Annotated in this window: 117 protein-coding genes (1 of these 117 only partly in view); 45 read left to right on the top strand and 72 right to left on the bottom strand. The window is 41.4% G+C overall.

The genetic code is table 11. The features are described from left to right. The 5 genes in view from ABJF57_RS11715 to ABJF57_RS11695 are tightly spaced (at most 15 nt apart) and all read left to right on the top strand, a layout consistent with a single transcriptional unit that may run on beyond the window. On the top strand, nt 1-76 hold the 3' portion of the coding sequence (locus ABJF57_RS11715) for a DUF4199 domain-containing protein (RefSeq protein ID WP_462229243.1). It extends 434 nt beyond the left edge of the window; the window shows 76 of its 510 coding nt (coding positions 435-510); its start codon lies beyond the left edge, outside the window; the stop codon is at nt 74-76. 2 nt (nt 77-78) lie between these two features. Beyond that, entirely contained in the window at nt 79-600 is a 522-nt protein-coding gene (locus tag ABJF57_RS11710) for a DUF4199 domain-containing protein (protein WP_462229241.1), read from the top strand. After that, nucleotides 563-1,570: a glycosyltransferase family 2 protein gene (locus ABJF57_RS11705; protein WP_462255732.1), complete on the top strand. Its 1,008-nt coding sequence runs from the start codon at nt 563-565 to the stop codon at nt 1,568-1,570. Before ABJF57_RS11710 ends, ABJF57_RS11705 begins: the two co-directional genes overlap by 38 nt. Then, entirely contained in the window at nt 1,563-2,528 is a 966-nt protein-coding gene (locus ABJF57_RS11700) for a glycosyltransferase family 2 protein (protein WP_462229237.1), read from the top strand. The genes ABJF57_RS11705 and ABJF57_RS11700 overlap by 8 nt, the downstream gene beginning before the upstream one ends. A 15-nt stretch (nt 2,529-2,543) precedes the next feature. Continuing rightward, entirely contained in the window at nt 2,544-2,951 is a 408-nt protein-coding gene (locus ABJF57_RS11695) for a DUF2721 domain-containing protein (protein ID WP_462229235.1), read from the top strand. A gap of 9 nt (nt 2,952-2,960) precedes the next feature. On the opposite strand, the gene ABJF57_RS11690 is transcribed toward ABJF57_RS11695, so the two are convergent. Both ABJF57_RS11690 and ABJF57_RS11685 read right to left on the bottom strand, forming a co-directional pair. After that, nucleotides 2,961-4,211, bottom strand: a complete 1,251-nt coding sequence (locus tag ABJF57_RS11690; RefSeq protein ID WP_462229233.1) for a cation:proton antiporter — start codon at nt 4,209-4,211, stop codon at nt 2,961-2,963. A gap of 100 nt (nt 4,212-4,311) precedes the next feature. After that, nucleotides 4,312-4,644: a MotA/TolQ/ExbB proton channel family protein gene (locus ABJF57_RS11685; RefSeq protein WP_462229231.1), complete on the bottom strand. Its 333-nt coding sequence runs from the start codon at nt 4,642-4,644 to the stop codon at nt 4,312-4,314. Nucleotides 4,645-4,778: 134 nt separating this feature from the next. Between ABJF57_RS11685 and ABJF57_RS11680 the strand changes: the two genes are divergently transcribed. Continuing rightward, nucleotides 4,779-5,540, top strand: a complete 762-nt coding sequence (locus ABJF57_RS11680) for a LytR/AlgR family response regulator transcription factor (RefSeq protein ID WP_462229229.1) — start codon at nt 4,779-4,781, stop codon at nt 5,538-5,540. On the opposite strand, the gene ABJF57_RS11675 is transcribed toward ABJF57_RS11680, so the two are convergent. From ABJF57_RS11675 to ABJF57_RS11655, 5 genes are all read right to left on the bottom strand, one after another. Further along, nucleotides 5,530-6,396 (bottom strand): hypothetical protein, encoded by an 867-nt coding sequence (locus ABJF57_RS11675; RefSeq protein WP_462229227.1) that lies wholly within the window; start codon nt 6,394-6,396, stop codon nt 5,530-5,532. The two genes, ABJF57_RS11680 and ABJF57_RS11675, sit on opposite strands and share 11 nt — an antisense overlap. Further along, nucleotides 6,380-7,333, bottom strand: coding sequence for a carbon-nitrogen hydrolase family protein (locus tag ABJF57_RS11670; RefSeq protein ID WP_462229225.1), 954 nt, complete (start codon nt 7,331-7,333; stop codon nt 6,380-6,382). The genes ABJF57_RS11675 and ABJF57_RS11670 overlap by 17 nt, the downstream gene beginning before the upstream one ends. A gap of 27 nt (nt 7,334-7,360) precedes the next feature. Then, nucleotides 7,361-7,765, bottom strand: a complete 405-nt coding sequence (locus ABJF57_RS11665) for an OsmC family protein (RefSeq protein ID WP_462229223.1) — start codon at nt 7,763-7,765, stop codon at nt 7,361-7,363. Nucleotides 7,766-7,921: 156 nt separating this feature from the next. Beyond that, nucleotides 7,922-8,641 (bottom strand): hypothetical protein, encoded by a 720-nt coding sequence (locus tag ABJF57_RS11660; protein WP_462229221.1) that lies wholly within the window; start codon nt 8,639-8,641, stop codon nt 7,922-7,924. Between the two features lie 63 nt (nt 8,642-8,704). After that, nucleotides 8,705-9,217: a DUF1905 domain-containing protein gene (locus tag ABJF57_RS11655; RefSeq protein WP_462229219.1), complete on the bottom strand. Its 513-nt coding sequence runs from the start codon at nt 9,215-9,217 to the stop codon at nt 8,705-8,707. A 111-nt stretch (nt 9,218-9,328) separates the two neighbouring features. On the opposite strand from ABJF57_RS11655, the gene ABJF57_RS11650 reads away from it, so the two are divergent. Both ABJF57_RS11650 and ABJF57_RS11645 read left to right on the top strand, forming a co-directional pair. After that, nucleotides 9,329-9,685, top strand: a complete 357-nt coding sequence (locus ABJF57_RS11650; RefSeq protein WP_462229217.1) for a BlaI/MecI/CopY family transcriptional regulator — start codon at nt 9,329-9,331, stop codon at nt 9,683-9,685. Further along, nucleotides 9,682-11,484 carry a M56 family metallopeptidase gene (locus ABJF57_RS11645; RefSeq protein ID WP_462229215.1) on the top strand — a complete coding sequence of 601 codons (1,803 nt, stop codon included), beginning with the start codon at nt 9,682-9,684 and terminating at the stop codon, nt 11,482-11,484. Before ABJF57_RS11650 ends, ABJF57_RS11645 begins: the two co-directional genes overlap by 4 nt. Before the next feature lie 3 nt (nt 11,485-11,487). On the opposite strand, the gene ABJF57_RS11640 is transcribed toward ABJF57_RS11645, so the two are convergent. The 4 genes from ABJF57_RS11640 to ABJF57_RS11625 all read right to left on the bottom strand — a co-directional run bounded on the left by ABJF57_RS11640 (nt 11,488) and on the right by ABJF57_RS11625 (nt 17,919). Then, nucleotides 11,488-14,502, bottom strand: coding sequence for a sensor histidine kinase (locus ABJF57_RS11640; protein ID WP_462229213.1), 3,015 nt, complete (start codon nt 14,500-14,502; stop codon nt 11,488-11,490). Nucleotides 14,503-14,740: 238 nt separating this feature from the next. Further along, entirely contained in the window at nt 14,741-15,367 is a 627-nt protein-coding gene (gene trhA, locus ABJF57_RS11635) for a PAQR family membrane homeostasis protein TrhA (protein ID WP_462229211.1), read from the bottom strand. 63 nt (nt 15,368-15,430) lie between these two features. Then, nucleotides 15,431-16,393: a CocE/NonD family hydrolase gene (locus tag ABJF57_RS11630; RefSeq protein ID WP_462229209.1), complete on the bottom strand. Its 963-nt coding sequence runs from the start codon at nt 16,391-16,393 to the stop codon at nt 15,431-15,433. Between the two features lie 365 nt (nt 16,394-16,758). Beyond that, nucleotides 16,759-17,919 carry an S-adenosylmethionine:tRNA ribosyltransferase-isomerase gene (locus ABJF57_RS11625; protein ID WP_462229207.1) on the bottom strand — a complete coding sequence of 387 codons (1,161 nt, stop codon included), beginning with the start codon at nt 17,917-17,919 and terminating at the stop codon, nt 16,759-16,761. A gap of 1 nt (nt 17,920) precedes the next feature. Here ABJF57_RS11625 and menC point away from each other — a divergent pair, with 1 nt between their 5' ends. Beyond that, on the top strand, nt 17,921-18,982 hold the full coding sequence (gene menC / locus ABJF57_RS11620; RefSeq protein WP_462229205.1) for an o-succinylbenzoate synthase: 1,062 nt from the start codon (nt 17,921-17,923) through the stop codon (nt 18,980-18,982). A 4-nt stretch (nt 18,983-18,986) separates the two neighbouring features. Here menC and ABJF57_RS11615 read toward each other — a convergent pair whose 3' ends face one another. From ABJF57_RS11615 to ABJF57_RS11605, 3 genes are all read right to left on the bottom strand, one after another. Continuing rightward, nucleotides 18,987-19,436 carry an N-acetyltransferase family protein gene (locus tag ABJF57_RS11615; RefSeq protein WP_462229203.1) on the bottom strand — a complete coding sequence of 150 codons (450 nt, stop codon included), beginning with the start codon at nt 19,434-19,436 and terminating at the stop codon, nt 18,987-18,989. Nucleotides 19,437-19,506: 70 nt separating this feature from the next. Next, nucleotides 19,507-19,971, bottom strand: a complete 465-nt coding sequence (locus tag ABJF57_RS11610; protein ID WP_462229202.1) for a nuclear transport factor 2 family protein — start codon at nt 19,969-19,971, stop codon at nt 19,507-19,509. Between the two features lie 56 nt (nt 19,972-20,027). Beyond that, entirely contained in the window at nt 20,028-20,330 is a 303-nt protein-coding gene (locus ABJF57_RS11605) for a hypothetical protein (RefSeq protein WP_462229200.1), read from the bottom strand. Nucleotides 20,331-20,467: 137 nt separating this feature from the next. Here ABJF57_RS11605 and ABJF57_RS11600 point away from each other — a divergent pair, with 137 nt between their 5' ends. Beyond that, nucleotides 20,468-21,859, top strand: a complete 1,392-nt coding sequence (locus ABJF57_RS11600; RefSeq protein ID WP_462229198.1) for a sensor histidine kinase — start codon at nt 20,468-20,470, stop codon at nt 21,857-21,859. On the opposite strand, the gene ABJF57_RS11595 is transcribed toward ABJF57_RS11600, so the two are convergent. Then, entirely contained in the window at nt 21,856-22,449 is a 594-nt protein-coding gene (locus ABJF57_RS11595) for a dioxygenase family protein (protein ID WP_462229196.1), read from the bottom strand. The two genes, ABJF57_RS11600 and ABJF57_RS11595, sit on opposite strands and share 4 nt — an antisense overlap. 183 nt (nt 22,450-22,632) lie before the next feature. Here ABJF57_RS11595 and ABJF57_RS11590 point away from each other — a divergent pair, with 183 nt between their 5' ends. Continuing rightward, on the top strand, nt 22,633-23,106 hold the full coding sequence (locus ABJF57_RS11590) for a response regulator (RefSeq protein WP_462229194.1): 474 nt from the start codon (nt 22,633-22,635) through the stop codon (nt 23,104-23,106). Here ABJF57_RS11590 and ABJF57_RS11585 read toward each other — a convergent pair. Both ABJF57_RS11585 and ABJF57_RS11580 read right to left on the bottom strand, forming a co-directional pair. Then, nucleotides 23,103-24,266 (bottom strand): histidine kinase dimerization/phosphoacceptor domain -containing protein, encoded by a 1,164-nt coding sequence (locus tag ABJF57_RS11585; protein WP_462229192.1) that lies wholly within the window; start codon nt 24,264-24,266, stop codon nt 23,103-23,105. The genes ABJF57_RS11590 and ABJF57_RS11585 overlap by 4 nt on opposite strands. Next, on the bottom strand, nt 24,266-25,411 hold the full coding sequence (locus ABJF57_RS11580) for a sensor histidine kinase family protein (RefSeq protein ID WP_462229190.1): 1,146 nt from the start codon (nt 25,409-25,411) through the stop codon (nt 24,266-24,268). The genes ABJF57_RS11585 and ABJF57_RS11580 overlap by 1 nt, the downstream gene beginning before the upstream one ends. A 149-nt stretch (nt 25,412-25,560) precedes the next feature. On the opposite strand from ABJF57_RS11580, the gene ABJF57_RS11575 reads away from it, so the two are divergent. Both ABJF57_RS11575 and ABJF57_RS11570 read left to right on the top strand, forming a co-directional pair. Then, nucleotides 25,561-28,008 (top strand): PIG-L family deacetylase, encoded by a 2,448-nt coding sequence (locus ABJF57_RS11575; RefSeq protein WP_462229188.1) that lies wholly within the window; start codon nt 25,561-25,563, stop codon nt 28,006-28,008. Between the two features lie 131 nt (nt 28,009-28,139). Continuing rightward, nucleotides 28,140-29,846 (top strand): sodium:solute symporter family protein, encoded by a 1,707-nt coding sequence (locus ABJF57_RS11570; protein WP_462229186.1) that lies wholly within the window; start codon nt 28,140-28,142, stop codon nt 29,844-29,846. A gap of 37 nt (nt 29,847-29,883) precedes the next feature. Here the strand turns inward: ABJF57_RS11570 and ABJF57_RS11565 are convergent, their stop codons facing one another. Further along, on the bottom strand, nt 29,884-30,747 hold the full coding sequence (locus ABJF57_RS11565; RefSeq protein WP_462229184.1) for a DUF2911 domain-containing protein: 864 nt from the start codon (nt 30,745-30,747) through the stop codon (nt 29,884-29,886). Between the two features lie 15 nt (nt 30,748-30,762). On the opposite strand from ABJF57_RS11565, the gene ABJF57_RS11560 reads away from it, so the two are divergent. Beyond that, on the top strand, nt 30,763-31,383 hold the full coding sequence (locus ABJF57_RS11560; protein ID WP_462229182.1) for a DNA-3-methyladenine glycosylase: 621 nt from the start codon (nt 30,763-30,765) through the stop codon (nt 31,381-31,383). A gap of 148 nt (nt 31,384-31,531) precedes the next feature. Then, entirely contained in the window at nt 31,532-33,028 is a 1,497-nt protein-coding gene (locus tag ABJF57_RS11555; RefSeq protein ID WP_462229180.1) for an OmpA family protein, read from the top strand. On the opposite strand, the gene ABJF57_RS11550 is transcribed toward ABJF57_RS11555, so the two are convergent. After that, entirely contained in the window at nt 33,025-33,477 is a 453-nt protein-coding gene (locus ABJF57_RS11550) for a GNAT family N-acetyltransferase (RefSeq protein WP_462229178.1), read from the bottom strand. The two genes, ABJF57_RS11555 and ABJF57_RS11550, sit on opposite strands and share 4 nt — an antisense overlap. 21 nt (nt 33,478-33,498) lie before the next feature. Beyond that, nucleotides 33,499-34,185, bottom strand: a complete 687-nt coding sequence (locus ABJF57_RS11545) for a DUF6090 family protein (RefSeq protein ID WP_462229176.1) — start codon at nt 34,183-34,185, stop codon at nt 33,499-33,501. Nucleotides 34,186-34,241: 56 nt separating this feature from the next. Between ABJF57_RS11545 and ABJF57_RS11540 the strand changes: the two genes are divergently transcribed. The 5 genes from ABJF57_RS11540 to ABJF57_RS11520 all read left to right on the top strand — a co-directional run bounded on the left by ABJF57_RS11540 (nt 34,242) and on the right by ABJF57_RS11520 (nt 37,416). After that, complete coding sequence (locus tag ABJF57_RS11540; protein ID WP_462229174.1) at nt 34,242-35,537, top strand: MFS transporter; 1,296 nt, start codon at nt 34,242-34,244, stop codon at nt 35,535-35,537. Further along, nucleotides 35,515-35,946, top strand: coding sequence for a type I restriction enzyme HsdR N-terminal domain-containing protein (locus ABJF57_RS11535; RefSeq protein ID WP_462229172.1), 432 nt, complete (start codon nt 35,515-35,517; stop codon nt 35,944-35,946). The genes ABJF57_RS11540 and ABJF57_RS11535 overlap by 23 nt, the downstream gene beginning before the upstream one ends. A gap of 13 nt (nt 35,947-35,959) precedes the next feature. Then, on the top strand, nt 35,960-36,217 hold the full coding sequence (locus ABJF57_RS11530; RefSeq protein WP_462229170.1) for a hypothetical protein: 258 nt from the start codon (nt 35,960-35,962) through the stop codon (nt 36,215-36,217). A 370-nt stretch (nt 36,218-36,587) separates the two neighbouring features. Continuing rightward, a complete protein-coding gene (locus ABJF57_RS11525) occupies nt 36,588-36,884 on the top strand; it encodes an FtsB family cell division protein (protein WP_462229168.1) in 297 nt (98 codons plus the stop codon). 4 nt (nt 36,885-36,888) lie between these two features. Continuing rightward, a complete protein-coding gene (locus ABJF57_RS11520) occupies nt 36,889-37,416 on the top strand; it encodes a hypothetical protein (protein WP_462229166.1) in 528 nt (175 codons plus the stop codon). Here the strand turns inward: ABJF57_RS11520 and ABJF57_RS11515 are convergent. The 6 genes from ABJF57_RS11515 to ABJF57_RS11490 all read right to left on the bottom strand — a co-directional run bounded on the left by ABJF57_RS11515 (nt 37,413) and on the right by ABJF57_RS11490 (nt 42,551). Then, entirely contained in the window at nt 37,413-37,769 is a 357-nt protein-coding gene (locus ABJF57_RS11515; protein WP_462229164.1) for a SiaC family regulatory phosphoprotein, read from the bottom strand. The two genes, ABJF57_RS11520 and ABJF57_RS11515, sit on opposite strands and share 4 nt — an antisense overlap. A 120-nt stretch (nt 37,770-37,889) precedes the next feature. After that, on the bottom strand, nt 37,890-38,339 hold the full coding sequence (locus tag ABJF57_RS11510) for a hypothetical protein (protein ID WP_462229162.1): 450 nt from the start codon (nt 38,337-38,339) through the stop codon (nt 37,890-37,892). Next, nucleotides 38,323-38,748: a DUF1801 domain-containing protein gene (locus ABJF57_RS11505; protein ID WP_462229160.1), complete on the bottom strand. Its 426-nt coding sequence runs from the start codon at nt 38,746-38,748 to the stop codon at nt 38,323-38,325. Before ABJF57_RS11505 ends, ABJF57_RS11510 begins: the two co-directional genes overlap by 17 nt. A 37-nt stretch (nt 38,749-38,785) precedes the next feature. Next, nucleotides 38,786-39,862 carry an Ldh family oxidoreductase gene (locus ABJF57_RS11500; RefSeq protein ID WP_462229158.1) on the bottom strand — a complete coding sequence of 359 codons (1,077 nt, stop codon included), beginning with the start codon at nt 39,860-39,862 and terminating at the stop codon, nt 38,786-38,788. Between the two features lie 9 nt (nt 39,863-39,871). Further along, nucleotides 39,872-41,554, bottom strand: a complete 1,683-nt coding sequence (locus ABJF57_RS11495; RefSeq protein ID WP_462229156.1) for a hypothetical protein — start codon at nt 41,552-41,554, stop codon at nt 39,872-39,874. 55 nt (nt 41,555-41,609) lie between these two features. Further along, nucleotides 41,610-42,551, bottom strand: a complete 942-nt coding sequence (locus ABJF57_RS11490) for a Ppx/GppA phosphatase family protein (protein ID WP_462229154.1) — start codon at nt 42,549-42,551, stop codon at nt 41,610-41,612. A gap of 186 nt (nt 42,552-42,737) precedes the next feature. On the opposite strand from ABJF57_RS11490, the gene ABJF57_RS11485 reads away from it, so the two are divergent. The 5 genes from ABJF57_RS11485 (at nt 42,738) to ABJF57_RS11465 (ending at nt 47,401) form a co-directional block, all read left to right on the top strand. Further along, entirely contained in the window at nt 42,738-44,249 is a 1,512-nt protein-coding gene (locus tag ABJF57_RS11485; RefSeq protein WP_462230418.1) for an acyl-CoA carboxylase subunit beta, read from the top strand. A 3-nt stretch (nt 44,250-44,252) separates the two neighbouring features. Continuing rightward, complete coding sequence (locus tag ABJF57_RS11480; protein ID WP_462229152.1) at nt 44,253-44,756, top strand: hypothetical protein; 504 nt, start codon at nt 44,253-44,255, stop codon at nt 44,754-44,756. A 9-nt stretch (nt 44,757-44,765) separates the two neighbouring features. Continuing rightward, entirely contained in the window at nt 44,766-45,458 is a 693-nt protein-coding gene (locus tag ABJF57_RS11475) for an SDR family oxidoreductase (protein ID WP_462229150.1), read from the top strand. Between the two features lie 108 nt (nt 45,459-45,566). Beyond that, nucleotides 45,567-46,634, top strand: coding sequence for a M42 family metallopeptidase (locus ABJF57_RS11470; RefSeq protein WP_462229148.1), 1,068 nt, complete (start codon nt 45,567-45,569; stop codon nt 46,632-46,634). Between the two features lie 2 nt (nt 46,635-46,636). Continuing rightward, on the top strand, nt 46,637-47,401 hold the full coding sequence (locus tag ABJF57_RS11465) for a helical backbone metal receptor (protein WP_462229146.1): 765 nt from the start codon (nt 46,637-46,639) through the stop codon (nt 47,399-47,401). On the opposite strand, the gene ABJF57_RS11460 is transcribed toward ABJF57_RS11465, so the two are convergent. Together ABJF57_RS11460 and ABJF57_RS11455 are read right to left on the bottom strand one after the other, a co-directional pair. Then, entirely contained in the window at nt 47,402-47,641 is a 240-nt protein-coding gene (locus tag ABJF57_RS11460; protein ID WP_462229144.1) for a hexameric tyrosine-coordinated heme protein, read from the bottom strand. Between the two features lie 67 nt (nt 47,642-47,708). Beyond that, nucleotides 47,709-48,323: a Crp/Fnr family transcriptional regulator gene (locus ABJF57_RS11455; RefSeq protein ID WP_462229142.1), complete on the bottom strand. Its 615-nt coding sequence runs from the start codon at nt 48,321-48,323 to the stop codon at nt 47,709-47,711. Nucleotides 48,324-48,362: 39 nt separating this feature from the next. Here ABJF57_RS11455 and aat point away from each other — a divergent pair, with 39 nt between their 5' ends. Then, nucleotides 48,363-48,998: a leucyl/phenylalanyl-tRNA--protein transferase gene (aat, locus tag ABJF57_RS11450; protein WP_462229140.1), complete on the top strand. Its 636-nt coding sequence runs from the start codon at nt 48,363-48,365 to the stop codon at nt 48,996-48,998. Beyond that, the gene (locus ABJF57_RS11445; protein WP_462229138.1) at nt 48,999-49,856 is read left to right on the top strand and encodes an alpha/beta fold hydrolase; all 858 of its coding nucleotides are present in this window, start codon (nt 48,999-49,001) and stop codon (nt 49,854-49,856) included. It begins immediately after the preceding gene. 85 nt (nt 49,857-49,941) lie between these two features. On the opposite strand, the gene ABJF57_RS11440 is transcribed toward ABJF57_RS11445, so the two are convergent. Together ABJF57_RS11440 and ABJF57_RS11435 are read right to left on the bottom strand one after the other, a co-directional pair. Beyond that, complete coding sequence (locus ABJF57_RS11440) at nt 49,942-50,511, bottom strand: hypothetical protein (RefSeq protein WP_462229136.1); 570 nt, start codon at nt 50,509-50,511, stop codon at nt 49,942-49,944. Continuing rightward, nucleotides 50,424-50,954 (bottom strand): transglutaminase domain-containing protein, encoded by a 531-nt coding sequence (locus ABJF57_RS11435; protein WP_462229134.1) that lies wholly within the window; start codon nt 50,952-50,954, stop codon nt 50,424-50,426. Before ABJF57_RS11435 ends, ABJF57_RS11440 begins: the two co-directional genes overlap by 88 nt. A gap of 185 nt (nt 50,955-51,139) precedes the next feature. Here ABJF57_RS11435 and ABJF57_RS11430 point away from each other — a divergent pair, with 185 nt between their 5' ends. Continuing rightward, a complete protein-coding gene (locus ABJF57_RS11430) occupies nt 51,140-51,661 on the top strand; it encodes a hypothetical protein (protein WP_462229132.1) in 522 nt (173 codons plus the stop codon). A gap of 133 nt (nt 51,662-51,794) precedes the next feature. Here ABJF57_RS11430 and ABJF57_RS11425 read toward each other — a convergent pair whose 3' ends face one another. The 4 genes from ABJF57_RS11425 to ABJF57_RS11410 form a co-directional block, all read right to left on the bottom strand. Then, nucleotides 51,795-52,892, bottom strand: a complete 1,098-nt coding sequence (locus ABJF57_RS11425) for a type 1 glutamine amidotransferase domain-containing protein (RefSeq protein ID WP_462229130.1) — start codon at nt 52,890-52,892, stop codon at nt 51,795-51,797. An 81-nt stretch (nt 52,893-52,973) separates the two neighbouring features. After that, entirely contained in the window at nt 52,974-54,059 is a 1,086-nt protein-coding gene (locus ABJF57_RS11420; RefSeq protein ID WP_462229128.1) for a helix-turn-helix domain-containing protein, read from the bottom strand. A 180-nt stretch (nt 54,060-54,239) separates the two neighbouring features. Beyond that, entirely contained in the window at nt 54,240-55,103 is an 864-nt protein-coding gene (locus ABJF57_RS11415; RefSeq protein ID WP_462229126.1) for a TolB-like translocation protein, read from the bottom strand. Nucleotides 55,104-55,959: 856 nt separating this feature from the next. Next, on the bottom strand, nt 55,960-56,475 hold the full coding sequence (locus tag ABJF57_RS11410) for a hypothetical protein (protein WP_462229124.1): 516 nt from the start codon (nt 56,473-56,475) through the stop codon (nt 55,960-55,962). A gap of 157 nt (nt 56,476-56,632) precedes the next feature. Between ABJF57_RS11410 and ABJF57_RS11405 the strand changes: the two genes are divergently transcribed. The 4 genes from ABJF57_RS11405 to ABJF57_RS11390 are packed head-to-tail and all read left to right on the top strand — an operon-like array spanning nt 56,633 to nt 62,677. Beyond that, entirely contained in the window at nt 56,633-59,536 is a 2,904-nt protein-coding gene (locus tag ABJF57_RS11405; RefSeq protein WP_462229122.1) for a GH92 family glycosyl hydrolase, read from the top strand. A 2-nt stretch (nt 59,537-59,538) separates the two neighbouring features. Further along, nucleotides 59,539-60,522: an isoaspartyl peptidase/L-asparaginase family protein gene (locus ABJF57_RS11400; RefSeq protein ID WP_462229120.1), complete on the top strand. Its 984-nt coding sequence runs from the start codon at nt 59,539-59,541 to the stop codon at nt 60,520-60,522. Next, nucleotides 60,515-61,768 carry a sugar MFS transporter gene (locus tag ABJF57_RS11395; protein ID WP_462229118.1) on the top strand — a complete coding sequence of 418 codons (1,254 nt, stop codon included), beginning with the start codon at nt 60,515-60,517 and terminating at the stop codon, nt 61,766-61,768. The genes ABJF57_RS11400 and ABJF57_RS11395 overlap by 8 nt, the downstream gene beginning before the upstream one ends. Nucleotides 61,769-61,771: 3 nt before the next feature. Then, nucleotides 61,772-62,677: an ROK family protein gene (locus ABJF57_RS11390; protein ID WP_462229116.1), complete on the top strand. Its 906-nt coding sequence runs from the start codon at nt 61,772-61,774 to the stop codon at nt 62,675-62,677. 4 nt (nt 62,678-62,681) lie between these two features. Here ABJF57_RS11390 and ABJF57_RS11385 read toward each other — a convergent pair whose 3' ends face one another. Beyond that, nucleotides 62,682-63,239: a mycothiol transferase gene (locus ABJF57_RS11385; protein ID WP_462229114.1), complete on the bottom strand. Its 558-nt coding sequence runs from the start codon at nt 63,237-63,239 to the stop codon at nt 62,682-62,684. 12 nt (nt 63,240-63,251) lie between these two features. After that, nucleotides 63,252-64,949 carry a gamma-glutamyltransferase gene (gene ggt / locus ABJF57_RS11380; protein ID WP_462229112.1) on the bottom strand — a complete coding sequence of 566 codons (1,698 nt, stop codon included), beginning with the start codon at nt 64,947-64,949 and terminating at the stop codon, nt 63,252-63,254. Nucleotides 64,950-65,199: 250 nt separating this feature from the next. Here ggt and ABJF57_RS11375 point away from each other — a divergent pair, with 250 nt between their 5' ends. Genes ABJF57_RS11375 through ABJF57_RS11365 form a run of 3 tightly spaced genes read left to right on the top strand, consistent with a single transcriptional unit; the run spans nt 65,200 to nt 68,284 of the window. Next, nucleotides 65,200-66,000, top strand: coding sequence for a hypothetical protein (locus ABJF57_RS11375; RefSeq protein ID WP_462229110.1), 801 nt, complete (start codon nt 65,200-65,202; stop codon nt 65,998-66,000). A gap of 48 nt (nt 66,001-66,048) precedes the next feature. After that, nucleotides 66,049-67,206 (top strand): tetratricopeptide repeat protein, encoded by a 1,158-nt coding sequence (locus ABJF57_RS11370; RefSeq protein ID WP_462229108.1) that lies wholly within the window; start codon nt 66,049-66,051, stop codon nt 67,204-67,206. Between the two features lie 25 nt (nt 67,207-67,231). Next, complete coding sequence (locus ABJF57_RS11365; protein WP_462229106.1) at nt 67,232-68,284, top strand: amidohydrolase family protein; 1,053 nt, start codon at nt 67,232-67,234, stop codon at nt 68,282-68,284. On the opposite strand, the gene ABJF57_RS11360 is transcribed toward ABJF57_RS11365, so the two are convergent. From ABJF57_RS11360 to ABJF57_RS11350, 3 genes are read right to left on the bottom strand one after another with little or no spacing between them, the layout of a single operon-like run. Further along, nucleotides 68,281-68,745, bottom strand: a complete 465-nt coding sequence (locus ABJF57_RS11360) for a nuclear transport factor 2 family protein (RefSeq protein WP_462229104.1) — start codon at nt 68,743-68,745, stop codon at nt 68,281-68,283. The genes ABJF57_RS11365 and ABJF57_RS11360 overlap by 4 nt on opposite strands. After that, the gene (locus tag ABJF57_RS11355) at nt 68,742-69,437 is read right to left on the bottom strand and encodes an SIR2 family NAD-dependent protein deacylase (RefSeq protein ID WP_462229102.1); all 696 of its coding nucleotides are present in this window, start codon (nt 69,435-69,437) and stop codon (nt 68,742-68,744) included. Before ABJF57_RS11355 ends, ABJF57_RS11360 begins: the two co-directional genes overlap by 4 nt. A gap of 51 nt (nt 69,438-69,488) precedes the next feature. Then, nucleotides 69,489-69,953, bottom strand: a complete 465-nt coding sequence (locus ABJF57_RS11350; RefSeq protein WP_462229099.1) for an outer membrane protein — start codon at nt 69,951-69,953, stop codon at nt 69,489-69,491. 214 nt (nt 69,954-70,167) lie between these two features. Between ABJF57_RS11350 and ABJF57_RS11345 the strand changes: the two genes are divergently transcribed. Continuing rightward, nucleotides 70,168-70,647 (top strand): outer membrane beta-barrel protein, encoded by a 480-nt coding sequence (locus ABJF57_RS11345; protein ID WP_462229097.1) that lies wholly within the window; start codon nt 70,168-70,170, stop codon nt 70,645-70,647. 198 nt (nt 70,648-70,845) lie between these two features. Beyond that, nucleotides 70,846-71,361, top strand: coding sequence for an outer membrane beta-barrel protein (locus ABJF57_RS11340; protein WP_462229095.1), 516 nt, complete (start codon nt 70,846-70,848; stop codon nt 71,359-71,361). Nucleotides 71,362-71,414: 53 nt separating this feature from the next. Here ABJF57_RS11340 and rsmG read toward each other — a convergent pair whose 3' ends face one another. From rsmG to ABJF57_RS11315, 5 genes are all read right to left on the bottom strand, one after another. Then, a complete protein-coding gene (gene rsmG, locus ABJF57_RS11335; protein ID WP_462229094.1) occupies nt 71,415-72,080 on the bottom strand; it encodes a 16S rRNA (guanine(527)-N(7))-methyltransferase RsmG in 666 nt (221 codons plus the stop codon). A gap of 45 nt (nt 72,081-72,125) precedes the next feature. Beyond that, nucleotides 72,126-72,737 carry an RNA polymerase sigma factor gene (locus tag ABJF57_RS11330; protein WP_462229092.1) on the bottom strand — a complete coding sequence of 204 codons (612 nt, stop codon included), beginning with the start codon at nt 72,735-72,737 and terminating at the stop codon, nt 72,126-72,128. After that, complete coding sequence (locus ABJF57_RS11325) at nt 72,725-73,801, bottom strand: glycosyltransferase (RefSeq protein ID WP_462229090.1); 1,077 nt, start codon at nt 73,799-73,801, stop codon at nt 72,725-72,727. The genes ABJF57_RS11330 and ABJF57_RS11325 overlap by 13 nt, the downstream gene beginning before the upstream one ends. Before the next feature lie 73 nt (nt 73,802-73,874). After that, nucleotides 73,875-74,357, bottom strand: coding sequence for a hypothetical protein (locus ABJF57_RS11320; protein ID WP_462229088.1), 483 nt, complete (start codon nt 74,355-74,357; stop codon nt 73,875-73,877). 11 nt (nt 74,358-74,368) lie between these two features. Next, complete coding sequence (locus ABJF57_RS11315) at nt 74,369-76,069, bottom strand: hypothetical protein (protein ID WP_462229086.1); 1,701 nt, start codon at nt 76,067-76,069, stop codon at nt 74,369-74,371. A gap of 250 nt (nt 76,070-76,319) precedes the next feature. Between ABJF57_RS11315 and tgt the strand changes: the two genes are divergently transcribed. Genes tgt through ABJF57_RS11290 form a run of 5 tightly spaced genes read left to right on the top strand, consistent with a single transcriptional unit; the run spans nt 76,320 to nt 80,932 of the window. Continuing rightward, nucleotides 76,320-77,450 carry a tRNA guanosine(34) transglycosylase Tgt gene (gene tgt / locus ABJF57_RS11310; RefSeq protein WP_462229084.1) on the top strand — a complete coding sequence of 377 codons (1,131 nt, stop codon included), beginning with the start codon at nt 76,320-76,322 and terminating at the stop codon, nt 77,448-77,450. A gap of 6 nt (nt 77,451-77,456) precedes the next feature. Next, nucleotides 77,457-78,539 (top strand): LptF/LptG family permease, encoded by a 1,083-nt coding sequence (locus ABJF57_RS11305; RefSeq protein WP_462229082.1) that lies wholly within the window; start codon nt 77,457-77,459, stop codon nt 78,537-78,539. Further along, nucleotides 78,536-79,447 (top strand): DMT family transporter, encoded by a 912-nt coding sequence (locus tag ABJF57_RS11300; RefSeq protein WP_462229080.1) that lies wholly within the window; start codon nt 78,536-78,538, stop codon nt 79,445-79,447. Before ABJF57_RS11305 ends, ABJF57_RS11300 begins: the two co-directional genes overlap by 4 nt. Before the next feature lies 1 nt (nt 79,448). Then, nucleotides 79,449-79,769 (top strand): heavy metal-binding domain-containing protein, encoded by a 321-nt coding sequence (locus ABJF57_RS11295; RefSeq protein ID WP_462229078.1) that lies wholly within the window; start codon nt 79,449-79,451, stop codon nt 79,767-79,769. A gap of 23 nt (nt 79,770-79,792) precedes the next feature. Further along, the gene (locus ABJF57_RS11290; RefSeq protein ID WP_462229076.1) at nt 79,793-80,932 is read left to right on the top strand and encodes a serine hydrolase domain-containing protein; all 1,140 of its coding nucleotides are present in this window, start codon (nt 79,793-79,795) and stop codon (nt 80,930-80,932) included. A 321-nt stretch (nt 80,933-81,253) separates the two neighbouring features. On the opposite strand, the gene ABJF57_RS11285 is transcribed toward ABJF57_RS11290, so the two are convergent. From ABJF57_RS11285 to ABJF57_RS11260, 6 genes are all read right to left on the bottom strand, one after another. Then, entirely contained in the window at nt 81,254-81,811 is a 558-nt protein-coding gene (locus tag ABJF57_RS11285) for a hypothetical protein (protein WP_462229074.1), read from the bottom strand. After that, nucleotides 81,811-82,578 (bottom strand): hypothetical protein, encoded by a 768-nt coding sequence (locus ABJF57_RS11280; RefSeq protein WP_462229072.1) that lies wholly within the window; start codon nt 82,576-82,578, stop codon nt 81,811-81,813. Before ABJF57_RS11280 ends, ABJF57_RS11285 begins: the two co-directional genes overlap by 1 nt. An 80-nt stretch (nt 82,579-82,658) precedes the next feature. Then, a complete protein-coding gene (locus ABJF57_RS11275; RefSeq protein ID WP_462229070.1) occupies nt 82,659-82,823 on the bottom strand; it encodes a hypothetical protein in 165 nt (54 codons plus the stop codon). A 179-nt stretch (nt 82,824-83,002) separates the two neighbouring features. Continuing rightward, nucleotides 83,003-83,257, bottom strand: a complete 255-nt coding sequence (locus tag ABJF57_RS11270) for a hypothetical protein (protein ID WP_462229068.1) — start codon at nt 83,255-83,257, stop codon at nt 83,003-83,005. A gap of 152 nt (nt 83,258-83,409) precedes the next feature. Then, nucleotides 83,410-84,369, bottom strand: a complete 960-nt coding sequence (locus tag ABJF57_RS11265; RefSeq protein WP_462229066.1) for an NAD(P)-dependent alcohol dehydrogenase — start codon at nt 84,367-84,369, stop codon at nt 83,410-83,412. 68 nt (nt 84,370-84,437) lie between these two features. Continuing rightward, on the bottom strand, nt 84,438-86,051 hold the full coding sequence (locus tag ABJF57_RS11260; RefSeq protein ID WP_462229064.1) for a SulP family inorganic anion transporter: 1,614 nt from the start codon (nt 86,049-86,051) through the stop codon (nt 84,438-84,440). A 101-nt stretch (nt 86,052-86,152) separates the two neighbouring features. Between ABJF57_RS11260 and ABJF57_RS11255 the strand changes: the two genes are divergently transcribed. Then, nucleotides 86,153-86,986, top strand: coding sequence for an arginase family protein (locus tag ABJF57_RS11255; protein WP_462229062.1), 834 nt, complete (start codon nt 86,153-86,155; stop codon nt 86,984-86,986). Nucleotides 86,987-87,064: 78 nt separating this feature from the next. On the opposite strand, the gene ABJF57_RS11250 is transcribed toward ABJF57_RS11255, so the two are convergent. The 15 genes from ABJF57_RS11250 to ABJF57_RS11180 all read right to left on the bottom strand — a co-directional run bounded on the left by ABJF57_RS11250 (nt 87,065) and on the right by ABJF57_RS11180 (nt 103,557). After that, a complete protein-coding gene (locus ABJF57_RS11250; RefSeq protein WP_462229060.1) occupies nt 87,065-87,751 on the bottom strand; it encodes a hypothetical protein in 687 nt (228 codons plus the stop codon). Further along, nucleotides 87,741-88,883, bottom strand: coding sequence for a serine hydrolase domain-containing protein (locus ABJF57_RS11245; RefSeq protein WP_462229058.1), 1,143 nt, complete (start codon nt 88,881-88,883; stop codon nt 87,741-87,743). The genes ABJF57_RS11250 and ABJF57_RS11245 overlap by 11 nt, the downstream gene beginning before the upstream one ends. Before the next feature lie 102 nt (nt 88,884-88,985). Continuing rightward, on the bottom strand, nt 88,986-89,804 hold the full coding sequence (locus ABJF57_RS11240; protein ID WP_462229056.1) for a LytR/AlgR family response regulator transcription factor: 819 nt from the start codon (nt 89,802-89,804) through the stop codon (nt 88,986-88,988). Between the two features lie 139 nt (nt 89,805-89,943). Next, a complete protein-coding gene (locus tag ABJF57_RS11235; RefSeq protein WP_462229054.1) occupies nt 89,944-90,222 on the bottom strand; it encodes a DUF1272 domain-containing protein in 279 nt (92 codons plus the stop codon). Between the two features lie 370 nt (nt 90,223-90,592). Further along, nucleotides 90,593-91,717, bottom strand: a complete 1,125-nt coding sequence (locus tag ABJF57_RS11230; protein WP_462229052.1) for a hypothetical protein — start codon at nt 91,715-91,717, stop codon at nt 90,593-90,595. Between the two features lie 194 nt (nt 91,718-91,911). Beyond that, a complete protein-coding gene (locus ABJF57_RS11225) occupies nt 91,912-94,755 on the bottom strand; it encodes a M16 family metallopeptidase (protein WP_462229050.1) in 2,844 nt (947 codons plus the stop codon). A 128-nt stretch (nt 94,756-94,883) separates the two neighbouring features. Beyond that, nucleotides 94,884-95,672 carry a 4-(cytidine 5'-diphospho)-2-C-methyl-D-erythritol kinase gene (gene ispE / locus ABJF57_RS11220; RefSeq protein ID WP_462229048.1) on the bottom strand — a complete coding sequence of 263 codons (789 nt, stop codon included), beginning with the start codon at nt 95,670-95,672 and terminating at the stop codon, nt 94,884-94,886. A 39-nt stretch (nt 95,673-95,711) separates the two neighbouring features. After that, nucleotides 95,712-96,065, bottom strand: a complete 354-nt coding sequence (locus ABJF57_RS11215; RefSeq protein WP_462229046.1) for a four helix bundle protein — start codon at nt 96,063-96,065, stop codon at nt 95,712-95,714. A 31-nt stretch (nt 96,066-96,096) separates the two neighbouring features. Continuing rightward, entirely contained in the window at nt 96,097-96,909 is an 813-nt protein-coding gene (locus ABJF57_RS11210; RefSeq protein ID WP_462229044.1) for an enoyl-ACP reductase FabI, read from the bottom strand. A 40-nt stretch (nt 96,910-96,949) separates the two neighbouring features. Next, nucleotides 96,950-98,605 (bottom strand): DNA repair protein RecN, encoded by a 1,656-nt coding sequence (gene recN, locus ABJF57_RS11205; RefSeq protein WP_462229042.1) that lies wholly within the window; start codon nt 98,603-98,605, stop codon nt 96,950-96,952. Nucleotides 98,606-98,630: 25 nt separating this feature from the next. After that, the gene (gene porD / locus ABJF57_RS11200) at nt 98,631-99,518 is read right to left on the bottom strand and encodes a type IX secretion system protein PorD (RefSeq protein ID WP_462229040.1); all 888 of its coding nucleotides are present in this window, start codon (nt 99,516-99,518) and stop codon (nt 98,631-98,633) included. After that, entirely contained in the window at nt 99,515-100,705 is a 1,191-nt protein-coding gene (gene coaBC / locus ABJF57_RS11195; RefSeq protein WP_462229038.1) for a bifunctional phosphopantothenoylcysteine decarboxylase/phosphopantothenate--cysteine ligase CoaBC, read from the bottom strand. The genes porD and coaBC overlap by 4 nt, the downstream gene beginning before the upstream one ends. Before the next feature lie 10 nt (nt 100,706-100,715). Beyond that, nucleotides 100,716-101,048: a DNA-directed RNA polymerase subunit omega gene (locus ABJF57_RS11190; RefSeq protein ID WP_462229036.1), complete on the bottom strand. Its 333-nt coding sequence runs from the start codon at nt 101,046-101,048 to the stop codon at nt 100,716-100,718. A gap of 10 nt (nt 101,049-101,058) precedes the next feature. After that, nucleotides 101,059-101,865, bottom strand: coding sequence for an outer membrane protein assembly factor BamD (locus ABJF57_RS11185; protein ID WP_462229034.1), 807 nt, complete (start codon nt 101,863-101,865; stop codon nt 101,059-101,061). Nucleotides 101,866-101,925: 60 nt separating this feature from the next. After that, nucleotides 101,926-103,557 carry an OstA-like protein gene (locus tag ABJF57_RS11180; RefSeq protein WP_462229032.1) on the bottom strand — a complete coding sequence of 544 codons (1,632 nt, stop codon included), beginning with the start codon at nt 103,555-103,557 and terminating at the stop codon, nt 101,926-101,928. A 24-nt stretch (nt 103,558-103,581) separates the two neighbouring features. Here ABJF57_RS11180 and tilS point away from each other — a divergent pair, with 24 nt between their 5' ends. Both tilS and ABJF57_RS11170 read left to right on the top strand, forming a co-directional pair. Further along, the gene (tilS, locus tag ABJF57_RS11175) at nt 103,582-104,892 is read left to right on the top strand and encodes a tRNA lysidine(34) synthetase TilS (protein ID WP_462229030.1); all 1,311 of its coding nucleotides are present in this window, start codon (nt 103,582-103,584) and stop codon (nt 104,890-104,892) included. A 30-nt stretch (nt 104,893-104,922) separates the two neighbouring features. Beyond that, the gene (locus ABJF57_RS11170) at nt 104,923-106,134 is read left to right on the top strand and encodes an ABC transporter permease (protein ID WP_462229028.1); all 1,212 of its coding nucleotides are present in this window, start codon (nt 104,923-104,925) and stop codon (nt 106,132-106,134) included. On the opposite strand, the gene ABJF57_RS11165 is transcribed toward ABJF57_RS11170, so the two are convergent. The 7 genes from ABJF57_RS11165 to ABJF57_RS11135 form a co-directional block, all read right to left on the bottom strand. Beyond that, nucleotides 106,135-107,988, bottom strand: coding sequence for a cation:proton antiporter domain-containing protein (locus ABJF57_RS11165; protein WP_462229026.1), 1,854 nt, complete (start codon nt 107,986-107,988; stop codon nt 106,135-106,137). A gap of 91 nt (nt 107,989-108,079) precedes the next feature. After that, complete coding sequence (locus ABJF57_RS11160; RefSeq protein ID WP_462229024.1) at nt 108,080-109,795, bottom strand: tetratricopeptide repeat-containing sensor histidine kinase; 1,716 nt, start codon at nt 109,793-109,795, stop codon at nt 108,080-108,082. Between the two features lie 27 nt (nt 109,796-109,822). Further along, entirely contained in the window at nt 109,823-111,544 is a 1,722-nt protein-coding gene (locus ABJF57_RS11155; RefSeq protein WP_462229021.1) for an OmpL47-type beta-barrel domain-containing protein, read from the bottom strand. Nucleotides 111,545-111,677: 133 nt separating this feature from the next. After that, nucleotides 111,678-111,872, bottom strand: coding sequence for a YwbE family protein (locus ABJF57_RS11150; protein WP_462229019.1), 195 nt, complete (start codon nt 111,870-111,872; stop codon nt 111,678-111,680). Further along, the gene (locus ABJF57_RS11145; protein WP_462229017.1) at nt 111,872-112,111 is read right to left on the bottom strand and encodes a CBU_0592 family membrane protein; all 240 of its coding nucleotides are present in this window, start codon (nt 112,109-112,111) and stop codon (nt 111,872-111,874) included. The genes ABJF57_RS11150 and ABJF57_RS11145 overlap by 1 nt, the downstream gene beginning before the upstream one ends. 48 nt (nt 112,112-112,159) lie before the next feature. After that, the gene (locus tag ABJF57_RS11140) at nt 112,160-114,736 is read right to left on the bottom strand and encodes an FtsX-like permease family protein (protein ID WP_462229015.1); all 2,577 of its coding nucleotides are present in this window, start codon (nt 114,734-114,736) and stop codon (nt 112,160-112,162) included. Beyond that, nucleotides 114,723-115,052 (bottom strand): PadR family transcriptional regulator, encoded by a 330-nt coding sequence (locus ABJF57_RS11135; RefSeq protein ID WP_462229013.1) that lies wholly within the window; start codon nt 115,050-115,052, stop codon nt 114,723-114,725. Before ABJF57_RS11135 ends, ABJF57_RS11140 begins: the two co-directional genes overlap by 14 nt. Between the last annotated feature and the right edge of the window lie 291 nt (nt 115,053-115,343).

Raw genomic sequence — 115,343 nt, 5'->3', positions numbered from 1 at the left:
CTTTTGGAAGAAAATTGGCGCAGGCTTCTTAATAACCCCTGTTGTATCAATAATTTTAAGAAAAAAACCTAAATAACTATGAACAATCACGCAATCAAGTCCGGATTAATGCTAGCTGTAATTAGTATAGTCCTAACTCTTTTGATCTACATCGTTAATCCAGCTACATTGGCTTCAATGTGGATGATGCTATTTTTCCTCGTTTTCATCGCGCTAGTTTCCTACTTTGGAATACAGCACAGAAAAGAAATTGGAGGTTTTATGGCGTTTGGAAAAGCCTGGGTGTACTCTATGCAATTGCTAGTTGTAGCAGGATTAATCATGACAATTTTCAACATATTATTATATAATGTGATTGATCCTGAGTTACCAGTAATTTTAGCTGATCAATCAGTTGAAAATGCAGAGGCTATGATGTCACGTTTTGGTATGCCTGAAGATCAGATGGATGAGGCACTTGAGAAAACCAGAACAGACACCCTCGATAGATTTACAGTAATGGGCTCAATCAAAGGATTTCTTTTTGGACTAATTTTCTATGCTATTTTAGCACTTATTACTGGTGCAATTATCAAAAAGAAAGAACCTGAGCTTGAGTAAAAAAGATTTAACAATAGTAGTACCCGTTTATAACGAGGAAGAATCCATTCCAGAGCTTTTGGAATGGATTTTTCGTGTTATAGACTCAAATAACATTTCCACGGAGGTTTTAATGATTGATGATGGAAGCACGGATACTTCTTGGTCTGTAATAAAAAACAGCGCCGCCCAAGATAGCCGTGTGGTTGGGTTAAGATTTAATCGCAATCATGGCAAATCTGCAGCCCTCCAGACCGGTTTCGATCGTGCTGAGGGAGAAATCGTGATTACGATGGATGCTGATATGCAAGACAGTCCGGATGAAATACCTGACCTGATTAAGTTGATCCAAGATCAAAACCTTCACATAGTTTCAGGGTGGAAAAAAGAAAGACATGACCCAATTAGCAAAACTGCACCCTCTAAGTTGTTCAATTGGGTGACAAGAAAAGTCTCGGGAATTAAGCTTCATGATTTCAATTGTGGGCTAAAGGCCTATCGATTAGATGTTGTTAAAAATATCCACGTGTATGGTGAGATGCATAGGTACATTCCACTTATCGCTAAGTGGAATGGCTTTAATCGTATTCAAGAAAAAGTAGTTGAGCATAGGGCGAGGAAGTATGGGACAACCAAGTATGGAATGAAACGATTCATAACCGGCTTTTTGGATTTACTTTCCGTTACGTTCGTTTCCAGATTTAAAAAGAATCCCATGCATTTTTTTGGTGCATTTGGTAGCTTGTCTTTTATGGGGGGCTTTTTCCTTACAATCTGGGTCATTGCAGAAAAACTTTACAGGCAGTATCATCATTTGAAAACGAGAGACGTAGTTGATCAACCACTTTTTTTTCTGGCATTGGTGGCGCTGATTATAGGTATGCAACTATTTCTAGCAGGATTTTTAGCTGAAATGATGATTCAAGTCAATCATAAGAAAGGAGATTATTTAATCTCTGAAAAAACTGACGATACGAAGGGCAATGCCTAAGTACTCCATAATTATCCCTGTATATAACCGACCTGATGAGGTAGATGAACTTTTGAAGAGTTTGACATTTCAAATGCTTGATGATTTTGAAGTTTTGATCATTGAAGATGGTTCCAATATTAGATGTGAAGACAAAGTTGCTTTGTACGATCAAAAATTGAATATTAGGTACTACTTCAAAGAAAACTCTGGCCAAGGATTTAGCAGGAATTATGGATTTGAGCGAGCATCTGGTGAGTGGCTAATCGTATTTGATTCAGACTGCATCATTCCAAAGGAATACCTGAAAGTGGTGGATGATTATATTAAGGATCATGATATAGCAGCTTTTGGTGGGCCGGATAGCGCCCATGAAAGCTTTACACCCGTTCAGAAGGCCATTAGTTACTCAATGACTTCTTTATTTACAACTGGCGGGATTAGAGGAAATAAAAAACGTTTAGGCGTCTTTCATCCACGAAGTTTTAATATGGGAATAAGTAAGGAAGTTTTTGAAAAAACTAAGGGCTATATTCTACCTAAAAAAGGAGAGGATATAGAGTTTAGTATTAGAATAATAAAAAACGGATTTAAAACAGCGCTAATAGAAGATGCCTTCGTTTATCACAAAAGGAGAACAAATTTCAAACAATTTTTCAAACAATTACATTTTTTTGGTACCGCGAGAATAAATGTTTTTCGATTTTATAAAAGTGAGTTGAAGTTAATTCATTTCTTTCCAAGTGTATTTACCATAGGATTCTTGAGTTCAATGCTTCTTTTTTTCTGGTCTGTTGAAATTGCAGTAGCAGCACTCGCACTCTATTGTATCTATTTTCTTGTGATTCTTATAGACGCTACGATCAAAACTAAAAATTTAAAGATTGGAATTCTATCAACCGGTGCTGCGTTTGTACAATTGACAGCATATGGTATTGGAATGTTTCGAGAGGGTCTTATTTATTTACTAAAGAAATAAGATCTTTAACAGATTATGCAAATTACATTGACTACCCCTGCGCTTCTTTTCCCGGCAATTTCCTTGTTATTGCTTGCGTACACCAATCGCTTCCTAGCGATTGCGACACTTATTAGGCAACTTCATAAGAGTTATCTCGGCAATCCCAAAAGTGTGCTGGAAGGACAATTAAAGAACCTTAGAAAGCGACTTTTTCTTATTAGAGCTATGCAATTGTTTGGTGTCTTGAGTTTGCTTCTCTGTGTGCTCGCTATGTTTTTTATTTATCTAGAAGTGGGAGTTTTGGGCAGCGGTACCTTTGGAATTTCTTTGGTGTTGCTTTTGTTTTCCCTCTTTATCTCTGTTAGGGAAATACAGCTATCGACCAAGGCATTGGATATTGAGCTCAGCGATATGGAACTTGGCAGTAAGCTGAAATTTTAGGGATAATGATTACCGAACATTCGCACCATAAAGCTTCATTACGCTTGTAAGTGTAAGACCTTGATAAAGTACTGTGCATACTACCACAACATACGTCATGGTTACAATTAGCTCTTGCCCGGGAAAATCTGTAAGAGAAAGCGAAACAGCCACGGGTAGTCCGCCTCTAAGAGCGCCCCAGGAAAGAACTGTAATTGTTCCACTATCAAATGAACGCTTCCTTGACATCAGGCGAATAGGAATGAAAACGCTAATCCATCTTGCGAATAGTGCGAAATTAACGGCAAAAAAGCCTAAAGAAAAGTAATCAAGTCGAAGTGGTATTACAAGCATCTCGAATCCAATCAGAACGAACAGCATTGCAGCAAGCGTGTCTTCCATGAGCTGCCAAAATCTGTATACGTAGGCTCCTACTGCACTTTCTCCAAGTTCATCTCTACCAAAATTTCCCAGTATGAGTCCCGTGGTAACAGCTACCATCATGGAAGAAACGGAAAAGAGGTCTGCAACATACGAACCACCCATGACTAATGCGAGTGTTACTAATACTTCTACTTCTACATCATCATTGTCGATGTATTGGAGAAGTTTGTAGCCAATCCATCCAAAAACGAGACCGGCGACAACACCGCCTGCTAAGTCTCTGGTCAATACCCATGCAGTACTGCTAAGGCTCAAAGAATCATTCGCTATTCCTTCACGATATATGTTTACCAAAACGAGAGCCAGTACAATAGCAATACCGCCATTAAGTAGGGCTTCTCCAGATATTTTTGTTTCTAACTCATTCGACATTCGAAATCGTTGAATAGTTTTTGTGATTGCCACAGGGTCGGTAGATGAGATCAGCGCACCAAAAACAAGTGCAGCTATGTAGCTCAACGAAACGCCTATAAACCCAGCGGTGAAATAGATGAGGGTAGCAATTACTACTGTAGAAATAATAACCCCAAAGAATGAGAGTACGAGCACCGGGATCAATTGGTCTCCCAGTTTCTTGAAATCAACATTTAAAGCCCCTGCGAAAAGCATTACACTGAGAACGAAGCGATATAAAACATCTGCGAAATCATATTTCTTTATTTGTTCTGCAAGATGAAATTCTGGAAAAAGAAGACCAAAAATGAAGACGAGTAATGAAAGGATAAGTGCTAAAATTGTCAATCCAATCGAGGACGGGAGTTTCAGGTAGAATGTATTGATAAATAGAAATACCCCAGAGAAGAAAATTAGTACGGCGATAATGTCAAAAATGCTCATGACGGAGATGTTTTGCAGCCAAATCTAGCAATTTCCGTGCTGATAGTATTATTTTAAGATTTCAATTAAAAGGAGGCCAGATATATCTGGCCTCCTTTTTTTATTTTCGAGTTTTGAGAATCAGGCTGATTAGTATGGCAACTAAATAAATGATTAACCCATAAATTGTTGTGATCATAGATACTTTAAAGCCACCTGCTAGCAATGCAGGGGATACGGTACCTACTTGTGAAATCGCCTCAAAAGCTTGAAATAAACCAATTAACTGTCCAAGAATACCTGTAATAGCTGCTAATAAACCAGCAGACTTAATTTTGCTTGTATTAGTATCTCCATTCATAAAACCTTTTACAGCAAAATATGCGACAACTCCCAATTCGATTGTGAGGATACTCATGAAAAGCATGCCTCCCATTTGAAATAATTCAATCATAGTTTTTTATTTTGTTAAACATGCTAGCAAAGCAACTTGGAGTGGAGGATCAATGAAAGGTTATATCCATTTCGAAATACGTTGTTTATCTACTTTTCTATCAAGTTAATTCAAAAAAAGCCATCTTCGACTCAATGATTACAAAAAGAGAGTTCATTTTTTGGACGATTACGTGGGTAATTCTTACCCTTCTGTTTAGCTCATCTATAGAGAGTATTGTGGTTTCATTTTATTTTGTTACTATTCTCATGCCTATAGTAATGGCCACATCGATATTCTTCAATCGATTTCTTGTTCCTCGTTTTCTTCTGCAGAATCAACGGGTGAAATTCATTATTTATTTCGCTTATATGTTAATAGTTTCTGTCTATTTGGAATTATTGGTGATGGTTTTGGCGTTTGTTATCCTGGCAGACTATCAAATAGAAAATCTGGGAAAGATTGCTGGCGATATTTATTTGCTCACAGTCATACTCTATTTGGTTGTGCTCATAGAAGGCCTCATTCTCTCTATTCAAAAGCTTCGAGAAAAGGCAAAGGAAATAGATGAGATGCAGAGCAGGTTGGATATCCAAGGCTTAACAGAGCTATCTATCCGATCAAATAGAAAGCAAGTCTTATTGCCACTGGATGAAATTTTGTACATTGAGAGCATGGGCGATTATGTTGAAATTCATTCTACCAAAGGGTCATATATAACAAAAGAAAAGATTAGTAGCTTGAGTGATCGATTGCCAAATTCGTTCGTTCGTATTCATCGGTCATTCATTGTGAATAAAGGACATGTATTCAGGTTTAATAAAGAAGAAATAGAAATAGCAGATCGGAGTATTCCAATTGGAAGAAAGTATAAAAAGTCTGCAATGGATGCTTTGGGAAAGAATGTTATTGTCTGAAAAATGTTTGCCCTCCCATTTTGAAAGAATGAGGAGTGTCAATTTGGATACTGTCAGATTTTGGTTGACTGAGTAGTTTGATTCTTTCGCCCTCAAGGATACTAAAATCACTTATTTTCAGACCTTCTTCAGAAATGGAAAGGAGGTAAAAATTCGAGTCTTCTGCGTTGTAGCCGAAATACTCAATTTTGCCATTTCCCCGGTCGACTTTTAATACATGAGGTTTAATATTTTCAGATTCCCATTTAGTTCCATTGATCGACTGATACGATCCTAAAAGTACTTGAAATACTGTTTCAATATTCTTGTTTTTATCCGAAGAATAGATCTGAATGCTTGCGGAAATTGCATCTTCAAATTTAGACTTGACTATTTCTGCATAATTTGAAAGACTATCAATTAGCGTTTCAGGAAATGATAAATAGAGAAATGAGGTACTACTCGCTTTTCTATTGTTGATGGATTTATGAATAAGGTCCTGAAAGTCATAGGTGCGTAATTCTAACATTTGACCTTTGACAATTCTTCCTCTGGATTCTTTAATTTCCGTTACTTTCAAATTACTTGGGTTGATGTCTTGGATGCGGAATTTTCGAATGGTGTATGTCTTGTCTTTTATATTGGATGTCTGAGGTCGATCGGAAGCTATGTGCTTGATTGTTATTTCGTTACTCTTGTTTATATAAAATGTATTAGTCCACCATTGCTCGCCGGCATTGTCATAATAGATGTAGTCTAGTTTGTTTTCTAGCCATTCTACCGCCGCTTGAAACCTAATTTCATCCTCAGCGGGAGATTGAGTAAAGGATAAACATGGAATCAACAGAAGTGTTAAAAAACTAAGTTTTGATTTCATGAAGCACCGATTGTCTTTCCCTATTCACATTTAAACTGAGTACATCTGGTCTCGAGTAGTGACCTGAGGGATCAAAATTTTGACGTTCTTCACCAACTTTTTTATGATCAAGTTCAGCTATGATGAGTTTTTCCTCATTAACAACAGGTTCAACCAGCCATGTGCCATCCGGAGCGACGATGCAAGATCCTCCATCCGCTATTGCGCTTGAGGTGGCTGCTCTCATTTTGTCAGCATAAGGAAAATCATCAGGAATGTCTTCTTTGCGAAAAAGGCCCGAAACACCGACGACATAAGAACGTGATTCTTGTGCGATTACTGGAAGTAGCATTTCGGTGTTTCTTTTATTTCCTGGCCATATGGATATATGGAGGTCTTCCCCTTGTGCGTACATCGCCGCTCTGGCCAATGGCATCCAGTTTTCCCAGCAATTTAGTCCCCCAACAGTAAATGGAGATAGCTTATGGGTGACCAACCCATTACCATCTCCAGGGCTCCAGGATAGCCTTTCTTCATAAGTGGGCATCAGTTTCCTGTGAACTGATTTGATCTCACCTCCCTTGTCGATGTATACAATAGAGCAGTAAAGGCTATGGCCGCCCCTGTCACTTGGTTTTTCCATAATACCTAGATAGATGGCTATTTGTTTTTTATGAGCGAGCTGACATAATGGATCCAAATGACCATCCTCAATGCAGATAGCTTGATCTAAATAATGTGCATGTATTTCTTTTTGTGTCGAAGAATTAAAGGAGGCACCGTCTAATTTATCTAACCAAAAAGGATACCCTGGAAGAAGAGCTTCTCCAAAAACCACAAGTTGGGCTCCCTGTTCGGCAGCATCTGACATCCATTTAATAACTTTCTCAAGTGTTTTTTCACGATTGAGCCATATTGGAGCAATCTGAGCTAAAGCGATTTTAAGGTTTGATTCCATACCGATTTTTAAAAGTAATTTGTATTGTTAAGGTCTTTTTATTTCAAAAGAATGTGTTTGCTTCGCGCTCAAGGAACCTGCTACAGAACAGTACTTTGTAGTAGCTAAATCAACAATCCGTACAGCTTCCTCTTCTGTGAGGTCTGGAGAGGTGATGACATACTTAAGGTGAATATCCGTAAAACCCCTGGGATGTTCGTCTCTTCGATCACCGCTAATTTCAGCATTCAGGTCTACGAACGTTTTTCTTCGCTTTTTTATCATCGAAACAATTTCGACTGCAGCGCATGCACCTACTGCAGATAAAAGTAATTCCGTGGGGGATTGATGCTGTTTCTGGTCAGCAGATCGCATATCTATTTCTACGTTGTTGCCGTTTTCGTTGTTTGAGGTGAATTCTTCGTCCCCTTTATAGCTCAGATCTATTTTCATTTTTACTTTTTTGTTAAAGGTAAAAGCGTTTTTGGTATTGAAAACATAACACTCAGCTAAATTTAGAGTTCAATCTGCAATGCAGTTTCTAGACCCAATTCTCCTAAGCAGGGGGGTAGCACGAAAGAGCGGCTTTGGAAAGCTATTGATGTTGATCTAGTCTATTTTCCAAGCCAATGTGTCATGATGACCTGCAAGCAGCGAACGCAGATAGCTCCCGATGAAGTTCACACCTTCAAAGCCAGCATCTCTCGCAGCTTGATCTTCTTTTTCAAATGAAACTTCTGGACCGGCAAAATCATGCATGTCTTCATAAAACCCGATGGTGAAGTTGTCCCAGCTGGGGCCAAAAACACGCGTGAAAATGAAATTAGGTCGATGTTCAATTCCCGCATAAAATTGATTTTCGGCCAATCTTTGTTCGAGAAGTTCTGATTGTTTCCCAGCTAGCGCCGTAAAGATTTCAATATGAAATAAGTCATATTTTTCAAAAGAATCGATGAAATCATTGATGGGTGGTCCTGTTACAATTGCTTCTTCCTGAAAAGATATGATATTGAATATTGGATCTCCATATGCTTTTTCAATTGTCTTTGAATCAATCCTTTTACTGGCTTGATTTTCTGAAAAATAGCTATTGATTTTATCAATTGGGTAAATGAGCATCAGATCCCAATGGTCTCCCTGGCTGTGTCTAAGGAGATAGGGTTTGTTTTCCAAATATGTCTCATACTTGGATATGTCTTCGTTTATCTGATCTATCAAATTTAAGAGCTCTCCAGGTTTAGCTCTTAGCAGACTTACTTTGTAAAGCTGGTCTTGTGCTATTGATATGGTAGCCACTAAAGTCGCAATGATGAATAATACTTTTCTCATACAGCTAATTTATGCTGATTTTAATATTTAATGGTATTAAAACTATTTGATAGTTTGACTGAGTTAATTTCGATTATTGTATTCTTTTATGAGAACATTTAGTCTTTTAAAATCGAGTCCTCCATTACTTTCTTTAAGGTGATGCATAATTGCAAGTCCTTTGGCTAGCTGGCTATCTACGTTCTTGACCTTACCTACCAGGTGAATGAGCGTTCTTTGTTTTCCTTTTGTAAGCGCATGAAAGTAACTGCTCCCGTCGGCATCTTGGTCTAGAAGCACTTGGAATGATTCGGGCATAGGCATGCCATATGCAGACCTATCTTTTTCGAGAGTCACAGATACTTCGTCTCCTTCAGACAAGCCATTCTTTTTCATGAAGTCTTTTTTTACATAAATGCTGTAAACATCGCCCTTGGGCATAAGTGCGCTATGTATTGGTGCGGCTTCTCCGATGGTGCAAATAACTCTGCGATCATCTCCTTCAATAAAAGAAGCGCCAATGGGTTTTGGGATAGCTAAATAATAACTCCATAAATCATTTTCAAAGGAGCGTATTGTCGCATTAAATGAGGCCATTATCAATCATTTTCTATTAGGATGTCACCTTAAGACTACTAAAACTGATGATTTAGTTTTATAACTAAATCATCAGTTGTATAACTGAAAAATACGTTATACATTTATGATATGGAACGACTTACAAAAGCTGAAGAGCCAATAATGAAAATCATCTGGGAGAAGGGAGATGTTTTTGTGAAAGAAATAGTTGAAGAACTCTCAGAGGAAACACCATATAACACGGTGTCTTCTTTGGTTAGAATATTGGAAGGTAAAAACATGGTGGGTCATAGAGCCTTTGGAAGAACCCATCAATACTTCGCCCTTATCAAGCGTGGAGAATATCGAAAGCATATGCTTAAGAATATCATCGCGGATTATTTTGATGGATCATACAAAGGATTATTGTCACATATTTTATCAGATGAAGAAGTCTCTGCGGAAGAGGCCAATGAATTGAAAGCACTTATCAATAAAGAATTATGAACGAACTGATCACCTTTTCTGTAAAATTTGTGATTCTGTCTACTGTTTTTTATGTAGGATATTTAATCATACAGAATCATACAACACCCGCCTTCAAGCGATTCTATTTGTTGGCTTGGATGTTTTTTTCGATTTCCTTTCCCTTGATACAGATTCAATCGAGTCAATATTCAAATGTCAATATTCGTCAAAGGGTAATGGAAGCATCCAATAGACCTCAGCCTGATTTTGAGCTAAAAGAATATCATGAGTTGGCGCTTTCTGAGAGGCCTACGGACAGGCAGGTTGGGGTAGCGGAATTTACGAGCAAGGCAAGCAATAGTATAAGTGCAAGCAGTATTGTCCAAGTAGGCTACCTAGTTGTCGCCGTTTTTTTACTACTAAGAGTGGGGTTTGGATTCTTTCAGATTCTTAGACTTAAATCCAATTCCAAACAGATAAATGAATTGGGTGTTACACTTTATGAGGTAGATGATCCTGCATTCAAAGGTGCTTCCTTTTTCGGATGGATTTTTATTGGCAAAGCAATTAAAGAAGATCGAGACGTTGTGATCAGGCATGAGCAAATACACTATTTATTGGGTCATAGTTTTGATATCCTTCTGAGTCACATCTATTGTGCATTATTTTGGATTAGCCCATTCAGCTGGATTTTGAAGAAAAGCGTAAGCATAAATTCAGAAATGGAGGCAGATGCTCGAATCCTTCACTCTGAAAGCAAGACTCGATATACAAATATTCTGCTTTCTCTTTCTCAGAGCTTGTCAGGTTCTCGAATGATGAATCATTTTTCGGCATTTCATCTAAAATCAAGGATTATCGCTTTAACAAAAACTGCCAGACATAGAAAATGGGTTTCTGCATTTACTTTTCTTACTGTATATGGCTTGTTTTTTACGATCAGTTGTGAAAATGTGAACTCACCTGAAATTATGGAAGAACGTATGGGTGAGGTGAAAACGATTACGACAAGGTTTACAAGTCATCAGTCTGATACGCAGCAGAAAACTGGAAAGGTTGTATCTATGGCTACATTTCTGCCGGATGGGACTTTGGGAGAGTTTGTGACGCAGACAACTTATCCATATGATCATGAATTCGAGAAGAAAAAAGAGTTTTGGGATGAGCCTATACGACAAAATCTTTTTTATATCATGGATGGATTGGGGTTGGGAGCTGCTGAAAAGAGCTTACTTTATGGGAATGACTGGCCTAAATCATATGCAAAGTATTTAAAGAAAGTTGAGAATGGAGAGTTGATCCGCAGGCAACCTTTTGAGCAAAAGATCACAGTGGATAATATGGATAAACCTACTGAAATTAAGCACGAGAAAATAAATGGTGATGAGATGTTTTTCTTTGGGATGGCCGATGTTACTGAATTTTTCGTTTATGATGGAAATAAAGTAATTGAGGTAGCTCAGATGAATACGTACCCTGAAATTGATGATAACAGTGAGCATTATCAAAAAACGATCAATTATGACGGTAAAGAAATAAGCATTGGGGAATATGTAAAGGAGAGAAAAATTGACGAAGGAGTCAGGAAAATTAGTTCTACTTACGAATACATTGGTGAGCTCCTTAAAAGCATAGAATATGGAGACTATTATGGGAACTACAAATACATGTTTTTTTATGAAAACAAGGTTTTAGTTAGATCAGAGTATTATAAAAATGATAACCTTATTAGTTCCAGATTTCACTATTATGAAAAAGGTTTGAAAGACCGGACTGAGATTTTTAATCGGTACAATGAACCTGAGTATACCATCACTTACGAGTATGAGTTTTGGTAAAAGTTATTTATTCACTAGCGGTAGCTTAACTGTTGCTGTGGTTCCTTTTTTCCAGACTGATCTATAATGCAATGATCCGCCGTGCTCGTTGATTATTGTATAAGTGATGGAGAGACCAAGGCCGGTTCCTTTGCCGGGCTCCTTAGTGCTAAAGAAGGGTTCGGTTATTTTTTTCAGATTCTCAGGTTTTATTCCATAGCCTGAATCTGTGAACTCGATCACAATAGCTTCGTCTTCAATGATGGTACGAATGGTAATGCTGCCTTTTTTATCTATTGCCTGAATAGAATTGGTAAGAATGTTTAGAAATGCCTGATGCAATTTGCCATTGTTGCCTAGTACTAGTGCCTTTCCTTTGGCAAATTCTTTTTTGAGTTCAATTCCATTCTTTAGGCGGTATTGAATCATTGTGAGGCAGTTATCAATGAGGTGGTAAATGTCACAAGGCTCCAGTTTTTTATCTGATGAATGACTGAATTCATTTAAGCTTAGTACAATAGTGGATGCTCTTGAAATTCCTTCTTTGATGGCTTTTACGAGTTGTGCGTACTCTTCTTTCTTAATTTTACGACTTCTTTTCAGTGTCTGCTCAAGTCCCTCGACACCGCCCTGAATAAAATTTAGAGGATTGTTTATTTCGTGCGCTACGCCAGCGGCAAGAATTCCTAAAGATGCCATTTTATCTGACTGAACCATCTGTTCTTGGGCATTTTTCAATTTATCCAAAGCAGTTTTCAACTCTTGTTTTTGTTGAACAAGGGCATTAGTCCTGTCTGAAACGGTGGCTTCCAGCCTCAAATTATTTGAAGTCAGCGTACGCAATCGAATCCAATAAATCAGCAGTGTTAATAGCACTATTGAAAAAGCCAATAAGACTTTTGCCCAGATTGTTTGCCACCAGGCAGACGCTATTACAATTTCTTGGGTGAGAATTGTAGCACTGAAATTATCATCAATGCCTGTCTGAAGCTGAAAAACATAGTCTCCCGGTGCTAGATTGGTGTATAGACCATTTCTGGCATCCAATGCTTCAACCCATTCTTCATCGAAAGGTGTAAGGCGATATCTAAACTGTAGAAGGTCTGTCTGCGCGTAGCTGATGCCTGTGAAGTCAATTAGTAATCTATTTGTTCTAGGAGGCACTATTACCTTTTCAGAAAGATCAATTCTTTCGTTATCGGCATAGATGCTCTCAATGATAATTTTCGGATTAAAGTTTGGCGGTTTGATTTCGTTGGGATCTAGCTGAACAATTCCACCAAGAGTTGGTATCCAAAATCTCCCTTTTGAATCGGTGAAAGAAAGCACGGCTCCAAGACAATGGCTATTCTTCATTCCATAGCTTTTATCAAACTGCTTTACTTTAATTTTTCTTTCAGGATTTTCTGCGGCTTGTTCAAGTTCGGCTATTCCAACACTAAGTATTGAATTTTCTGAAGGCATCCATAAATTACCTTGACTGTCCTCCAATACATCATAAATGATGTTTGAAGGCATCCCATTCTCCGTGTTGAAGTTTACTATTTTTTCCTCGCTGTATCCTGTCAGCCCATCATTGGATGCTATCCATATGTAATTGGCTATGGAATGAGTAGCAAACATGAAATTTGATGGAAGCCCATCGTCCACGGTAACGGTTTTCGCTACTTTTTTGTCTTTGATTATGTTTAAACCATTAATGGTTCCTACTATGATATCTCCATTTGTATTTTGCTCGATGGATAGAATATAATTCGAACTCAAACCATCATTTATGGATATTTGCTCCCAATCATCGAGCGATTTAAAAATGATGAGTCCCGCGTTTTTGGTGCCCACCCAAATCGATCCGTCTTCGGCTTGATGGGCTACTCTTATGAAGTTGTCAGGAAATCCATTGTTGATAGTGAAATGCTTACTGTTACTCCCATTGAGCACTACTAGCCCACCGTAAGTGCTAACCCAAATTCTACCTTTCTTATCTATGAGTAGGTTTTTTAGACGTTCTGACGGTATTGGGATGGCTGGTTGGTATTGAGTAATCACTCCATCTTTTAGGAGGTTTAAGGTTCCATTTTCGTTGCCTAGTAAATGGTTATTACCTATCTCAGAGACACTACTAATGATGTTGGTCGCAAGTCCATCGTTTTCCGTATAGCTGGTAATTGATCCATCGGAAAGGAAGAAGATGCCATTTCTATACGTTCCAACCCAAAGGTTTCCTTGCTGATCAAACATTAGATCTTGTACAATGTTATTTGGCATTCCATTGTCTTCATTCAATGAGTCAAGCTTTGAGTCTTGATAGCGAAACAGTCCTCGCATGGTTCCTATCCAAAGCGTTTGTTTTTTGTCAACAATGAGTGAATTAATGGTAGTATTGCCTAGAATGGGGCTTTTAAGGATATTCTGTCCGTCCCACATGTATAGCCCATGGCCAGTGCCCAGATACAATAGGCTATCGTCTGCGAAAAATGTGTTTACCCCGTTGATATTAATGTCAAGGTCAAAATTCCTAACATCTCCAGATGCTGTATAAATAACCAAGCGAGAGTCATCGGTTCCAAAGTACACGTTTTTGTTGCTGTCTTCTTCAATTGATTGTACGGTACTATTATTGACTTTAAGAATATCAGTGAACTCTTCTAAAGTATTGTTTTGATATTGAAATAACTGATTTGATTTAGTACTAAACCACAAAGAGCCAGACTTGGTGAAAAGCATGTTCTCAATACTCAAATTGCTGATTTCCTCGAGTCCTTGAGGAATGATAAACCCTTCATTTTCATATTTGACTATCCCATGCAGGGTTCCAATCCAAAGTCCACCATCTGGGCTGATCTTAACACTCAGGACATTTGAAGAGGGTATATTACTGTTTTCGCTATTAAAGACGGTAAAGTCTTTTCCATCAAAACGGTGCAGTCCGGTATAAGTGCCTACCCATATGTAGCCGTCTTGAGTTTGCACAAGTTCACTTGTTGATTCAGAGGTAAGTCCATCCTCCGTGTTCCAATACCTCAGAACCAGCTGACTCATTCTTTTTTTTGAATCAAGATTATTTTGTCCGTCGGTCTGTGTACACACCAACAGAGAAGTGACTAAAAAAAGAAGTGTGGTTTTCTTAAATTTTAGGCAACTAATTAATGAATCTTCTAAGCATTTGAAGGAATAAATCATTGGCAGTAACTATCCATTAATTTAAGAAATACATCTTGCATTAGTGGGGTTGGAAATCAGGTTTTTAGGCGGTTTCGTCTAAAAATTTGATAAATAACTAAAGTACGCTCTTATATATCATAGCAAAATGACATGCGCTGCCTCCGAGTACACAAACATGAAAGATGGCGTGATTCATTGGCAATGAGCGAATGCTGTACAGAATAGCACCCGCGGTATAAAAGACGCCTCCGGCTAGAAGCCAGAGCAATCCTTCCGTGTTCATGGACACCAGAAGTGGCTTAATAGCGAAAATCGCAATCCATCCCATGGCTATGTACATGATAGTGGACAGCCTATCATATTTACCGGTAAAGAACAGTTTCAATAGTACACCAGAAATTGCCACACCCCATATTACGAAAAAAAGAATGTGTCCTACACTATCTGCAAGTGTGATTAAACATACCGGGGTGTAAGTTCCAGCAATTAGAATGAAAATAGATGCGTGATCAAAAATGCGAAGCTTAACTCTAAGTTTACCGTGCTTTGCAGCATGGTAAAGTGTCGACGCACTATAGAGTATAATGAGGCTGAAGCCAAAGGTGAAAGTTGAAAGAGAATCGGTTAGTGTATCCGATTTTAATTGCATTACCACAAGAGAAATAAGGCTTGCCACGAGCCCAAACCCATGCGTGATCACATTGAGTCTTTCTTCTGAAGCTGAATAGTGAGTATCTGACATTTGATTTATAAGTTGTTTAAAATCAAGATTCAGCGAGCGGAAAGCATGCATGAATCATAGTGTTCAATTGATTGTGATTTCATTTGAATTTGCAGCAAAAGCGCCAATGTTGTTTTGTCTTATGAAGTCTTGAAGCATTTCCTTAAAGTCCTTTTGATTACTAATAACATCCATTACGTGAATATTTCCCCATTCTGTGTGATGAAACTCTGAAGACTCATTAAGATTGCTTGCAATATTTGCAGATTGCCTTGAATTGGTTTTTGGATCAGCTTTTGAATGGATGAGAAAAACTGGCTCAACTATATTCTTTGCTGCTTGCATTGGGCTAGCTTCTTTGTGGTCAATGTCAGCACGAATATTTACCCACATCATAACAGCGGGAGCTATGCCGTTGATCCATGAACCATAATCTAGAATGGCTCGTTCGAAAATGGCGGTATACCAATCCTGGTAAGGTGAGTCAGCAACGATAAATGCAGGATTTCTATCATCAGCACCAGCAATGAGAGCGGCGCCTGCTCCCCAAGAACTACCTACCCATGCAATTTGATTCCAATTATAGCCTTTAGTTTGTACAGCCCAATCCGTAACTAGGAGTAAGTCATCAGCTTCTTTAATGCCACCTGTTGGGTATTTTCCTCCACTTTCGCCATGAGCTCTGTGATCATACATGATGATGTTGCAGTTGCAATCATCAACAACTGGATAATACTTGAGCATATTTTGCCAACCACGAGCCCATCCGTGTGAAAAAATAAATAAACATGATGCGGTATCCGAAACGGTAAAATACTTGCCTCTTATTTCGACACCATTGTTTTCAACTGCAAAATCAGAGGGAGGGGGGAGTAGCGCGATCATTTCTTCATAACTAGTTCCCCAGTAATTTTCTATGTCATTTAATGTATTTTGAAATGAACTATTGGTCTCTAAAATGCGATTCGACAGGAGGTATGAAAAGCTGAGATAAAGCACAGTTAGCAACAGAATTGTTGCAATGAGGATTCGTTTGATTAGAAGCATGTTAATGATTAAAAAGACTAAGCTAGTCTATTCAACCAAAACATAAGACACCTCATAGGTGTGTTGCACTGTCGTGTTGTTCAACAAGAGACTATCCAATTAAGAGGATCAATATTATGATGAGCAAGAACAGCTTTCCTGCAAACTCTAAATGGACGCGGTGTAGGGATAGGCTTTTAATTAATTGACTCATAGCAGTTGTTTGGTGGTAGTGTAGACGCAAATGAATAGGCTTTGCAGACTCAAGTCAATACCCTAAATCGGGTATTTTTAAAAACTTTCGATGAAGTTATTGAAATGCTCCATCAATGAGGAATTACTCCACAGGGGCTTTACAAGCAAAATAATGAAGTTGCCAGCTTGATTTATCTTATAAGTAGCGAACTATCTCCATAACTTAGGAAGCGATAATTATTTGCTAGGGCTTCATCATATACCTTTCTCCAATCTTCCCCTATGAAAGAGGCAATCAAAAGAATGAGTGTGGATCCAGGCAAGTGGTAGTTAGTAACCAAACCGTCACAAAGTTGAAACTCGTACCCAGGATAAATGAATATTTCAGTTTGACCACCTATCTTATCCTTTTCGAGCTTTTTCATGTGACCATGTACTGCTTCTAACGCATCTTGCTTATCTACTGGTTTAAAAATGTAGGGATCATTTTTGTCAATATAGAAATGAGACTTATTGTTTAGCAACCTTACACCATACCAGTACAAGCTCTCAATGGTTCTCATCGAGGTAGTTCCGACAGCAATTACTTTTTTAGCATTCAGCAGGTTTTCAATATTTTGTACGGTAAGCCAAATCTGCTCATTATGCATTGGGTGATCGGCGATGTTTTCACTTTTTATAGGTTGAAATGTGCCCGCGGATACATGAAGAGTTAGGTAGTCGGTATGAATTCCCCTGCTAGTGATCTGATCAATAATTTCGTTCGTAAAATGCAAGCCTGCAGTTGGAGCTGCTACTGCACCTTTCATTTTTGAATATACCGTCTGATACCTCTCTTGATCGGCTTCTTCAATCTCACGATCTATATATGGTGGAAGCGGAATTTTCCCAATTTCGGTGAGTAGATCTGAAAATGAGCAGCCCGTTGCCCATTTAAATGTAACCGTATCATTGCTTGATCGAACAGCTTCTAGCGAAAGTGAGCTGAGATGCAATGAAGTGTTTGGTCTCCATTTTTTTGCGTTTCCAATCATGCATCTCCAAGTACATGAGTTCTCGGCATTCATTACTTCTTCATGCACCGTGGATGGCTGAAGTGGTTCTAAAAGAAATATTTCGATGCGAGCACCGCTTTCTTTATGCATGATGATTCTCGCTGGTATTACTTTGGTATCGTTGAAAACCAGGAGAGATTGATCAGGGATTAGGCTTTCAATGTCTTTAAATTCATGATGAGAGATATCTCCACGGTTGTAATGAAGTAGTTTTGAGTCTGCCCTGTTCTTGGATGGATGCTTTGCAATCTGCTCATCAGGAAGCTCATACAGAAAATCGTCTAATTTTAGATTCATAATGCGCCTCGAAGTTATACCCTACATTCTTGATTTTAAATTTTCAGCCCGCACAAGTCGTGGAGAAATGACCAATCGTAAAGTATGGTTCATGAGAGTTCAAGACGAAAATGGTGCCGTGGGATGGGGAGAGGTGGCACCTATCCATCGATTAAGTCCAGAGGATATCGAGGAGGTGCCCGTATTTCTGGAGCGACTTAAACCAGAACTTGCGAAAATTAAAATACCTTCTTCGGAGGAAGAAATCTTCAGCCTGGTTTCCAAACTGGTTCCATCCAGTATTCCGAGTGTTCGATTTGGATTGGAAGTGGCGCTGCTAGATTTACACCGAGGAGGCAAAAAGCTGATCTTTTCCGAAGACCTCAATAAGATTAATATTCCAATCAATGGATTAATATGGATGGGCGATGAGGCTTTTATGAAGGATCAGATCAGGGAAAAGCTGGATGCTGGCTTCAGTTGTATAAAACTAAAGGTAGGTGCTCTGGATTTTGAGACCGAACTGAAGATTATCAAGTCTTTGAGAGACTTTTCCGAAGAGTTAATTATCCGACTGGATGCGAATGGTGCTTTCCATACAAATGAAGTTTTATCCAACCTGGAAAGGCTAAACAAGTTTAATATTCATTCTATTGAGCAGCCAATTATGCCCATGCAGCCGGAGGCGATGGAGCTCATTTGCAATCGAAGCAAGATACCGATTGCCTTGGATGAGGAATTGATCGGTATTCATTCATCGAGAGATCGAGTCGATTTACTGCAAGAGCTAAAGCCTCATTTTCTGGTATTGAAACCAACCTTGCATGGAGGTTTTTCTTCTGTAAAGGAATGGATAGACCTGGCCGAAATTCATGGAATTGAATGGTGGATTACCTCTTATTTAGAGTCTAATCTGGGTTTAAATGCAATCGCTCAATTTGCCAGCTTGTATCCTGAAAATAAAGAGCATCATGGATTGGGGACAGGTGGACTTTATCATAATAATCTTGTATCACCGATACTCATTGATCAAGGTTATTTTAAGTACGCCAAGTCCCATGTCTGGGATGAGGTAGGTCTTTAGGTAGTCAAAAATGTATTTTCATTCCTTCGTGCGTGGCAAGAAAGCCCATTTTCTCGTAGAATCGTAGAGCGTCTGGTCTTTTCTTGTCAGTGGTCAATTGAAGTACGTGAGCGCCGTTACTTTTTGCTTTCTCAATCATCCATGTAAATAATTTTTCACCTAACCCTGTTCCTCTTCTATCAGATTTAATTCTTACCGCCTCAATTTGGGCTCGCATACCGCCTTGATATGTGAGATATGGAATGAATGAAAGCTGGGCTGTACCTACAATTTCCCCATTTTCTTCTGCAACTATTAAATGCTGATTTGGATCTTGCTCGATTTTAACAAATGAGTCATAGTAGACTTGCGGGAGTGGATTCGAATAGCGTTCTCTTTTACTTCCTAATTCGTCATCAGCAAGCAAGGCCACAATATCAATAACATCAGACGTAATTGCTTGTCTAATTTTCATTGAACAAAAATAAAGCCCTGATAAATATCAAGGCTCTTTTGTAATGTCTTTAATAGATTGTTTTGCTGTTTTAATGTCTGTGGTAGACTTTGGCTACAATTTTCCATCCGCTTTCAAACTTCATTAGACTTAAGTAATCAGTATATACATGTTTACCTTGATTTTTAAGCTCTACTTTGACCTGAGCTGCGCCTCCAGTCACATCCACATTTGCAAAGTTGTGATCCCAAACATTCTTAACGTTCTTAGGATCGTAATCATCCGTTTTTCTTTTTCTTGTGCTGGCCACCCAGTCAGCAATAGCATATTTGCCAATTTCTGTGCCTTTTACTGAATAGATCGCGAAATCTTTGTGGAATCCATTTTCCATTGCCTCCGCGTCCAACTCATTGAATGCCCCATTGACATAAGATTCGAAAACTACTTTTTTTACCGCCTCTTCTTCGGCAGTTGATTCAGCAGATTTAGAAATGAATGAGAAAATTAAAATAGCCGTAAGGCCTAAAATAGAAGTGATTTTGAGAGTCGATTTCATGTTTGAGTTGATTATGTTCCATTCAACTCAACGATGATAATCATCCCAGGTTATAATTATTGAAGAAGATCATGTTCTCCCATGTCTTCTTCCTCATCATAAAGCGCTTTGCAGTTTTGGTTGAGTTGATCGTAATCAGCTTTGTTTTCGTCGATAAAGTCCTGATAGTCAGACTTACTCATCCACTTATCTATCAAGATGTAGCTTTTACCATCGGCATGTTTCATCAGCTCGCTTCCTAAGTAATCTTCAGAAGACTCAAAAAACTTAAACCAGCTACCGCTGCGACCATATTCTTCTTCAAACTTGGCGTGATTCGCCGATACTTTGTATTTCCAGACAAGGCAGTACATTGACATAATTCGAACTTTTGAGGTTAGCTAAAGATATAGAAATATGTAGATTAATAAAGTCAATGGTCGAAAATTTACGATAGCGGCTTGTCTATTATCGAGTAGATTCTTTAATTAACCAATTCAATCAATATGGGCGACTTATGCAGTATCAAATAGAAATGATGGAGATAGGCAGCATTGCAATTTTTGCTGCGTACAACCTTGTTTTGTTTAGTCAGGTTCGGAAGAAATACTATCTCTATTTGGGGCTATTGTCTTTTTTCATGTTTCTGAGGGCGACGCTCGTCGATGATGGTTCGATGATTTTTTATGCTTTTTTTCCTGATTTCTCGCTAGCCCTGGGTCGAAAAATTGAATTTTTCAGTAGCTACGCGGGTGCTCCTCTGTCTGTGCTTTTCAGTTATACACTATATCCTAATCTTAAAACAAAGAAGTATATCACCGCATTCATTGCGATATCCTGCGTTTTTTTATTGGTAGTGATTTTCACCTCGTATAGCTTTTTCTATAACACACTATACGCTTATCAGTTTGTTATTCTGGGTTCCTATGTTTTGATGTTTATTGTTTTAATAAAAGCAGTAATGGATAAAAGCGTGGGAGCTATGTTTATCCTTTCAGGTACAGCGATGAGTTTTCTGTTTGTAATGGCTGAGTTACTGAAAATTGCAGGGGTAATTTATATTGATGCTGGGCCCAATCTTGTGAATACAGGGTTTGTTATTTTCCTCTTTTTACAATCCATTGGTTTGTCAGAAATTTTTGCTAGCTCATTTAAAGAAAACCAAGAGCTTAATAAAAATTTGGAAAAACGCGTTAACGAAAAAACCTCTGAAATTTCAAGGGCAAGTTTGTTGAGAGATACTTTAATACGGATTGTTAGTCATGATATTCGTGGACCTATGAGCAACTTGAAAAGTGTCATTACACTTGTGCGAGAAGATCAAGTAGGGATCGATCAAGCTAAAGAGTTTATGGGAACGATTGACAAAGGAGTTGATCATACGATACAGATGCTTGATGAATTGATGGAGTGGGGGCATGCGGCCTCCCAAAATAAACGGATACAACAGGAAGATATCGTATTGAAAGAGATTATTGATCCGGCGGTAACCCAAGCGAATCCCAATATAGCATCCAAAGATTTGAGTTTTAAGCTAAGTGGAGATACAAATGCGGTCTGTTTATTTGACAAGAATGCGCTAAAAGTGATCATCAGGAATCTACTATCGAATGGTGTGAAATTTACGGAAAAAGGGGGGAGTGTAGAGATGAAAATAGAAAAACGGTCAACAGATATTTTGATAAAAGTCATTGATTCGGGAATAGGCATACCAGATGAAATGAAAAGTCATTTATTTGAAATGAAGAAAGACAACAAACGCCCTGGCACAGAGAATGAAAAAAGTTCTGGAGTTGGTCTGTTCATTTGCAATGATCTAATTACGCAGAATGACGGGACATTATCCGTGATGGATAATCCCACAGGCAAAGGGACAATATTCAGTTTTACATTGAAGCAAGCAAGCTAATCTTTAAGGAGAATATTTCTTTCCCCAATGAGAATAGGACCTTGTCGAGTCAGTTTTACTACATGATTGAATCGATCATTTCCCGACTCATTTTTTCTGTCTTTTGCTGACAGCAGCTTGTCTCCTTCAAAGAAATAATCCTTCAGCCAATATTCTTTTTTCTTTAGTTCTTTGACAGTGATGTGAATATGAGCGGGAACGTTCCTGCCGGGATATGGCTCTGGCTTAATTGTTTCAAAAGAATATATTCCATCATCACCAGTTCTGACCCAGGACCTCAAATACCCGTGCCTTTGACCATTTCCAGTTTCATTTCCTTTTTTCGGATATACACCTTCAGCATTTGTATGATATAGGTAGAGGATGACATTGCCTGCTGGCGTTTCACCATCCGCTAGGTAGACGGTTCCGCTAATTTTTATTCTTTGACCCTTTTCGCTGATCTCAGCGATTGTCGTATTAGACGTGATGTCTTTGGGAGCTTCGTTTGCTCCACACCATTCACAACTAAGCTTATCGGGTAGTTTTTCCTGAGCACTAGAGCAAGAAATAAGTAAATGTGCGATAAAAAAAAAGGAGAAGAGTTTCATGTGATTTTGTACGGAAAATCCACGCCTCAGTTTTAAACCTGTCCTAAGAAAAGGGAGTTGTTCATTTTGGTGTTTAAAGAAATATCCTTTGAAATAAAATTTTGCGATAAGTATTTTGCCTAACTAAAAATAGATATTCGATCCTCGTTAATTCGTGTATTTTTGTAATGAAGATTTGTGCTTATGGAAACACTTACAGCAGAAGAAAGAGCAGAACGTAGAGCGGCTAGAAGAGCAGCTAGACAAGCTACAAAAGTTGAAAAGGAGTATACCATCCTATACGTGGATGACGAGATGCCGAATCTTAGAGGCTTTAAATCTACCTTTAGAAGACTCTACAATGTGCACACTGCTTTGGGGCCGCATGAAGCGCTTGAAGTCATAAAAAAGGAAAAGATAGACTTGATAGTAACAGACCATAGAATGCCACACATGTCTGGGGTTGAGTTACTGAAGGATGTATTTACTTTCAAGCCAGAGATCAAAAGAATGATTCTTAGCGGCTTTATTAAAAGAGCTGATTTGTATGAAACAATCGGCGATTTTGGCATCCATGACTTTGTGACTAAGCCTTGGGACTTTGAGGATCTTAATGGTATTTTTCAGCGAATTCTGAAAACAGATGCTGACGTTAAAGATTTTAGCAAACTAGGCTAACCGACTATCTCGGAAAATAGAAGTAAGGAAATTGCAACCTTGCGTTCATCTATTTCGACTTTTCCTTCTGACTCATTGATCAATAGTTTTATAGAAGGTGTGTCTTTCAAAGCAAACTCGTTTTCACTTTGATTGTAGATATCCAAATGAATTTGATTTGAGGACTTTCTTAATCTTACGCTTAACTCCATCAATGGGAGATTCTGCATGCATGAAAGAATCCGCTGAATAATGATGCCTAGGTGGAGAGCTTTTGCATGAAAGATTAAGCAATCTTCGATTTCTATATTGAGCGATTTAACCTGATTTTTTTGAATGAAATTATTAATCAATTTTTCTAAGTAAGGCCTTATTGCAACCTGTTTGTAATCATCCGTATGATACAAGGGATCATGAGCTCTTGCGATTGCATGGATGCTCTCTGTTATTTCCTTTAACTCATTTTTTACTTGAGGCTGTCCGTAGGATTCAAGTTCAATCAAACTATTGACAAGGAGCAGATTGTTCTTTACTCTGTGGTGAACTAGTCTGAGCAGCTCTGTTTTTTCTGACAGATTCTCCGCAATTTCATTTTTATAGCGCCTTTGATTCTTTAGTTCATCTTGAATCTTACTCAGATTTCTCCTTGTAATTCTCGAAAAACTATATGTGATGAAGGTGTGAATGATGATTACTGAAATTACTACGGCAAGTTCTAGCCACTTAGACTCCTTAATTTCACTTTCTGGAAAAAAACTCCATAGATCGCCAAACACAATTAAAGCGATGCAAAAAAGAACGACAGATGTTGTTATGACAACACCTCTGAAGTTCATGACCAATCCAGAGAAGATGACGATTACGGGGAAAATTATAATGCCAACTTCATGTATCCGAGAGCCTAGAATGCAAATGATGCTAGTAGACACCATCATGATTGAGACTATCAAAATCATGGAGGTGTTTATGTACCCTTTTTTTAGGGCCACAAGAGAAATTCCACAAAAGAATGGAACCATCAGGGTGGCTAGCGCAATTTCTGTAAGGCCCAAAATAAGGTTTACTAAAGCAAGAATTATGGCAATAACTGGTATGACATACAAGAAGAGTTGTAGTTGGTTAGCTACTTCTTTCTTAGCGTAATGGTCTGAAATTTTATATGCTTGCCAATCCAGCTTCATTATCCTGCTTCAGGGGTAAAAGTGAATGTGAATTCTTGAGTAGATTTTGTGAGTACTCCTTTTAGCTGTTTTGTAAGCAGATCCATCACGATTCCTTGTTCGATAGTTTTTGTGCTTACAAAACCTGATAGCTTAAATAAAACTGCACTTTCAGTCATGAGATCAATGCAAAGTTCTCCATTTGCGTTTCCATCAGCTTCATGAATGAGTTCAAGAATACAAATTCCATAGTTGATGGCTATATCTGATCTGATCATCAGAGGGACCTGATCTGTGTTTATTTGTATCGCCTGTGTCTCTTTTTTTCTTTCATACTTTTTTACTAGCTCGATCGTAAATGCTTGAATTTCAAGCATCATTGGAGTTTGAGTCGAAAGTAGAATTTGGTGAGCAGTTTCTATGACTAGAACCTTTCTGGTAAGACTACTATATGTAGCCGCTAGATGATGAGAACTTTTCCTCTGATAACTAATGAGCTGTTGTATGTGAGTTAAACTGTTGATGGCTGTCCTATGAATTTCTTCAATTATCTCTAGTTTTTCGCCTACCTGCTCCGCGAGATTGTCAGCTTCATTTTTACTGATTGAAATTTCAGACTGAGCGTTGGCTAGAGCATTTTTCATGATGTTCATAAGGCTAAAAGCGACAAAACCTCCGATAACGATCATAAAAGAAATGATGAAGAAATCACTCGAATTGGTTTCATATACATAGGTGATGTTATGTATTTGGAAGTGTTCGCTTACAACCAACCATGTCACACCAATTAAACTTAAGCTTGTGGCGAGTGCTAGCTTTTTTTGATCTAAGATTATGCCTGAAAAGCCAATGATAATTGGGTAGCCGACAATCGCAATGTCGTTAATGCCATTCCCCAGCGTACATATCAAGGTCAATAAAACATTAAAAAAAACCACTGTTAAGATTACTGCTTTATGAAGGTTTCCTCCTAGTAGGCGTTTTCTTGCGTAAAAAGTAAAAAGAAGGCCAATGGCAAGAACAAGTGCCATTGTATACTCGCCTTGAAAAAGAAAAAGCACGAACATAAAAGAAAGCAATGCAGGAAGTAGTAAAAAGCCAACTTTGATCACAAAGGTGATGCTTTCCAGATCACCACTAACATAATTTTTTGGCGGAGTTTTCAAGACTAGGCGTTTGGTATTTAAATGTATAGAAAATATCTAAGGGATAATGATTGCATCTAAATTTGCCATTTATACAATTCACATAACTTTCCAGTTTTTATCTCGTAACAAACCGCAACGAAAACCTTTCTATGAAAATCCATGCTTTATTGAGCCTACTGCTAGCGCTCTCGCTTAATCTGTATTCTCAACAAACAAACTCCTACAAACCAGGCGATATTCGTCAAAAGCTAGAGAAATTGAACGTTCTCGGGTCTGTTCTATATGTAGCAGCTCACCCAGACGATGAAAATACACGACTCATTGCTTACTACGCCAATGGAGAACTTATGCGGACAGCATATTTATCCGCCACCCGCGGAGACGGAGGACAAAACCTCGTTGGACCACAAATCCGAGAAGAACTGGGACTCATTAGAACACAAGAGCTATTGGCAGCTCGTAATACCGATGGTGGTCAACAATTTTTTTCCCGAGCAAACGATTTTGGATATTCTAAAAACCCTAGTGAGACGTTTAATATTTGGGATCGCGAAAAAGTATTGGCGGATTTTGTTTGGACATTCAGAAAGTTTAAGCCAGATGTGATCATAACTCGATTTAGCGATACAGCTCCGTCACATGGACATCATACTGCGAGTGCTATTTTGGCAAGAGAAGCTTTTAAGCTCAGTGGCGCTGCAAATGCATACCCTGAGCAATTGACTTATATTGACACATGGCAACCTAAGAAAATCTTTTGGAACATAGGTCGATGGTCGGTTAGAAACTCGAATCAGGAAGCTGACGAGTTGATCACATTAAACGTAGGTGGATACAATAATCTACTTGGGGAATCTTATACAGAAATTGCAGCCAAGAGTAGAAGCATGCATAAGAGTCAGGGTTTTGGGTCTTCAGGCTCTAGAGGAGATCAGGAGGAGTATTTACAACAATGGGGAGGAGATGAAGGCAAAGGAGTGTTCGAGGGGATAGATACTTCATGGGAAAGAGTCGATGGATCTGAAGAAGTTGCTTTCTTTATTAACAAGGCGATCAGCGAATACGATGAAAAAGCACCGTCAAAGATTGTTGAGCCATTGATGGCCGCACGTAAAGCACTGGATGAAATTCAAGATGACTTCTGGAAAAATATCAAGCAAAAAGAAATTGATGAGTTAATTGTCGCGGCTTCCGGTCTCTATCTTTCCTTAAGAGCAGATCAATCGAATTATACCATTGGAGACTCAATCGTCATTAATCTGGAGGCAATTAATCGCAGCGAATTAAGCATTCATTTGGATCAAATAAAGTTTAAGAATTGGGTGAATCCAATTTCCTTCAATGCTCAATTGCTTGATAATAAGCGGTTTAATTCGGAAATGAATTTTGTCATTCCTGCGGGAATGACCAATACCCACCCCTATTGGTTAAAGGAAAAGGGAGAGCTTGGAATGTATAGGGTAAATGAGCAAGAATTAATCGGAAAGCCTGAGAATGATCCTGCCATAGAAGGAGAAGTAACGATATCTTTGAGTGGAACACCGATTGTTTTAAACATTCCTGTCGTCTTTAAACACACTGACCCTGTTGACGGAGAGGTGAGTGAGCCGCTCACCATTGGGCCTCCAGTTACAGCGAACATATCAGGAGGGGTTCTCGTCTTTGGAGATGATGAACCGAAATCTGTTGACGTAAGAGTAACAGCGGGTAAGGAAAACTGTGCCGGGAACGTCACATTAGCAGCACCAAAAGGTTGGACGGTCACTCCAGAAGGGTATGATTTTCAATTGGCACAAAAAAGGGAGGAGCAAGTTTTCACATTTAGCATTACACCTCCTAAAAAGGGTTCGGAAGGGATTGTGTCGGTAAAAGCGACCGTTAATAATAAAATCTATGAGGAGGGATTGTCAATTATTGATTATGATCATATCCCAAAGCAAACCCTTTATCCCAAAGCTCAGGTAAAGGTGGTGCGGTTGAATCTGAAGAAAAAAGGAAATAGCATTGGATATATAGAAGGTGCTGGAGATGATATCCCTCAAAACCTTGAGCAGATAGGATACAGTGTGACAACCCTTGGTAAGGATGAGGTTATGTCTGACAATTTGAAGAAATACGATGCTGTTATTCTGGGTGTACGTGCGTTTAACACCGTTGATTGGCTTTCTTACAAAAATGTAGAACTCTTCGATTACGTTAAAAATGGTGGTAACCTGATCATACAATACAATACAAGCCATCGTCTGGTAACAAAGAAAATCGCACCGTATGAACTTAAGCTCTCACGAGACAGGGTGTCAGTAGAGCATGCACCTGTAGAGATTATTGGATTTGATCATCCAGTAATGAATGGACCAAACAGAATCACAGATAAAGATTTTGAGGGTTGGGTTCAGGAAAGAGGTTTGTACTTCCCGAATGAGTGGTCTAAGGATTTCACTCCAATTCTAAAAAGTAATGATCCCGGTGAAAGTCCAAAATCTGGAGGACTACTCGTTGCAAAGTATGGAGAGGGGTATTATGTGTATTCTGGCTACAGCTGGTTTAGAGAACTGCCAGCAGGGGTGCCAGGAGCATACAGAATTTTTGTAAACTTAATTTCATTAGGTAAATGACAGAATTGATTTCGGAAAGAAACATTGATAAACCACCATTTTTTAAAAAATGGCGCTACCTCTACATTTTCGTTGCAGGCTGGTTAGTCGTACTTATCCTTTTATTTTATTTCTTTAGCTCAGCATATTAAATGAATAACCTTGACCTGATTGTGCTTTTCGGCACATTGCTATTTATTGTAGCCTACGGCGTTTATAAGACAAGAGGACAAAAAGACATTGAAGGATACCTGCTCGGCGGACATTCAATGAAATGGGGAACCATAGGGCTTTCAGTAATGGCTACTCAAGCCAGTGCTATTACGTTTATTTCTACACCAGGTCAAGCGTATGAGAGCGGCATGGGGTTTGTTCAAAATTATTTTGGATTGCCTATCGCGCTCATCGTAGTATCAGCAGTTTTTATTCCCATCTTTTATCGACTCAAGGTTTATACAGCGTATGAGTTTTTAGAAAAGAGATTTGACCTGAAAACTCGATATCTCGGTGCTACGCTCTTTCTCATTCAGCGAGGCCTGGCTGCAGGGATAACGATATATGCTCCAGCAATAATTATTTCCTCCATACTCCATTGGAATCTGACGGTCACTATACTAGGGACAGGCATTTTGGTAATTATCTACACGGTATCTGGAGGAACAAAAGCAGTTTCCATTACGCAAAAGCAACAAATGGGAGTAATCATGGCAGGAATGTTTGCTGCCTTCTTTGTCATCATCGGATACATTGGAGATCACACAACTTTTGGTGGTGCGCTTGAGATTGCTGGAAATTTAGGAAAATTGGAGGCCGTCAATTTTAGTACAGATGCGGGAGAGCGCTATACCATTTGGTCGGGGCTTACTGGAGGTTTTTTTCTTGCACTTTCTTATTTCGGTACCGATCAATCGCAGGTGCAACGATACCTAGGAGGAACAAGTGCAGCAGAAAGTAGAATGGGTTTGATGTTCAACGCTATTTTGAAGATTCCCATGCAGTTCTTCATCCTGTTTGTAGGGGTCATGGTGTATGTATTCTTCATCTTCTACAACCCACCCATTCATTTTAAGGAAGCGTCAGTAGATATTGTGGAAAACTCCGCATATGCAGATGAGTTTGAGCTGATTAATCATGATTATGCGCATGCATTGGAAGAGCGAAGAACAGCTGCAAAAGGATTAACAAATTATGCGATTTCAGATCATGAAAGGACTGCATTTGCTGAGCAAATGCAAGTAGCTGATGCCAAATCCGTTGCCCTGAGGCAAAAAGCTAAAGAAGTGATTTTAAAGGCGGATTCCACTTTGGAGACAAAGGATTCCGATTATGTGTTCCTTACATTTATCACCACCTACTTACCACATGGATTGATTGGACTTCTCATTGCAGTAATTTTTTCTGCAGCCATGTCTTCTACTTCTTCAGAGCTCAATGCGCTGGCATCAACAACCTCGGTAGATTTTTACAAGCGGGCGATTAAAAAGGATGGGTCTGATCATCACTACCTAAATACTTCCAAGCTCTTAACATTAGCATGGGGAGTTCTGGCTATTCTCTTTGCAATTCTGGCTAAGAATTCAGAGAACCTCATTGAGGCTGTGAATATTATCGGATCGATATTCTATGGCACAGTCTTAGGGATATTTTTAGTTGCATTCTTCTTTAAGAAAGTAAGAGGAACTTCGGTTTTCATTGCGGCACTCATTGCACAAGCCAGCGTGATCATTGTCCATTTCATGACTGAAGCAGGAATGTTCAATTTAAGTTACCTCTGGTATAACCTCATAGGCTGTGGAGGAACCATCGTGTTGAGTTTGATACTGCAAGGCTTTATTGGCAATAAAAAAAGCGTGAGCTGAGCCCACGCTTTTATATTCTTGTTTTGATTGCTATCTCTTACTTAAGAGATTTAATCAAATCTTCGTTTCTCTTAACATAACCAAAATCTCCTTGAGCAAAGTTTTTCGCTTTCTCCATGGAATCTTTAGCAGTTGCAATTGCATCTTTCTTATTGCCCATTTTAGCTAGAATCTGAGCTTTTGTGTGTACGTGCCAGAATTGACCGGCATTTTCACCTACAGCAAGGTACTGATTCATCCACTCCAATGCTTGCTCCAAGTTCTCGCCAGCAGCCAAATAATAATTAGCAGCAGCAGTATAATTCTGAGGATTTACCTGAGTCTTAGCTGCTATGTCCTTCATTACCGCATCATGAAAATTGACTTCCACAGGAATACTCCACGTTACATTATCCCATCCAAATTGGATGTTAGCAGAAGTATTGTCAGCACTTATATCAGTGATTTGAAACGTCAATCTTTCAATTGTGCTCATTGCCTTAGCTGGCTTTACTGATACTTTGGCTGCTACATTCTCTTCTTTGTAGTTGCCCATGTTACCGCCGATTTTTTCAGTGTGGAGCATAACTTGCCATTCGGATGCTCCAGGTATACTTACAATCTGATACTCTCCAGCTTTCACATCCTGTCCGCCTACTTTTACATCTGTGCTGAAAGTAATAATTGTTCCAGCATTCGCTCCAGTTCTCCATACAGTACCAAACTGCTCAAGGTATCCATCGCCAGTTCCAAAGATGTCTCTGCCTTTCTTGCCAGGTCTGAAATAATCAATGGATATTTCCGTAAGACCTACAGTAGAACTAACAGATCCTGCAGGACTCGGCTGTGGAGTGTTGATTTGTGCAGTTGCACTAAAAGTTACTAACACGCATAGCGCGATTAGATTTGTAATTTTTTTCATAGTTTAAGGTTTTTTATGGTTTTCGAAATTAATACATCCGTTTACGAAAAACTCCCAAGATCGTTTTATCAAAACACAGATGTCGTGCAAATAGCAAAAGATTTATTGGGGAAAGTGCTTTTTTCCAACATAGATAATGTTTTGACCGCAGGAAAAATTGTGGAGACAGAAGCCTATTGCGGTAGAGGAGATAAGGCGTGCCATGCCAATGGGAAGCGAACGCCAAGAACTGAGGTTATGTATGGAGATGGAGGCAAAGCCTATGTATATCTCTGTTATGGTATCCATCACCTGTTCAATGTAGTGACCAATGTGAAAGGACAGGCGGATGCGGTACTGATCAGGGCTTTGGAGCCAATTCAGGGGATGGATGAGATGCATGAAAGGAGAAAATTCACCAAAACAAAACTGGCGTCTGGGCCCGGTACATTGTCTCAAGCTCTGGGGATTAATGTTGCAATGACAGGCGAAGATTTACTCGCTGATCGAATATGGATTGCGGATAATCCTGAACTTAAGAATTTTAATATTTTAGCTGATACCCGAATTGGAGTAGAATATGCTGAAGAAGACGCGTTAAAACCTTGGAGGTTTGTGATTGCTGGCAATAAGTTTGTTAGTAAACCTGTGAAATAAAAAAGTCCGGCTAACCACACCGGACTCGTAATTCACTAGCTGTTTAGCTTTGTCACCAACTAACCAATAGAGAAACTTTACAAGTACAATAATATATTAGGATATTTATATTATCAAATAATTTTCACAAAAAAAGATAAAAAATTAATTGAAAAGTTCAATAACTGCAATTTTACTGGTTGTCAGCTTGCATTCAGTAGCACAAGTAGCATTTGAAGGAAAAGGTCATACGGTGGATTCATTGAATACCCCAAATGGTCAAAACTATCTTGTGCTTAGCCATTTTCACCAATCGATAGCCTTTACTGAAGAAAAGGGTGGGAAGGCCGCATCTTCAGACGTATTTTCAACTCAGGAAATAACCTTTGATTCCCAAGTATGGAAGGTGTTGACTTTTCCAGATTGGCTTGGTGAGAAGGGGATGATCAGCCCAATCGGGTTTACTGAAGATGGGGTTTTGTACAATCAAGTCACCTTCGATCGAGGCATGCATTATGGAAAGGTTAAATACCTTTCTCAAGGAAAAGAAGAAACAGTAGAAATACCATTCCTGAAAAACAAGTCTCCAATGCAAAGTGGGTGCATCTCCAGAGATGGCAGGTATATGATTCTTAGCCTGGAAGCCAATAATACGTATGGAGTTGAAGACTTGTACATTGTCAAGAAGAAGGCTGATGGAAGCTGGGATCGAGCAAAGAATCTTGGATTTCAGCTGAATACAGAATTTCAAGAAATAACGCCATTTCTCGCGGAAGACAACCGGACACTTTTTTTTGCGACCAATGGAAGAGGAGGGCAAGGCAGTTTTGATTTATTCTATACAGTTCGCCAAGATGATTCCTGGCGAAACTGGAGTGAACCGAAAAATCTGGGACCTCAAATAAATACAACGGGTTCAGAAACGTCGTTTGGATTTATAGATGGGAATGAATGGGCCTATTACGTGAGCTCTCAAGACAGTGACGGGTATGGAGACATAATGAGGATTAAATTCAAAGAAGAAATCGAAGCGGATACTGTGCAAGTCGAAGAACAGCCGATGGTTGAAGCAGGGAATGAGCCAACTGATCCTTCTACGATTGTACTGAAAGTGGTGGATGCTGAAACCAACGAAGCGTTGTCCGCAGAAATGATCATCGGATCAGAAAAACGAATTGGTGCAAACGGAATATTTGAGATTGATTCACTGAGCGGCGAGGAAATAGAGTTGAAATCTTTAGGCTATTTACCAAAGGTGCTTCTGTTGGATGAGCAGCTGAAAACTGGTGAAAATGAAATACCCCTTGCTTCGGTGGCCAAAGGAAGTGTGATCACGCTAGAGCACGTACTCTTTCAAAGGGGCACTGCCAATATGGTTGAAGGTTCAGAAAAAGAATTGAATCTTGTGGTAGAAGTATTAAATGACAATCCAAACATTAAAATCTTGCTCAAAGGACATACGGATAACACTGGCGACCCTGTGAAAAACGTACAACTCTCAGAAGCCCGGGTGAAAGCTGCTAAAGCATATATACTTTCACAAGGCATTAGCGCATTTCGTGTAAGTGGAAAGGGGTATGGAGGGAACCAGCCGATAGCAAGTAATGAAAAGGAAGAAACAAGAAAGTTAAATCGGAGAGTGGAATTCGAGGTAGTTGAAGACTAATCGATCCTTTTCTCAAAGGCAACTTTTTCAATGCCTATATCGGTCATCCATTGCCTCACCAGGGAGAACCCAAACCGCTCATAAAGGGTTATAGCCGGAACGTTATCGGCTCCAGTTTCAACGGTGTACAATTTCGTATCGAATGTTTGAAAGACTAGCTCGAGTAATTTGCTTGCTATACCTCTTCGAAAGAAAGTCGGGTCAACAACAAGGCTATGAATTTGCGTAACTGTACGCTCACTCTTGATTTCTATAGCCGCAGCTAGCCTATTTTCCACATAGTACCCATAAAAAACAGTGTCAGTATTGATGAAGTCTTCCAAGGGGCGTTTCAGCGGGGGGAAATCTTTAGCCTTCAATAACTCTGCTTCTATAGCATAAGAGGCTTGAAAGACCTTGCGGATAGTGGAGGCAATAACTTCATTCTCGTGTTTGAGTTTCACTATCATTTCTAAAGGATTAAAAAATGGTTACTCGATTTCCAATTCTTGATTAATGATGTCAATCAACTTATTTATTTCGCTTTTGACAAGCTGATAACTTCTAAGAGCATAGCTATGCTCATGTTGTGCAATATCCATTCGAGTAGTTAGCTCATCGTCATCGAGCCAATCTGTTGATTTACTTTTAGGGATGGGCTGCTCAGACCGTCTGATCGGAAAGGTTCGGTAATACTTTATTACGAGCCATTCAAAGTCATCAAAGAGCTGATTGGCTTTATACTCTGACTCATATTTAATCATTATTTGATAGTAGAAATCATAGAGTCGCTGAGTTTTGATTCGGATACTGTCATTTGTGATAAGATCCACACCTTTAGATTTTAACGTCTCGAATGCACTGGTTTGGGGAAGAAAGAGGTAGTCCCTGAAAATGCGAAAGAACATTTCTCCAATATGAGGCTCGTATGCACCACTCCATTCTTTCACAGAGTCGATGAGCAGAAGTGCATTTTGATGAGCTAAAATGTTTTGATCCAGGTCAATGAGATCCAATTCCAAGTTGGACTTTATTTCGCGCAAGACTTTTCGTTCAGCTTCCGCTGTTTTATTTGTTTCACGCATAGTATTTAGTTGGTATGCGAGCACAATGCCAACCGTAATTACTGCGATCTCTACCAATACTTGTAGTGGGTCAATTCTTCGTTGATTTGCCATGTGCTAAAAATAGTGAATGATGCATTCATTATATTGCTGCATCAACTTGACTTTACATGCTGAACAACAAAAAAACCATCCACGCCTGGTGTATGTACGACTGGGCCAATTCTGTTTATTCCTTAACCATCACCTCAGCCATATTCCCAATCTACTTTCAAAACGTTGCTGTAAATGCAAATGGAGGTGATCGAATACAAGCTTTCGGGTTTGAGATAGTCAACTCTGTGCTGTATTCATATGCACTTTCTCTTTCCTTTCTATTGGTGGCGGTGGTATTACCTATCCTGTCAGGTATCGCAGATTATGCAGGAAAAAAGAAATTCTTTTTGAAGCTTTTCATGTTCATCGGATCCTTTGCCTGTATTGGGCTTTTCTTTTTTACAGGAGAAAATATCGAATGGGGCATCCTGTGTTCGATTTTCGCTAGTATCGGTTATTCGGGGAGTTTGGTGTTTTATGATGCATTCCTTAGCGAAATAGTAACAGAGGACAAACGCGATATTGTGAGTGCAAAAGGATATGCTTATGGATATTTAGGAAGCGTAATTTTGCTGATAGCGAACCTCGCAATGGTGCAAATGCCTGATGTGTTTGGGTTAGCTGACGCAGGAATTGCTTCACGGGTATCTTTCCTCTTGGTTGGAGTCTGGTGGATAGGGTTTTCCCTTTATGCCATTTCTAAACTCCCAGAAAATGTACATGGAAGAAAACCGGAAGGCCACTACCTCACCAACGGGTATATCGAACTGCAAAAAGTATGGAAGCAACTGAAAGAGATGGAAGGAATGCGCAAGTTCCTTTTTGCATTTTTCTTCTATAACATGGGTGTGCAGACCGTGATGTACTTAGCAGCGACTTTTGGATCCAAAGAGTTAAAAATGGAGGCTGGAAGCCTTATTTTGACCGTTCTGTTAATACAATTTGTGGCAATTGCTGGAGCATTTCTTTTTGCCTACATCTCGAAAAAACAAGGAAACATTCGATCACTTTCCATTCAAATCATCATTTGGATTGGCTGCTGTTTCGGGGCTTATTTTGTTAACAGAGAGATCGAATTTTTTGCGCTTGCGGCTGTCGTAGGATTGGTCATGGGTGGCATTCAGTCACTTTCGCGAGCTACCTATTCGAAGATTATGCCACAAGATACGGTTGATACAGCCTCATTTTTCAGCTTCTACGATGTAACATACAATGTCTCTATTGTCATTGGAACATTTGTTTATGGGTACATAGAGCAAGTGACAGGAAGTATGCGGAATAGCACTTTGGCACTTGCATCATTCTTTATCATAGGTATCCTATTCCTTTCACAAGTGAAATTGAAAAATGCAGACGCTCAAACTACCTGAGTTTGATGTCAAACTGAAAGACGACAATGTTTTCTGTCTTATTCGGAAAAAGTGGGTATTTCTGACTCCTGAAGAGTGGGTAAGACAGCATTTTCTACATCTCCTGATAGCTCATCTGGATTACCCCAGAGGAATGTTCAAGCTGGAGCATACCATGTCCTATTTCAAAAGTCTAAAGCGATCAGATATCATCGTTTTGGATCGAGAAGGTGGGGTTTTCTTATTGGTTGAGTGCAAAGCACCGGATGTCAAGCTAGATCAAAAAGTGCTAAATCAGGTTGCAACGTACAACAAAGTATTAGATGCGAACTACTTGGCAATTACCAATGGAATGCGTCATTTCATTTGGCAGAGAACAGGGGATGGATTGATTCAGCTGAAAGAATTTCCTTCCTATGGCCATGATTGATTAAATTTAAGTGATGGATAAAGTATCAAAAAGCAATAGAACTCAAGCAATAGCCATGTTTCTTTTGATGATTAATTCTGCTTTTATCATAATCCTTCGAATTCGTAAAATGCTGCACAATAGTATGATCGGAGAGGATTCTTCAGGATTTGATTGGTACATGATCATGCTTAATCTCATCGTTATAGGCTTATGTATTTGGAAGTTATCAAACTTGAAGAAAGACGAAATGGCAGTGTATGAAGGTTTCCAGGAAAGAATATCGCGATAGACAAAATCATGCAACTGGAGCACTGGTTGTTTCAATAATTGCCCTCGTCATGATTGGCGTTAAGTTGTTTAGTGTACTCTTCAGAGGTTATGAATTAGCCTGGACTGATTTGACTTGGGTGCTTATGCTTGTCATATGTGCTATAACATGGAGGATTAGAGAACGCAAGCTCAAAGAGTTAGAAATAGTCCGTGATTTGTAGAAACCGCTGCTAATTCCTTATTTTTACATATCTGCTGAGACTTTGGAAATCAAACCACCCATAGAATTTAAAGCAGATGAAATGAGCATGATTGCAGAGCTACCCGATTTTGGAGAGTTTATTCATGCGTATTCCATGTGTGCAATTGAAAACTAGTCAAAATAGCACATGAAAAATTTACTGGATCGAATACCGTCTTTTTTTAAAAATTTCTACGTCTTAGCATCGTTATTTTTTATGGTCTGGCTGGCCTTTGTGGACAGCAATGATCTGTTTTTGCAAACAGAACTTTCGAATAAAAAAGCAGAACTAGAGGATGCCCGTAGATTTTATCAAGACAAAATTTTGGAAGTTAAGAATGATCAAGCAGCATTGAATAGTAATCCTGATCTTCTGGAAAAGATGGCAAGAGAAAAATACTTGATGAAAAAACCCAACGAGGATCTTTACATTGTCGTAAACTAACAGCATGAAGTTTTTATTGACCATTGCAACAATCGCTTTCGCGCTGAATCTCTCAGCTCAGAGTAAACTTTCGGACAAAATTTATTTTGGAGGAGGTGGAGGCTTTAGCTCGAGTTCCAACCAAACGAACATTAGCATTTCCCCTCAGATTGGATATAAGATTACGGATCGTTATTCTGCTGGTGTGGGCGTCACCTACCAATATGTAAAAATTAAGCAACCGATAAATACGTCACTATCAAATTTTGGCTGGAGTTTGTTTAATAGATTCAATGTCACCAACCAGTTTTTCGCTTATGCGGAATTTGAGCAACTTTCATTCGAATTTTTAACCTCGTTCGCTCCTGAGCGAACAGAGAAGTCAACCTTTAACAGCTTATTGCTAGGCGCTGGATATTCCGAACAACTGGGAGGAAGAGCTTCCTTTAACGTGATGGCGCTTTACAATGTGTTGTACGATGAATCAGAAGTGCCTAGGCCTTACAATAGTCCTTGGGTACTTAGGGCAGGGGTCGGGATAGGTATATTCTAGTTTGGAGAAATGTCAAAATCCATTTCTAGTAGCTCACTGTAATCGATACCCATCTCTTTCATTTCCTCATCTTTACTCTCGTAAAACCAATGTATGATCAACGAGGGCTGATTTTGCTTTATGGTACGAAATACCTCAAATAAAAGGCGTGCAGTTTTAGTATTGAACACGGTTAAGTGAACATTAAAGTCCGTGTAAATTGTACGCTCAATGTTTTGTTTAATGTCCTGAGCAAGTTGCGTGCTCATGGTCAAATCTTCTGAAATAGAAACTCCTTTAATTAAAGCTGACTTGGTGCCGGAATCCATGATGACCGTAGGGGAGATGTCGGTCGCTTTTCTGAAATAATCCATTAGACTAAGTATTAAGGTGATACTGGTTTAAACCAGACTTATTGTGTGGAGTTCTGGAGTTTAGTCTAGACCGAATGAATCGTCGGTCAATAAGCTATAAGCTTCGGTGAGTAAAATATTTTACTTTGTGATTCGCAATGACCGAATAATCTTCCGAAAGATGCGCTTAGTTTTTGGAGATGCTGCTAACGTCTTTATCTCGAAACGCTGACCATATTTCTGAAATGTGTATGTGTTCAAAAAGGAATTGTCCTGTTTTTTCTCAACTAGACTGGCCACTTCACCATCGATATTAATCTTTGGAGATGCAATATCATGAGGGTTGATAGCAGGCTCGGTTCTTGGGAAGAAGCCAAAAGACTCAGCATCTTCAAAGTAGGTAATGGTAAAATATGTACTGGCAGTGTCTTTTTCAGAAGGGCTTACTTTGACTACATATCCGTCATCAAAGACTTCCCATTTTTTGGGTTTTTCGAAGCTGAAGACAAGGTCTGGGTCTTCGAATGAGATTCTTTGCGAAAAGGAAGTAAGCGTTACTAAAAGAAAGATGAGACTAATTATAATCCGCATATCGTTTCTTCAACGTTTCAATAGACCTTTTAGTCATTCGTTCAAGCACTTTTATATCTATATCTGCAAGCCTTTTTATGTACAAACAACCAACGCTTTTTTTGTGCTTGCCGATTTTTTGAAGATCATCATCCTGACCTTCAAAGCCACCCATCATGTAGATGGTCATGCTGGTTTTACGTGGAGAAAAGCCAGCAAGAAACCAGTCGCCTTCCCGTCCAGTTTTGTATTTGTAGTGATAGCTGCCAAAACCTACGATGGAATCTCCCCACATGATCGGTTTTTCACCAGAGATATTTTGGATTAGTTTCAGTAATTCGCGCGCATCATCTCTTTTCCATTCTGGTTCTATTGAATCGATGAAGGCTTCTACACTTTGGTTGTTGGGTGCGGTTTTTAACTCAGCCATGGTGTTTAATGTCTAATAATTCGAATGTTTCACGTCTCTAGTTACCTAAAGTTACGCCGAATTTCTCTCCCAGTTCTCTTAGATCTTCTACCACCGGATCAAGCAAATCTATCCCGTTTTTTAAGCGTTCTGCTGTCATCTCTCGTTCTGGGTCACCGGGAATCAGTACTTGATCTTCCGGGTTCACAGTTTCGGAACTTCGGAAGCGTTCGATCCAATTGTCCATGTGTGATTTGAATTCATCTCCATCTCGAAATGCATCGATTCGCATGGCGCCAAAGAAATGTCCAAGCCCTTCTCCTACGGGATTTGGTGCTGGATCAATGAAGGCAACAAATGGGGGTACCCATGGACCATAATTGGCGCCAGATAGTACCGCAGATAGGATGTCTACAACAGAACCTAGTGCGTACCCTTTGTGAGAGCCATGCTCCCTGTCTCCACCCAGCGGTCTCATGGATCCACCTTTCATCAAACCCTTTGCGTCGGTAGTGATGTGACCTTCCTTATCCTGAAGCCATCCTTCGGGGGCATCCATGCCTTTGCGCTGCAGTACCTCCAGTTTACCATTCGCAGCTGTAGTTGTAGCCATATCTAGCACAAACGGAGGCTGGTTTTTGGTTGGGATTGCAATTGAAATGGGATTGGTGCCAAGAAGTCTTTCCTTTGAAAAGGTAGGAGAAACAAGAGGACTTGCATTGGTCAGCGATATACCAATGCAATCTTCTTCCAATGCCATCATTGCATGATAGCCAGCAATGCCATAGTGGTTAGAGTTTTTAACCGCGACCCAGCCAGAGCCAACATTTTTTGCTTTCTCAATGGCTAGTTTCATGGCATGAGGCCCGACCACAAGTCCCAATCCAAGGTCACCATCTACCACTGCTGTAGAAGGTGTCTCATGTACGGTTTTGATCTGAGGAGTAGCATTTAGGCGATTCTTCTCATGCAATCGGATGTAGCCGGATAGCCGAGCTACCCCATGAGAATCTACCCCGCGCAGATCTGCGCTTACTAAAACTTCCGCCGCCTGCTGAGCTTCCGCTTCCGGACAGCCAATGCTGATGAATACCTTACTGGCAAATTGCTTTAATTGTTCCGAGGAAAAAATCATGCGGCGAAATTACTCATTTAGCTCTGCTATGATCTGATTGAAAGCTAAAATTACATTTCTTGCAGCTTCAATATCCGTCATGCTTAGCTCAAAACCATCTTGATAGTTTTCAATCTTTCCGTCTTTGTAGTATTTAATGATGTCCTCTTTAAACTTCGTTTCAAACGAAATAGCTAATGTTTTGCTCCCGATCTTGTATTGAATGCTTTTTGGATTAAGATCGGTAAAGTTGAATTCAAATATTTCTTCCTGACTGTCTTTGGCGCCGACTTCTAGTTTATTGAGTTTTATTTTTTTCATATCAGAACCTGCGATTCGTTCAAATTTTTGAGTAATGGTACTAGCGCCTATGCGTACTTCTTCTAGGCTTTCCGTGAGCCAGGAGATTTTTTGTTCGGTTGACATATGAGCAAAAGGATCGACGTAATCACGTCGACATATTTTAATTGCGTGCTCAAAGGCAGCCTTTACCCTTCGCGCAACCTCAATGTTTTCAACATAGATTTTTAGTCCATCATCATAGCCAACAAATTCATCGTTCTCATGGAGCTTCAATAAATCCAGAGATTCTTTAGTTGGTAATTCAACAAACATCTTACCAGATGAGACCTTATAATCAACCAGGTTTTCATTGATGTCGAGTAGGTTGAATTCCGCAGCAACCTTTTTTGTGTCTTTGGCGTCTGCGTCCACTTGCGTAATTTTCATAAGACAATCACCTTCCATAGACTGCTCCATTGATTCATCTCCATAATCAATGGTTTGAAGATACTTGCCTAGGTAGTCAAGTACGAGCGGCAGACGTTCAAACTCAGGAATGGAATTGTCAACAAGTTTTTCTGCTAGAGGTACTGATCTTTTGAGAATGTTTTTAAGATCTCGCGCCTCTTCTACATTGTTGGTGTAGATGCTAATCCTATTGTCAAATTTTCGGGCATCCGATTCGATGAGGTTGATGATTTTTTGCTTTCGCTTAGTTTCAAAATCAAGAGAGAAGCTAGAGCCAGATATGGAAAATTTCAAACTGTTGACATTTACATCTGAAAGATTGAAGGTGTATTGCTTCTCTTTTGAAGATTTTGAAGTGATTTCAGTTTGAATTAATCTAAAACTTCCTGGGAAATTGTCCTGCAAGGCAAGTGTCTGATTGTATGTTTTGCCGCTGCTTTCAGCATTTACTACATGCTCGGTAAGCCATGTTTCCATTTTCGTATAGGTGTTTACCGATAGTTTTTTGCTCAAAATATCTTTTGCCAGAGGGATGGCTTTGGTCAAAAGCTCTTTCAGTGTTCTGGCATTGTCAATGTCTTTGGTGACAATCAGCATGGTTTCGACATATCCCTTTACCTCACCGTTTTGGAATTTTTTGAGAAATTTCTGCCTGTTTTCTGCAGTCAGGCTGAGGTAAATGATATCTTTTTTTGGCTCTTCACGAACTACATATGGATCCAGATCAGCAACATTAAATTCATAGGAAATTTCTTCTCTCTTCCCTTTTTCATCCACTTCCAAAAGGGTGTACTTCAGCACAGAGTGCTGCAGAAGCTCAAGCTCATGTGTATATGTTTCATTTCCAGTTTGTACTTCGAATAAATTGTTTTCTATTTCGGATACAAGCTGTTTGAATTCTACCTGTTGCCCAGAGAGCGAGAGGGTGAGGAAAATGAGAAGAGCTCTCAGAATAAATTTCATGGCGGTATTGTTGAAAGAGAAAAGAAGTTAAAAATTAAGTGGGTATTTGACAATACTAATTAGCAGTATTGGGATGAAGTTGATCCAAAACGTGATGCAAAATCCCTTCTTTCAAAGCGTAGGCAGAAACACGTACGTCCTTTAACTGGAACTTATTGATGATGTACTCTACAAGTATGCAAGCCACTACAATCATGTCCACCCGCATTTCGATCATGCCAGGTATGGCTAGGCGTTGCGTTCTGTTTTTTGCAATCAGTTCTTGATAGATGCTTTCAAAAGCCTCCTTATTGAATGGATATTCAGTTGCCTCTTCTGCTCTTGAAATGTTTTTTTTTTCGGAATAAATGTCACTCAGGGTGTCAAAAGTGCCTGAGCAACCAATCAATGTTGTGGGATTGTGCTCACGGCAGGCATCGATCAATGGTTGTAGCTCTTCTTCGAAAAAGTTGGATAAGTCATCCATTTCTGAGGCTGTAATGGGATCAGTTTTGTGAAACTTCTCCACGAGTCGTTGTCCGCCTACTTCAAAACTTTGCAGCCAATAGGCCTGACTTTGATCCGCAATGATGAACTCAATGCTTCCCCCGCCAATATCCATGATGAGGCTTTTTTCAGATCCAAAGTCAAGAGCTTTACTTGCCCCAAAGTGAATGAGCTCGGCTTCTCTTTGTCCGGAGATCACTTCGATCTCAATGCCGGTAAGTTTTTTTATTTCCTTAACCAGCGCTGAGCCATTGCTTGCATTTCGCATAGCGCTGGTTGCGGTAGCAAATACTTGGTCAATTTCGTTCTTATCTATTGTTGCTTTAAAATCTTTTAGCGCGGTGAGGGCCCTATCCCAGGCTTCCTTGGTTATTTGACCTTTATTGATCCCTTTTTCACCAATTCTTACAGCTTTTCGCTCACGATGAAAAATTTCATGTGTGCCATCAGCTGCGCTGGCAAGCAGGAGGTGGAAAGTATTTGTGCCTAAATCAATGACTGCAACGTTCATAGCGGCCGCAATATAGCAAATTGGAGCGGAGAGATTTTAGATTTATTCGATTGATAATATCGATTTCTCTATTGTCCATTGGTCACCTTATCTTTGACGTTTTCCTAAAGAAATATGAGTACAGAAAAACCGAAAACCGCAACGAACATACAATCCATAGCTGAAAAAAATGAGAGGCTGGAGTCAATGAATCAGGAAGCCCTCAAAGGAGGGGGTGAAGATCGAATAGCAAAGCAGCACGAGAAAGGAAAGCTAACAGCTCGCGAGCGAATAGACCTATTGTTGGATGAAGGTTCTTTTGAGGAGATTGGGAAATTTGTAACGCACCGAGCCACCGATTTTGGGATGGACAAGCAGAAAATATTGGGTGATGGTGTGATTACGGGGTACGGTACGATAAATGGCCGACTAACGTATGTTTTCAGCCAGGATTTTACCGTTTTCGGAGGATCATTATCAGAGACATTTGCTGAAAAAATTGTAAAAATCATGGACATGGCCATGAAAAATGGTGCTCCGGTGATTGGATTAAACGACTCAGGAGGTGCACGTATTCAAGAAGGCGTGGTGTCATTGGGAGGATATGCAGATATCTTCTACAGAAACACGTTAGCCTCTGGCGTGGTACCTCAAATTTCAGCCATACTTGGGCCATGTGCTGGAGGAGCTGTGTATTCGCCGGCAATTACGGATTTCATTTTCATGGTGGAGCAGAGCAGCTACATGTTCGTGACAGGGCCAAATGTGGTGAAAACGGTAACTCAGGAAGATGTGACTAGTGAAGAGCTTGGAGGAGCACAGACACATGCTTCTAAAAGCGGAGTGACCCATTTTGCATGTGCTAATGAGGCAGAGTGTATCCGTCAGATCAAGCAACTGATGAGCTATATTCCTTCCAATTGCGAGGAAGAGCCCCCACGACTAGCATACGAAATTGGAGACGAGACGAGAAAGGAGCTAGACGCAATCATGCCTGAAAACCCCAATCAGCCATATGATATGCACGACGTGATCAATGGAATAATTGATTCAAATAGCTTTCTCGAGGTTCATAAAGATTTTGCTGAAAATATTATTTGTGGATTTGGAAGACTGGCTGGAAGAAGTATCGGAATAGTAGCCAACCAGCCAATGAGCATGGCCGGTGTTTTAGATATTCACTCCAGTACCAAGGGCGGGAGATTTGTTCGCTTTTGCGATAGCTTCAATGTGCCTTTGCTGGTGCTTGTAGATGTGCCCGGATTCTTGCCTGGTACAGATCAGGAATGGAACGGGATCATTACGAATGGAGCAAAACTCTTGTATGCTTTTAGTGAAGCTACTGTCCCTAGAATTTCAGTCATTACTCGAAAAGCTTACGGCGGTGCTTATGATGTGATGAACTCTAAACATATCGGTGCAGACATGAATTATGCATGGCCTACCGCAGAGATTGCAGTGATGGGAGCCCAGGGTGCTTCTGAGATCATCTTCAGAAGAGAAATTCAGAAGTCAGATGATCCAAATGCGATGCATCAGGAAAAAATCAATGAATACACCGAGAAGTTTGCCAACCCATACATTGCGGCAGCCCGAGGTTTTGTGGATGAGGTGATCATGCCTAAGGAGACCAGGTCGAAGCTGATCAGTGCTTTTGGCATGTTAGAAAATAAAGTGGATAAACTACCTCGTAAGAAGCACGGAAATATTCCATTGTAACAAATGGTAAAGACTTGTTGGGTACCTCTTATCCTGTTTTTACTCGGTTGTGCAAGTGAGCCAGAAACGCCATTTGAATTACCAGGCAATGCGAAAGCACTTATAGTTGGTGATTCTGTCAAAACATGGAAGATTGCCCAAAGATTTAACAACGGTACCCGGATGAACATGGGCGATTGTTTTCTAGCTCATCGGCTGTCATTTAGCATAAATAATGAATTCTCAACCAGTTCAGGTGGACGCAGTGACTGTGGTGATCCGATGATGGGAAATTGGAAATTGGCGAAAGATAAAAACGGTCATACTTACATCAAGCTTGAGAGCGATCAAATTCCCGAGATGTTGAATATTGAAGAAGACTTTAAGCTTTTTAAAATCAGAATGCTAACGGACAGCTTGATGGTCTTGCAGTTCAATCACGCACAGACGACAAAAAAACAAACGACTTTGGTGGACTATTTTGTTCCGGAAGGTGTTAAGGTTGATGATCGTAATTTTCATTGGTAAATTCATGATATGAATCAGGTAGCAATTATAACAGCGGCCAGCAAAGGAATGGGTTTGGCTTGCGTTGAGAAATTAGCAGAAGAAGGATACCAATTGGCTATCCTATCTCGCTCCTCAGAAATACATGATCTGGCGAGCAAATTCGGTGGGATCGCAGTACAAGGCTCTACAGACAATGCTGATGATCTAGCAAGGTTGGTTGATGCAACGCGCGAGACTTATGGACAAATTGATGTAGTAATCAACAATACAGGACATCCACCGAAAGGAGACTTGTTGGATTTGACAGATGAGCAATGGCAGGAGGGGATAAACCTGGCGTTGATGAATGTGGTGAGAATGGCTAGATTGGTGACACCTCACATGAATGGAGGGGGCTCCGTTATCAATATTTCAACTTTTGGAGCGAAAGAACCTTCTCTGAGCTTTCCAATCTCTTCCGTTGCAAGAACTGCCCTTAGTGCATATACAAAGCTTTTTGCGACCAAATACGGTGAAGCAGGTATTCGGATGAATAACATTTTGCCTGGCTTCATTGATAGCTATCCTGCGGATCAAGAAACAATTAATGAGATACCCTTGCTTCGACAGGGAACTCCGGCAGAAGTAGCTGAGCTTGCGTTTTTTTTAGCCGGAGATAAATCCGAATACATCACAGGTCAGGATTTTCTCATTGATGGAGGACTGGTTAAAAGCATATAAGAAAAGACTCTTGTGGAAGGAGGGGGCATTTGGTAAGAATGCTATAAAAAACTTGTCAATTGAAAGGAATTCTAGAAACTTGCTACTTAAAGCTTGAAACTTAAAACTATGGATCAAAAAAGCAGAGACTTTCTTTTTAAATACCTCAATAACGCCGCACCGACAGGCTTCGAAATGGAGGGGCAGAAAATATGGTTGGATTACATAAAGCCATACGTAGATGATTACGTGGTTGACACTTACGGCAGTGTTTACGGAGTTGTAAATCCTGACGCCAAATACAAAGTAGTGATTGAAGCTCATGCGGATGAGATCAGCTGGTTTGTGAACTACATCACGGATAAAGGCTACATCTATGTCGTAAGAAACGGAGGATCCGATCATCAGATTGCACCCTCCATGCGAGTAAATCTCCATACCCAAAAAGGAGTAGTGAAAGGAGTATTTGGATGGCCAGCTATTCACGTAAGGAAAGACAAAGAGGATAATCCTACCTTGAAGAATATTTGCATTGATGTAGGAGCTGAATCCAAAGAAGAGGTAGAGAAAATGGGCATCCATGTGGGTACCGTAGCTACCTTCCAAGATGAGCTTTTTGAAATGAACAACAAATACTTCGTCGGACGAGCGCTTGATAACCGGGCTGGTGGTTTCATGATTGCTGAGGTGGTGAGAAGGATTTCCGAAAACAAGACGAAACTGCCATTTGGATTGTATGTTGTGAATGCCGTGCAAGAAGAAATTGGGCTGAGAGGAGCAGAGATGATCTCACGTAGAATCAAACCAGATGTGGCCATCGTTACGGACGTGACTCACGATACACAATCTCCCATGTACGATAAGATCACCAGCGGAGATATGACCGCAGGTCAAGGGCCAGCGGTGACGTACGGTCCTGCAGTACAGAACAATCTGAGAGATATGATTTTAGATGTGGCAGAGAAAAACAAGATCCCTTATCAGCGGATGGCAGCTTCCAGAACTACCGGAACAGATACAGATGCATTCGCATATTCTGATGTTGGCGTAGCATCTGCATTGATTTCACTGCCGTTGAAGTATATGCACACTACGGTAGAAACCGTGCACAAAGATGATGTGGAGAATGTGATCAAGCTGATTTATGAATCAATTGTTCAGATCAAAGACGGTCAGGACTTTACTTACTTCAAATAATCATGAGTGACCTTCTGACGGTTCACGATCAAATGGGTCGGGAGGTCACTTTTTCTTTTCCCCCAAAGCGGATCGTCTCGCTGGTTCCTTCCCAAACAGAATTACTCATCGATATGGGTGCGCCTGTTGTCGGACGCACAAAGTTTTGTGTTCATCCTAAGGAAAAGATCAAGCAACTTCCAATCATTGGAGGGACTAAGAATTTCAGATTTGATGCAATCCGAGAGCTGAAGCCAGATTTGATCATTGGCAACAAAGAAGAAAACTATCCAGAAGGCATTGAGGAACTTCAAAAAGAGTTTCCGGTTTGGATGAGTGATATATTCACCTTAGAAGATGCTTTTCAAATGATGAAGGACCTGGGGCGGATTTGCGATTTAGATACGCGTGCTGACCAAATCATTCAAGCCTGTCGGAATGCGGTAGAAAGCGTAAAAGGAACCAAGTCAGGAAAGGTGATCTATTTCATTTGGAAAAATCCGTGGATGGTCGCTGGTAAGAATACCTTCATTGATCACATGCTGGCTCACCTTGGATACCAAAACTTGGTTACTGAAGAAAGGTATCCTGAATTGACCGCAAAGCAGATAGCTGCACTAAATCCAGACAAAATCTTGTTTAGTTCCGAGCCCTTCCCTTTCAAGAAAAAACATCTTTTGGAAGTAAAAGACTTATGGCAAAATGCAGATTGCGAACTCGTTGATGGAGAGCTCTATAGCTGGTATGGAAGCAGGCTTAGGGAGTGGGGAGGCTCCTTAAATTCCTAATTACCTCCAATAGTTGTTTGCTTGGGCGATAGTTGCGAATTCTGCAGCCACCGTAGCGCCAATGACAATCAACATGGAAGCATTTTCAGCATAAACAGGGCGTAATTTTTCACGCATTGCTGCATCTGGTTGAGTGATCTTAATGGTGAGCCGAGCTAGTTTAATCGCAAGTTGACGACCTTCTTCAGGCGTATCAGTAATAAGGGTGTTACCCGGAACTAATTGTACTTGATCAGACATGATGTTTTAAGTTTATGTCTGACAAAGCTGGGAGCTTTAGGAATGTTAATCAGTGATAAGTGTCACTTTAGCGAATTTTTATTTTTCGTCCCACTTGCATGGCCACTTCTCCAACATTCGGTTTTTTCAACAACCGCGTAATCACTTCTCTGGAAGTACCCAGGTCAGTGGCAATGTCTTGATGAGAAATAGCAAGAAGCTCAGAATCGGCTAAGGAGGATTTTTTCTTCAGATAGTCAATCAACCGATCCTCCAGGTTATAGCAAATAACTTGTTTGGTGGTATGGAGTAACTCATTATAATGCTTTTGATAGGCCTTTAAGAGAACATCATTGAACCGTGGGTATCGATTGTGCCACTCTTGCACCTTATGAATAGGAAGGAGGATTAATTCACTTTCCTTCTCGGCTACTGCTGAAAATTCAACAGGTTGATCATTGAAAATGTGCGCAAAATGGAAAATGCATGTTTCGCCCGATGATATGTAATAGAGTAGGAATTGAATGGCTTCTTCCTGGCTGTAGACTTTGACACTGCCACTCAGTACGATCGGCAGAAATCGGATGATTTCACCTTGCTTGATGATTTGTTCCTGGGATGAATAGGTTCGATTGGAAGAATGATTCGCTATTTCTTCAAAAAGTTCTTTTCCAAGACGCGGTAAACATTCCGATAATATCATTCAGCAATTAGATTTGACCTAAAATTAGCAAAACCAAAAATGCCGATCTATCGACTCAGTGACGATCTCATATTTCCTCCCGTAGAAGGAGCAGAAGATGGCATTGTAGCAGTGGGAGGTGATCTACTTCCTGAGCGACTCATGATTGCCTACCATTCGGGGATATTCCCCTGGTTTAGCGAAGAGGAACCCATCATCTGGTGGAGCCCGGATCCACGATTTGTCTTGTTTCCTGATCGACTACATATCTCCAAGTCTATGAGACGTGTATTGAACAACGAGGAGCTGAAAGTGACCTTTAATGAGGATTTTGAAGGGGTACTTGCCCAGTGCAAGACGGTTCCTAGGCAAGGGCAGGAAGGAACCTGGATTACCGATGAGATGCAGTTGGCATACATTCGATTGTACGAGTTGGGGCATGCCAAGTCCGTGGAGGTATGGAGGGGCGATGAATTAGTTGGGGGGATGTACGGTGTTGATCTGGGAACAGTCTTTTGCGGAGAATCCATGTTTTCCAAAGAAAGCAATGCCTCCAAGCTAGCCTTGATCCGATTCATACAAAAGTTCCAAAAAAACGGCGGAAAATTGTTTGATTGCCAGGTGCATTCGGAGCATCTGGTGAGTCTGGGGGCAGAGGAGATTGATCGGAAGGAATTTCTGACCTATCTTCATTAAATGATGTCCCTGCATGATTGGTACGCTGATACTTCAACTTTTACGTGGAAAAACCATCGCATCGTTTACAAAATTCATGAAGGCGAGAAGCCATGGCTTTTGCTCATCCACGGTTTTCCAACAGCCTCTTACGACTGGTATAAGATCTGGAAACCATTGAGTGAGCGTTACTCATTGGTGGCGCTGGATATGCTGGGATTTGGCTATTCCGACAAACCCAATCCACATCCGTATTCCATCATGCAGCAGGCCGACCTGGTGGAGGACTTGCTGGCACATTTGAATATTTCTGAATGCCACCTCTTGGCGCACGACTATGGGGATACGGTTGCTCAGGAACTGATTGCAAGAGATAATGATGGTAAAGGTTTGAACCTGAAATCTGTGTGCTTGCTGAATGGCGGCATCTTCCCGGAATCTCACCATCCCTTGCCCATCCAGAAAATGCTCATGAGTCCGATCGGATTTATTCTGAGTAAGCTGCTCAACCAAAAGAAGTTCGAAAAGAGCTTCGGGAGGATCTTCGGACCAGATACGCTACTAACTGCCGAAGAATTAGACACGTATTGGCAACTCGTTTCCAGAGGTAATGGCCATCGCATCGCACATCTGATCATTCGATACATGCGGGAGCGTGTGCATAACCGTGAACGCTGGGTAGGAGCGCTGCAAACCTTCACGCAACCTTTAGGGTTGATCAACGGCTTGGTGGACCCCATCTCAGGTCAAGTAATGGTGGATCGATACCGAGAGATCATCACTACCGAAAATATCTGGACGATGGATCGCATCGGCCATTACCCGCAGCTAGAAGCACCAGAGGAGGTTGTGAAATGTTATGAAGAATTTATGAGATGATAACCCTCCCCCGGTCATGCCGGACTCGATCCGGCATCTTCCAGAGTGTTAGTTATAATCTATAGACATTGAGTAAGTTGGATAACTAGAATTCAACATCATAAATCATTGATGGCCAGCCACTATCCATGTAAATTCCGATTTGCTTGAGAGACGCGCTCAATGGTTGTATGATGAATTCAATTCTATTTTCAGTTACAATCTGCTCTACAATTTCAATTTTAGGAATGATTAGCGAAAGGTTAGGGTAGCTGTTTTCAAGGCTATCGTAATTTTCTAAGGTAACTTCAATGTTGAGCTTATCTTTTAAACTTTCCATTGGCCATCCATTTATTGAGATATCATTCAAATCAAATTGCCTGTCAAATTCAAGTACTAGTTTAAACGGATGAAGCGTGTCTAGTTTTAGTATTTTACTTTTTGGTGCATAATTAATCAATCCGTATTCAAAAGGTTGATGAGATTGGATAGGAGATTTGTAAAAAAGACTTTTGGCAGTTACTGAATCAAGGAGCGACCATCGCAAATCATCAGGATAGTGGTCAGAAATCAACTGTTCAGGAGGCGTTAAATAGAAGAAAAGGTTTTTCTCTTTTCTACAAAAGAGTTCCTGGATACATATCCGCTTGCCCAGGTAATGTCTAATAAATACCATTGATTATTGATAAGCACTGCATTCCATGCGTGTTCGGCCAGTTCATCCCTTAAAGGAAACCGCACCTTCCCAGTTATATATTTACATTGAATTTTTGCTAGCTCACAAAGCGACAAGAAAAGCCTTGAATACCCATCGCAAATGGCCTTTTTTGTGCGGATCACCATTTCGCTCACCTTGCTATTGTACACTTTCATATAGCTTGCTGAATCTAGATTCGGATCAATTATGAAATATGGATAATCAAGGTTTTGCTGGTACGTTTTCACGTCATATTCAATATTGTCAGTTATCCAGTTAAATATCGAAACCAAATTAAGACTATCGCTTTGGTTTTGATTTACAATCTTTTTTGAGATCAGAAGAAGCTGAGATTCGGTGCCAGTTTGACCCTGCAATTGAGAAAAGACTAAAAGACAAATAATAAAGATTGATCTCTTCATAGTATTGGATTTATGTTGTATTAGCAACAAAAAGTATGCTAAGTGTTGAATCAGCCATGCCGGTCTCGATCCGGCATCTTCAGAAATGATGGCTTTTTAATTTTAGGGAGCCCTCCCATTCATCAAACTTCCCTTTGTATCGTTTTTGAAAATAGCTAGATTGAAGTACACCAAACAAAACAGTCATGAAACGATCCCTGGGTACACTCCTCATTTTACTTGGCATTGGTTACCACTCATCCGCTCAGAAAGAAGAATACCTGAGCAAGGTGCAGACACTGGATAGCACGATAGAAACGCTTTATGCTGTCATATCAGGAGAAGCAGGAGAGAAGCGTGACTGGGAGTTGTTCAGATACCTGTTTACGGCAGATGCTAAGTTGCTTCCTTCTCGCGCCAATGAAGAAGGCAAGATTGGCTATCGAGCGATGACGCCAGACGGATACATAGAAACTTCAGGGAATTGGCTGGAAACCAATGGCTTCTTTGAAAAGGAAATCTACCGGGTGACAGAGACCTATGGTTCCCTTACGCACATCTTCAGCACCTATGAATCGTATCGAAGTGAATCCGATGAGAAGCCCTTTACCCGAGGCATCAACAGCATGCAGCTCATGAACGATGGTGAGCGCTGGTGGGTACTGAATATCTATTGGTTGGGAGAAACAGAGGATAATAAGATTCCGGAAAAGTATTTACCGAAGTAGTTCACAGCTATCTCATCAGTCATGCCGGACTTGATCCGGCATCTTCAGATATTTTTAATAACTAGAGCGAGCTAGAAGACCGCAATACCAAAAAACAAAGACTGGTCATCCACCAGCCCTTGCTTTTTGGTAACTATCCTTCTGTTGCAGCTTTCGCGTGACTGAGCAAGCCGACCAACTGAAATGATTTTAAGACATTCCACTGCATTGCAGCCACTATGCTGTGCATAGCCAACAATGTTCGATTCATTTCTAGCTTGTTTTCGGCCATTTCAGTGATTCGCTTTTTAGCGGCCTGATATCCTTGATCTTGAAAACTGCCAAGCACTTTGATGGCGTTTTCTTCCGGCGTGATCTCTCGTATCTTTGGTTCATAACCCATCTGGCTAATCATGGTCTCAGCCAATTTCCAGGTTGACCAGGGGTTTTGTCCGGTGACGATATTGCCATCCTGGATGACATTTTCCAGGTACATGGTTCCTTCCTTGAATTTTGCTCCATTTTCAACCAATTTATCCTCTAAGAGGAAAGGAAAAATGGTTGCTGCATCGGGGATCAGAAACAATTCTTCTGTATTCGTAAAACTGCTAACGGTGCGATCTTTCAACATGTACTGACCTCCGTCAAGGGTTACATTTACCAACGCAGCAGGTCCGTGGCAAACCGCCCCAATCACTTTGCCTGATTGGAAATAGGAACTTACAATAGATTGAATGTGTGGATTGTCTGGGAAGTCGTACATCGCTCCTTTGCCACCCACGAAGTAAATGGCTTGATAGTCGGCAGGATCAACAGTTGCAATAGGTAAGGTGTTTTTTGCTTTTTGCTGTGCAACAGGATCATTCAAGAAGGCAAAATCATAGACGCCCATATCTTCATCATCATCGATCCTCGGTGGATTCCCACCTTTCGGGCTTGCCACATCTACTTCAAAGCCATTAGCAAGGAAGACGTAATAGGCACGTGACAGTTCCGTGAGCTCGTAGCCTGTGGCCTTCCCGCTATTCCCCATCTCATCGGTGCTGGTGACTACCGCCAAAATCTTTCCTCTATTTGGGATCGGATTTTCCGAAAGGTAAGGCAGTGATTCAGCGAGCGTTTCTTTTACATCAAAATTGGGGTCAGGTCTTGGAATTAAACCAATGAACCAATAACCAAATGCAAAAAGGGCAATAGCCAATCCAAGGATGGATAGCAGTGACCATTTCAGTATTTTCTTAAATCGTGACATGTTGTTTCGTTGTTTTTTAGCAAATCAACGGGTCTACAGTGTCGAATCCTTCCTAAATGATCATTTCGCAAGAGTAAAAGATCATTTTGGCAACTGCTGCCGATAGGCTTGAGGCGTTAGGGTGGTCTGTTTTTTGAATGCACTGTTAAAGCTCGAAATGCTGTTGAAGCCTGCTTCAAATGCGATGGCAGAAATAGTGAGGTTTTTGTGTTTCGCATCGTTGAGCAGTCGAATGGCCTCTTCAACGCGGTAGTGGTTGACGAATGCATTGAAGTTCTTCTCGCTTTTTTGGTTGATGACCATTGACAATACCTGCGTGCTTACGCCAAGGGTTGCGCTCAATGATTTAAGCGTAAGTTCAGGATCCCTGAATTGCTTTTGGTTGACAATCAACTCCACTGTTTTGGAGAACAAGTGCTCCATTTGTTCCTCTGAAATGCGGGTGGTCTTGTATTTTTCCTGATCAATATCTTGGAGATACCCTTTGGATATCACGATAAAGCTGATCACATAAGCTACAATGGAGTAGAGCACAGGGCCAACCACATAGGGGATGGACTCATCAAAAAGATTGAGTACGTAAGCCACCCAAATGATCAGTAATCCGTAAAAGAGCAGCGTGAGTAGCTTGAATGTGGAGTCATTAAGGCCAGCCTTTCGCTGATTTGAGATGTACCTTTTTGTTTTTATCAAATACCATAAATAGTGACCGTAGTAGCTTAGAAAAAGGAACAGGAAAATCAACTTGCTCAATGTTTTCAGGTCATTTTCATCGATCCAAAACCCGAAGAGTACGGCACAAAATGCAGGTACAAAATGGAACAGCTGCTTGTTGGTCCAGCGGAACGATTTATCTGCACTCGCATTTGCATATAGGTAAAACAAAGGACCGATAGCCATCATGGTTCCTAAGCCAATAAAAATGAATTTAGCATCCAGGTTGTCCAGGAATTCGAGGAAGACCGATTTACCGATGCGAAAGGAGAGTACAATCAGGAGTACACTCAACAAGCGATTGGCTAAAGAATTTCCTTTGTTGGAAGTCCCGAGGAAAATCGCCAAAAATAAGCCATGGATTACCCCAAGCCCACTGACAACAACAAGGAAAATTTGACTTACGGTCATGGCGTAAAGGTAAATGCAAAGTGCATGTTTTCTCCACGTCATATGAACTATCTAGCAAAGGCAAACCAAGCAGTCATGCGAACCTGTCTACCGAACTGCAAACCAAGCAGTCATGCCTAACCTATCTACCGAAGGCAAACCAAGCAGTCATGCCGGACACGATCCGGCATCTTCCAGAATGTTATTTGCATTTGAAACCACAAGTTTTTGCGGGGCTATATATTATCTAAAATTTTCAATGATTTTGGCATCAACCCAATAAACATCGTTATTCCTTATGAAAAACAAGTATTTCCTATCAGGGGACAATGACGGTAGTTCCCCATTCAGTCCCATGTCTTTTGGAGTTGTCCAATTGCCTTTATCGTCTCTGAAACTTATATGCATTGAACCAAATTTTGTAGGTCCTGATGGATTGAAAATCACATAGCTTTCGTCAGGAGAAATGAAAGGATCCTCAGCAAAAGATCCTAAATCCGCTTCAAAAGGTTTTGCTTGCAAGTATTGTCCATCCTTCCATTCAGAATAGAAAATCTTTTCAGTCTCATCTTGAAAACTGAATCTCTTAAAGTACAATGTTCCATCATCAGCGACGGAAGGATGTAGTTCCAGAGCATCTGGAGTGTTTATGTGTGAGTCAAGGGGTCTTGGATTTTTCCAAGTACTATCCTCTCTGTCCATCACCCATATATTGTATTCTCTTCTTGAGTCCTGTTCGTCAACTAAGTCAATTGAGGCAAAAAACATCCTTGAACCATCTTTGGTAACAAAAGCTCTAAAACTCTCTTGGTTTGGGATTGGTAAAGCTTCCGGTAGTGACCATTTAGTATCAATGATTTTCGAAAACATAATTTTGGTAAGACCCTCTTCTCCTTCCCTTGTAAAATAGAATTCCTTCCCGTTGGGATGAAAAGATGCAGCCTTCTCAGAATTGTCTGTGCTAATGAAATCAGGAGCAAACAATTTAGCAGTAAGATCTGGCGTTTCTTGCCCCATGTATTCACCCTCCAATGAAATGTTTGTCTTTTGGGCGTTAGTGAATGATGCTGCTAGAATAAGGAAGAGGTATAAGAAAATTTTATTCATAGTGATTAATTACACATAAGGTTTCAGGTATGGAATGTACCTCTGAACTCATTAAATATCAACAATCTAACAGTTTTGCATATCAGTTTCAAGTAACCTAAATGGCGGAACGGTAAATGCAAAGTGCATGTTTTCTCCACGTCACGCGGGCTATCTAGCAAAGGCACACTAAGCAGTCATGCCGAACCTATCTACCGAAGGCAAACCAGTAGTCATGCCGGACTCGATCCGGCATCTTCATTATGAGAAGTCAGAAGTTGTAAACTAGTGGTAGATTATAAATTTTGATTAGGTAGCATTACTTTCTTGTAGTCACGGAAGTAACTTCCGCGCCAGATAGGACTATCTAGCAAAGGCACACCAACTAGTCATGCCGAACCTATCTACTGAAGGCAAACCAGTAGTCATGCCGGACTCGATCCGGCATCTTCAAGAATTTAGATTGGAAACTACAAGTTCATGCAGGGTATACAGCACAAGCTACAAGCTTGCGCTAGCGGAGGTAAACTAGTGGTAGCAGTGGTAGATTATAAATTTTGATTAGGTAGCATTACTTTCTTGTAGTCACGGAAGTAACTTCCGCGCCAGAAAGGTTGGAAACTACAAGTTCATGCAGGGTATAAAGCACAAGCTACAAGCTTGCGCTAGCGGAGGAGGGAAAGCTATAGATAGTACGTCTACATATGATCTAATTGACCGATAACGTCCAACTATCATCTGTAAGCCGGACATTTCAAATATCTCTTAACGTATCTCATCACTCCGGCTTTTGCAAGTAGCTCAGTTAACTTATGGATGATAATGTCTGTTATGCACCTCTTTATAATGGAATTGTCAATTAGTATTTTAAAAATTTTCACTCCCTTTCCTCAATTTCCAGAATTAAATCAGCATTCAAATTAGCAGCTAAACGCTTAGCATGTTTGACTGCCTTATCCATATTTGAATACTCAAATGAAAATACAGGTTTAGAAGAATTTGAATATATGAGTGTTTTGAAGTCAGTTACTTTTCCTGAGAGAGTCGGGCTTATCCCATTCGGTGTGTTGCTGCTTATGTAGCTGGTCGAAATTACTCTTATTTTTAATATGTCTGGCAGAGCCATCCATTCACCAAATTTGTAACCGCCAATTGATGAATATTCCTTAAATTTTTTTTGGGTAAAATCAATCAACGTTCCTCCATATGAGGATAAAATTAAAAGACCTGCGATTATAGCTCCTGTTCCTACAACCAAAACCCTTTCCATTGAACTTCCACTTTTTAAAAATGTCGGGCTGACTAAAGCAAATAAACCTGCGAGCATCAGAAGCATTCCGAGCAGGTGTGACCCTGAAAGCAAATTTCGTTTTTTAAAGTTGAAATTTTTCATTGAGAGTTGCCTTGTGGTGCCTAACCAGTACCTAACCACCACTTCCTCTAATCTACTAAAATCCCAACAATCTACCGTTATTAATCACACTCAATCCCACCAATTAACCACCCGACTATTCACCACTTAATCCCATTTTCATTAATTTCCGATTCGTATGAAACAACAGAACCTAATGCGCACCGCACTGAGCTGTTTTATTGCAGGAGCTATGCTTATTTCGTGCTCGCCATCAACCCCTAAAACCGCTTTCGAGCGCGTCAACCCATTCATTGGAACTGGCGGTCACGGACACACCTTTCCGGGTGCCACGATGCCCTTCGGGATGGTGCAACTCAGCCCAGACACAAGACTAGAAGGCTGGGACGGATGTTCGGGTTATCACTACACCGATTCGGTGGTTTATGGCTTCAGTCACACACACTTGAGCGGTACAGGCATCGCAGACTATGGCGATGTGCTGCTCATGCCTTACACTGGGGAGACGTTTTACAACAATGGAGCAGACGGTGCGCCGGGCTATGGCTCTCCATTCCTGAAGTCCACCGAGGTAGCTGAGCCCGGGTATTATGCGGTCAATCTAGCGGCGGATGATATTGCCGTCCAGTTGACGACCGCCAAGCGCGTTGGCTTTCACCAGTATGATTTCAATGGCGCAAAAGATCGCCAGCTCATCATTGATCTGGCGCATCGGGATGAGGTGCTGCAGTCGAATCTGATCCAGGTGAATGACTATGAATTGACAGGGTTTCGTCACAGCAAATCATGGGCACAAAAGCAGTACGTGTTCTTCCGCATCATCTTCGATCAGCCCATCCAGTCCATGGAATTTGGAGATGGCAATCAAGGCATCAAGGCGTCGCTCGGGTTTGGAGCAGGCGATCAATTAAAAATCAAAGTGGCCATCTCAGCAGTGGATGAAGAAGGCGCCAAGAAAAATTTGGAAGCAGAAATCCCCGGTTGGGACTTTGCGAAAGCCAGAGCCGATGCACGAGTTGCCTGGGAGTCGCAATTAAATAAAATCAATGTGGAGGGCGGCAGTGATCAGCAAATGGAAGTGTTTTACACGGCACTCTACCACACCATGATCGCTCCAAACTTATACCACGATGCAGACGGAAGGTACCGAAGCACCGACCTGGAGATTCATCAGGATACGGACTTTACAAACCATACGGTGTTTTCTTTGTGGGATACCTACCGCAGTACACACCCACTTTACACGATCATCGAGCAGGAGCGAACTGTGGATTTCATTCAGACATTTATCAAGCAATACGAGTATGGCGGCCGACTGCCGATGTGGGAGCTGGCGGGTAACTATACCGACTGCATGATTGGCTATCACGCTGTACCTACCATCGCTGATGCATACATGAAAGGCATCGAAGGATTTGATACGGAGAAGGCGTTGGAATCCATGATTCACAGCTCCATGCAAGACCGGTTAGGGATAGATGAGTTTCGAGCCTCTGGTTATATCCCTTCTGATGTGGAAGCTGAGAGTGTTTCCAAGACGTTGGAATATGCCTATGACGACTGGACCATCGCAGAGATGGCGAACCAAATGGGCAAGCCAGAAATTGCCTCCGTCTACTATCAGCGTGCACAGAACTACAAAAATGTGTTCGACCCTTCAACGGGCTTCATGCGGGCGCGAAATAACAACCGTTGGTTCTACCCATTCGAACCTGCCGAAGTTAATTTCAACTACACAGAAGCAAACTCCTGGCAGTACAGCTACTATGTGCCGCAGGATGTAGAAACCTGGATTGAGTTGCTTGGCGGTGATGCAGCGGCTGAGCAAAAGCTTGACGACATCTTTTCTGCCAATTCAGAAACCATGGGGCGAGATCAGGCAGACATCACTGGGTTGATTGGCCAGTACGCACATGGCAATGAGCCGAGTCATCACATTCCATACCTGTACAATTTTGTCGGTCGCCCAGATAAAACACAAAAGCTGGTGCGTCAGATCATGGATGAGCTGTATTCGGATCAGCCAGATGGGCTTTCAGGAAATGAAGATTGTGGACAGATGTCATCCTGGTTAGTGATGAGTGCCATGGGATTTTATCCGGTAGCTCCGGGAAGTACGGATTACATGTTGGGTAGTCCATGGTTTAAAAAAGCCACCATCAATCTGGAAAATGGGAAGCAATTTGTGATAGAGGCTCCAGAAAACACGGATGCCAATGTGTATGTGCATAGTGCGCAGTTAAATGATGAAGACCATCCATATTCTTTCATCAACCATCAGGATCTGATGAATGGAGGTAAACTTTCCTTGGAAATGCAGCCTGAGCCTTCAGCTTTTGGAACCATGAAAGCTCACCGTCCAACGTCCAGGATTGATGCAGAGGCGATTGCCATTCCAGCACTGCAAACAGGTGATCATGCCTTCATGGAGTCTACTCAGGTCACCTTGTCTACTCCGACAGCAAATGCAGCTATTTTTTATGCGTTCACTGCTGGTGGCGACTCCAAGAAATACGAAGAATCTTTTGCCATTGATCGTTCGACCGACCTGTACGTTTGGGCAGAAAAAGGTGGGAAAGAAAGTTTGAAGGCCAAAAGCACATTCTATAAAATCCCCGAGAAGCGAAGCATCAGCTTGGGTACCGCATACGCCAACCATTACACGGCAGGAGGAGATATGGCCTTGATTGACTTCATCAGAGGAGGGGAGGACTTCCGGACAGGATCATGGCAGGGATATGAGGGCATTGACATTGAAGCAGTGGTGGATATGGGCAAAGTGGGCAATTACACGGTTGCCAAGATCGGATTCCTACAAGATGAAAACGCGTGGATTTTCATGCCCACCGAAGTGCAGTTCTCGGTTTCTGATGATGGGGAAAACTTCACAGAGCTTGGCTCAGAAACGAATAATATTTCCTACAAGGAGAAAGATGCTATCCTGAAAGACTTTAAATTCAATCGGCCGTTCGCCGGTCGATACATAAAAATTGTAGCGAAGAACCGTGGTGTGTGCCCGTCCGACCATAAAGGAGCAGGGGGCAAGTCATGGATTTTTGCTGATGAAATCGTAATCAACTAACCATGAGTACTCGAAGAAAATTCATTAAAAATTCATTTGCTACAGCAGCCGGCGTAGGATTGGTCGGGGCAGCTTGTGCAGAGGCCAAGCCAGAACCGGAAACCCTTGTCCGGTCGAAAAAGCTGAAAGCGCTGAGTACATGGATACACGGAATGGAAGCCAATGAGGAGGCCATGCGAGTCATGGATGAGGGTGGAAGTGCATTGGACGGTGCAGAAAAAGGAGTGAAAGTGGTGGAGGCTGACCCCAATGGAAGTTCTGTCGGAATAGGTGGATTACCTGACAGAGATGGCAATGTGACGTTGGACGCATGCATCATGGATCACAAAGGCAATGCAGGTTCCGTGTGCTTTTTGCAAAACATCAAGCACCCGATAGCGGTGGCCAGAAAAGTGATGGAAGAAACACCACATGTGATGTTGGCAGGAGAAGGAGCGAAGCGCTTCGCGTTGGCGCAGGGGTTTGCAGAAGAGAATTTATTGACCGAAAGCTCGAAGAAAGCCTGGGAGAACTGGCTGGAAAAATCGGAATACAATCCAATCATCAATGTGGAAAATCATGACACGATTGGCATGATCTGTCAGGATGCACAAGGGAACCTTTCCGGCTCTTGTACCACTAGCGGACTGGCTTACAAAATGCACGGACGGATCGGTGATTCTCCCATCATAGGCGCTGGACTATTTGTAGACAATGACTATGGAGCTGCTACAGCTACCGGCATGGGCGAATTGATGTTAAAAACGCTTGGATCCTTTTTGGTGGTGGAGTTGATGCGACAAGGAGCCACTCCGCAAGAGGCGTGCGAAGACGCCGTTCAACGTATTGTAGACAAGCTGGACTACAAAGCATTTCAAGTGGGCTACCTGGCCATGGACATTGCGGGGAATACGGGAGCATATGCCATTCATCCAGGCTTCAATTACGCGGAGATGGCAAATGGAAAAAATGAATTGATTGATGCTAAATCATACTTGAATGGCTAAACAAAACCATGGAGCAAGCATGTTTTACATGTTGCTCCTCTTCTTCACCTGGGGGTTTCTAACCGAGCTGGATGGCGCGCTTATTCCGTACCTGAAAGGATTGTTTGAGCTCACCAATTTCCAATCGTCTCTAGTCGCCTCTGCCTTTTTTATTGCTTTTTTTGTAGCAAGCTTGCCCTCTTCCTGGTTGCTCAATCGCATTGGTTATCACAAAGGAATCATTGTTGGATTGGTGATCATGGCTGCAGGTAGTTGGTTGTTTTATCCAGCTTCCGCAATCATTTCCTATCCGCTCTTTTTAGGTGCTATTTTCGTTCTGGCTTCTGGAGTGACGCTGCTACAAGTGGCAGCCAATCCGTATGTGGCACGATTGGGTGAGCCAGAAAAAGCCTCCAATCGATTGAATTTAGCTCAAGGATTCAACAGTGTGGCGAAGATGATTGCCCCATTGGCGGGAAGCTATTTCATCTTGCGAGGGCTTGCAGGCTTATCACCCTCAGAACAAGCAGAAGCCGTTCAGATGCCTTACCTCGTGCTTGGAGCATTGCTGCTCTTACTGGCGGTCATCTTTCGATTCCTGAAATTACCCGAGGTGGTAGAAACAGCTGAATCAACGAATGAAGCTGAAGGCGAAAGCGTCTGGAAGAAACCTCATCTCATCAAAGGAGCTGTCGCTATTTTCCTGTATGTAGGAGCCGAAGTGACCATCGCTTCGTTCCTTGTTATTTATTTGAGTGAAAATATTTTCCCTGCACTGCCCGAGTTTCAGAGCTATATCGCAGGGTTAACCGAGGAAAAGGATCAAATCGCGAAGTTTCGTGAAATAGGAGCCAGGTACTTGCCCTTTTATTGGGGAGGTTTGATGGTTGGAAGATTGGGTGGTTCTTACATTCTGAAATTCATCAGCAGTCAGAAATTGTTGCGTGTTGCAGCCATCGCCTGTGTGTTGCTGATGTTAGGCTTCAGTGTTTCATCTGGTTACCTAGCTATGTGGTTGCTGATCGGAACAGGACTGTTTCTGTCCATCATGTGGAGTAATATTTTCACGTTGGCCATTGCCAACCTTGGGCCTCAAACCAGTAGAGGGTCTGGAGTGTTGGTGGCCGCAATTGTCGGAGGCGCCTTACTCCCTCCTTTGCAAGGCTTGATGGCAGATAGTTCGATTGGACTTCACCATTCCTTTTTGATCACGATTGTTTGTTTTGTTTACATCGCCTGGTACGGGTGGAAGGGGTTTAAACATTAGCGCATGAAATACTACATCGGGATCGATATCGGAGGGACCAGCACGACGATTGGCCTGGTTTCACAAGAGGGTAAAATCAGCGATCGTTCGGTGATCTTAATAGAAGGATTTGCCTCTGGGCCCATTGAGCCATTTTTAGATGCGATAGTAGATGCGATCCAAGCCCTGGCGAAAAGAAAAGGTGTAACCATAGAAGGAATCGGCATTGGAGCACCAAATGGAAACTTCTACAACGGCACAATGGAATACGCTCCCAACATGCCATGGAAAGAAGTGCATGAGGTGGCCGCTTATATTGAAAAAAGACTGAGCGTGAAGGCGGTGCTCACCAACGATGCGAACGCCGCAGCAATTGGCGAGAAGCAGTTTGGGGTTGCGAAGGATATGAATGACTTCATCTTGATCACGCTGGGGACAGGTTTAGGAAGCGGAATTGTAGCTGGCGGCAAGGTGATTTACGGTCACGACGGTTTTGCCGGAGAGCTTGGACATTCCATTGTTGTGCCAGGAGGGAGAGACTGCACCTGTGGAAGAAAAGGCTGTTTGGAAGCCTATGTATCCATCAGAGGGTTATTGGAGACGTATCACGCGTTTGAGGTTGGAACGGTGAACACGCCCCAAGAAATAGCGATGAAGGCTGAAGCGGGTGAGCAAGCTGCTATTGAAACTTTTATGAAAACAGGAGCATGGTTGGGTCTTAAGCTGGCGGATGCTGCCGCATACACCAGCCCCGAAGCGATCATTTTCTTCGGGGGCATTGCGCAGGCAAGTGACTTGTTTTTCCCTTCCCTCAAAGAAACTCTGGAGGCGAACGTTCACAACCTCTATCAAAACAAAATCCGGATCATGCGATCCGGACTTCCATTGAATGATGCGGCTGTGCTTGGGAGCGCAGCGTTAGTGATGTGATGTTTTACTCAGGAATCCTACCCTGAATCAATCTTATTTGTCCCATATGATTGGCCTGGTGCTCCATCACATGGTACCATGCCCAGTGATTATTCATGGATCCGGCAGAGGTCTTCTTTGCAAACCATTTGTCGTCCTTCTCTTTTAACAAGGCTTTTGTTTCGGATCGAACCTGATCCCAGATATCCAGGTAGTAGGAGATGGGTTGATCTTTGAGGGTTTCTCTCCCCGCATCTCCCAGACTCATGGCGGCACCCCATTTTTTATTTTCCTCCGCATTAAAAGCACGTCCTTCAAGCGTATACTTCTGATAATACACTTCGGTAGCAGCCAGATGCATGATCATTGCTCCAATGCGATTGGCATTTTCATCAAGCAAAAAATCTGTCCCCTTTTGATCCATGTTCGACACAATTCTAGTGACTCTTCCTTTCAGATCATCCAACATGGAAATCATGTTGCCTATGTCGTTGCTATAGCCTTTCGCAGGTTTAATGACATTTTGAGCATACAAGCCTTCAGCTATGATCAGTGCTATGAATACGTATAATATTTTCTTCATCTTTTAATTGTTTTAGAATCCTTCAGCATAATTATCTCCTCTGGTGTAGTCGGCACCGCCCTCAAGTTTGCCGTCTTCGCGGACGAGAATACAATCCATCCGACCCCAGGATTTCCGACGCTCAATTGAGTGTCCTTTTTTTTCAAGACTTTCGATCACTCGGGGATCTATGAGTCTTTCCTCAATAAGAATTCGATCCGGCAGCCACTGGCTATGGGTACGAGTCGCATTCACGGCGTCTTGCATGCTCATGCCATGATCAATCACATTCACAATGGCCTGAAATACCGAAGTGATGATCGTAGCACCTCCGGGCGTTCCGACAACCATTTTTAGCTTGCCATCTTTTTCAATAATGGTAGGAGTCATGCTACTCAGCATTCTTTTTTCTGGCTTTATGGCATTCGCTTCACCTCCAACAAGCCCAAACATGTTGGGTACACCGGGTTTGGAGCTAAAGTCATCCATTTCATTGTTTAGAAAAAAACCAGCACCCTTCACATAGACTTTGCATCCAAAGAATGAATTCAGCGTTGTGGTAAGAGAAACAGCATTCCCCTCCGAGTCTACGACAGAAAAATGAGTGGTCTCAACACTTTCAATCACGTCAACCGCCCCTTCTTTGATGTCCTGAGAATCTGTTTTCTTTTTAAGTGATATTGATGAGAACCGTTCTTCATTATATGCCGGGTCAAGTAGCATGGCTACCGGGACATCATAATAGTCAGGATCTCCCAGGTGTGTGGCTCTGTCTGCATAAACTCTGCGTTCCAGTTCAGTCATGAGATGAATCGTTTGAGTCGTGTTATGACCCATTTCTGAGAGATTGTGTTTTTCTGCTCCCTGAAGCAATTGGATGAGGGCTATGCCACCGCTGGATGGTGGAGGCATTGAGATGATTTTGTGTCCCCGATAAGTACCCACGACTGGGTCTCGCCATTGAGCATTGTAGTTTTTTAAATCTTCCTTGGAAATCATTCCACCACCGCGCTGCATCTCTTTCACAATTTGGTCCGCCACAATTCCACCATAGAAACCCTCTCGCCCCCGATCTCTAATTTGTGTAAGCGTGCCTGCCAGTTCAGTGAATTTTAAAGTATCGCCTTCTTTCCACGGTTGCTGCTTAATAAGGAAGAAATCAGGTCCATTGACTTCCATGAAAACATCTCGTTTTTCATTAAATTCTACAGCCTGATTCTGCGTAATCGTAAACCCATAAAATGCCAGATTAATGGAAGGTTGAATGAGATCTGCAAGTGGAAGAGTTCCGAACTTTTCATGGAGCTTTAATATTCCATCAACAGAACCGGGAACACCTGCGGCTTTATGACCTTTGGTACTCAGTCCGTCAATGACATTGCCGTCAGCATCAAGAAACATATCCCGGCTGCCAGCCATTGGAGCTTTTTCTCTGAAGTCGATGGATCCGGTGCTGCCATCATTCATGCGGTAGACAGCAAACCCACCGCCACCAATATTCCCCGCTCTTGGAAAAACGACTGCTAAAGCAAATTTCACTGCCAGGGCTGCATCAAACGCGTTTCCGCCCTTGTTTAGTACTTCAATGCCTACCTGAGTAGCCAAAGGGTGGGCAGATGAGATCATGACTTTCTCTCCCAGTGGCCCAATCTCCGGTTCCTTTGGTAAAGAAACCTGCGTGGTTTGGCAAGCACAGAGTACGATGAGTAATAAGACCTTTAAAGATTTCATGGATTAAGAATATTTAAATCAGAAACCGAAGCTACAAAAGGTCATACGGGTAAAAAAATGCGACTATAAATTCGTTATGAGAGATACTAAGGTAGCGCTTTTCATAAGTCCGTAGTATTCAAGGGGTAGTCATGATCCTGGTTAAGATATAAGTGAATTTGAAATTTTGTTGTTACGGGTCAATTTACTATCTTCATCAGCCCTTAGCGAAAACCAAAAACAAGTCAACCTAAAATCAGTCAGCTAAAACATGAAAGATTCTCCCAGAACTCCGATCGAAATTGAAATTCCAAAAGGGTACAGAAGATATAAGTTGAAGGGCATTGATAGAGAAATCATTGCAAAGAAAGGAGGCCCAACTGCTCGCCAAGTAAAGACCAAAGCATCCTACAAGGAGTTAAGAAATAATCAAAAAGAATTCGGTGTTGCATCCATGATGGCGAAAACTTTGCGCCAGTCATTGTCTACAGGCATGTCAGAAATCTGTGAAACGTATGTTTCGGGAAAATTAACTGCTCAGTTTAGAAACCTCGCGAAGATGGAAGAGGGCAAGACAGGAACACGTCCTTTGTTTCTGAGCAAGCACGGACATTTACTCAATGGATTTGAGTTTAACTCTAAGGCACCTTATGAAAAGATATTTGGCGCGAAATATTTTGTGAAACCCGGATCTCAAAGAGGTCAGGTGATACTTCACTTCCCCTCGTTCATACCTGAAAAAACATTCCAGAGCCCTAAAGGAGCATCTAATTTTAAAATCACGGCTCGCCTTATAGCCCTTTCCGATTATCAGTTCGATCAAAAGTCCGGAGGGTATAAGCCCCTAAACAAAGACCTACACGGCAAGTTTGGAACGTACGAAAGTTCCATGTTGCCATTGTTAAAAATCCAGACGGAACCGATGACAGGCATGATTTCCATTGACAATCGAATCATACCGGAAGGCACCGGGTTGTTTCTCGTGATGGCGGTAAGCTTTTACAAAATGGAGAAAGGAAAGTTTGAGCATCTCAACAAGGAGAGCAGCATGCAAATTCAGCGAGTGCTATAACCTAAGAGAGATAAGGTTCGTTCTTTTCTTCTGAAATACCTCAACCTTATGAAAGCTCTCATTTCATTCCTATTGATCTGTTGGATAACCCAAGTTTCTGCGCAAGACTTCTATGACCAGGCAAGAACTAAGTTCAATGAAAATGATTTGGACTCTGCTCGGTTCTATATTAATAAAAACTTAATCCGAAAACCCAATTCCGAGGATTACTTCCTAAGCGCGATGATTCACGAAGCGCAAAATGAAAGCCTGCGTGCGCTTGCAGACTATGAAGCGGTTATTCAAAAAGACCCCTACAACATGGAGGCTTACTTTCAGAAGGGATTGATTTACTATAACTCATCGAGTACGGAGCAAGCCATAAATGACTTCACCTATGTCATAGATAATCATGGCAATTCAGAGACGCGTGCTATCTACTATGGAAATGATCCTACAGGATCGAAAGGCACTTTCCTTACCACCCTGCAGTCAATGATTAGCAATGTGCATCAGTACCGAGGCATGGCGCATCAAAAGATGGGCGATTGGGATGCGGCGCTTGCGGATTTCACTGCAGCATTTGCATATGATTCATTAGCAGATTGCTTTGTGAATCGGTCTCAGCTCTACGCAAAGATGGGTAGGGAATCTGATGCCATCAATGATTTGAAAGAGGCGATACGACTGGATTCTGCAAATTATCATGCCTGGTACAACCTGGCCATTCTGGATGAAAATGCAAAACTGCCTATGTCACTGCTGGCCAATGAGGATTTTACGCCAATGTTGAATTTGGTGGGTGCGAATGCTTACGAACGTGGGGATTATGACTTGTCGGCCATGTACCATACCAAAGCGATAGAAGCCAATGTCAACGATGACCTGGCGCGAATCAGTAGAGGAAAAGCACTGTTAAGAATCGGAGCATATGGACAAGCAAGGCAGGATTTCATCAAAGCCTTGCAGCTAAACTCATCCCGCACCGAAGCATTTCATTTAATAGGAAATACGCTTTTTCATGAGAAAAAATACAAAGAAGCCATTGGCTTTTATGAACAATACCTTTCGCTGGACACGAGCTATGAGAACGTATGGTTCAATGCTGCCATGGCATACTTAAACCTGGATGAGTCAGATAAGTCGTGTCAATACCTCCAAAAGGCGAGCGCATTAGGTATGAAGCAAGCAGCAGACATGATCATCGAGCATTGCGGTAGTCAGTAGGGTAATTTCTTTTTACCTTTGTAATATGGCAAATCAGACAAGTTTGAAAATAGATATGCATACGCATATCCTCCCTCACAATATTCCAAATTTTGCGGAAAAGTTTGGATATGGAGACTTCATCCATTTGCTTCATCACAAGCCAGAAGCTGCTCGAATGATGAAAGGCGATAAGTTTTTCAGAGAGATACAGTCCAATTGCTGGGATGAAAAGCAGAGGATTGAGGAATACAAAGAGTTTGATACACAAGTGCAGGTAATTTGCACGATTCCTGTGATGTTCAGTTACTGGGCTGACGCGCATGACTGCCTGGATCTTTCCATGTTTCTGAATGATCACATTGCCCAAGTGGTGGAAGACAACCCGAAACATTACATTGGACTTGGAACGGTTCCCATGCAAGACCCTGATTTATCCATCAAAGAATTGGAAAGACTCAAAAAACTTGGGATTCCAGGTGTTCAGATCGGCTCAAATATCAATAACCATAACCTGAGCAAACCACGCTTCTTTGAATTTTTTGAAGCATGTGAAAGCTTGGGGATGGCTGTCCTTGTTCATCCATGGGAAATGATGGGTAGAGAATACATGGAAAAGTACTGGCTGCCCTGGCTTGTGGGAATGCCTGCGGAAACAGCTCGTGCTGCTGCTTCCATGATCTTCGGGGGTGTCTTTGAGCGATACCCGAAATTGAGGGTGTGCTTTGCTCATTCGGGTGGTTCATTGCTTGCTACTATTGGACGTTTAGAGCACGGGTTCAACTGTCGTCCGGATTTAGTAGCTGTACACAATGACGTAAATCCAAGAGAGTATCTTGGCAAATTCTGGGTGGATAGCATTACTCATGACCCGACCTACCTTCAATACGTTATTGACTTGATAGGGTCAGAAAAAGTTTGCTTGGGGTCTGATTACCCATTTCCACTGGGCGATTTGGAGATCGGTAAGTTCATTACAGAAATGGATTTACCACAAAAAGATATTGATAACATATTCTACCAATCGACATTGGACTGGTTAGGTCTCAGCGAAAAAAAGAATAAAGAGTTAATCAAAGTACTTATGGACGAGAATTAGTGCTCTTCCATGTATTTATCCAACGAGGTTCGTGCCATTTTCTGAACCTTTGCCTTCAAGAAAGGTGTCCATCCCAATAAGGCTCCAGGAAGCCCGAGCGCCATTCTAGACCACCTCCAGAAATCAAAATGATCCGTATGTTTGACGATTAGGTCATCTTTAAATTCCATTGTGGCGTGAATGATGTTATGAACTTCATTTCCCGTCTTGGAAAATTTGTAGTCCGCTTCCCAGGTGCATTGTGCCATTTCATTGTCACCCACTATCGAATCGAAAGTAATCTCGAGATTTCCATTTGATCGTTCAATCAGCATGGCCCACATGGCCGTAACTTCCTGATAATTCAGGTTTTGGAATGCCGGATCATTAAATGTGGCATCCGGATGGTAGCATTCAGCCATTTTTTTTGCATCATGTGCTTTAAAAGCACGGTAGAATTTTTCAAGTGTATGTTTACTCATAGGTGATTTTCAATTATATGTTCTTTCACTTTAGGTAGTCCCGTACTTGCGGCTTCTTCAAACAAGTGAAAGTTATCTGCATTAGCAATGGTAGGTATTTTTGGGTCGACAATAAATTTAGGTACACCCGGCTTAATAAAATCAATGAGCCCTGCTGCAGGGTAAACAACAAGAGATGTTCCTGCCACGATAAAAATATCTGCGGAGAGCACTTCTTGCATGGCAAGCTCCATCATGGGGACTGCTTCCCCAAACCAAACAATGTGCGGCCGAAGTTGTGAGCCTTTAGCACATGTATCGCCTTCTTTGAGTTCCCAGCCTTCAAGTTCGTGAACTAATGCCGGATCTTGGGTGCTTCGAACCTTACTTATTTCTCCATGAAGATGCAGTACATGGCTACTGCCAGCTTTTTCATGCAATGCGTCAATGTTTTGAGTGATGATCACCACTTCAAAATGTGCTTCCAAGTCTGCCAGCGCGATGTGTCCAGGATTTGGTTTCACTTCTTGAGCTTGCTTTCTTCTTTGATTGTAGAACTCAAGCACCAGCGCACGATTCCTTGCCCAAGCTTCAGGCGTGGCAACTTCTGTTACATCATGCCCTTCCCATAAGCCATCCGAATCTCTGAAAGTCTTGAGCCCACTCTCAGCGCTTATACCCGCTCCGGTCAGTACGATAATTTTCTTCTTCATAAAAAAAGCCTCCAATTTGGAAGCTTTAAGTTATAAAAGTCTTCAATGAGTTTAGAACGGGAATCTAACTCCGCCAAAAAGCGACAATTGATCAAAGTTGCTGAGTACATACTTCGCTTCAGCAAAAGGTCGTACAGATCCGGACTGAGCAAAATTTGCTCCTACTCCCAGGTTAAGACCAAATTCAGAGCTGCTGATGTTACCAAATGGACCCACATCAACCTTAACTGTGGTGATGTTTAAGCCAGCTATTCCGTAAATCGTAGGACCATTGTCGCTGAAAATGTAATTGACATTGCCATTGAGCTCCCACCAAGAAACATTGTTCTTTTTGAAATAGTAGATAAAGCTCGGAGAGATATCAATATCGCTGTTTATGTCAAACTCTGCATTAACCCCGATTCCCAAGGATTCGATCTCAGAACCGTATGCAAAGCCCGCTCCGATGGTTTTTTGTGCTTGTGATGCAAAGCAAAGAGCGGTAATAAATAGTAGTGATAATGTGATTTTTTTCATTGTAATTTGTTTGAGGTAAAGGTACAAAATGGAGTGAAATATAATTTTTTAAAGTAGAAAAATAATTATTCTAACGTGGCAATCCTTTGAATCTTAATATTTTGATATTCAGCGATTTAATTCAACCACTTATAAAATACCCTTAAAGTGGTATTTGAAGATGGTATGAACCTGTTTATATTGCGTTCATTATCAACAAAAACAAAAACAAAAAATGAAAAAAGTATTATTGACAGCTACGCTAGTAGCAATCTTCGCATTTACATCAAATGCACAAGAAGCAGGAGATATGAGCATCAACGCTGGTGTTGGTATTGCAACAGGTCCATTTGGTGGCGACGATAGCTTCACAGGTTTTGGTGGAGGTTTCGAATATGTATTCGCAGATGCTATGTCTGGAACAGTTGAATATTACTCTTACTCTAAAGATGGTCTTACAGCAAGTGCTCTTGGTGTTGACTTTAAGTACTACTTCATGACTGACGACTTCAAAGTTTTCGGTAAAGCTGGTTTGACTAGCCTTGGAGCTGACGTAGAAAGCACTGTAGGACTTAACGTAGGTGCCGGTGCGATTTATGCACTTTCTGATCAGTTTGGACTAGGAGCAGGTCTTGATTATAATCTTGCTAAGCCTGATGGTGCAGATGATCCATTTGGTGTTATTATCAAATTCGGAATTTCTTACAAGTTCTGATAAGGACATAAGATATTAAAAAAAACCTCGACTTAGTCGAGGTTTTTTTTTGCCTTTACCTGACATAAAAGCAGGCCTTTACTGCGATTTGTGATGTTGTTTGACCGATAATCTGATTATATGGATGGCATCACATTTTTTTTAGCTAGCTCATACCTGATATATTCGCATACACAATCAATTAAATAATTAAAGCCTATGAAAAAATTTACAATCGTATTATTTGTCGCAGCCCTCTGCCTAGTAGGGTTTTCTGCAAGTGCTCAACAGCAGGGAGACCTTAGAGTTGGTGCTGGCCTTGCGTATGGTACTAAAGCAACGCTTGATCTAAACGATGGGAGCACAAAAGGAGCTCTTGGGATCAACATTGGTGGTGAGTACTTTTTTAGTGATGTAATAAGTGGAGCACCTAGTTATACCTTCTTTTTTAAAGAAGAACAAGGAGGCGCTTCTTTCAGCACATCTTCTTTTAACTTGGATGGTCGGTACTATTTTGGAGATGGAACATTCTATGGTCTTTTTGGATTCGCTATTTCCTCTGCTAAAACCAAAGCAAACGGATTTGGATCGTTTACAACTTCAGATAATGGTATCAACTTAGGAGCTGGCGCAATGATTCCAGCGGGTGATGCGCTATTTATTAACGGGCAACTGAAATACAACACCTCTTTTGAGCAACTTGTGTTACAAGCTGGCGTAGCTTTCGCGTTCTAAGGGGTTCTTAGATAAGAAATTAAAAGCTCTTCCATTTGGAAGGGCTTTTTTTGTTAATGGATGGGTACGTAGATGATTTTTTTGGTTTCGAAAAACTCTTCAACAAAATAATCCGACAGGTTTTTCTCGATGTACCGCCTGCCAAACTCTTTCATTTCCTGCGATAGATCACCACCTTTTAGCAGGATCATTCCATTGTCCAGCTCATTTTTTTGTTCCGCATCAATTTTTTGATGTGCCCACATAAAGAGTTGCTTCGTCTTCGCTACGGCGCGCGAAACGATGAAATCATACGTGCCACTTACTTTTTCCATCCGCTGGTGCTCTGCCGTAAGGTTTTTTAACCCTATGGCATTGGCCACTTCTTTGACTACTGTTATTTTCTTACCAATGGAATCTACCAGGTGAAAATGGCAGTGAGGATACAGAATGGCTAAAGGGATGCCAGGGAACCCACCACCAGTGCCTACATCAAGAATCTGAGATCCGGGTGCGAATGAGGTGAACTGCGCTATTGCTAAGCTGTGCAGCACATGACGCTCATACAGCTGATCTATGTCTTTGCGGCTTACAACGTTGATTTTTGCATTCCATTCCGCATACAAACCTTGAAGTTGCTCGAATTGCTTTACCTGATCAGTAGATAGCTCGGGGAAATATTTATGGATGATTTCGATGTGCCTGAAATTAAGTCGTGCTGAAACCGTTTCAGCACTCATTGAACACAAAGATTCTGAATTAAATTAAGAATAACCGATCAAGGACTAAATATGCTTCTTTTTATCCTTCACCAATTCATACATTAACTCGCGAGCTCTGTGAAGTTGGGCCTTTACGGTTCCTAACGGGGCTTCCAGCTCTTTGGCAATTTCATCGTACGAGAGCTCATCAAAGTAGCGAAGCTTTACGAGCCTCTGGTATTTGGCGGGTAGCTTATCTACAAACATGCGAACCAATTCAATTTTTTGATCTTTGATGGTTTCTTCATCAGGCGTCAGGTTTTTATCCTGTACGTCGATGTTTACAGATTCGCCGCTATCATCGGTGAATGTACTGTTGAGGCTGAAGGTGTTCAGCTTCTTTTTTCGAATAAAATCAATGGCATTGTTTGTGGCAATCCGAAAAAGCCAGGTACTGAATGTGTAATCCTTCTTAAAGCGGCTTAAGTTCTTAAACGCTTTCGCAAATGCTTCAATGGTCAAATCTTCCGCATCGTCAACATTCCTGACCATCTTTAAGATCATGTGGTACACAGGTTTTTTGTAACGCTGCATCAGCTCGGCATACGCTGCTTCATCGTTGCCTTGAGTGGCAAGATCTATCAGCTTAAAGTCCCGCAGAGCTTTATCAGAAAACTGACGATTTAGTTCTTCCATTTAATGTCCTTTTCGAGTTTTGACCACAGTGCAATTACTGGAATTAACACTGAATATAAGATGTCAACGAGTGGGAGCAAAATATAGTTGATATTCATTCCCATTTTACCCGCAGCAAATCTATAACTCACGAATTTAATAAATAGGTAAAAAAGGAACACTGGCAAGAAAAAATACTGAGCGGTGGTGAATGTGGCCAGTACTACAAAGAGCAGGTGAGATAAGTGATTTGAACTAAGAAATAGGTGATCGCTTAGTTTATAAGAAGCTCCCACAGATAAATGCCTCACTTTCTGGTTCCAATAAGATCTCCAGGTCGTTTTTGGGTAAGTAAACATCAAACTGTTTGATCCAAGCATCACAGCGGTGTTAGTTCCTGTTGCATTGGATTGGATGAATAAGTCATCATCCCCACCTTGAATGGACTTCATTTGATCATATCCGGGTGAAGCTTCAAAAAAGGATCTGCGTACAGCCATGTTCCTGCCCACGGCCATGTAAGGTTTCCCTTTCAATGCCCTGGCAACATAACTAAAAGCGGTCATGAAAGCTTCATGTCGGATAAAATGGGATAGAAAGGAGGTTTGTGATAGGTAGGGTGAAACCCCAATGATGATTTCTTTATCATTAGAGGCACATTGTGCAACGGATTTTAGCCATTGATTGGAAGCAGGCGCGCAATCGGCATCTGTGAAAACGAGCCACTCTCCATTGGCTTTCGATGTTGCTTGCTTCAATGCATATTTTTTAGGATTCCAGTCCTTTGGGACTTCATTGATTTCAAGTATGCTGATGCTTGAAGCTGCTAATTTCTTCAGATAGTTGCTGCTGTTGTCGGTGCATCGATCAAGCGCGATCACTATTTCGAAATGGTTGTAGTCCTGAGAAAGCAGGAGAGGGACGAGTTTTTGAAGATTCAAATCCTCATTGTGAGCTGCTACAATGATGCTCATATAAGGTGTATACTCATCTGTAGCTTTTACCTTTTTTGTAAAGGCGCTTGCCAGATATACAGTTATGATTACCTGGACGGCACCACATATGCACCAAAGAGCGAATAGCATAATGCAAGGTTACCAAGAAAGACGAATACGGATTGCAGCTATCTTCTATTTTCGGCACTTTTTCATGGATTGTCTAATCCCCACCCTCATACGACTCTGCTAGTTCATAATCCTCATTGGTGATTTCGTAAGTATAGATTTCAATACCAGTACCTTCCCCTCTTACGGTATACCCACATGGTACATCAGCCTGGAGTATATCTTTTCCAAAACATCCATTGAAATCAATCCTTCGAAACTTGAGAATCCTTTCTTTATTGAAAATAATGTAGACTGAATCTTCCAAGGCTTGTGCAAAAGCATAGCTGTAGTTCGGATTGAAGCAACCAAGCTCGCCTCCGGTAACCACAGAATTAGCCGAAAAAACAATAGAATCACTAGTAAGAATGACTGTATCTAACCGGTCTTGCTCAAAGAAGTGCCGGAGTTCAATTTCAAAGTCAGACGTGTTTTTGATGACCCTAGATGTAGTGAATCTTGCACTCACTTTATTGTCGCTGACACATCCAGAGGACAAAAAAAGTAATAGCACTAATAAAAAAATATTGGCATGCATGATAAAAAAGGTTAGAACTGAAGATAAAATTCAAACAATTCATCTAAGTGATGTTGAGTTGGATTATTGTAATTAGACTTTAAATAATCTCTGACGTGATGAAGTTGCTGCGATCTTCTCACAGCCTGCTGTATTTGCCCAAAAGTGTATCCTCTGACTTTATCGTTTGCTCTATTCGTACCTGGTCTGACATCCAGCTGGTTATGACTGTCCATTAGGTCAACAAAAAGTTGCGTATAAGCTGATTTTTCTGACTTTCTGATTGTTTCATCGTCATAGTTTGGAATACTGGTTGGAGAATTAAGGTTGACTTTAGGATTGTGGTAGTAGTAATCCCTTGTAAAGTAAAATTCAATAAAATTGGCCCAGCTCTCTTTTAGGATACGGCTACTACGTAGCATGTTCCAGCGATTGAGTTTATAGTGTGATTGATGTCCAAGTTCATGAAATGTAAGTGCATATAGGTCATCGGTCTCACGATCACCTCTGCCATCTTTGAACTTTGTGTAGATTCTTATTCGATTAATCCTAAAGAAAGACCAATCACCAATATCTCTTTTAAAAACTGCTCTGATGTTCATTCGATGACCTGCCCATGCCCAAAAGCCTTCGGGAAAGGGATTGCGAATGCCTGTGCGCTTACGTTGTATGTCGTATAAATATGCAGCGTTTACCAGCGTAGCTTTCACCCAGTTGGCCGAGTGCCAGTCGTAGTACACATCCCACCTGCCTTTTCGTTTGGGTCCGTTGTGTCTACCTGCCCAGCCCAGCCAGTTGGTGATTTTCACGCAGTGCGTTTTGAATACTACGCTGTAGTTTGTCGGCCGCCGAAAAGACCCTGTACGGTAGTAGCCTCTGGCATCTGTGTAATCTGTTCTGATCTTAAACCACCTTCGGGTTCTTACCCTCACACCGACTACCGGTAGCCACCCTTTGGTTTGATTGGCACTGCGTTCGCGAACTCTTACATATCCATCCGGATACCACTTGGGTGGAAACCATCGGTTCCAAAACCAGTTTGTCCGGCCTTGCTGGCTGAGCTGCTCAACCTGCTGTTTTTCTTCTTCAGGTAAGTTGTCTGTCATGGCGAGAGACATGGTTTCCATGCGCATGAGTAGCTCACCAAAAGTCGTTGCTTCTCTGCCACCCGTGGAGGTTGTATCTGGTTCTACAAAGTCCGGATGATTCTCTGGAATGAACAGCTCGCTGAGTAACTCATGGATGACGGTATCCGGAAATGGATGGTCCGGTTTCACCACACTGTATAGCCAGGGTTGTGCTTGTTCGGTCCAGGTGCTATCCACATAGACATCGCCTTCCTGCTCGATCTCATAATCCAGTGGATGGTCGTAGTAGACCATTGTTGTATCGTCCATCATTGCATCGCGTTGTACCGAGTCTCGCGGCAAGAATCGAACATACAAGTCTGTGGTGCTGATTTCAATTTGCTCAGCAATTCGGGCCTGCCGTCCATTTGGAGCGAACGATTCGAGCGAGGATTTCATGGAGTCCAAAGCAGCCTCCATAGCCACAAGGCTGTAGGGGTTTTCGAGTTTCTCACCCAACTTGGTTCTCACAAGCCCTTCTTCGGCCAGGTACTCATCGATGGTTTTCGAAGGCATCGGTGCGGTGTCTGTGTGGCAGGCGCTTACACCGGCAGTGATGATTGTAAATGCCATCAGGATTCTGAAGTATTTCTTTCGTGTCGCCATTCCGCTGATTTTATGTGTGAAAAAATGGTTTCACTTAAGCGATGAAGGGTGGTGCTCGCACACTAAGTGGGGATTTCAATTTCGCTTAACGGCTAGTATCAGGCAAAAAAAGGTGGGGTTGGTACACGTCTTGTATACCTTATAGAGGTAGTTCCCATATGATTTACAAGGAGGTCATGCTAACCGCTGGCGAGAGAAGATGCTTTTGATCTGGTGGTGCCTTGGTTTTTCAGCTTATTTTTGCGCCCCGATGCAATTCGAATTACAAAACAGCGACAGCAAATCATCCGCAAGAGCCGGTGTGGTCAAGACCGCACACGGTGAGATCCAAACACCGATATTCATGCCTGTAGGCACAGCCGGCACAGTCAAGGCGGTTCATCAGCGAGAGCTGGAAGAAGACATCAAAGCGCAGATCATTCTTGGCAACACGTATCACCTATACATGCGTCCGGGGCTTGATGTAGTGGAAAAGGCAGGAGGGCTGCATAAATTCAATGGGTGGGACCGTCCAATATTAACAGACAGTGGAGGCTACCAGGTGTATTCGCTGGCGGACAACCGGAAAATTGTGGAGGAAGGCGTTCATTTCCAATCGCACAAAGATGGAAGCAAGCATTTTTTCACGCCAGAAGGAATCATGGATATTCAGCGAACCATCGGAGCGGATATCATCATGGCATTTGATGAGTGCACGCCTTACCCGTGTGAATACGATTATGCAGAAAAATCCATGCACATGACGCATCGTTGGCTGGATCGATGCATCAATCGATTTGATGAAACAACAGGCAAATATGGGTTTGAGCAAACCTTGTTCCCCATTGTACAAGGCAGCGTATATAAAGATCTGAGAACACAGTCGGCAGAGTACATCGCCAGCAAGGAACGACCCGGGAATGCCATTGGCGGACTATCAGTCGGAGAGCCGGCGGAAGACATGTATGCCATGACGGATCATGTATGCGGCATCCTACCGAAAGACAAACCCAGATACTTGATGGGAGTGGGTACGCCTGCAAACATTTTGGAATGTATTGCACTAGGTGTAGATATGTTTGATTGTGTGATGCCTACCCGTAATGCCCGAAATGGCATGCTCTTTACCACGCAGGGAATCATCAACATTCGCAATGAAAAATGGAAGGACGACTTCAGTCCGGTGGATGCTGAACTGGGAGGATACACAAGTACGTTCTACACGAAAGGATATTTACGTCATTTGATTACCAGCAACGAAATTCTTGGCGCACAAATTGCAAGCATCCAAAACCTTACCTTTTACCTCTGGTTGGTTGGCGAGGCGCGTAAACAGATCATTAATGATAACTTCGCAAGTTGGAAGGAGACGATGGTGAAGAAGGTAAGTCAACGCCTTTGATTAAAGATGAAAAAACTTGATTGGTACATATTAAAAAAGATCTTAGTCACATTCGTGTTTGTGGTGGGATTGCTGTTACTCATCATTGTCGTAATCGACTATACGGAGAAAAATGACGATTTCATCAAGAATGAATTGACTTCAAATTTGATTTGGAGGTACTACCTTTCATTCACCCCCTATATTGCAAGCCTGCTTACACCCATTACCGTTTTCATTGCGACCGTTTTTGTTACGGCTAAAATGGCCTCAAAGACGGAAATCGTGGCTATTCTGGCCAGTGGAGTAAGTTTTCGAAGAATGTTGTATCCCTATTTGTTAGCCTCTGTTTTAATTGGATGCCTCAGTTTTTACTTCAATAGCTATGTGATACCTGATGCCAATAAATTCCGATTGGATTTTGAGATGAGGTACCTGAAAGATCCATTTTACAATACAGACAAACACATCCACATAAAGATTGCGGAGCGCGATAGCCTCGAAGATTACATCTACATTTATCGGTATGATGTAAAGCGGAATGTTGGTAACTCAGTCACACTGGAGACAATGAAAGGCACCAAGCTGGTGGAAAAAATAAGTGCACGCCAAATTGACTGGGATACGACTGGTAGATGGAAGTTGAAACGATGGCAAAAGCGCGAGGTATTGGGGACTAGCGAGATCATTACTGAGGGAGATGAGTTGGACACGCTGTTGAATCTATCGCCTGAAGACTTTGGTAACAAAGATCGAATATGGGAAACCATGACGATGGGGGAGTTGAATAAGCACATTAAGCTTCAAAAGTCAAGAGGTGCTGACGATGTGCATATATTTCAGATTGAAAAATACGTAAGGTACATGGCTCCATTTACCGTAATCATTTTAATGGCCATTGGAGTCATCGTTTCGGCCAAAAAATCGCGCCAAGGCACAGGCTTTCAGATAGCCCTGGGATTTGTCATTGCTTTTGCTTTTATCATCACCTTCATCATGGCGAACGCGATTGCGGAAGCAGGTTCGATGAATATCTTACTGGCGATATGGATGCCCAACATCATTTTTGCCGGTGTTGCCATGTTACTTTATAAAACGGTACCAAAATGACGCAGGAAAAGAAGGATTTTTTAACCCTTCATTTCATTGTCCTGATCTGGGGGTTTACAGCAATACTCGGGTTACTGATTGACATTCCATCCGTAGAGGTTGTTTTTTTCCGAACGCTTATTTCAGCAGTGGGACTATGGATTGTCTTAAAGTTTTGGAAGCGTTCGCTTGCGATTCATTCCAGCAAGCATTTCTGGATTATCCTTGGGACAGGCGTGTTGATTGCTGCTCACTGGATACTGTTCTTTCTTTCTGCACGTATTTCCAATGCATCTGTTTGTCTTGCAGGGATGGCTACCTGTTCCCTTTGGACAAGTTTGATCGAACCATTGTCTCAGGGACGAAAGATCAAGGGATTTGAGGTGCTGCTCAGCATCATTGCGTTCATTGGTATTGGAGTCATCTTCAACGTAGAGTTTGATTATTTATCGGGCTTACTTACGGCAGTTCTGTCCGCCTTCATTGCTTCTGTATTCACCGTGATCAATGGGCGACTGACTAAGACCTACGACCCTTACGTTATCACTTTTTATGAAATGATAGGAGCCTGTCTGGCGACAGTGCTTTTCTTTCCATTATATACGGGCTTTTTTGTGGATGCCCTTGTGCTTAACCCTACGCTGGAGGATTGGTTTTACTTATCCGTTTTGGCGATTGTATGTACGGTGTATGCCTATTCCATTTCTGTTGAATTGATGAAGCGACTTTCTGCCTTTTCAATCAACCTCGTGGTAAATCTTGAGCCTGTTTATGGTATTATCCTGGCATTGATTATTTTCGGCGATAGTGAAGAGATGAGCCCGGGGTTTTACTTAGGAACGCTATTGATCCTAACCTCTGTGCTGCTCTACCCGTTATTGAATCGGCGCTATAAGAAAAAGGCGCTTTCTACAGACATAATTAGATAATATGCTACTTACAACAACGAACAACGTGGAGGGGAAGACCATCTCTACATACTATGGAATGGTAACAGGTGAAGCGATCATCGGAGCTAACATTTTCAAAGACATTTTCGCATCCATTACGGATATTGTAGGAGGCCGATCAGGTGCCTATGAAAAGTCTTTGAAGGATGCGAAAAATATAGCAGTACAGGAATTGATTGAAGCGGCTAAAGCACTTGGAGCAAATGCGGTCATTGCAATAGATCTTGACTATGAAACACTAGGAAAAGATGGTGGCATGATGATGGTGAGCGCCAGTGGTACTGCCGTACAAATGGATTAATTCCCATTTAGTAACTTGCCTGGATGGCAAGAAAAATGATTTTTTTAGCAGCGCTGAGTATATGCACAACACTCAGCGCTCAGTATTTCCCTTCCAAAAGCCAATGGGATAGCAAGCCTGCTGCTCAAGTTGGCTTAAATCAGTCTGCAATTGATGATGCGGTCCAGTTTGCGATGGACAATGAATATTCGGGACAAAAAGACTTACGCTTAGCTATTCTACAGGGCTTTAGCCGGGAACCTTATCACGCCTTGCAAGGACCTACCAAAGAACGTGGTGGACCTGCTGGTATGATCATCAAAGACGGGTATGTGGCGGCTTCCTGGGGAGACACTAAGCGAGTTGATATGACTTTTAGCGTAACCAAAAGCTACCTGTCGACCACCGCGGGCTTAGCACTTGACGATGGACTCATTGCATCTGTAAAGGATCAGGTAAAGGGGTATGTCTGGGACGAAACTTTTGAAGGAGCGCACAATGCAAAGATCACCTGGGAACACCTGCTTCAGCAAACTTCCGACTGGTCTGGGGCACTTTTTGGCTTGTATGATTGGGCAGATAGACCTGATAGGGAAGGAGAGTTGGATGACTGGAGGTATCGTAAGCTAAATGAGCCTGGCAGCAGCTACAAGTACAATGACGTGCGTGTAAATGTGCTTTCTTATTCCCTATTGAATGTTTGGAGAAAGCCGCTACCGCAAGTGCTAAAGGAACGCATCATGGACCCCATCGGGGCGAGCACAACCTGGCGCTGGTATGGATACAAAGACTCCTGGATTAACATGGATGGCCAGCAGATGCAAGTGGTGAGTGGCGGTGGTCATCATGGTGGAGGTGTTTTTATCAGCACAGAAGATCATGCTCGGTTTGGGTTACTGTTTGCCAGAAAAGGCAAATGGGAGGACGAGCAGCTTATTTCTGAGCGGTGGACAGAGATGATACAGACGCCGGCTTCTGCCTATGAGAGTTATGGTTACATGTGGTGGCTCAACAAGGGGCCACGATCTTGGGAAGGATTGCCAGATCATCTTTACTACGCCGCGGGTTTTGGAGGCAACTTCATTGTAGTGGATGAGCAAAAGGACCTGGTGATTGTCACTCGCTGGCTGGAACCTTCACAGATCGGAGAGTTGGTTCGGAAAGTATACGACTCGATGAACTAGCTAGGGCTTCCTTGTTTATTCATTTTTATGTCCTAAAGCCGGACGGACTCTTCATTTTTGGCTTGATCCAAAAACGAAGCAAAAAAATCAAGGCCCTTTATAAAACCCCAAAAATGTATCAAAACCACTGTTTTTGAGGTTTAACTTTATCGTAGTTGCAATTAATATCTTGTTTTAATGCGATAATCAGACATTTTCTAACAAAAACAATTATCAAGGATGGCCTGGCTCGTCTGGTATGAAGTACTTGCTTTTCCGCGTGTTAGCCTTTACTAAAATGCTAAGTAGTTCATCGGGTTCGTGATGGGTAGGTTTGGAACCTCAATGCAACTTATCTGTGAACCCATTGAGATTGGCTCCTCTGTGCTCAGACGGAGGACGATCTACTTGAAGCATGGTATTAAATACTTTGTTCCAAAGACCTCTGCGCCAGCGGCGAAACCAAAAGTGCCAGCTTGTGATGAGTAACATGAATGCAATTGCGCCAATGATTACGATCATTTGAAACCGTCCGGCTTTGCTTGCTTGTTCATTAGCCAGCTGCTCTGCTTCAAAACCTGTTATTATCAGATCCATTTGGAATTTTTTGTATTCCATCAGGATTTTTTCTTGCTCATCAATAAACACTTCAGATGTCTCATAGTAACGGTTGTGATACTTTGCTGATTCGTCAAATTGCTTTTTTGCATGATGGATTTTGCTCAGCAGATGAAATAGTTTGTAGGTCTGTGGCATCATGGTAAGTTTTGGAAGCAACAATTCCGCTTGGTTCGCATATTCCGTTGCTTCTGCTAGTTGATTGTTATCAAAGTGCCATTCTATTAAATCATATAATGTGCTGAAAGTCAATTTAGGATCTTTGATCGTTTGCTTCAGCACTAAAGCACTATCAGGTATTGTTTAGCGATGGGAGATTGATTTTCCTCGAGATAAGAAACAGCCATATTCTGATAGGCCATGGACCGATACTTCGTGGATGCTTTTGGGTGATCAATGATGAATTGATAATACGCTCTGGCTTCAGGGTAATGTCCAGCATCTTTATGTACTAACCCTAGCAAGTTGAAGGACTTTAGGACCCTGCTAATATCCTGTATGCTGTTAGCTATGTTGGCTGATTGCTTTAAACTTTCCATTGCCTCAGTTAAGTTGCCTTGGTTTTTAAGGGCTAAACCTTTGTTGTAGTGAAGTTTCTGTTTACAAGCATCGTCTATGGTTTCGAGCGAAAAGCCCACTTCGTACGAATGAATAGCTTCATCATATCTATAGAATTTCCTCAAAGTTTCTCCAATATTAAGTAGGACATCACAGTTCATTTTTTCTGCATTCTCAGCAGTCAACACGTCCAAAACCTTTGCTGCGTTTAAATACATTATAAAAGCCTGTGCTAAATCATCTTTCTTTTTGAAAATGTACCCTTTGATGTAATAGCTATTCGCTACTTCCAAAGGCACTTCACTTTCCAGCGCCAACGCCAAACTGCTGTCTGCCAAAATCATGGCTGAGTCTAAGTCAGTTTTGAAAAGCTGATACGTTTGCTGATGAATAGCCTCTACTTGCGACGGATCAGGAATATCAAACTCCTCCGTACATGCCATAAGCAATAGTGTACCACCAAAAAGAAATATCCTTATGCAATTCTTCATTACCTAGCTTATTTATCGCCTACTAATGAAGACGATAGGTGGTTTATCGTCCTCTCATTTAAACTCAGATTGTTACCTGATTATGCAATTTGTCCCGGTGCAGGCTCTTCTCCTTCCTCATCATCTGTGACAGGAGGTGCGTTTTCTATCACTGTCTCCTCCACATCATTGTACGCTTCGTCTTGGCAAGACGTTGCTGCAGCTCCTAGAGCTACTAGCACCACTAGTATCATTACTTTTTTCATACTGCAAAGGAAAACCTTTGTGTGTGATTAGCATGATGCTATTTCGTTTTGCCGAATCCCAGGAAAAAAATTGTGTAAAAACAAATAGGTGGTATGAGTCACAAATGTAGCAATCGAGCATTCAAATGCAATACTTCGATTAAAAAAAAGATATATGACGGAATTAGTTTATTGTAAAATTAATCCCGACTTGGAAGATCCACATTTATTTTTAGTGTTTCTTTTATGCTTTCCATTATGCGATGCTTGAAGTCCCGCTCTTTGGCCAGTTGTCGGTTGAGCTTTCTTATTTCGGCTTGCATTTTGTCATTGAGAAAAATAGCATGCCTTATGAGTGCATTACGTTTCCTGCTGCTGTGCGTGTTTAGAATGGATAACAACGTGTCCGAGAGGCTATCATAGTTCATCTCTTTTTTTTGTTTAAATATCCTCATGTGTTGATTGGTTAAATCTAAAAGAATACAAACTTGGTGATACTTATGGTGAAGAAAAATAGGTATACCGGTTTGGATGTAGCTTGCTCACTAAATGTCTACGTATTCTTGCCCATCAAATCGGTGGCTGATAGCACGGGTTATCGATCCACCTAGTCTTGCATGGAAATAATAACCTTCCCGGTGTGCTTACCTTCTCCGAAATGCTGAATAGCCCATGGCGCTTTCTCCAATGGATACGGGCCGTCCACTTCTGGTTTTAGTCTGCCATCCTCATAGAGTTTGTGGATTTGGTCAAGGTCTTTGTTTGCTTTTAATCCAACCATGAAAACAGGCTTCTTTCGGACTTTTCGTGCGAACAAGATCTGAAGTAGGTTTTTGATCTTACCACCGATGGATACATATTTCCCATTTGGTGAGAGCACACGTATGTATGCCTTAGGAGGCCTGTTTGTTTTGGCATCCAATACAAGGTCATATTTGGTATTGTTGCTAGTGAAATCAGTTTCTTTATAATCGATGATGTGATCATAGCCAATTTTTGCCATGGTCTTAAGTTTGTCTCCTGTGTCGACACCAGTGACTTCTGCATCGTAGGTTTTGGCAATGTATAATCCTAGCGTTCCAACCCCACCACCGGCTCCATTGATCAAAACCTTCATTCCCTTCTTAATTTGCCCGACATCTACGAGCCCTTGCCATGCAAGATTTGCAGCATGGGAGAGTGCCGCGGCATCTTCAAACGAAAGGTATTCCGGTTTCTTTACGATTGCTTTTTCATGAATGCAGAGGTATTCAGCGAAGGTTCCGAACCCATGGTCTGAAATGTCTCCATACACCGCTTCTCCAAGCTTGAATGCGGTAACATTTTCACCGATAGCCTCTATGATGCCGGATAGCTCCATGCCGGGAATGGGTCTCTTAGGTTTGAAAAAACCCAAAAAGAGCCGGTAGATACCTGGCTTCCCTCTGACCATGCTCCAGTCATAGTCATTCACTGCGCTAAAGCTCACTTTTATCAATACCTCATGTTCCCTTGGGATAGGTTTAGGTACGTCGCCTATTTTGAGATCTTCTACCGGTCCATACTTAGTGCAAAGAATGGCTTTCATTCGTGGTGTTGTTAGGTTTTGAACCTAAAGGACGGAGGAAACAAGTACATGGTTACAACTTGTTTGATCTAAACTTCCTTATCCATCAAGTCGGTTACCACGTGATAGCGCGGATCATCGATGGACGATACGATCATGTGCTCAAAATCAGGACTGGCTTTATGCAGCAGCGTTTTACATTCCGGGCTGAGATGTACCAGTTTCACTTTCTTCCCATAATCTTTGTACTTCTTTTCTAATGCAAAGATTGCTTCAATACCCGAGTGATCGCTTACGCGTGATTCGAGAAAGTCCAGTTCCACATTCTCCGGATCATTTGCCGGGTCAAATTTCGAATTGAAGGACTGCACAGAGCCGAAAAACAACGGACCCCAGATTTCATACACTTTCGTACCATCCTCTTTCATGGTCTTTCGCGCACGAATCTTCGTGGCATTTTGCCAGGCAAATACCAATGCTGACATGATGACTCCTACGATAACCGCAATGGCCAAGTCTTGCCATACGGTAATTGCTGAAACGGTCACCAAAACGATTGCATCGGCCAGTGGTATTTTATTGATGATGCGAAAGCTACTCCAAGCGAATGTTCCGATCACAACCATGAACATGACACCTACTAATGCGGCGATTGGAATTTGCTCGATCAGCGGCGCAGCGAATAAGATGAAGCATAGAAGTGCCAATGCTGCTGTAATGCCAGACAGTCTTCCTCGTCCTCCGGAGCTCACATTGATGATGGATTGTCCAATCATGGCACAACCTCCCATTCCTCCAAACAGCCCGTTAAGGATGTTGGCACCTCCCTGTGCTACGCATTCTCTGTTTCCACTTCCTCTTGTCTCCGTCATGTCGTCGATCAAGTTTAGCGTCATCAATGATTCGATGAGACCTACTGCTGCTAAAAGAATGGCCGTTGAGATGATTAGCCCCCAGTTTCGCTGAAGGGTATCTAAAAGACCAAATATTTGAATTTGAAAAGAAGGTAAACTCCCTTCCAAACCATTTCCTCCTCCTTCACGAATGAATGACCCAACAGTGCTTACATCTAGCCCACCAAAAATGGTGATGGAGGCCACTACAATAATCCCAACGAGTGCGGCAGGTAGTTTCTTGGTTACTTTGGGAAGTAAATACATAATAGCCATGGTAAGTCCTGCTAACCCGAGCATGATGAGCAGGTCATTGCCTTGCATCCATTGATATTCACCGTCGATGCGCTCTTTGAATAAGCCTAACTGCGACAGGAATATGACGATCGCTAAACCATTGACAAATCCCATCATTACAGAGTGAGGGATCAGGCGGACAAATTTTCCAAGGCGGAAAACACCGGCCAGAATCTGAATACCTCCAACAAGCAAGAGCGTAATAAATAGCCAATGCAATCCTAAGTTTTCAATCGGAGCACTCAATGCCGCGCCTACTTCATTTCCTTTTTGAATCATGTGCACCATTACCACAGCCATAGCGCCTGTAGCGCCAGATATCATTCCTGGACGACCTCCAAACATAGATGTGACGATTCCCATCATGAATGCACCATACAATCCCACCATGGGATCAATGCCGGCAACAAAGGCAAAAGCAACCGCTTCAGGGACTAATGCAAGTGCAACAGTGAGCCCTGATAAAATGTCGTTTTTGGGGTTAAAGGTGAAGTTTCGGAATAATCTTTTCATAGGTCGTACTAAATGAGCGCGCAAAGATAGAATATTCGGTGAGGGCGGATCAAGGTTGATGGATTATTTATCCTTAATCCTGGTTCTATTATCTTGTTTGGATGAAAGTGCAATTCAATCTATTCTATCCTGAATGGCAAGGCTATGGTGCACATCAGGAAGTGTTTCATGGTGCACATCACTTTTGCAACCATGTAGGCAAATCGCTGACCTATGATGCAGTGGAAGTCGTAGAAAATGAGGAGCTTGTAACGGAGGGAGGGATTATCGGAAGGCAATCGTTGTTGCGCATGATGGATCAGGCTAAGATGCTGTTACAAAAGGCGAATCCAACGCAGACCTTCATGGTAGGAGGTACATGCGCGTGTGAGGTTGTGCCTGTTTCATTTTTGAACGAAAAATATGATAATGACCTGGCGGTCTTTTGGTTCGATGCCCACGGGGATTTGAATACAGCTGAAAGTTCGCCAAGTGGACGATTGCATGGGATGCCACTGAGAACACTTTTGGGAGAGGGAGATGATCAGGTATTGAAACGAGTAGCTCGTATCCTGAAACCAGCGCAAATAGCTTTAGTAGGAGCACGTGATTTAGACGAAGGGGAACAAACCTATATTCAGCAGCAAAAAATATCAATTTTCAAGGCGAGTTCCGCTTCGCATTTGCATGAACTGGTAGATTTTGCAAAAAGTGCGGGCTTTAGAAATGCTTACATTCATTTCGACTTAGACGTGTTGGAGCCCAGTGAATTCCCACACGTACTCATGCCTGTAGCCGAAGGTGTAAGCCTCAAAAACGCGATCGCTGGACTAGCGCTTGTGCGCGAGCATTTTTCTGTGGTAGGGTGTAGTATTGTCGAGTATTGCCCGAAAGACGGTGGAGGCACTAGTAAGTTGAGCAGGTTAATGAATGAAGGGCTAGGTATCAGTGGGTAACATAATATTCATCTCATTGAGAAACATCTGGTGCTAGTGTATCATCGCTTCTTAAGTGAATGCTTTAGATGAATTTCCTCATCTTCTTTGGTAAGTAAAAATCGTTCCTTCCTTATTTTTTGGTTTCATAAAAAGGAGGTCATTCTTGAATGAAACAAGGAATTCTTCTACCCCCAATTCTTTATTGTAGTTGATCAGGTGAAATTCAGATCTGTGGGGATTCATATGCCAGTAGCCAGAAGACCTTGAACCATTTGTATCGGTCTTACGATATGTGGCGGTCCATCGTATAAAAATCGATATCGTATTTTCTTTATTGTATTCAGAAGTGACATCTTCATTGTTCTGGATAACGGAAGTTAATTCCCAATTTCCAACGATGCTATCTTTGGGTGCCATTGGCATTTCAGCAATTCTTGAGAGTGTCACTGAAACATTCATTCCGTCCTCAGACCGTTTCCATGTCATCTTTTCACCTATGAATTGGACTTTAAATGCGCCGTACTCGTCGGCTCCAAGTCTACTCACAGGCAGAAATTCGTCAAGCTCTTCGGAGTAGTTCCAGGTTCCTTTGTCATTCTGTGTCCATCCATTTCCGGCAGTGTAGGTATTGTCTTCATCGTACTTAAACCACTTTGCAACAGGTGTAAGGTTTTCATCACCTACCTGCACATGTTCTACGGTCCAAAAGCCGATCAAAGATTGCGCGTTTGCGGATGCAAATACGGTCAGTAACATGCTTAATATCAATAACTTATTCTTCATTTTTAATTAATAGTTGAATGATTTTTTTTGTGAGTGCCAATTCGTCGGTTTGGCTACCTGTATTGGATAAAAAAGCAATGATGTATTCACCATTTTCTATGTTGACCAGCATGGATTTAAATCCTTCTGTTGTTCCTCCATGGATTATGTATTGCCTGTCAATTCCCAAGTCTCCCATACGATACTTGCCATCACCATCGAATATGACCCAGCCATACCCGTAAGAAATATCAGGCGTAATTGATTTGAGGTGATTGGTTTGCATCAGCGCCATCGATTTTTCAGTCAGGAGCAATGAATTGTTCATTTCTTTTCCCCACAAATAGAGGTCACCAGCAGAAGAGAAGATTCTCCTGCCGAGCGTAAGATCTATGAATTGGTTTTGTTGCCAGCTATCAGTGTCTTTGTCGTAATTATAGGCGTCAGCCATTTTTCCGAAAACATCTTCATTTGAAATTGAGCTGATGGTATGATTTAACCCAAGCGGGTTGGATATCTTTTCTTGCAGCAGTTCCGGAAAGGAAAGTCCATAAGCATCCTCCAGGATAATCGCGAGCAAGTGATAAGCAAAGTTACTGTAGTAAAATTGCTTGTTGGGCTCATCAATGGATTTCACATTGCTGATAAAATCAACGTACGATTTGTTGGAGAAATGTTTTCTTTTGAAATGTTGGAATTTGTTAGCAGATAAACTTTTGTCGATCTGACCATAATCTGGTAATCCTGCGGTATGAGTTAACATTTGGTGCAGTGTAATGTCAGGATGGAATTGCCCCGAGTAGGTGTAGTTCTTTAGTAAGTCAGTCAGGTGATTATCCAAAGACAATTTGTCTTCTTCGCAGGCTATAAGAATGAGCATGGCGATGAAGGACTTATTGATTGAGCATATATCAAACCGATGGTCTAAACGCATGGGAATATTCCAGATGCGATTTGAAATACCGATGGCTCTTTCGTACAGAATGTCTTCCTTATTTCCAACAACTAATGTCCCGTCAAAACGCTTAGCCTGATGCTCAGATGTGACTAGACTGTCAATTTGATCTGCTAAAGATGAGGTTTCTTCCGGAGTCTGCTTTTTACAAGCTCCTAAAAAAATCAATAAGATGATCGAACGCAAGAGTGGATTCACACACATTTTTTTCTTATTTACCAACAAAGAAGAAAGAACCAACTAGTTAAACAAAGAAAAAATGATGCTTTGGGATGAATTTTCTGAATGTGGGATGAATCGTTATTGGAGTCTTTCTGTAACAGAACCTTCATACTGTTTGGAAACCGGGATGCTTTCACCAGCGATACTTAGTACCAGTTTGTTATTGGTACACTGGACGCGATCAACATTTAGTGGATTGATGATGTAGCTGCGATGACACCTAAGGAGATTTTTGTGTGATGGATATTCATTGCTAATGCCACTCAATGTTTTGCGAAGTAGGTACCGGGTTGGCTGCTGTTGAGATTGGTAGTGTATTTCCACATAGTTAAATGCCGATTTAATGAAAAGAAAGTGGTCTGTATTGATCTTTAGGAATTCTTTCTGATTTTCAGAAGTGAACATTAAAAGGTCATTTGGTTGTGCACGTGGGCTAGACCAGATACGATCCAGTAAGTAGCTAATGGTAACTGGTAATATAAGAATGAGTGGATACTCATACAAAAACATCGAATAGCTACTCCAACGTAGTTCTGACCAATCGTAGAAATAGTTGAATGCCAGGAAGGTGATATGCAGACCAAGAAAAGTTGCTGTCAGAGCAATAACAAAAGGTTTAACCCTTTGTGATACAGTTATGTATTTGCTTGCATGAAATTCGAGAAGATAAAAAACACTTGAGATAATTAAGGAATGAATGATTGCCCTGAAAAGCATACTATGCCCAGTGAAGGCTTCAACCTTATCAATGTGATAAGCTCTGTAGACGTACAATGCTAGAAACATGAAGGTTCCAGTAAGTATCGTGACGGTCCATTTGTATGCTTTGCCTGAATGGATAAATTGGGATAAGATGGTCATGTTTGAATCGAACCAGAAATGTACTTTCACCTTCATTAAAAGTAGTAAAAATGCGGGAGGTGCCAGCTTAAAAAGCTCAACAGTATTCGTATTCCTTATTCCAGTATTCTATAAGGACTTAAAATTGAGGTTGCATCTATTCAAATGCATCTATGAAATCAAAAGAAGATAAAAATTACCTTTTCCTGGGGTCAATATTTTTATACTTTTCCAAAAACCTGTTTTCAACGACTGGTTTGTATACAATGTCTTTTCGTACAGGATTTCGGATCAATGCATCTTTTGGTCTGCTAGGCCTTTTTTCAAAACCTCCGCCACAGTTTGGACATACATTCGCTAAAACACCATCCACACAGTCTTTGCAGAAAGTACAGTCAAAGGTGCAAATCATTGCTTCTGAGCTATCGTTAGGTAGCTCCTTCTTACAATTTTCACATGTGGTTCTAATTTCCATTGCTTCGTCTTTTACGGTGTAGAATTTTTAATGCATTTGAATTATCTCTTCTGCGATTTTGTAATCTGCTTTTCACACATTGGACCTAAGATGGAACATAGAAAGCCTGTGATGAAAGCGACTGATGTAGTAAAGGTCATATCTCTAGTTGTAAGACCATCAGTTGAAAGATATATCACCAGAAGCCCTCCCAATAAATAGATTGCGAAGACAGCTAAAAACCACCTAAGTGAGATGAGAGACAAGAATTTCACAAAATGAATATACTAACATTTAGGGTATGAAAAAGATGTCTTAGAAGGAATGCAGGTCAAGTCTTGTAGGTAAAAGGAAGTCAGTCAGGTGCTGCAAGGCACATGTAATGTCTGGACTAGAATGTCTGTATTTCATCGAATGCTAATTGACTATCCAACAATTGATTGTCTTCATTCAAAATGTTGTAAATCCCGATTTGAGGATTCCCAAGGTTATCTTCCGCCAGGTAATAAATTAAATTATTTTCAAGGCTCACTTTTGTGACCTTAAAACCATCCAAGATTGTGCTAATCGTGTTGTTGTTGTTTCTGTCTACTACAGAGACTTTGTTTAATTCTTTGACTATCGCATATTGATCATTTCCAAAGAGTACGTTGTTTGCATCCCCGCAATTCATACATGAGGAAGAGGCAAATTCAAAAATGTTTCCGGTTAATGTAGTTAGGTTCCCATCCGTGCCTATATGACCAAGCCCATAGTTATTCATGTCTCCTGTTTCTGCAATAGCTTGACTAAGAATCAGAATACCATCACTTACGCTTAAAGACTCATGATTCCATCCGGAAATATTTGTTGTTGACCTACTCCCGTCACTCATATCAATCAATATTTGATTTGAACAATCGTCTAAGATTGCCATTGTACTCCCTGAGAAGGCCTCCATTCTTGGTCCATTGCAGTCATTCACATTGTATTGAGTATTGGTGACGGTATTGAATATCTGAAAAGTAGCATTGTCTCTAATGATTGCCAGATTGCCAGAAATGGATTGAACAGTAGGTAAGTCAAGTGTAGTTTGCAATTTATCTATGCTGAGCGTTCCTGTTCTTAGAATGGAAATGTCGGAAAACAGGAGATCTCCATTTTCATTCTCTCCTTTATAAATACCATCAATTCCACTTTCGATTTCTACAAATGAATTATCCATACGAACATAAAACCTTCGAATGTTAGTCGTCCCCTCAACGCGAATCTCTACATATAGACCCTGGGAAAAGGCTCTAGCGAACGTCACGGTGGCACTGTCTATTACAGCGCTGATTTTTTCATTGTTGCTGATTTTAAACAGGTTGCCATTGATGTTGTTGTTGTCAGAGCTGGCTTGCTTAAAGACAATTGCTTGAGCATCTGAAAGGTCAAAATTAATCGGGGTATCAGGTCGTGCATCTTCAGAATCGCAGCTTGCCAAAGCCAATGCCAGAAGTAGATGAAAAAGTATGTTTCTGTTTGTTTTGCGCATTGCTTTTTGATTAATCCCCATTTGATCCGGCGAATCTAATAAGTAAATATTGCAAGTAACTAAGTTGCTTGATTAAAAGATATCACTTCTCAGTAGGCATCAGTTTCCGAAAGTGCAGATGACAATAGAAGTATGGTATTGAAGTCTGTCAGGGACAACTAAAGGACCAAAGATTAACTGTGAGTTTCCTTAACTCATTTCTCAATCATTTGCGTGTCATTGATTAAGATTGGATCTCCAAAGCCAAGCTCCTTCATTCGATCCAGTTGAGTTTTCGCATCTCCAACAATTAGCCAGATCATTTTGCTTTCATCCAAGTATTTTTCTGATAATTCACTCACTCGTTCCACAGTCATCCCATTCACGATATCCTCTCTGTTTTTCACATAATCATACGGCCAACCGTATGCGCTTATGTTTTGAAGCATTCTAAGTTTCGATCCTGCTGTTTCGAATGCGCGTGCATTGCTTTTTATTAAGAACCCTTTAGTGGTTTCCAGGTCTTTCTCAGAGTAGTTCTTTCCATAATTTTCCAGAATGGACTTTACCAATTGCGTAGATTCAAGTGTGACATTGCTTCTTACGCCACTGCCTATAGTGAACGGACCCTTCGTTTCGGTACCGGAGAAAGAGGATCCAATGCCGTAAGTATATCCTTTGCCTTCCCTTAGTTCCTGGGTAAGTTGTGATGCAAATCCACCACCACCAAGTATGTAATTGGCTACCGTAGCAGCATAATAATCTTCATCGGTTACAGATAAGGCGGGATATCCAATTCTGAGTACAGATTGCTTGGCGTTAGGTATGTCATAAAAATACACTTGCGACTGAGCCGGTGCGTCTGGAATTTTTGAAAGCGGAATGGTCACTTCTCTTTCTGCCCATCGATCTTCCAGTATTTGGAGTGAGTTTACGATTGATGACTTATCCAAGGCTCCGACAATGTGCATTCTGGCAATGGATGGAGATAGGAATTTTTCATAGTACTGCTTGATGTCATCCATTGTTATTGTTCCAATAGATTTGGCCGATCCCAGGTTATTTCTTGACCTGATGTTATCCTGTCCATAGATCAACATGTTGTAGGCGTTTTGTGCTACCGCGTTTGGACTTGCTTCCTGTTGACGAATTTGACTGGTGATTCTCTTCACAACTAGCTCAAATTCTGCTTCATCCCAGCGAGGTTCTAACAAAATCTCTCCCAGCAAGCCAATGGTTGCTTCGTAATTTTTTGCCAACGTGTTGCCAGAAATTGTGATGCTCTCCTTACCTGCTCGTACGTTTATGGTGGCACCCAATTGTCTAATGGCATTCTCCAATTCTTGTGGGGTCTTGGTTTTGGTGCCCTTAGTCATCATGTTGGCAAGCAAATTGGAGACCCCCACCTTATCAATGTCCTCTAATAATTGTCCTCCATCAATTACAATATTGAACTGAACAAGCGGGACTTCTTTATTCTCAATGCCATAAATTCTTAATCCGTTTGACAGTTGATCTTCCCAAACAGTAGGAACCGTAACAACAGGAGCTTCACCATATGGAGGTTCGATGCTTCTGTCAAAGGTGGAAGGTGTGGGCTCATATGATGCCGCAATGGATGGGTCGAAATTTTCCTCCGCACCTTGCATAATGGATTCTTCTACTACTTTCGCTTTTGAAGATCCTTCCAATGCCTGCTCAACTCTTCCTTTGGGCACAAAACTGCTTGCTATAAAGTTTTTCTCCTTGATATACTTGTTGTAAACACGCATTACATCATCAGTGGAGACATTGAGTATGTTCTGTATGTCTTGATTAATAAAGCCTGGATCACCGGCAAAAATATTGTACTGAGCCAACTGAAATCCTTTGCCTAATACACTGGAAAGTCCATTGTAAAAACGTGTTTCCTGGCCTGCTTTAATACGATTGAGGTCATTTTCAGCTATCCCCTCTACTTCAAAAGTGGACAGTGCCGCTTGAATCGATTCCATCACCTGATCTAGATCTTTGTCTGCGAAAGCTCTTATCGAAAGATGTGTTTGACCTGCCAATTCTGATGTACGGTTAAACATTCTGACATTGGAGGTCAGTTGATCTTCTTCTACTAATTTTTTATAGAGAGGAGCGGACTGACCTTGTGCCAAATAGCTAGCCAGAACGGTTAGAGGATATGAGTCTTCATGATAGAGTTCAACTGTTGGCCAAACGAGTGTAAGCTCAGGTAGTCGCGCAAAATTATCCTCGTGGTAGAGCTTTACTATTTCGTCAACTTTTCCAGACTGTTTGATCAACGGTGTTATCTCTTCAGCAGCAGGAATTTCATCAAAATATTTTTGTACCCATACTTTGGCTTGCGCCACGTCAAAATCTCCCGAGATGACGAGTGTGGTGTTATTTGGGACATACCAGCTTCTAAAAAATTCTTTAACATCCTCCAAAGTTGCATTTTGTAGATCCTCCAGGGAGCCAATGACTTGCCAGTTGTATGGATGATCTTCTGAATATAAACTTTTGTCAATGACATAGTTGGTGTGGCCATATGGTCGATTATCTACCCCTTGTCTTTTTTCATTTTTGACCACTTGTTTTTCCTTCGCCAAAACTGGATCTGTTACGGTATTGATGAACCAGCCGAGCTTATCGGCCTCCGCCCAGATCATTTTTTCTAAAGCATCCTTCGGTACCGTTTGAAAGTAGTTTGTTCGATCTCTGGAAGTGGAACCATTTGCGCCTGATCCTCCAATGCGGGCACTCATTTTGTCTAAACCTCCTTTTCCAAGGTTTTCTGATTCAAGGAAGAGTAGATGCTCAAACAAATGAGCAAAACCAGTTCTTCCGGTTTTCTCACGAGCCGATCCTACATGTGCCGTGAGTGCGACAGCTACTACTGGGTCAGAGCGATCGATATGTAGAATGACCTCCAGCCCATTATCCAACTGGAATTTTTCAAAAGCGATATTAAAATCGGCACCAGAAGCTGATTGTTGGTCTTTTGAATCAGGGGCACAAGAAATAAGCTGGAAGGCTAGTAACAAAAATAAAACTCTTGAAAACATAGTATTTATTGTTTGATGGATTTGCTTTGGAAATGTTGTAAACCAAGTAGGTTATAAATGTACTAAGAATGCGGTGTTCACTTGTAAGTGGATAGATCACTTTTTTACAAGCGGTGGCTGTTTTCTTGTTATAGTTTCAGTGATCTCCAGTTGTCACCTTCAAATTCCTTCTCAAAAATCCCAAACACCGTGCTGCCACTCCCGGTCATGGAAGCGTAGATAGCACCCGCATCGTACATCTCTTGCTTCAGTTGAGCAATGGCCGGATGATTCGGGAAAATTGAGGCTTCAAAGTCATTGACAAGTGAATCCCTCCATGCATTTAATGGGTTTTGGATGAGCTCTGAAATTCTTTTATCTGCTTTGTGTGGCATCACTCCAGCATACGCTTCTTTCGTGGATATATGAATGTCAGGATTGTGAATTGACAGATGGTATCCTGAAAGATTCAATTCGATCGCCTCAAGTTGTTCACCCCTTGCTTTTGCGATTGCCGGTTGGTTTCTTATGAAAAACGGACAATCGCTGCCTAACTGCAAGGCATATGCTTCGAGCTGTATACCAGTTAGACCTAGATCAAATAGCTCATTGAGCATTGTAAGGGTATATGCCCCATCTGCTGACCCACCGCCTAGTCCTGCTCCCATGGGGATGTTTTTTAAGAGGTGAATCTCGACAGGAGGGATGTTGTGGTCTTTTTTGATTAGCTCATAAGCTTTCACGCATAGATTGGACGAGACCTCTCCAGGTATGTTCATGCCATAGCTATGGAAAGCAAAAGAAGCTGCTTCTATCACCTCCAGGCTGTCGTTCCAGAGGATGGGATAAAAGCAGCTTTCTATGTCATGGTAACCATCTTCCCGCTTGCTCACAATGTTGAGCCCAAGGTTAATTTTAGCGTTGGGGAAGGTGATCATGATTTAGTTACAAGTTTCAAGGGGGATATGTTTCAAGTTTTACGTTCCAAGTTTTTTTAAATAGCCTGAAAGCATTTTTTGCTCTTCAATGATGAGCTGCAAGATTCGATCAATCTCAGATTTTTCAGCAAGTCTTAATCTCAATATTCCAACAAAGAAAGTCTCCAGTTCGAAAGTAGAGCCAAGTGCTATTTGAACAAACCTTGCCTGATCTTTTACACCCTTTCTGCTTGCTCCTTCTGCTATATTGGCTGGAATAGAGGACGAGGCTCTGTTTATTTGACTCACCAAACCAAATCGTTCATCCGAAGGAAGTAATCGAGTAAACTTGTAAGACTCTTCCCATATATCCATCCCTTTTTGCCATATCAATAATTCCTTGAAGTTCCGCATATCAAACTTACAGCTTGTTACTTGCAGCTTGTTACTTAGACAATTCCTCTACCATTGCTTCTGTGATGCCTGAAGCAGAGAATCCGCCATCATGCATCAAGTTTTGCATAGTGACCATGCGTGTCAGGTCAGAGAACATGGAGATGCAGTAGTCTGCGCAACTTTCTGCATCTGCATTACCAAGCGGGGACATTTTATCTGCGTAGTTGAAAAACACATCAAAGCCTGGAACGCCCGACCCTGCGGTGGTCATGGTTGGTGACTGAGAAATTGTGTTTACACGCACATTTTTGTCACGCCCCATGCGGTAGCCATAGCTTCTGGCAATAGACTCTAACAATGCTTTTGCTTGTGCCATATCGGAATAATCAGGGAATGTTCGCTGTGCTGCGATGTAAGAAAGTCCCAGGATAGAGCCCCATTCATTCATTGCATCCAACTTTTCTGCTGTCTGCATCATTTTGTGAAAAGAAAGTGCTGAAACGTCCAATGTTTTCTGAAACCAGTCGTAGTTCAAATCACCGTAATCTTTTCCTTTTCGCACATTTGGACTCATGCCGATGGAGTGAAGCACAAAGTCGATTTTTCCTCCCAGGATTTCTGCAGACTTATTGAATAGGTTCTCCAGATCTTCCATGGAAGTGGCATCAGCAGGAATAATCTCGGCATTACACTGCTCACCCAGCTTATTGATTTCACCCATTCGCATAGCGATAGGGGCGTTGGTAAGTGTGAATGTTGCACCTTGTTCATGAGCTTTTTCTGCTACTTTCCAGGCAATGGAGTTTTGATCCAATGCACCAGAAATGATCCCTCTTTTTCCTTTCAGTAGATTATGTGACATGTCTTGGTTGTTTTTTATTCGTGATTTTAGAACTTCGAAATTAGCCAATTTGCAGTAACTCTTTTGCACTTTCGACCGCAGAAGCCCCTGGATTTTCACCACCTATCATCTTGGCAATTTCTGTGACTCGATCCTGATCGGCAAGGCGCTTGATTCGGCTGACCGAACGATCAGAACTGTGGTCTTTATAAACAAAGTAGTGAGCGTCACCACCTGCAGCAAACTGTGGAAGGTGACTGATGCTGATGACCTGGTGATTCTTAGCCATGTGTTTCATCATGCGGATCATTTGGAGCGCAACTTCTCCGGAAACACCGGTGTCAATCTCATCAAAGATGATTGTGGGCATAGCGGTCTTGTCTGCAATTAAGTATTTCACAGCGAAAATCAAACGTGAAAATTCACCTCCTGATGCTACTTCTTTCAATTCTTGTGGTTTGATTCCCTTGTTGGCACTGAAATGCATCTCAATCAAGTCCATGCCCGAAGAAGAGGGTTCTGAAGGATTTACTTTTATTTCAACCGTACCATTTTCAATGCCTATCTGGTGGATGATTTTCTCGATTTCATCAGCAAAATTCAATGCAAAAAGCTTTCGCGATTCTGTCAATTTACCGGCACGCCGGAGCATGGCCTTTTCAGCCTTTTCAAGGGCTTTTTTTGCCTGTAGTATATCATTATCCAAATTGGCCACCTGACTCAGGTTTTGATCTAACTCATCACGAATTGCGATGAGTTCCGAGACGGTCGGGACGCTGTGCTTTTTTTGTAGCCTGAAAAGTAAATCTAAGCGGTCTTTCAATTCCTGAATCTTTTCAGGATCATGCGCGACCTTATCTTGTACACGCTGCATCTCGTTCGAAACATCGGCGAGTTCTATGGATACACTTTCTAGTCGATTGCTTAATTCTTCTAAATCTTTCGAAAAGGATGCAATGGTGTTGATTATCGTTTTAGATTCTGTCAGCTGCTGTAGTATGGCAACTTCTGATTCATCCAACAAATTGATGACCTGAGCCAATTTTAATTTGATGTCTTCGGCATTCTCCAAAACTTCGAGTGTACTTTCCAGCTCTTCTTGATTCAAATCATCCAAATGTGCTTCTTGAAGTTCAGTCAATAGAAACTGCTTGTAGTCAGCGTCTTCTGCACTTTTTGTCGCAAGGGACTCCAACTTGAAGAGCGCTTTTTTTGCTTGGGTGTAGCCCTTGAAAGAGTCTTGATAATCCGAAATTAGCTCTGGATTGGACGCAAATGCATCAAGTGCATTTAGTTGATAAAAGTTGTTTCCAAGTTGCAAAGACTCGTGTTGTGAGTGTACATCCATCAACTTTTCACCGATTGCCTTGAGTGTGCCAAGGTTCGTTGGTGTGTCGTTTATAAAGGCTCTTGACTTGCCCGAAGGGCTTATTTCCCGTCTGATAACGCATTCCGATTCGTAATCCAGATTTTCTTCTTCGAAGATCTTTTTCAAGCGGTAGGATGAAATGTCAAATACACCTTCTACGATGCATTTCTGGTGTTCATCTAAAAGGATTTTGGTGTCGGCGCGTTTCCCAAGGAGTAATCCAACGGCTCCTAGCATTATGGATTTTCCAGCTCCTGTCTCACCGGTGATGATATTCAGCCTGGGAGATGGAGACATTTCCAATTCCTGGATGAGGGCGTAATTCTTTATCTGGAGCGACTTAATCATAAATGGGTCACAAAGATATCAGAGACTATTCAATCAACGCCTTATATTCGTCAGTTCTTGAAGGATCTATGTTGCTAAGTAAGTTGTAGGCCTGCCTGCGAGTAGCCAGGCTTGATTTTGAGAATAATTGCTGCAGTTCCCCTGATTTGGCATCCATGAAGCTGATGGTAAGAATAGATCTGGGACGTGCCCGATTGGCGCGTTGAATATCGGATAATGCTGCCAATATTGTTTTTTCTGCTTGCTCTCGGTCTTCTGCTATGATGTCGAGCCCATTTCTATGATATTCATACATGGCCTTTCTGATAGGCTCTAGTTGAGGGTTTTGTGCGTTTTCTACCAGCCAGTATCGATTTCTCACACTATTGAATTGTTGCCAACCGGAAAAACTTGTCTGCTGAGCATTGTTGACAATTTTGAATGCACTTTGGAAATATTGAGTGCCTCCGAGATCAGAGAACGTGTCATAGTCAAAGCCAATGATCATGTAAGCATAATATGCCAGCATGGAGGTGATGTTACTGGTAAAGGTGTTTTCATTGAATCGAAGGGGTTGCGATTGCACATATTCAAAATCCCAGTCTCTATCAGCAAAATTCATAACCACAGATTCATAACCTGAGCCATATACGGGTCGGCTAGAGAGTACTTGTACGGAGGCTCTAAATACCCCAATGCTGGGCATTTCGGATATGGTAATAACCAGGTTGCAGCTGATTACTTCTTCTTCTTCGTATACATCGTTCGTCCAAATTGTGGTGTTTAGGAATTGTGCAAACTCTGTTTCCATTTCTGTAAAAATGGCACGTTCCGTCGTTTGTACCTGTTGGGCATTGACAATTACCCGACAGTTGAGTTCTTGAGAAAAAGAAACTGTTGTGATAAAAAGAGCAACGAGTCCGTAAATTTTCATTTAAGCTTTTTTATGACATAATCGACGATATCGCGAGCTACATCGATCTTACTTTTCAACTCAAATTTGTGGGCATTATTGTTCTTATCAAAGAAGGTTACTTTGTTGGTGTCTTGTTGAAATCCAGCTCCAGCATCCTTAAGAGAATTAAGAACAATTAAGTCAAAATTTTTCTTTTGGAGTTTTTCTTTTGCGTTGACTTCCTCATTGTTGGTTTCGAGAGCAAAACCTATATGGAACTGATTCTTTTTCTTCTTACCTAACTCAGACGCTATGTCTGGGTTTTTCACAAGGTTGATCTGGAATGAACTTTCCGTTTTTTTAATCTTTTCCTTCGCAGGTTTATCAGGCCTGTAATCAGAAACTGCTGCTGAAAAAACTACTATGTCCGCATTTGAGTGATGTTTTTCTGTCTCAGCAAGCATTTCATTCGCAGAGCTTACTTTGATGACTTCTCCTTGGGCGGGAAGGTGGGCAGCTGGTCCTGATATCATGATCGTTTGCGCCCCTGCTGCTTGAAAAGCCGCTGCTATAGCTGAGCCCATCTTACCGGAAGAATGATTTCCGATAAACCTGACAGGGTCAATAGCTTCGAATGTGGGACCGGATGTGATTAATACGTTTTTACCTTTCAGTGCTACTGAATCAGCAAACTTTTTTTTTATGACTTCCATCAGTTCTTCTGGCTCAGCCATGCGGCCCTGCCCGGTTAATCCACTTGCCAACTCACCATCTCGTGCTTCCACCACTTCATTTCCAAAAGATTGGAGTCTAGCTAGGTTTTCCTGTGTGGTCGGGTGTTGGTACATGTCGAGATCCATTGCCGGAGCTACTAATACCGGACATTTTGCGGATAGATATGTGGCAAGTAAAAGATTGTCACAGATTCCATTCGCCATTTTACCCAAGGTATTGGCGCTCAGCGGGGCGATGAGCATGAGGTCTGCCCACATCCCCAGCTCCACGTGATTGTGCCATTCTCCGCTGGCACTGTCAAAATATTCGGAATGTACTGGTTTTTTGGAGAGAGTAGCTAATGTCAGAGGCGTAATGAAATTCTTTGCACTCTCAGTCATGATAACTTTCACCTCGGCGCCTTCTTTTACCAAAAGACGCACAAAAAAAGCGGTCTTATAGGCCGCTATTGACCCACAAACCGCTAATAATATTTTCTTACCCGCCAACATGGCGACTAATTTATGCTAAATCCGAGCTAGACTCGTCTTCTTCTTCAGGTAATCTGAAATTAAGCTCGCCATTCAAAAATTCTTCGATTGAAGATGTGGTTGGTTTTGGCATGCGCTCATAAAACTTTGAAATTTCAATTTGCTCTCTGTTTTCAAAGATTTCTTCCAAATTGTCAACGGAAGAAGCAAACTCAGCAAGCTTGGAATTAAGCTCCTCTTTTTGATTGGCGCTGATTTGTCTTGCTCGCTTAGCGATAATTACTAAAGACTCATACAAATTGCCTGTCGGCTCTAAAATGTCCTGGTTGTCTCTGGTAATAAGTGACGAAGTAATGTGCTGCATTTCGTTCTTTTTAATTTGAATCCGCAAATTTAGTTATTTCTTCGATGCTATTGGCATAAAACTTCTCTGCATCTTTCAAAAATTTACTATTCGGGTATTTATCAATAAATTTCAAGTAGTGATCAATCGTCTCTTTATAGCGTTCTTGCTGCCTAGATTTAATACTTTCAGAGGCATAATCATAGGAAGTTTCTATTCGAAGTAGGCTTACTTCTTCATTATAGTCCGAATCTGGATAGTCCTTTGCAAAGTTGTCATATACAATGAGTGCTGACTTATACCTTCTCAACTTATAGTAGAGTTTGCACTGCTCGTAAGCTTTCTTTTCCAACTTTTGCTGCATGTCATCGATGATTCGATCAGCCTCGGGTGCATACTCTGAACTTGGGTAACGGTTGATGAACTTCTGCATAGCCGTAACCGCATCGAAGGTTACTGTCTGATCCAATTGATAGTCTGGAGATTGCAAATACAAGGAATAAGCATTCATGTACGTGGCTTCTATTACATGATCAGATCGGCCATAAATACGCACAAATTCTTCGAAATGGTGAGCACTAAGAATGTACTGTTTTTGATAGTAATAGCTATATGCCAAGTAGAAGCTACCAAGCTCTGCTTCTTCTGTACCTCTTATAATCGGCAGAATATCTTCAAGTAAAAGAATCGTTCGGTGATAATCTGCCTCTTCATAGTAAGCCAGGGCTGCTTCGTACTTTACTTTCCAATCGTCACTCTTTTGAATCTTGCGAAATTTAGTGCAGCCTACTACGGTTGCTGCCAGTATAAGCAAGAAAAATATTCGAAATTCCCTCATAATTTTTTTATAGGACGGCAAAACTAAGGACTTATATCTTAAACATTAACATGCTGCAAATCATTCGTTCTCACCTTTAGGAGATTTTAACATATTATCCTCTCCTGATGGCTTTTCCATATTTAAGGGGATGTCCTTCGGAAGACTTGTTGCTTTCTTCTTCTTTTTTCTGGGCAAAGAGCTGTCAGACATCAAATCGATCAATTGAGGTCTCTGATCTCCCCTCCATTCAAATCCTCCTAATTTTTGAACATCATCTGTCAGTTCATGGGGTGGTATGAATCGGGCTTCTGGTTTAATGTAAAAGGAGATATTGTCAAGTTTTTCATTTTTAAAACGAATGGTCATGTCGCTGCAGAGGATTCTATTCATGCCAAGCGTAAATATATTGGTAGAGTCATCATCATCTAAAACGTAATAGATGCTTTCGCCATTGCCATTGACGTTGATTCTATCTATTTCTGAAGCTTTGAAATAGGCCTTCATTGTTCTGCCCTTTATCTGATTGTAGTTTTGAATGGTATCTTCTGTCGCTAAAAAGGCGCTTTGAAGCAAGGACATATTCTTGATTTCTTTTTCAGTGACTTCCATGACAATGGTATCACCTTCCAACTGGTTGTTTAAATTCCAGAAAATGGGGTCTGAATAAAAGTAGAGAAGAGAGTCTTTTAAGAAATAGGAGGTGGAATCGGCAAGCCCTTGCAAGTTGTTTTTCCAAATTCGAACATTGTGATAAGCTAAAATCCTTTTAGCTGAATCGTATTCACTTTCGATCGAAACCAGCGTGTCAGCGGCTAAATAGAGCGTGTCTGTTTTAAGAAATCGCTTCATCAGGGCTCTTCCATAAACTTTACTTATCCCATTGCTTTTATCATAATAACCATCGTCTCCGGTGATAACTATGTCCTCATTTTTTGCTGTCAGCTTCACATTTCCTTCAGCATCGTAATATTTTCTGAGGTCATCAAAGAAAAGCTCGTCACCTTCCATATAATAATCGATTGTTTCGATGGTGCCGCTTACAAATTCAGATTGATCAATTTGGGTGCGAAAAATACCTCCGTCTGAATGAAGAATGGATTCATCTTCTGTGATAATGGTTGTTTTACCTTCGGTCACTGCAACTTTAGGAAGCGTGTTGTATCTCAGCGTGTCTGATTTTAAAACATAATCTGGAGCTGTAAGCACCACATCGGTATAAAACATGGCGTATTTCTGTACGCCATAGTAATAGCCGCTGTTGCTCGTAAGTAGATTGACAGAATCCTGGAGTTTTCCACCGTTGAAGTAGTTTCCCACTTCTGTATCCATATTATAGTCTAAGAAATCAGTTGTCAGACGTTGGTCTCCTTTGGTGTAAATGACATTCTCGCGTAGTTTAGAAGTTCTGTCTTGCCCGTTGTAGATTAGCTTTCGTGAGGTGATGGTCACAGAATCATCAATGATTCGGACATGACCAAATGCTTCCATCACATTGTCCTTTACGTAGTAATAGGAGCTATCACAGTACATGGTAGAAGTTTTCTGCGCAAAAACGACATTGCCAATTAGGCGTCTGATCTTTTCGCCATTTTTTTGAAATTCAAATAAATCGTCAGCTTTGTACTTGATTCTATCCACTTTTTGAGCTTCTGCACTCATAGCGGTGGTGAGAATCATTAAAACAAATAAGGTTTGGACTAACTTCCACATTCTGCAAAATTAACTGATCAAGACGTGCATTCTTTACAAAAACAGTTCCATGATTTCATTCATGCCAAGCATTTGGTAAAGAAAGGTGAAAAAGTGTTATTGGCTGTAAGTGGAGGACTGGACTCAATGGTGATGGCTCATCTATTTCTTGCCGAAAAAATACCATTTGAGATGGCACATTGCAACTATGGTCTCAGAGGGGATGAGTCTGACGGGGATGAGGCTTTTGTGATGAAATGGGCAGATCAAAACGGCATCAACTGTTTTGTGAAAGCTTTCGACCTCATGGGCTCCATTCAGCTAGAGGCTCGAAAAGCAAGGTATCAATGGTTTGACGAGCTGGTTGCCGAACACAATTTTGACAAAATCGCTACAGCACACCACCTAAATGATTCATTGGAAACCATACTGATCAATCTTTCCAGAGGCACGGGGATCAAAGGAGTTGCCGGGATATCCATGAAAAAAGCCCATATCATCAGGCCAATGCTTTTTGCTGAGAAGCAGCACTTGTATGACTATGCAATGGAGCAAGGGCTTGAATGGAGGGAAGACTCAAGCAATTCCAAAACAGATTATGATCGTAATCTTCTACGGCATGATGTGGTGCCTGAGTTACTCAAGTTGAACCCGTCGTTGTTTAAAAATTTCGGACTTACTATCGAGAGGTTGACCCATGCATCAGCAATTGTCAATGCACGAGTAGATGACATAAGGTCTCAATTTCTTACGCAGAAAGAGAACGGATTTGAGCTGGATTTAAATTGGATCAAGAATTCTTCAGACGAATTGATCCTGGCAGAACTTCTTGCTGTTTTTGATGTCAACTACGTTACGTCCAAAGAGATTTTTGAAGCGCGAGGCAAATCAGGCAAAAGCTTCCCCACGAATGAATGGCTTGTCACGATGGATAGGAATGCACTTTTCATTGGTGCCGTAGATGTCGAGCCTGCCGAGGAAATACTGATTGAAACCTCAGGAGAATATGAGTTAAATGGTCACAGAATTATTGTTGAACTCGTAACCAACGAAGAGGTGGTTTTTGGAGCATCTCATGTGGCGTATTTTGATGCAGATATACTCAAATATCCTTTTCTGATAAGGCCCTGGAGAGAAGGTGATAAATTTCAACCCTTTGGCATGAGGGGTTCAAAAAAGGTTAGCGATTATTTAATCGATGCGAAGATTCCACTTGTTGCCAAGAAAAAAGTATTGGTTTTAGAATGCGAAAGCAGAGTAGCATGGCTAATCAATCGACGCATTTCGGAAGCATTCAAGATTTCTGAGAATACTTCGGAGATCATAAGAATTTCTTTTTTCGAAAAGGAAACGTAACATTTTTGATGCTTGCATCATCGTGAATGTATGCGAAAGATCATCCACACCTTTAAGGCTGCTTTTCATAACGCACGCAGTAATCTTTTTCACACCCTACTTTCGGTTTTAGGGATGGTGATAGGTGTTGGTGCACTTGTTGCGATTTTATCCCTTATCGATGGCATGGAAAAGTATGCACATGATCAAATATCACAGACCACTTCATTGGAAAGTGTTATGATTTCCACCATCACAACCAGCAGAGTGGATAACATCAACGTGAAGAAAACCGACTATCACTATTTTGACTATCCTGTTTTCAAAGAAATGATGGAATACGTGGAGGATGTAGAAGGGTATTTGAGGTATCAGGATTCCGGGTTTATTCAATTGGGCGATACTACAGAGCGGGGAGTATTGCTTACAGGCATAGTTGATGAATGGAATGACCGTTTAAGACAAGTGGCAGGAAGGTTTCTAACAAGAGATGATCTTAAACAGGAATTGAATAATGTAGTAATCTCAAGAGAGCTTGCCATAGCAATGTCAATCGATACACTGGCGTTTGCTGAATCGCACAAAATCACATTTAAAGAAACTGAATATACAATTGTGGGAGTCATTGATTCGCCGGCCACTAATTTGGAGATCTTCTGTCCAATTTCTCTGATATCGGATGAGCAATTGATGGCCAAGCCTCCTGGAGCCGTTCTGGTGTCACCTTCTGTTGTGAAAGTTCCTGAGGTAGAAGGCAAGGTGAGAGAGTTCCTGAAGAAAAAATTTGGCGATGGAGCTGAAGACTTCAGAGTAGTGACGAATGGATTCAGGGTTGAGCAGGCCAATCAAGGCTTCTTGGTGTTCAGGATAATTATGGGATTGATTGTAGGAATATCTGTATTGGTAGGAGGTATCGGCGTGATGAATGTCTTACTTATCTCTGTGACAGAAAGAACAGCTGAAATTGGCGTAAGAAAAGCAGTGGGCGCGAAGCGGAAAGACATTGTGATTCAATTCTTATCAGAATCGCTGAGTATCAGCTTTATTGGAAGCTTTCTGGGCTTAATTCTCGGTGTGTTGTTCACGCTTGTTGCGGTACCAATTGTGAAATACTTGACGAAGATGCCTTTTGAGGCCGCCTATACGCTTGATACCCTTTTTGTGATCATGACCGTGTCAATACTTGTTGGAATTGTATTTGGTACATATCCGGCCATGAAAGCTTCGAAGCTTGATCCTGTTGAAGCAATCCGAAGAGAGTAGTTAGTTTTCCAAAATCTTCCTGAAATCCGAGAGCGCCGCAGTGTTTCCAATCACCGTCATTACGTCACCTAAAAGCAAATGAGTGTCTCCATGCGGAATGAATATTTCATCTTTTCTTCGCTGTATAACGAGCGATCCTGAATGGGGGAATGCAATTTCTTTTACAAGGGTTCTGTGGATTTCTTTTTTTGTGATTTGGATCTCTTCCACCCGATACATACCGAAACTCTCTTGCACAGTTCCGACAGAGTTTGGTCGGGTCACCATTCCTTCAATGTGACTTGCAAGAACTTCATCATGGTCTACTATTTTCAGATCACCTTGCGGATCTATTAAGTCGTGAGATGCAGCTTGCTTACGCGTGATAATCTTTTTGTGATTTAACTCATTTTTGATAAACCGCGTGATTTCCAGATTCAACACGCGCGATTCCATCAATACAATGATCAGGTCGGTTGGTCGGAAGTGGAGTGTGTTCAGAAATTGGGTGTCGATTTTTTCAACGTCTATGTGCTTAATCGCCTTTCTGTCAAACTCAGGAACGATATCTTTATTTTGAAGGTAGGTGATTGAAGATGAATCGTGCAGATGAAGCCTTTCCGCTAAAAATAGACTTGCCCTGCTTCCTCCGAATATATAAATCCCATGATGTTCCTCTTTTTCCTCGTTAAATAGTTGGTAGACAAAGGGAGAAATGAGACTCACGAGTATGGAAGACGCAACGATGCCTGCATTGTCAGCTGTGGTGATCACGCCAAGCGATAATCCTACCTGGGCTGCTGCAATGGTTAGTCCCATTCGAGCAGTATTCAGCACCCCACCAGCAATCGCTTTTTTAATCCCGAAAATGCGGGTCATGATAAGGGAAGGAATTATTTGAATGAAGTAGAAACTGAATATCAACGTGAGGATCAATGGAATGGATTCCTGGAAATTGGTCAGGGCAGAAAGGTCCAGGTTGACACCTACCATAATGAAGAAAATGGGAATGAAGAATCCATAACTCATACCATCCAGCTTAAAAAGCAATGCTGAACGTTCCTTGCTCACAAACATGCTTAAGAGTGCTCCTGCAAAGAAGGCTCCCATCACATATTCGGTGTCAATCACATGGGCAACTACGACGAATAGTAGAAGTAATACCACTGCACCTCTTACTCTGATCTGACTGGCTGCATGTTCCAACGTATACAGCAGTTTTTGAAATGCACGAACTTTCAGCAATTTCTTTCCTAGAATGTACGTCACCACAAAGACTAGAAAAATGACTGAAAAAAGAAGGAGTTCTACTTGAAAGCCATTCTTCAGGACGCCTGAGTAAATGGTTATCAGGATGATACTCATCACTGTGGCGATGGCTCCCTGCATTAAAAGCACCTGGCCAAACCTGCGTGTTAATTCCCCTTCTGCTTTCAAGATAGGTACTGTGATACTCACAGCGACTGTTGGAAGTATGAGGGTATAAAAGACAATGTCAATTGTAATGAATTGATTGATGAGCCATGCAACTGGCAAGGAGAGCAGGAGGGATCCGAAATAGATGATGACCGCCATGATCAGGGTGTTGCTGACCATATCAAACATTTTAAACTTTCTCGGAAATGACGAGATGATTTTGTTGATGTCGATCTCTAACCCTGCGAGGAAAATGAGGATCAGAAAGCCAGTCTGAGCAAGAAAATCCATGTATGGAGTTTCCGTCATGAGATCCAGAACATACGGTCCGATGACTACCCCTAAAATGATTTTCACGACTACTGCCGGCACCTTTGATATCTCCAACCAGGAGAGGAAAAGAGGCACTAGCCATGCGATGATGAAAATAATAAAAAGAGGTCCGTAATTAATATCCATAGCTGAGTTGCAGTAGCGCGCAACCGGCAAAATAATTAATTATTAAGGAAGTACTCAATCTGAATGAAAATCAGCAAAGAAAGTGGCTAAATCAATTATCCCAGATAGGCAAAGCCATGTAGAAAGTCGTACCGTTTCCTACTTCACTTTCGCAGCGAATTTCACCATTCATGGCTTCTATGTATTTCTGCGAAATGGTAAGTCCTAGACCAGTGGATTCTAAGTCCCCGTTTTTTAATGGTCTAAAGGTCTCGAATAGATAAGTGAGGTCTTCTTTGTCCATACCAGGACCTTCATCCCGAACGAATATTTCATAAGATTCATCACTTTTTTGTGCACCTAAGTAGATGGTGGAAGCTTCAGGCGAATACTTCACCGCATTGTACAAGACATTTTCAATAGCCTGGGTGAGGTAGATTTTGTCTCCACGGATAAACGACTCATCCGGGATGTGCGTAAGGTCAAATGATATTTTTTTCTCTGATGCAGACAAGCTTTGTGATTGCACATTGTCTTCGAGTACATCACGAATGTCCAGCTTTTCCTGAACTACATTCAGTTTCCTGCTTTCAATGGCGCCAGCATCCAAGATCTTGTGAACCATGTCACGGTATCCTTTGGAAGACTTCTTAAGTACGCTTACCAGGTGATTGAAATCTTCTGGTAATTTGTCTTCATACTGCTCCAAAATTTGAGATAACGAGCTTAAATCATTGATGGGCTTTTTTAAATCATGCGCCACCATACTCATCATTAGATTTTTCTCTTTGTTTACTGCCGACAATTCTTCATTCTTGATAGACAGGTTGTTGCCCTGCTTTTCAATTTTTTCTTTTTGCCTATTGATTTGTTGATTTTGCTCCGCGAGAAGTATGTTTTTCTTCTTTTTTTGCCTGTATTGGATATAAAGCACAATTAGGAAAGTAAGGGTCAGTCCTATGATTACGATTAATCCAATTCTGAGCAGTCGCTCTTTTTCGAGCTGCGCTTTTTGTTCTCTTAGCGTAACCTCGTTCAACTTGAGTTGAAGCTGCTGGCGTTCAGCGATTTCCTGAGCTCTGTGCAATGAATCCTGAGCTACTTGTAGTTGAATGTTCCTGTTTTGGAGCGCTTGGTCAGTTTTAGCTTTTTCGGTAGCTATAGCAGCTACTTTTTGCTGTGATTCAGATTGAACTTTCTTGGCTTGCTCATCACGCAGAAACTTGTCCACTGTGGAGTACAAGTCGAAATATTCTATTGATTTTTCCGAATTACCCAGCTCTTGATAACATTCGTAGAGAATGCCATAACATCTTTTTGTCAGATTGATGTTTTCAAGTTCCTGCGCAATGTCCAATGCTTCGGTTGCAAAATCAATTGCTGCCTGATTTCTACCTAAGCTCTGACTCACCGACGCAGCGTTTATGAGTCCGGAAAGGACATAGTTTTTTTGATTTAATTCTTTGGCAAGTACAATGCCTTGGTCAAACGACTCCAGCGCTTCTTCATACTGCTCATTGTCAATCCGTACAAGTCCCAGATTGAAATACGCGCTTTTGATACCATTATTGTTTCCTACTTTTTGGTTGTAGGAAATTGATTTTTCAAAAAATGATATTGATTCATCAAATTTTCTATTGTTCCAATAGATATAGGCAATTTTCCCACACACACCAGCGGCATTGTCATACTTTCCTTCATCAAGTGCCATTTGAAGAGCCTGCTCATATTGATCTACCTGATTGGCAGCATCCTCGTTCAGTTCTTGGGCGGCGATGTAGGTGGCGATGTATAAGAAAGCCACGAATAAAAATGCGGACTTACTCATATTAAGCATGGGGTAAATTTAATACCATCATTCGACGTAGAATACAATTTCTTCTTGATTTTCATTTCCGAGCTTGTCAACAACGGACACATTGATCCGGTAAAGTGTGTTTTTTCTGAAACTTTCAATCAAACTGCGATATGGAAGCATGGTGCCATCATTTATCTGATAGCTGATTTTGTCTAAGCCAGCACCTTTGTCCGTTGAGGAAAGAAACAATACCACATGAGGTGGGTAGATATTCACATTTTCTCCGTCTACATCTTTTGTTTTGCTGCTGTTGATGCTAAACCTGTTGTAGACTTCTGGTCCTTCATTGTCAACAATGCAGACCATTTTTTCTGTGCTGGAGTTAGATAAGTTATCGTATCCATTATATGTAATGGCATGAAAACCACTTTTTTCGATACTAAACGGCTCAGTGTATGTGCTTGATGCCCCATTGTCGATTTGATAATCTATCTCTTTGAATCCTGAATCATTGTCAGTTCCTCTCAGGTTGATACGCGTATCCTTAGAAATGTAAATGGTATCCTTTACCGTAAAAGAAGGTCCGGTCACGGAATGGCGAAGACTTGGCCCAGCCAAATCAACATAACTGAGCAAGTTGTTTTTATCTGAAAATTCAGTGGTTCTGGTTCGGTTGTTCACATTGTCCATTACCAAGACTTCTATGTTTAGATTTCCAGGCTCAGTTAGATAAAATGGATTTTCATACAATTTGAACTCTCCTCCATTTACGGAGTATCTAATTTCTTTTACGCCAGCCTTGTTGTCCATTGCCACCAACTTCAATTTGGTTCTTCCAGAATAGTACTCTTTGCCATTGGCAATGAAAGTGTTACCAATGATTTCGTCGATTACTCTTGGTGCTGACTTGTCTAAAAAGAAATCATAGGTTTTCTTTTCTTCATTATTATCTACATCGTCAACTGAGAAATACGAAATGGAGTGTTCTCCTTCGCTTAGATTGGCAATTGATATCGGTCTTGAATACACGTAGGTTTTTCCACCGTCCAGGGTATAGAAAATTTTAGTTTTTTCGGATGTGTTGTCTTTGGCATCCAGAAGGATGGCAGACCTTTCAGATAAAACATTTTCTGAGAGGTCACCGTCTATGGCCAGTGAGCTTACAGGAGCTGAATTATCAATCAAAATCAAGGCTGTGGATACTTCCTCAGAATTGCCAACATTGTCTACAGAATAGTACTTGATTGAAGTCGATTTTTCATTACTGAAATTGATAGGTTCCGCATATTTCGTGAAAGGGCCATTATCAATGGAATAGTAGGTTGCTTCAATTCCTGAAGTTTCATCAGTGACGGAAAATGATACGTTACCCGCTTGCATCACAACTTTTTCTTCAATGTTTGCCAAGCTCTCAGAGTTGAAATTGATTGTGGTTTTTGGTGGCTTGCTGTCGGCGTAAAGTTCAAAAATGACTTCAGCTTTTGGATATACAACCTCTTTTGTTTCAGGATCTACCTGCCATGGGGAGCGGATGGTATTGTAGCCTTCTGAATCAAGATACATCGGACTGCTATAGGTAGGGTTTTTGCCTTCTAATATTTCGCTATCACTTCCTTCTCGATCTGTTGAGATACTTAAGTAAACCGGGAGATCTTTATTTACATATACTTTCCCTTCCGAATTTTTGTAAATCTTTTTCTCGTGCATGGGGCTTTCTTGTGAAAACAATTCGAGGGTAAGTAGTGTCAGTATTGACAGGCTGATGATTCTGAAACTCATGGTTAATTTTGGTTATTTAGTGGTATTCATTCACTAATATATACAGGAGAGGAGGCCTTCGTTTTTTTTATAAGACGGATTGAAAGACCGCATCGACCCAATAGGGGAATATTACGACAAAGGGTATGTGTGACTACCCCAAAATTTCTTTAACTCTCCCAACAATTCCGTCATCCAGCATTACTTTGATTCCATGTGGATGATCGGATGATTTGGTAAGGATTCGTTTCACGATCCCTTCAGTGAGTTCGCCCGAACGCTGATGGTGTTTTTGGACCACAGCTACTTCAGATCCAACGTGGATGTTGCTTCTTTTTGTACCGTCCATCAAGCCTTGGTTCTCATTTGGATCAACTTATAAGCTGAAAAAATCACCCATACAAAGTTGACTGCCACAAAAGGAAAAGCTCCATTCGAATAGGCATTGTACAAAAGTAAAAGTGAGCCAATTAGATTCAGAAAGAGGTAGGCATTGGAATCTGCGTGGATTTTCTGAAATAGATTTAACGCAAAACCAATGAGTAAGCAGGCGGCTCCCAGCCATCCAATGAGTTCTAATGTGGACATAAGCGAATCGTTGAATGGCGAAAGTAGGCCGCTTTTTTGGAATTATACTTACTCGTCCTTCAAGTATTGAACAGGATTGGTCCTTACCACTTTGAAAACCTGCGAAAAAATAGCAATCAAAGCGATTGTTATTGTAATCGCGATGGTAAGCCCTATGATTCCAATCCCCAGATCCACATGATAAGGATAGTTTTCCAGCCACTTATTGATCAATAGGTTGCCAATGAGCAGTCCGCCAGTCAGCCCGATGGTGATGATGAGCAGAAACTTCTTGGTAAATACCCTGTAAAGACTTCCTGAAGTTGCCCCAAGCACCTTTCGGATACTTATTTCTTTCAATCGTTGATTGAGCTGTAGACCGACAATTCCTAAGAGACCCATTGCAGCCAAGAAGATGGAAACGAAACAACCGGTTGCCAATAATTGCATCATGCGTTGTTCTTGACGATATGCCTGCATGTATACTTCTTCTAGGAAGTTGAACTCAAAAGGGAATGGATCAAAGTGCCTTGCCCATACTGCCTCAAACTTTTCTTGATTGAACACCGTCCCCTCGCTGAGCTTTAGGTAGACAGACTGTAAAGGGTATGCATTTGCTTGATAGATTACCAGGGGGTCTACGGCATTTTTGGCCGACTCAAAATGATAATCTTCGACAATTCCGATGATTTTTGGGTTTTTCAAATCACCATATTCAAAAGGAACTATTTCACCGATTGGATTTTCAAGGCCTATTTTGGCAACAAAAGCTTCGTTCACTAAAATAGCTTGAGTGGCGTCAGAGCCAATGTTTGGATCGAAATTTCTGCCCTTTATAATATTGATGCCTAGCAGATTCATCAAATCATTGTGTATGCGTAAATGGCGAACATCAAATTGAGTTTCACCCTTCATTCGGGTGCCGTTGTAGCTAGAAATAGCTGCCACGCTTGCTACTTCTGGCATTTGCGACAGTTCATGTACAAATGGGGTTATTTGGCTTTCCTCCGCCTGGATGTAGTCCATGTATATCACATTCTCATGATCAATCTTGGTATCAAAAGTCGTGAGGTATTGAATTTGATTCTTCATGGTGAGCATCCCTGCGACCAACACCGTGGCAATGATAAACTGCAAGCCCAGCAGCGATTGAGTAATCCATTTGCTGGACTTAATTTTTTGTTCACCTTTCAGGCTTTTAATGATTTTAAACCTGGAAAGCACGGAAGCAGGGTAGGTACCACTGATGAAAGCAACTCCTATTAATATGCCAAACGCTCCTAAAATGAAATTCCATTCGGCGAGATAGGACAGATCGTAATCTTTTCGCACAAAGGATGAAAAACCAGGGAGGAGGAATATCATGAGGATCAGCGCAAGGCCTCCGGAAAGTAGTGAAGACATGAAAGACTCGGTAATAAGTTGACTGAAAATACTTCTTTTTTCAGCACCAATGACCTTCCTCAGTGCCACTTCTCTTGCACGATTAATGTATAGCGAGATATTGAAATTGGAATAGTTGATCATGGAAATAACCAAACAGATGAGTCCGATTCCAGCAAAAAGTTTGATCATGGCTGTGCTGCCACCTCGCGAGATGCCATTGTAGTGTCCATATTTTTTGTTGAGATGGATTTCAGTAATTGGTTGAAGTATGATTTTGACTGTGGCATCATCTACATCTGGTTCATTTTCCTGATGCAGAACATTCATTTTTTCTTCAGCCACCGCGAGAGCCGCAGGGTCTTTAAGCTTTACCAACGTGTTCATGTTTATGTCATACCAGGTTGTTAGCCTTCGCTCAGGTGCGTTTACCAGGTAGTTGGTGTAGGACATGATGAGGTCTCTGCGTACCGATGTGTTTTCCGGGATGTCTTTGTAGACCCCACGCACGATGAAGTCTTCAAAAGCTTCACCTCTGATGAGTGAAATGATTGAGCCAACCGCTTTTCCACGAAGATCCAGTTTACCTGCGAGGCTCTCAGAGATGATGACATCATCAGGTTGGTCAAAGGTGGCGGCCGTGCCTTCAAGAAATTCAAGGTCGAGAAAATTCACCATGGCTAAATCTGCCAGTATGAATGATTGTCCGACAGCTTCTTCTCCTTTCCTTATCAAGCCGTAATCCGACTTGAACCTGGCAATGCTTTCGATCTCAGGTATTTTCTCCTGGAATTGAACGGACATTAGGTTCGAACTCCCTCCGATGTAATGGATGTCGTCTCCTCGTTGAAAGTCAGAGACAATCCGATAGACCCTTTCGTAATCTGGCAAATGCCTATCGTAACTCATCTCATCATTGGCGTACAAATAAGCTAGCCAGCAAAAAGATAAGCCGAGCGAGAGGCCAAGAATATTTAGGCCAGAATAGAGTTTGTGTTTCTTGAGAAACCTCCAGCCAGTCTTAAGATAGTTTTGATACATCATGAGATATTGATTTAGATAGTTAGTAGGTCTGAGAGTAGAAAATCGAAGAAATCGGATTACTTCGAAGACGAAGAGAAATTTAGCACGCGTTATTCCCCGTTGCTTTACTCTCCAATGAAAGGCTTCATGCAAGTCTCCCTGGATTTCTTCCAGCAGATGAGGAGCACAAAGTCTCTTAATTAACCAATCTGCCCATTTGGGCGGGTTATATGTGGACATATTGAAGGGATGGTTTAGTGACACCTTTCCATAATTTCGCTTTTGCTTCATTCAACTCACTTATGAGGCTGTAGGCTTTTGGTGTGGCCCAGTAAATACGCTTCCTTCTTCCGCCTCGTTCTGAGGTAGGTTCACCAAATTCGGATCGGACCCAGCCTTTCTTTTCCATTCGCTTAAGCACCACATGGATAGCAGGAATAGAAATGTTTTTGCTCAGTGCGCCCTCGTATTCTTTGGCGATATCTACACTATTGATTTTCTCATTGCCGAGTAAAATCATCAATACAATTTCTTCTAGTGATCCGATTGATTCCATTAGATTAATAAATGTTTAAGTTATGGATACGAATATGATTAATAAATGTTTAAGTAATGTAAAAACTCGGATAGAAATATGAAGGGAAGAAGCAAGAGCGCAAAGAGGATTAATCTTTCAGATACTACTTCAACGGAAAATTGGAAAAAGAATTCGTTCGCTGAGAGAATCTAAAGAAATCAAGAACTATGAAAAGTTTACGATTCAAAATGGATTTAGCCCATCACATTATTGGCATATCGAGCAAGGAGAAGTTAACCTGCTTTGAAAACGTTTGCTAGAGTTTTAAAC

The sequence above is a fragment of the Ekhidna sp. genome (genome assembly GCF_039940915.1).
In the GTDB taxonomy this organism is placed as follows: Bacteria; Bacteroidota; Bacteroidia; order Cytophagales; family Cyclobacteriaceae; genus Ekhidna.
This window is presented reverse-complemented; position numbering and strand designations above follow the sequence as displayed.

Coding starts and splice junctions, on each gene's coding strand:
- ABJF57_RS11710 (WP_462229241.1), top strand. CDS start 79: ATGAACAATCACGCAATCAAGTCCGGATTAATGCTAGCTGTAATTAGT.
- ABJF57_RS11700 (WP_462229237.1), top strand. CDS start 1,563: ATGCCTAAGTACTCCATAATTATCCCTGTATATAACCGACCTGATGAG.
- ABJF57_RS11695 (WP_462229235.1), top strand. CDS start 2,544: ATGCAAATTACATTGACTACCCCTGCGCTTCTTTTCCCGGCAATTTCC.
- ABJF57_RS11690 (WP_462229233.1), bottom strand. CDS start 4,211: ATGAGCATTTTTGACATTATCGCCGTACTAATTTTCTTCTCTGGGGTA.
- ABJF57_RS11685 (WP_462229231.1), bottom strand. CDS start 4,644: ATGATTGAATTATTTCAAATGGGAGGCATGCTTTTCATGAGTATCCTC.
- ABJF57_RS11680 (WP_462229229.1), top strand. CDS start 4,779: ATGATTACAAAAAGAGAGTTCATTTTTTGGACGATTACGTGGGTAATT.
- ABJF57_RS11675 (WP_462229227.1), bottom strand. CDS start 6,396: ATGAAATCAAAACTTAGTTTTTTAACACTTCTGTTGATTCCATGTTTA.
- ABJF57_RS11670 (WP_462229225.1), bottom strand. CDS start 7,333: ATGGAATCAAACCTTAAAATCGCTTTAGCTCAGATTGCTCCAATATGG.
- ABJF57_RS11665 (WP_462229223.1), bottom strand. CDS start 7,765: ATGAAAATAGATCTGAGCTATAAAGGGGACGAAGAATTCACCTCAAAC.
- ABJF57_RS11660 (WP_462229221.1), bottom strand. CDS start 8,641: ATGAGAAAAGTATTATTCATCATTGCGACTTTAGTGGCTACCATATCA.
- ABJF57_RS11655 (WP_462229219.1), bottom strand. CDS start 9,217: ATGGCCTCATTTAATGCGACAATACGCTCCTTTGAAAATGATTTATGG.
- ABJF57_RS11650 (WP_462229217.1), top strand. CDS start 9,329: ATGGAACGACTTACAAAAGCTGAAGAGCCAATAATGAAAATCATCTGG.
- ABJF57_RS11645 (WP_462229215.1), top strand. CDS start 9,682: ATGAACGAACTGATCACCTTTTCTGTAAAATTTGTGATTCTGTCTACT.
- ABJF57_RS11640 (WP_462229213.1), bottom strand. CDS start 14,502: ATGAGTCAGCTGGTTCTGAGGTATTGGAACACGGAGGATGGACTTACC.
- trhA (WP_462229211.1), bottom strand. CDS start 15,367: ATGTCAGATACTCACTATTCAGCTTCAGAAGAAAGACTCAATGTGATC.
- ABJF57_RS11630 (WP_462229209.1), bottom strand. CDS start 16,393: ATGCTTCTAATCAAACGAATCCTCATTGCAACAATTCTGTTGCTAACT.
- ABJF57_RS11625 (WP_462229207.1), bottom strand. CDS start 17,919: ATGAATCTAAAATTAGACGATTTTCTGTATGAGCTTCCTGATGAGCAG.
- menC (WP_462229205.1), top strand. CDS start 17,921: ATGCGCCTCGAAGTTATACCCTACATTCTTGATTTTAAATTTTCAGCC.
- ABJF57_RS11615 (WP_462229203.1), bottom strand. CDS start 19,436: ATGAAAATTAGACAAGCAATTACGTCTGATGTTATTGATATTGTGGCC.
- ABJF57_RS11610 (WP_462229202.1), bottom strand. CDS start 19,971: ATGAAATCGACTCTCAAAATCACTTCTATTTTAGGCCTTACGGCTATT.
- ABJF57_RS11605 (WP_462229200.1), bottom strand. CDS start 20,330: ATGTCAATGTACTGCCTTGTCTGGAAATACAAAGTATCGGCGAATCAC.
- ABJF57_RS11600 (WP_462229198.1), top strand. CDS start 20,468: ATGCAGTATCAAATAGAAATGATGGAGATAGGCAGCATTGCAATTTTT.
- ABJF57_RS11595 (WP_462229196.1), bottom strand. CDS start 22,449: ATGAAACTCTTCTCCTTTTTTTTTATCGCACATTTACTTATTTCTTGC.
- ABJF57_RS11590 (WP_462229194.1), top strand. CDS start 22,633: ATGGAAACACTTACAGCAGAAGAAAGAGCAGAACGTAGAGCGGCTAGA.
- ABJF57_RS11585 (WP_462229192.1), bottom strand. CDS start 24,266: ATGAAGCTGGATTGGCAAGCATATAAAATTTCAGACCATTACGCTAAG.
- ABJF57_RS11570 (WP_462229186.1), top strand. CDS start 28,140: ATGAATAACCTTGACCTGATTGTGCTTTTCGGCACATTGCTATTTATT.
- ABJF57_RS11565 (WP_462229184.1), bottom strand. CDS start 30,747: ATGAAAAAAATTACAAATCTAATCGCGCTATGCGTGTTAGTAACTTTT.
- ABJF57_RS11560 (WP_462229182.1), top strand. CDS start 30,763: ATGGTTTTCGAAATTAATACATCCGTTTACGAAAAACTCCCAAGATCG.
- ABJF57_RS11550 (WP_462229178.1), bottom strand. CDS start 33,477: ATGATAGTGAAACTCAAACACGAGAATGAAGTTATTGCCTCCACTATC.
- ABJF57_RS11545 (WP_462229176.1), bottom strand. CDS start 34,185: ATGGCAAATCAACGAAGAATTGACCCACTACAAGTATTGGTAGAGATC.
- ABJF57_RS11540 (WP_462229174.1), top strand. CDS start 34,242: ATGCTGAACAACAAAAAAACCATCCACGCCTGGTGTATGTACGACTGG.
- ABJF57_RS11535 (WP_462229172.1), top strand. CDS start 35,515: ATGCAGACGCTCAAACTACCTGAGTTTGATGTCAAACTGAAAGACGAC.
- ABJF57_RS11530 (WP_462229170.1), top strand. CDS start 35,960: ATGGATAAAGTATCAAAAAGCAATAGAACTCAAGCAATAGCCATGTTT.
- ABJF57_RS11525 (WP_462229168.1), top strand. CDS start 36,588: ATGAAAAATTTACTGGATCGAATACCGTCTTTTTTTAAAAATTTCTAC.
- ABJF57_RS11520 (WP_462229166.1), top strand. CDS start 36,889: ATGAAGTTTTTATTGACCATTGCAACAATCGCTTTCGCGCTGAATCTC.
- ABJF57_RS11515 (WP_462229164.1), bottom strand. CDS start 37,769: ATGGATTATTTCAGAAAAGCGACCGACATCTCCCCTACGGTCATCATG.
- ABJF57_RS11510 (WP_462229162.1), bottom strand. CDS start 38,339: ATGCGGATTATAATTAGTCTCATCTTTCTTTTAGTAACGCTTACTTCC.
- ABJF57_RS11505 (WP_462229160.1), bottom strand. CDS start 38,748: ATGGCTGAGTTAAAAACCGCACCCAACAACCAAAGTGTAGAAGCCTTC.
- ABJF57_RS11500 (WP_462229158.1), bottom strand. CDS start 39,862: ATGATTTTTTCCTCGGAACAATTAAAGCAATTTGCCAGTAAGGTATTC.
- ABJF57_RS11495 (WP_462229156.1), bottom strand. CDS start 41,554: ATGAAATTTATTCTGAGAGCTCTTCTCATTTTCCTCACCCTCTCGCTC.
- ABJF57_RS11490 (WP_462229154.1), bottom strand. CDS start 42,551: ATGAACGTTGCAGTCATTGATTTAGGCACAAATACTTTCCACCTCCTG.
- ABJF57_RS11485 (WP_462230418.1), top strand. CDS start 42,738: ATGAATCAGGAAGCCCTCAAAGGAGGGGGTGAAGATCGAATAGCAAAG.
- ABJF57_RS11480 (WP_462229152.1), top strand. CDS start 44,253: ATGGTAAAGACTTGTTGGGTACCTCTTATCCTGTTTTTACTCGGTTGT.
- ABJF57_RS11475 (WP_462229150.1), top strand. CDS start 44,766: ATGAATCAGGTAGCAATTATAACAGCGGCCAGCAAAGGAATGGGTTTG.
- ABJF57_RS11470 (WP_462229148.1), top strand. CDS start 45,567: ATGGATCAAAAAAGCAGAGACTTTCTTTTTAAATACCTCAATAACGCC.
- ABJF57_RS11465 (WP_462229146.1), top strand. CDS start 46,637: ATGAGTGACCTTCTGACGGTTCACGATCAAATGGGTCGGGAGGTCACT.
- ABJF57_RS11460 (WP_462229144.1), bottom strand. CDS start 47,641: ATGTCTGATCAAGTACAATTAGTTCCGGGTAACACCCTTATTACTGAT.
- ABJF57_RS11455 (WP_462229142.1), bottom strand. CDS start 48,323: ATGATATTATCGGAATGTTTACCGCGTCTTGGAAAAGAACTTTTTGAA.
- aat (WP_462229140.1), top strand. CDS start 48,363: ATGCCGATCTATCGACTCAGTGACGATCTCATATTTCCTCCCGTAGAA.
- ABJF57_RS11445 (WP_462229138.1), top strand. CDS start 48,999: ATGATGTCCCTGCATGATTGGTACGCTGATACTTCAACTTTTACGTGG.
- ABJF57_RS11440 (WP_462229136.1), bottom strand. CDS start 50,511: ATGGTATTTATTAGACATTACCTGGGCAAGCGGATATGTATCCAGGAA.
- ABJF57_RS11435 (WP_462229134.1), bottom strand. CDS start 50,954: ATGAAGAGATCAATCTTTATTATTTGTCTTTTAGTCTTTTCTCAATTG.
- ABJF57_RS11430 (WP_462229132.1), top strand. CDS start 51,140: ATGAAACGATCCCTGGGTACACTCCTCATTTTACTTGGCATTGGTTAC.
- ABJF57_RS11425 (WP_462229130.1), bottom strand. CDS start 52,892: ATGTCACGATTTAAGAAAATACTGAAATGGTCACTGCTATCCATCCTT.
- ABJF57_RS11420 (WP_462229128.1), bottom strand. CDS start 54,059: ATGACGTGGAGAAAACATGCACTTTGCATTTACCTTTACGCCATGACC.
- ABJF57_RS11415 (WP_462229126.1), bottom strand. CDS start 55,103: ATGAATAAAATTTTCTTATACCTCTTCCTTATTCTAGCAGCATCATTC.
- ABJF57_RS11410 (WP_462229124.1), bottom strand. CDS start 56,475: ATGAAAAATTTCAACTTTAAAAAACGAAATTTGCTTTCAGGGTCACAC.
- ABJF57_RS11405 (WP_462229122.1), top strand. CDS start 56,633: ATGAAACAACAGAACCTAATGCGCACCGCACTGAGCTGTTTTATTGCA.
- ABJF57_RS11400 (WP_462229120.1), top strand. CDS start 59,539: ATGAGTACTCGAAGAAAATTCATTAAAAATTCATTTGCTACAGCAGCC.
- ABJF57_RS11395 (WP_462229118.1), top strand. CDS start 60,515: ATGGCTAAACAAAACCATGGAGCAAGCATGTTTTACATGTTGCTCCTC.
- ABJF57_RS11390 (WP_462229116.1), top strand. CDS start 61,772: ATGAAATACTACATCGGGATCGATATCGGAGGGACCAGCACGACGATT.
- ABJF57_RS11385 (WP_462229114.1), bottom strand. CDS start 63,239: ATGAAGAAAATATTATACGTATTCATAGCACTGATCATAGCTGAAGGC.
- ggt (WP_462229112.1), bottom strand. CDS start 64,949: ATGAAATCTTTAAAGGTCTTATTACTCATCGTACTCTGTGCTTGCCAA.
- ABJF57_RS11375 (WP_462229110.1), top strand. CDS start 65,200: ATGAAAGATTCTCCCAGAACTCCGATCGAAATTGAAATTCCAAAAGGG.
- ABJF57_RS11370 (WP_462229108.1), top strand. CDS start 66,049: ATGAAAGCTCTCATTTCATTCCTATTGATCTGTTGGATAACCCAAGTT.
- ABJF57_RS11365 (WP_462229106.1), top strand. CDS start 67,232: ATGGCAAATCAGACAAGTTTGAAAATAGATATGCATACGCATATCCTC.
- ABJF57_RS11360 (WP_462229104.1), bottom strand. CDS start 68,745: ATGAGTAAACATACACTTGAAAAATTCTACCGTGCTTTTAAAGCACAT.
- ABJF57_RS11355 (WP_462229102.1), bottom strand. CDS start 69,437: ATGAAGAAGAAAATTATCGTACTGACCGGAGCGGGTATAAGCGCTGAG.
- ABJF57_RS11350 (WP_462229099.1), bottom strand. CDS start 69,953: ATGAAAAAAATCACATTATCACTACTATTTATTACCGCTCTTTGCTTT.
- ABJF57_RS11345 (WP_462229097.1), top strand. CDS start 70,168: ATGAAAAAAGTATTATTGACAGCTACGCTAGTAGCAATCTTCGCATTT.
- ABJF57_RS11340 (WP_462229095.1), top strand. CDS start 70,846: ATGAAAAAATTTACAATCGTATTATTTGTCGCAGCCCTCTGCCTAGTA.
- rsmG (WP_462229094.1), bottom strand. CDS start 72,080: ATGAGTGCTGAAACGGTTTCAGCACGACTTAATTTCAGGCACATCGAA.
- ABJF57_RS11330 (WP_462229092.1), bottom strand. CDS start 72,737: ATGGAAGAACTAAATCGTCAGTTTTCTGATAAAGCTCTGCGGGACTTT.
- ABJF57_RS11325 (WP_462229090.1), bottom strand. CDS start 73,801: ATGCTATTCGCTCTTTGGTGCATATGTGGTGCCGTCCAGGTAATCATA.
- ABJF57_RS11320 (WP_462229088.1), bottom strand. CDS start 74,357: ATGCATGCCAATATTTTTTTATTAGTGCTATTACTTTTTTTGTCCTCT.
- ABJF57_RS11315 (WP_462229086.1), bottom strand. CDS start 76,069: ATGGCGACACGAAAGAAATACTTCAGAATCCTGATGGCATTTACAATC.
- tgt (WP_462229084.1), top strand. CDS start 76,320: ATGCAATTCGAATTACAAAACAGCGACAGCAAATCATCCGCAAGAGCC.
- ABJF57_RS11305 (WP_462229082.1), top strand. CDS start 77,457: ATGAAAAAACTTGATTGGTACATATTAAAAAAGATCTTAGTCACATTC.
- ABJF57_RS11300 (WP_462229080.1), top strand. CDS start 78,536: ATGACGCAGGAAAAGAAGGATTTTTTAACCCTTCATTTCATTGTCCTG.
- ABJF57_RS11295 (WP_462229078.1), top strand. CDS start 79,449: ATGCTACTTACAACAACGAACAACGTGGAGGGGAAGACCATCTCTACA.
- ABJF57_RS11290 (WP_462229076.1), top strand. CDS start 79,793: ATGGCAAGAAAAATGATTTTTTTAGCAGCGCTGAGTATATGCACAACA.
- ABJF57_RS11280 (WP_462229072.1), bottom strand. CDS start 82,578: ATGAAGAATTGCATAAGGATATTTCTTTTTGGTGGTACACTATTGCTT.
- ABJF57_RS11275 (WP_462229070.1), bottom strand. CDS start 82,823: ATGAAAAAAGTAATGATACTAGTGGTGCTAGTAGCTCTAGGAGCTGCA.
- ABJF57_RS11270 (WP_462229068.1), bottom strand. CDS start 83,257: ATGAGGATATTTAAACAAAAAAAAGAGATGAACTATGATAGCCTCTCG.
- ABJF57_RS11265 (WP_462229066.1), bottom strand. CDS start 84,369: ATGAAAGCCATTCTTTGCACTAAGTATGGACCGGTAGAAGATCTCAAA.
- ABJF57_RS11260 (WP_462229064.1), bottom strand. CDS start 86,051: ATGAAAAGATTATTCCGAAACTTCACCTTTAACCCCAAAAACGACATT.
- ABJF57_RS11255 (WP_462229062.1), top strand. CDS start 86,153: ATGAAAGTGCAATTCAATCTATTCTATCCTGAATGGCAAGGCTATGGT.
- ABJF57_RS11250 (WP_462229060.1), bottom strand. CDS start 87,751: ATGAAGAATAAGTTATTGATATTAAGCATGTTACTGACCGTATTTGCA.
- ABJF57_RS11240 (WP_462229056.1), bottom strand. CDS start 89,804: ATGAAGGTGAAAGTACATTTCTGGTTCGATTCAAACATGACCATCTTA.
- ABJF57_RS11235 (WP_462229054.1), bottom strand. CDS start 90,222: ATGGAAATTAGAACCACATGTGAAAATTGTAAGAAGGAGCTACCTAAC.
- ABJF57_RS11230 (WP_462229052.1), bottom strand. CDS start 91,717: ATGCGCAAAACAAACAGAAACATACTTTTTCATCTACTTCTGGCATTG.
- ABJF57_RS11225 (WP_462229050.1), bottom strand. CDS start 94,755: ATGTTTTCAAGAGTTTTATTTTTGTTACTAGCCTTCCAGCTTATTTCT.
- ispE (WP_462229048.1), bottom strand. CDS start 95,672: ATGATCACCTTCCCCAACGCTAAAATTAACCTTGGGCTCAACATTGTG.
- ABJF57_RS11215 (WP_462229046.1), bottom strand. CDS start 96,065: ATGCGGAACTTCAAGGAATTATTGATATGGCAAAAAGGGATGGATATA.
- ABJF57_RS11210 (WP_462229044.1), bottom strand. CDS start 96,909: ATGTCACATAATCTACTGAAAGGAAAAAGAGGGATCATTTCTGGTGCA.
- recN (WP_462229042.1), bottom strand. CDS start 98,605: ATGATTAAGTCGCTCCAGATAAAGAATTACGCCCTCATCCAGGAATTG.
- porD (WP_462229040.1), bottom strand. CDS start 99,518: ATGAAAATTTACGGACTCGTTGCTCTTTTTATCACAACAGTTTCTTTT.
- coaBC (WP_462229038.1), bottom strand. CDS start 100,705: ATGTTGGCGGGTAAGAAAATATTATTAGCGGTTTGTGGGTCAATAGCG.
- ABJF57_RS11190 (WP_462229036.1), bottom strand. CDS start 101,048: ATGCAGCACATTACTTCGTCACTTATTACCAGAGACAACCAGGACATT.
- ABJF57_RS11185 (WP_462229034.1), bottom strand. CDS start 101,865: ATGAGGGAATTTCGAATATTTTTCTTGCTTATACTGGCAGCAACCGTA.
- ABJF57_RS11180 (WP_462229032.1), bottom strand. CDS start 103,557: ATGTGGAAGTTAGTCCAAACCTTATTTGTTTTAATGATTCTCACCACC.
- ABJF57_RS11170 (WP_462229028.1), top strand. CDS start 104,923: ATGCGAAAGATCATCCACACCTTTAAGGCTGCTTTTCATAACGCACGC.
- ABJF57_RS11165 (WP_462229026.1), bottom strand. CDS start 107,988: ATGGATATTAATTACGGACCTCTTTTTATTATTTTCATCATCGCATGG.
- ABJF57_RS11160 (WP_462229024.1), bottom strand. CDS start 109,795: ATGAGTAAGTCCGCATTTTTATTCGTGGCTTTCTTATACATCGCCACC.
- ABJF57_RS11155 (WP_462229021.1), bottom strand. CDS start 111,544: ATGAGTTTCAGAATCATCAGCCTGTCAATACTGACACTACTTACCCTC.
- ABJF57_RS11150 (WP_462229019.1), bottom strand. CDS start 111,872: ATGGACGGTACAAAAAGAAGCAACATCCACGTTGGATCTGAAGTAGCT.
- ABJF57_RS11145 (WP_462229017.1), bottom strand. CDS start 112,111: ATGTCCACATTAGAACTCATTGGATGGCTGGGAGCCGCCTGCTTACTC.
- ABJF57_RS11140 (WP_462229015.1), bottom strand. CDS start 114,736: ATGTCCACATATAACCCGCCCAAATGGGCAGATTGGTTAATTAAGAGA.
- ABJF57_RS11135 (WP_462229013.1), bottom strand. CDS start 115,052: ATGGAATCAATCGGATCACTAGAAGAAATTGTATTGATGATTTTACTC.